Origin of the sequence: Nonomuraea sediminis (genome assembly GCF_018531495.1) — a bacterium.
GTDB lineage: Bacteria > Actinomycetota > Actinomycetes > Streptosporangiales > Streptosporangiaceae > Nonomuraea > Nonomuraea sediminis.
The window spans coordinates 338537-449128 of record NZ_JAHDTI010000011.1 but is presented as its reverse complement, the minus strand read 5'-3'; the positions used below and the strand labels follow the sequence as shown (position 1 = coordinate 449128).

The following is a 110592-nucleotide window of genomic DNA, read 5'->3' as shown; positions in this document are numbered from 1 at the left end:
CGAGCGTAGGTCGGCACGGGGGCACGCTCACGGCGTTTCACCATTCCTTTAATACCTATTGGCTTAGCGGGAAATACCAGCGTACGTTTGCGGCGGCGTTCTGGGGGCAGCGCGGGGGCGGGCTCTTCGAAGGGCGGCGGCGATGGGACTCCTCCTCGGTCATGACATGGCGGTCGACTTAGGGACCGCGAACACGCTCGTGTACGTGCGCAGGAAGGGCATCGTGCTGAACGAGCCCTCCGTGATCGCGATCAACCTGTCCAGGAACCACGTGGTGGCCGTCGGCAAGGCGGCCAAGCGGATGATGGGCCGCACTCCCCCGCACATCGCGACCATCCGCCCGCTCAAGGACGGTGTGATCGCCGATCTGGAGGCGGCCGAGCGGATGCTGCGGATGTTCATCCAGCGGGCGCACCCGCACCGGTTCCTGGCCAAGCCGCGGATCGTCGTCGCGGTGCCGAGCGGGACCACCTCGATCGAGCAGCGGGCCGTCAAGGAGGCCGCCTACGAGGCTGGCGCCCGGCGGGTGCACATCATCGAGGAGCCGATGGCGGCGGCGATCGGCGCCGGGCTGAAGGTGGGCGAGGCGTCGGGCAACATGGTCGTCGACATCGGCGGCGGCACCACCGAGGTGGCGATCGTCTCGCTGAGCGGCGTGGTGGTCTCCAAGTCGCTGCGCGTCGGCGGCGACGAGCTGGACGAGGCGATCATCTCCTACGTCAAGAAGGAGCACGCGCTGCTGCTCGGCGAGCGTACGGCGGAGCGGCTCAAGATCGGCCTGGGCATGGTGAAGCCGGCCGTGGCCCAGCCCGGGTCCGAGCCGCGCGGCCGCCACCGGATCGTCCTCACGGCGAACCTCAAGCTGGCCGACGAGGCCGAATCCGGCCCCGCCCAGCGTTCATGGAACCCCTTCCGCGCCAGGCAGAAGGCCGAGCCCGCCCGGGACTTGCGGCCCGAACCGCTCGACCCCGACGAGTCGGCGCCCGTCAGGGGCCGCGACCTGGTGACGGGGCTGCCGAAGACCGCGACGCTCTCCGTGGCGGAGATCAGCGAGGGCATCGAGGACACGGTCCAGACGATCATCGACGCGGTGCAGGCGACGCTCGACCAGTGCCCGGCCGAGCTGGCGGGCGACCTGCTGGACAACGGCATCGTGCTGACCGGGGGCGGCGCGCTGCTGCGCGGGCTGGCCGAGCGGATGGGCGAGGCCACCGGCATGCCGATCAGGGTGGTGGACAGGCCGCTGTACTCGGTCGCGCTGGGCGCGGGCCGCTGCGTGGAGCGCTTCCAGGCGATGCGGGACGTGCTGCTGCCCGAGTGGTCGCGGCGATGAGGGCCTGGGCGTCGTTCCTGCTGGTGGTGCTGGCGGCGGCGCTGGTGGGCGTGGACCGCTACCTGGTGCCGCTCACCCCGCTGCGCGCGGCCGGTTCCGTCGTGTACGGCACGGCCGAGCGCGCCCTCGGCTCCGTGGCCCTGCTGTGGACGGGCACCGGCCGGGTGGACGCGCTCGAGCGCGAGAACGCCAGGCTGCGGACGGCCGTCCTGACCGCTCCGGCTTCCGCGGGCACGTCCGCGCGGGGCGTTCCCGCGCACGTGGTGGGGTTCGGGCAGGGCCAGAGCGTGACGATCGACGCCGGAGCCGCCGGGGGCGTCGCGCGGGACGTCACCGTGGTGAACGCCGACGGCCTGGTCGGGAAGGTGACCTGGGCCGGGCCGTCGAGCGCGACCGTCGGGCTGATCACCGACCCGGACTCCTCGGTGGGCGCGCGGGTGGCGGGCTCGGGCGAGCTGGGGCTGGTGAGCGGGGTGCCGGGCCAGGGGCTGCTGCGGCTCCGGCTGTTCAGTCCCGACGCGCCGGTCAAGGCCGGGGACCGGGTGGTGACGCTCGGGTCCGAGGGCGGCCGGCCGTACCGGCCGGGGGTGCTCATCGGCAGCGTCGTGCGGGTCTCGGCTGACCCGGCAGGGGCGGTGCTCGAGGCGGTGGTGCGTCCCGCCGCGCGGGTGTCGGCTCTCGACCTCGTGACCGTGGTGGGGTGAGCCATGGCGCTGGTGGTGCTGGCCGTGCTGCCGCTGGTCCAGGTGATGGTGCTGAACACGCTGCCGTGGGGCGCGCCCGACGTGGTGCTGCTCGGGGTGCTGTGGGTCGCGCTGTCGCGCGGTGCGCTGTGGGGGTGCGCGGGCGGCTTCGCGGCCGGGCTGGCCGTGGACCTCGTGCCGCCCGCGGATCACACCGTGGGGCGGGACGCGTTCGTGCTGGCCGTGGTGGGGCTGGTGGCCGGGCGCTTCGGTGAGGGACGGCTCGCGGCGCTGGTGCTCGGGGCGTGCGCCGGGCTCGTCCTCCGCGCGGCGGCGACCCTGCTGCTCGGCGACGCCTCCTGGATCACGGTCACGGCCTGGCTGCCGTGGACGCTCGCCTGGACGGCCGCCGCCGCCGCCCTGCTCACCGCCGCCCTCCGCCTCCGCACCCCTGCCTGGCACGATCCCACCCTGCTCAGGCGAGCGGGCGCGCGCGGATCACCTCCGGGGATCACCCTCAGGCGCCGGTACGGCGAGGGGTGGTACGGCGGAGCCCGGCGCGACGTGGTCGGCGCGCAACCGGCACTGCGAGTGCGGCGCGGCACGGCCTCCGCCTTCGGGGCGCGCCGTGGTTAGGCGAGGGGCCGCGGGCACCCTCATGCGCCGGTACGGCGAGGGGCCGTACGGCGGACCCCGGCGCAACGTGGTCGGCGCGCAACCGGCAGTGCGAAGGCGCGGAGCCAGGACGGGAGCGAGGGCGCGGCGGGTGGGGGTGCTCCGGGTCGTGGTGGTGGGGTTGATGGTGACGCTGGCGGGACGGTTGTGGCTGCTGCAGGTCGTCGACGGGGATCGGTACGTGCGGGCGGCGGTGAACGTGTCGGTGCGGACGGTGGCGCTGGCTCCGTTGCGCGGGCAGATCCTGGACGCCGCAGGCAGGCCGCTGGTGGCCAACAAGACCGTGCCGGTCGTGTCGGTGGACGGGGTCGCGCTGGCGCACCAGGCCGACGGCGGGCGGGCCGTGCTCGGGCGGCTGGCGGCCGTGCTGCGGCAGCCGTACGAGCGGCTGGCCGGGAAGATCAGGACGTGCGGGCCTGGCGTGCCGCGCCCGTGCTGGCCTGGCTCGCCGTACGAACAGATCCCCGTCGCGGACGGCGTGCCGGTGCAGGTCGCGCTGCAGATCACCGAACGGCAGGCCGACTTCCCCGGCGTCACCACCGAGCTGCGCCCGATCCGGGTCTACCCCTACGGGGAGGCGGCCGGGCACACCCTGGGATACCTGCAGGCGGGCGTGGGGCGCGACGGGCTGGAGGCCGTCTACGACCGGGACCTGGCCGGGCGGCCGGGCCGCCGCGTGGTGGCCGTGGACAACGCCGGACGCGTCACCCGGGTGGTCGCGCAGGACCCGGCCACAACCGGGAACTCCCTGGTGACCAGCCTCGACGCGCGCATCCAGGTGATCGCCGAGCGGGCCCTGGCCACGGCGTTGACCCGCACGGGCGGCACCTCGGGCGCGGTCGTGGTGCTCGAGTCGAACACCGGGCGGGTCGCGGCGCTGGCCGGGTACCCGGGCTACGACCCGTCGGTGTGGACGGGCGGGGTGACGGCCAGGCAGTACGCCGGGTTGCCGCTGCTGTCGCGGGCCGTGCAGGGGCAGTGGGCGCCCGGCTCCACCTGGAAGGTCGCCTCCGTGGCGGCGGCCGCGAACGCCGGATACCGGCTCGACGGCCGCTACGGCTGCCCGAGCGGCTACACCGTGGGCGACCGGCTGTTCCGCAACTTCGCCTCGGCCGACCTGGGCATCATGACGATGCGCCAGGCCCTGGTGAAGTCGTGCGACACGGTCTTCTACCGGATCGCGGACGAGCTGTGGCGGCGGCGCTCGGACGTGCCGCGCAGGACCGCGACGGGCTTCGGCTTCGGGACCCGCACCGGGATCGACCTGCCGGGCGAGGCGGCGGGCGCGGTGCCGCAGGCGAGCCCGCGACCGGGTGACGCGGCCAACTTCGCCATCGGGCAGGGCGGGGTGCTGGTGACGCCGCTGCAGCTGGCGCGCGCCTACGCGGCGCTGGCCAACGGCGGCACGCTCTACGCGCCGCGCGTGGGCGAGCGCGTCGTACGGCCCGACGGGACGACGGTCCGCTCGATCGTGCCGCCCGTCACGGGCCGCCTGCCCGCATCGGCCGCCACGCTCGCCTACATCAGGGGCGCGCTGGCCGGCGTCCCGCGCTCGGGTACGGCTGCCGCCGCCTTCAAGGGGTTCCCGTTCGGGAGGATCGCGGTGGCGGGCAAGACGGGCACGGCCGAGTCCGCCGGGCACCGGGACACCTCCTGGTTCGCCTCCTTCGCCCCCGACCCCGCCTACACGGTGGTCGTGGTCCTGTCGGAGGGCGGGCGCGGCGCCCGGGGAGCGGCACCCGCCGCCAGGCAGATCTGGGAGGGCATCGACGGCCTGAGGGAGACCCGATGACCTCGACGACAGGCATCCGGGGGCGGCTGTCGTGGACGCCGGTGCTGGGGGCGCCGGACTGGGTGCTCGCCGGGGCGGCCGTGGCGCTGTCCGGCGTGGGGCTGGTGCTGGTGTGGTCGGCGACCCGGCTGGAGCAGGACCGGTCGCTGCTGCTGCGGCAGGCCGGCAGCGTGGCGGTGGGGCTGGCGCTGATGTGGCTGGTCTCCCGCTGCGACCTGCGGATGCTGCGCGCCTACGTGCCGGTGGCGTACGTGCTGGCCGTGGCGCTGCTCGTCGTCGTGCTGACCCCGCTGGGCGTGCGGGTCAACGGCGCCCACTCGTGGATCCCGCTGATCGCCGGGGTGCGGCTGCAGCCGTCCGAGGTGGCCAAGGTGGCGCTGGCGCTCGCGTTCGCCGTGCCGCTCGGCGAGCTGCGCGAGGGCGAGCACCGGCCCGGGTTCGGCGGCGTGCTGCTTGCGCTGGTGCTGGCGGCGGTCCCGGTCGGGCTGATCCTGCTGCAGCCCGACCTGGGCACGATGCTGGTGTTCTGCGCCATGGTGCTGGGCGCGCTGCTGGTGTCGGGCGCGCCCAAGCGGTGGCTGCTCGCGCTGGTGGTGGCCGGGGCGGCGGCGGGCGCGGCGGCCTGGCGGTTCGGCCTGGTCCGGCCCTACCAGCTGCGGCGGCTGCTGGTGTTGGCCGATCCCGGCGCCGACCCGGCCGGGGCCGGCTACACGGCCGCGCAGGCCCGCATCGCGATCGGATCGGGCGGGCTGCTGGGCAAGGGGCTGTTCCACGGCGAGCAGACCGCCGGTCACTTCGTGCCCGAGCAGCACACGGACTTCGTCTTCACGGTGGCGGGCGAGGAGCTCGGCTTCCTCGGCGCGCTGGCCATCCTGGCGTTGATCTGCGTGCTGCTGTGGCGGGGGCTGGCGATCGGGCTGCGCAGCGGCTCGCCGTACGGGACGGCGGTGGCGGGCGCGGTGGTGTGCTGGCTCGCGTTCCAGACGTTCGTGAACGTCGGCATGACCGTGGGGCTGGTGCCGGTCATCGGGGTGCCGCTGCCGTTCGTGTCGTACGGCGGGTCGGCCACGGTGGCCGGGCTGGTGGCGGTCGGCCTGCTGCAGGCGATCCACCGCACCGGACGGGCGTAGGGTCCCCGTCATACCCTGGGCGTGGAATAACCACGGGGTCGCTCGCGCTTAGTGGGTTAAACTTTCAACAGTCAAGATTGGTGACCGAAATGCAGTTCGGGATCTTCAGCGTCGGCGACGTGACCATGGACCCGACCACGGGCAGGACACCGACCGAGCACGAGCGGATCAAGGCGATGGTGGCCATCGCGCTCAAGGCCGAGGAGGTCGGGCTGGACGTGTTCGCGACCGGCGAGCACCACAACCCGCCGTTCGTGCCGTCGTCGCCCACGACCATGCTCGGCTACATCGCCGCGAAGACCTCACGGCTGGTGCTGTCGACCGCGACCACGCTGATCACGACGAACGACCCCGTCAAGATCGCCGAGGACTTCGCGATGCTGCAGCACCTGGCCGACGGGCGGGTCGACGTCATGCTGGGCCGCGGCAACACCGGTCCCGTGTATCCGTGGTTCGGCCAGGACATGCGCCAGGGGATCCCGCTGGCCATCGAGAACTACGCGCTGCTGCACCGGCTGTGGCGCGAGGACGTGGTCGACTGGGAGGGCCGCTTCCGCACGCCGCTGCAGGGGTTCACCTCGACGCCGCGGCCGCTGGACGGCGTGCCGCCGTTCGTGTGGCACGGCTCGATCCGCAGCCCGGAGATCGCCGAGCAGGCGGCCTACTACGGCGACGGGTTCTTCGCCAACAACATCTTCTGGCCCAAGGAGCACTTCCAGCGCCTGATCAGCCTGTACAGGCAGCGCTACGCCCACTACGGGCACGGCACCCCCGAGCAGGCCATCGTCGGGCTGGGCGGGCAGGTGTTCATCCGCAAGAACTCCCAGGACGCCGTCCGCGAGTTCCGGCCCTACTTCGACAACGCCCCGGTCTACGGGCACGGGCCGTCGCTGGAGGAGTTCATGGCCGAGACGCCGCTGGCCGTGGGCAGCCCGCAGGAGATCATCGACAGGACGCTGGCCTTCCGCCAGTCGTTCGGCGACTACCAGCGGCAGCTGTTCCTGATGGACCACGCCGGGCTTCCGCTGAAGACCGTGCTCGAGCAGCTGGACCTCCTCGGCGAGGAGGTCGTCCCCGTGCTGCGCAAGGAGTTCGCCATCGGGCGCCCGGCCAAGGTGCCGGACGCGCCCACGCACACCGAGAGGCAGACCGTACAGTCATGAAGATCGTAGTCGTCACCGCGGGGCTCACCCAGCCGTCGTCGACCCGGCTGCTCGGCGACCGCCTGGCCGAGGCGGTCGGCCGCCGGGTGGAGGGGCTCGAGGTCGAGGTCGTCGAGCTGCGCGACCTGGCCGTCGACATCGCCAACGCCTTCGTCACCGGTTTCCCCGGGACCAGGTTGCGGGTCGCGCTCGACGCGGTCGCCGCGGCCGACGGGCTGATCGCGGTCACGCCGATCTTCACCGGGTCCTACAGCGGGCTGTTCAAGTCGTTCTTCGACGTGATCGACAACACCGTGCTGGCGGGCAAGCCGGTGCTGGTCGCGGCCACGGGCGGGACGGCGCGGCACTCGCTGGCGCTGGAGCACGCCGTGCGGCCGATGTTCAGCTACCTGCGGGCCGTGGTCGTGCCGACCGCGGTGTACGCGGCGTCGGAGGACTGGGGCGGCGGCGGTGACGAGTTCACCGACGGGCTGTCCGAGCGCATCGACCGGGCCGCGGGCGAGCTGGCCGGGATCATGCGACCCGCCGTACAGGCCGAGGAGGAGCTCACGCCCTTCGAGGATCTGCTGGCCGGGCTCCGCCCGTAAGGGGGCCCAACTTTTGCAACATTGGCCCCATTAGTTTACTCTCGCGAGTATGGTTCGTTAGGAATCTTTCCTAACGAACCCCTCGGGAGAGCACGTGCGGAACTCGTTACGAGCCGTCCTGGTCACCGTCGCGGCCCTGGCCCCCGCGCTCGCGCTGGGCGGGACGGCCCGCGCCGCGGTCGACCTCACCGACCCGCACAAGAAGGACATCGCCATGCAGCTGGTGTCCAGCGCGGAGAACTCCTCGCTCGACTGGAAAGCACAGTACAAGTACATCGAGGACATCGACGACGGCCGCGGCTACACGGCGGGCATCATCGGCTTCTGCTCCGGCACGGGCGACATGCTGGACCTGGTCGAGCTCTACTCCCAGCGCAAGCCGGGCAACGTGCTGGCCAAGTACCTGCCCGCGCTGCGCAAGGTCAACGGCAGCGACTCGCACAAGGGCCTCGACCCGAACTTCACCAAGGACTGGGCCACCGCCGCCAAGGACTCGGCCTTCCAGCAGGCCCAGAACGACGAGCGCGACCGCGTCTACTTCAACCCGGCGGTCCAGCAGGCCAAGCAGGACGGGCTACGGGCGCTCGGGCAGTTCATCTACTACGACGCCATCGTCATGCACGGCCCTGGCGACGACAGCACCAGCTTCGGCGGCATCAGGAAGGCCGCGATGAAGAAGGCCAAGACCCCGGCGCAGGGCGGCGACGAGGTCGCCTACCTCAACGCCTACCTGGACGTGCGCAAGAAGGTGATGAAGCAGGAGGAGGCGCACTCCGACACCAGCCGCGTCGACACCGAGCAGCGCGTCTTCCTCAAGAACGGCAACCTCGACCTGGACCCGCCGCTGAAGTGGAAGGTCTACGGCGACTCCTACACGATCAAGAGCTAGTAACCAGCCCCGGCGGGAGGCCGTCGAGCGTGGGCTTGCCTGAACGGTCCACCTCGGCGGTCACCTCGGCGCCGGCCACGCGCAGCCCCTGGACCCTGACCGCGCCCAGGGGCGCACCCTCCAGCGGCCGGACCTCCACCCGCCCCGCGGGCACATCCGGATACACCCCGACGGCCGCGTGGAGCAGCGTGACGGCGGCCGCCGCCGACCACGCCTGCGGACGGCAGGCGGCCGGGTAGGCGATCGCCCGCCCGACGGTGTCCCTGGCGTCTCCCGCGTGCAGCTCGGGCAGCCGGAAGTCGAACGCCTCGGCCGCCGCCAGCAGCCCGCCGGCCAGTTCGGCGGCCGGCTCCGCGAAGCCCGCGCGGGCCAGCCCGGCGACGACGATGGCCGTGTCGTGCGACCACACCGACCCGCAGTGGTAGGACAGCGGGCTGAACCCGGCGTCGTCCGCCGACATCGTCCGCAAACCGAACCCCGCCGACATCGACGGCGAGGCCAGCGCCGCCGCCACCCTGCCCTCCTCTTCCCGCGTCAGCAGCCCGGTGCCGAGCAGGTGACCGATGTTGCTGGTCAGGGAGTCGACGGGCCGCTTGTCCCGGTCGAGCGCCAGCGCCGGATATCCGCCGTCCACCCAGAAGCGCTCCCTGAAGCGGGTCGCCAGGGCGTCGGCGTACGCCGGCCACCGCTCCCCGCCCGGCCGCCCGAACGCCTCGAGCAGCGCCGCTCCCTGCCTGGCCGCCGCGTAGGCGTACCCCTGGACCTCGGCCAGCGCGATCGGCGGCTCTGCCTGGCGCCCGTCGTGGAAGCGGACCGCGTCGCCCGAGTCCTTCCAGCCCTGGTTGGCCAGCCCCCGCCCGCTGGTGTCGATGTACTCCAGGAACCCGTCGCCGTCGGGGTCGGCGTGCTCCCCCAGCCAGCCGAGCGCCGCCTCCAGCGCGGGCAGCAGCGGCTCCACCTCGGACTCCGGCATCCCCCACCGCCAGGCGTCGTGCAGCAGGCCGATCCACAGCGGCGTGGCGTCGATCGTGCCGTAGTAGGCGGACGGCAGCCGCATGCCGTTGGCGGCGAACTCGTGCCGCCGCAGCTCGTGCATGATCTTCCCGGGAGCCTCGCCCGAGGCCGGGTCCACCCTGGCGCCCTGCCGCCTGGCCAGCACCCGCAGCGTGCCCGCGGCCAGCTCGGTGCCCAGCGGCAGCAGCATCCTGGCGGCCCAGATGCTGTCGCGCCCGAACACGGTCAGGAACCACGGCACCCCCGCCCCCAGGAACGTGTCGTCCGGGTGCCCGAGCTCGGCCAGCCGCAGTGAGCGCAGGTCGGCCACGGCTCGCTCCGCCAGCCGTACCAGCCGGTGGTCGTCGGCCGTGACGCGCGGCTCGCGCCACTCGAGCGCCCGCGCGGGGGCCCGTACCACCGCGCCGGGATCCTCGACCGCCGCGCTCCACCGCAGCGTCACGGTCTCGCCCGGCGCGACCGCCACCTCCCACCTGAGCCCCGACGCGCCGCAGGCCGCGCCCTCGCCGGTGGCCGTCACAAGGATGTCGCCGGAGCGCCAGGTCAGCGTGTCGTTTTTGATCACAGGTACGGCTTGCGCGGTGGCGCCACCCGACTTCACCGCCTCGATGGGAGCGAAGTCGCAGCTCAGCTCCACCGTCACGACCGCGGTCACCGGCTCCGACGCGCTCGAGGCGATCTGGACGACCTCGGCCATCCGCCCGGGGGAAACCTCCCGCGTGCGGTCGACGCGCACGGTCGGGTCGGGCCCAGGATCGCCCAGCCAGCGCGCCAGCGACACGAACCTGGTACGGCCGGCCGCCTGCTCGGCGTGGCCCACCGCCTCCGGCTCCCGGCCGTCGACCAGCAGTCTGGCCTGCGACAGCGCCCGCGAGTCCGCGTGGAAGAGGCCCTGCACCCCCTCGGCCCTGATCTGCCCGTCGGCCCCGCTCAGCGCGCTGGTCGGCGCGAGCACGGTGACGGCGAGGTGGTGGAGCAGCGGCTGCATGGCGTGATCTGGCACAGGCGGTCCCCGAATCTTGACAGGCGGTGCGCTAAGGGAGATAGTGCGTAACACTCCGCATTTGATCGATCCAATCCTGCCATACTTCGATTGGATCGATCAAACCAATTTGAAAGGGACAAATGGCCGAGAAGGTGACGATCGCCGACGTCGCGCGGCATGCCAACGTGTCCCGGCAGACCGTCTCGAACGTGCTCAACTCCCCCGAGATCGTCCGCGAGGAGACCAGACAGCGCGTGCTGCAGGCGGTCGAGGAGCTCGGTTACCGGGTCAGCCAGGCGGCCAGGCGCCTGCGGACCGGGCGGTCGCGGCTGCTGGCCGTCCGGGCCGAGCACACGCAGGACGGCATGAACGTCTTCGACCGGTTCCTGCACGGGCTCACCGAGTCTGCGGGCCTGGCCGGGTACCGCGTCATCCTCTACACCGCGCAGGACGGGCCCTCCGAGATCGAGGCCTTCGACGACCTGCTCGGCACCTACGAGCCTGACGCGTTCGTGCTGACCAGCACCGACTACGGGGACGTGCGGACCGAGTGGCTGGCCGGGCGCGGGCTGCCGTTCGTCACCTTCGGCCGCCCGTGGGGCACGCCCGGCGGCGGGTCCCATCCGTGGGTCGACGTCGACGGTGCCGCCGGGACGGCCGCCGCCACCCGGCACCTGCTCGACGCCGGGCACGAGCGGATCGGCTTCGTCGGCTGGACCCGCGGATCCGGTGTCGGCGACGACCGGCGCTCCGGCTGGGTGCGCGCCCTCGGCGACCGTCCGCTGCTCGAGCGGGACACCGACGGCAGCGCGGCCATGGGTGAGGCGGCGGCGCGCGAGCTGATCGCGGCGGGCGCCACCGCGCTGGTGTGCGTGAGCGACGCCGTGGCGCTGGGGGCGTTGCAGGCCGGGGACGTGCCCGTGATCGGGTTCGACGACACGCCGGTCGCCAGGGCCATCGGGCTGAGCAGCCTCGCGCAGCCGCTCGAGGAGGTCGCCAGGGCCTGCGTCGACGTCGTGACCACGATCCTCGATCCCGACAAACCGGGCGCTCGCCGGGGTGGCCCGCCGTACCACGTCCTGCTCGAACCCTCCCTCGTCATCAGGAAGGACCCCCGATGAAACACCTCCCCCTGGCCGCGCTCGGTGTGCTGGCGCTGGCCGCCACGGCGTGCGGCAGCGGCTTCGAGGACAAGCCGAAGGCCGCGCCGCAGAGCAGCGGACCCGCCTCGATCAAGGTGCTGATCGGCTCGTCGGGCGACGCGGAGACCGCCGCGGTCAAGCAGGCGGCCGACGCGTGGGCCAAGGCCGGCGGCAACCAGGCCACCGTCACGCCCGCCCAGGACATCAACCAGCAGCTCGGCCAGGCCTTCGCGGGCAGCAACCCGCCCGACGTCTTCTACGTGGGCGCCGACCACTTCGCCGACTACGCCAGCGTCGGCGCGCTGGAGCCCTACGGCGACAAGGTGTCGCAGCCCGACGACTTCTACCCGAGCCTGCGCAGCACGTTCACCTTCGACGGCAAGTTCTACTGCGCGCCCAAGGACTTCTCCACGCTCGCCCTGGTCATCAACGACGACCTGTGGAAGAAGGCCGGGCTGAGCGACGCCGACGTGCCCACCACCTGGGACCAGCTGACGGCGGTGGCCAAGAAGTTCAAGGGCGTCACGCCGCTGGCGATCGGCGACACGCGCGACCGGATCGGCGCGTTCATGGTGCAGGCGGGCGGCTGGATCATCAGCCCCGACGGCAAGCAGGCCACCGGCGACAGCCCGCAGAACCTGCAGGCCCTGGAGTACGTCAGGTCGCTGCTGAAGGACAAGCTCGCCCAGTACCCCAAGCAGCTGGACGCGGCCTGGCCCGGCGAGGCGTTCGGCAAGGGCAACGCCGCGATGACGATCGAGGGCAACTGGATCAAGGGCGCGCTCAAGAGCGACTTCCCCGGCATCAAGTACTCGGTGCACGAGCTGCCCGCCGGCGCCAAGAAGGGCACGCTGTCGTTCACCAACTGCTGGGGCATCGCGGCCAAGAGCGCCAACAAGGCCGCCGCGATCAGCTTCGTCGAGGCGATGACCAAGGCCGACCAGCAGCTGGCCTTCGCCAGGGCGTTCGGCGTGATGCCCTCGCGCCAGTCGGCCAAGGACGCCTACGTCAAGGAGTTCCCCGGCGACGCGGCCTTCGTCAACGGCGCCGACTACGCGCAGGGCCCGGTGAACGCCCCCAAGATGGACAGCGTCCTGGCCGACTTCGACGCCGGGTTGCAGCAGCTCACCGCGCAGGACCCGAAGGCGCTCCTGGCCAGGCTGCGGAAGAACACGGCCGCCGCGCTGGGCGACTGATGCGCCGCGGTGCCAGGGAGAACCTGGCGGGCTGGCTGTTCGTCTCGCCGGTCGTGCTGATCCTCGGGCTGTTCATGCTGCTGCCGATCCTGATGGCGCTGTGGGTCAGCCTGACCTCGTGGAACGGCCAGGGCAGCCCGTTCAAGGGCGGCGTGCCGTTCGTCGGCCTGGACAACTACGCGCGGCTGTTCACCGAGGACAACCTGGCCCGCGAGAACTTCATGATCAGCATCAGGAACAACGCCTACTACGTGGCGCTGGTGGTGCCGCTGCAGACGGCGCTGGCGCTCGGGCTGGCGCTGCTGGTCAACAGCCGCAGGCTGAAGGCCAGGACGTTCTTCCGCACCGCCTTCTACTTCCCGTCCGTCACCAGCTCGGTGGCGATCTCGGTGGTGTTCCTGTTCATCTTCAGCAACTCCGGAGCGGTCACGCAGTTGCTCGGATACTTAGGAATCCGGGGGCCGCAGTGGTTCTCCGACCCGCGCGGAATCATCCACCTGCTGTTCGACGACCGGGCTCCGGTTGCCTTGCAGAGCGAGGGGCCGTTCGGGCTGACCTGGTGGGAGTGGCTGTCGGGGCCGAGCGTGGCCATGTGCGCGATCATCGCGCTGGTGGTGTGGACGACGTCGGGGACGTTCATGCTGATGTTCCTGGCGGCCCTGCAGGACGTGCCCGTGTCGCTGGAGGAGGCGGCGCTGCTCGACGGGGCCGGGCGGTGGCAGCGTTTCCGATACGTGACGCTGCCGCTGCTGCGGCCGACCATGTTCCTGGTGCTGACGCTGGGGCTGATCGGGACGTGGCAGGTCTTCGACCAGATCTACGTGATGAGCCAGGGCAACCCCGCCAAGACCACGCTCACGCCCGCGTACCTGTCGTACCGGACGGCCTTCCGCGACTTCGACTACGGGGCAGGCACGGCGATCTCGTTCGTGCTGTTCCTGATCATCGTGCTGCTGACGCTGTTCCAGCGCTGGGCCCTCAGGGAGAGGCGCGCATGACCCGCTTCATCCGGTACTTCCTGCTCTCGTGCGCGGCTCTGGTGTTCGTCTACCCGTTCGTGATCCAGATCGCGAACTCCTTCAAGACCGAGCCAGACGCCGCCGCGAGCCCGCTGTCCCCCGTCCCGCACCCGGCTACGCTGTCGGCCTTCGAGCGGGTCTTCACCGGCACGGACATGCCCTTGTGGCTGGGCAACTCGCTGCTGGTCACGCTCGTGCTGACGGTCGCGCGGGTCTTCCTGGACTCGCTGGCCGGGTACGCGCTGGCGCGGATCCGCTTCCGTGGCCGGTCGGCGCTGTTCGCGGCGGTCATCGCCATCATGGCGGTCCCCGGAGTAGTCCTCTTTATCCCGAAATTTCTGGTCTTGAATCAGTTTGGGATGTACGACAGCTACGCGGCGCTGATCGTGCCGGTGATCGCGGACGCGGCCGGGGTGTTCATCATGAAGCAGTTCTTCGAGTCGATCCCGCCGGGCGTGGAGGAGGCCGCCCGCATCGACGGCGCCGGCACCTTCCGCGTCTTCTGGTCGGTGGTGCTCCCGATGTCCAAGCCCGCCCTCATCACCCTGACCATCCTGTCCTTCCAGGGCACCTGGAACGAGTTCCCCCACACCCTGGTGGCGGTGCAGGACCCGAACCTGTTCACCCTCCCCCGCGGCCTGGCCGACCTGGTCAGCGGCTCCCTCGGCGCCGGCACCCAGTACCCGCTCAAACTCGCCGCCGCCCTCCTGGCCACCCTCCCGGTGGCGATCATCTTCGTCGTCTTCCAACGCCACTTCATCCGCGGAGCCCGCGAGGGCAGCGACAAGTCCTAGACGGATGACCAGCCGCCGTCGACGGGGAGGATGACGCCGTTGACGTTGGAGGCGGCGTCGGAGGCCAGGAAGACGATGGCGGCGGCGATCTCCTCCGGCTGGGCCATGCGGCCCGCGGCGCCGTGGAGGGGCGTCAGCGTGCGGGCGCCCTCCTCATCCAGCGTCAGGCCCGACATGATCGAGGTGGCCACGCCGCCGGGCGCGACCGCGTTGGTGCGGATGCCGCGGTCGCGGTAGGCGGCGGCCAGCGACCTGGTGAGCCCGACCACGCCGTGCTTGGAGACCGTGTAGGCCGTCCCCGCCGCGCCGCCGCGTAACCCGGCCTCCGACGCGACGTTCACGATCGCCCCCTTGCCCCGCTCGAGCAGGTACGGCAGGACCGCCCGGCTCATCATGAACGGCGCGGTCAGGTTGACGCGGATGACCCGCTCCCACTCGGCATCGCCGACCGTGGCCGCCAGCGACATCGTGTCCATCACCCCGGCGTTGTTGACCAGCACGTCGATGCCGCCGAACTCGGCGACCGCGCTGGCCACGACCCGGTCGACGACCTCCTGCTCGCTCAGGTCGCCCACCACGGCGACGGCCTTCGCGCAGCCCTCGGCCGTCCGTTCGGCGCCTTCGGCGTCGAGGTCGGCGATGACGACGGGCATGCCCTGCGCGGCGAAGGCCAGCGCGGTGGCCCTGCCGATGCCCGATCCGGCTCCGGTGACGATGACGCTCATGCGGCCTCCCTAGAATCTAGTTCGGTTTCCAGCATGGCGGATCATCACCACGGCGGCTAGCCGATACTGCCCCGAGCCACCAACCCCCGCCACGTCCAAGCTCGCGTCGCCGCCTTCGGGACGCCATTCCGTGACGGTCACCAGACCTGGCTCGACCAGTTCGAACCCGTCGAAGCAGCGCTCGATCTCCTCCCGGCCGCGATAGGAGAACGGCGTGGCGGAGCGGGCGAAGACCTCCGGCGGGTGACCGTCACGGGTGAGGTGGGAGACGATCACGTAGCTGCCCGGCGCCATCCGCTCGGCGTAGGCACGGACGATCCCGACCGGGTCGTCGCCGTCGGCGATGCCGTGCGGCACGGACACGAACACCGCGCAGACCGGCAGCGAGAAGTCGATCAGCTGCTCATAAGTGCGCTGTTCGGGTTCACCGCCGGACTCAGGTCCCGATGATAGCCACCCATCGACCCAGATCAGGGGGTGCCGCCGGATCGGGCCGCCGACTTTTTCGGACGTAGGTTCTCGGACCGTGTTCGGGGAGGTAAGCGCATCGTGCGAGAACGCACACCTTCCCGGAAACCCCTATCACCTGGCCGCGTCCAGGTTGCGCCGCACCGTCTTGGTAATTGGGTGGTCGCCGCCCAACATCCTTTCGCAGGCGGCCAGGGTTTGCTCGTACAGGGGGATGGCCCGACCCAGATCACCCGCAGATTCGTAGGCGCTCGCGAGGTTGTTGCGGGAAGTCAGCGTGCCGGGGTGGTCGCCGCCCAACACCCGCTCCAGCTCGGCCAGCGTCTGCTCGTGCAAGGGGGTGGCCCTACCCAGGTCCCCCGCCGCCTGGTAGGCGCAGGCCAGGTTGCTTCGGGAAGTCAGCGTGCCGGGGTGGTCGCCGCCCAACACCCGCTCCAGCTCGGCCAGGGCCTGCTCGTGCAGGCGGATGGCCCGGCCCAGATCCCCCGCCGCCTGGTAGGCGCTGGCCAGGTTGCTGCGGGAAGTCAGCGTGTCGGGGTGGTCGCCGCCCAGCACCCGCTCCCGCTCGGCCAGCGTCTGCTCGTGCAGGGGGACGGCCCGGCCCACGTCCCCTGCGGATTGGTAGGCGTGGGCGAGGTTGCTGCGGGAGGTCAGCGTGTCAGGGTGGTCGCCGCCCAGCACCCGCTCCCGCTCGACGAGGGCCTGCTCGTGCAGGGGGATGGCCCGCTCCAGATCTCCCGCGGATTCGTAGGCGCTGGCCAGGTTGCTTCGGAAGGTCAGCGTGCCGGGGTGGTCGCCGCCCAGCACCCGCTCGCAGGCGGCCAGAGTCTGCTCGTACAGGCGGATGGCCCGACCCAGATCCCCCGCCACCTGATAGGCGTAGGCGAGGTTGTTGCGAGAGGTCAGCGTGTCAGGGTGGTCGCCGCCCAACACCCGCTCCCGCTCGGCCAGGGCCTGCTCGTGCAGGCGGATGGCCCGGCCCAGGTCCCCCGCCGCCTGGTAGGCGCTGGCCAGGTTGCTGCGGGAGGTCAGCGTGTTGGGGTGGTCGCCGCCCAGCACCCGTTCGCAGGCGGCCAGGGTCTGCTTGTGCAGGGGGACGGCCCGGCCCACGTCCCCTGCGGATTGGTAGGCGTGGGCGAGGTTGTTGCGGGAGGTCAGCGTGCCGGGGTGGTCGCCGCCCAGCACCCGCTCGCAGTCGGCCAGGGCCTGCTCGTGCAGGGGGATGGCCCGGCCCAAGTCCCCCGCCGCCCGGTAGGCGCTGGCCAGGTTGCTGCGGGAGGTCAGCGTGTCGGGGTGGTCGCCACCCAGCACCCGCTCGTAGTCGGCCAGGGCCTGCTCGGACAAAGAGATGGCCCGGCCCAGATCCCCCGCCGCCTGGTAGGCGTAGGCGAGGTTGTTGCGCGAGGTCAGCGTGTCGGGGTGGTTGCCACCCAGCACCCGCTCGCGCTCAGCCAACGTCTGCTCGTACAGGCGGATGGCCCGGCCCAGATCCCCCGCGGATTGATAGGCGTGGGCCAGGTTGCTGCGGGAGGTCAGCGTGCCGGGGTGTTCGCCGCCCAGCACCCGCTCGCGCTCGGCCAGGGTCTGCTCGTGCAGGGGGATGGCCCGGCCCAGATCCCCCGCCGCCCGGTAGGCGTAGGCGAGGCTGTTGCGGGAGGTCAGCGTGCCGGGGTGATCGCCGCCCAGCACCCGCTCGTAGTCGGCCAGGGTCTGCTCGTACAGGGGAATGGCCCGGCCCAGATCCCCCGCGGATTGATAGGCGTAGGCCAGGTTGCTGCGGGAGGTCAGCGTGCCGGGGTGATCGCCGCCCAGCACCCGCTCGCAGGCGGCCAGAGTCTGCTCGAACAAAGGGATGGCCCGGCCCAGATCCCCCGACGCCCGGTAGACGTAGGCGAGGTTGTTGCGGGAGGTCAGCGTGCCGGGGTGATCGCCGCCCAGCACCCGCTCGCAGGCGGCCAGGGCCTGCTCGTGCAAGGGGATGGCCCGCTCCAGATCTCCTGCGGATTCGTAGGCGCTGGCCAGGTTGTTGCGGGAGGTCAGCGTGCCGGGGTGATCGCCGCCCAGCACCCGCTCACGCTCGGCCAGGGTCTGCTCGAACAAAGGGATGGCCTGGCCCAGATCCCCCGCCGCCTGGTAGACGTACGCCAAGTCGGAGCGAGCGTCCAGTACGACGGAGTGGTCGAGGTCGTGCACCCGTTGCGCCAGGGTCATACACCGCTTGAGGTATGTCAGAGCGCGGCCGACGGCGCCCTGGCCTTCCAGGAACAGGCCGGTGTTACGGAGCAGTTGGAGGGCGTCGGCGGTGTCGGCGTCGGGGGGTATGCGTGCGAAGAGGGCGTTGATGTGGGGCAGCAGTGCTCGCCACTGCGGCCATGAGGCGGGAGCGTCATACTCGTCGGGGCGGGCCTGATCGAGCAGGTCGATGGCGCGGATGCGGGCGGTCTCGATGTCGCCGGGTTGCCGATAAGGATCGTATGGGTCGCTGGTACGGGCGACGGCCTGGACCAGGCGGTGCACGATGACCCCCTCATCGTCGAGGGTGATCATGTTGTAGGCGGCCAGCCGTCCCAGCGCCTGCTGCACCAGCGGCGCCTCCGCCAAGCCGTCCAGCACGCTGCGGGGGATCTTCTCGGGGGCATACCAGGCCAGGATGCGCAGCAGGTCCCCCGCCAGCGGGGTCGCGGTGAGCCGGTCGAGGGTGAGCCGCCAGATCCGGGCGATGGTGCGCTCGGCGTCGCCGCCCTCGGCGGCCTGGTCGTACATCACCGCCGGATGGGTGGTGAGCAGGTCCAGGTAGGCGCGCGGGGACAGCTGGTTCTGGTGCAGGTAGCCGCCTGCCTGCTCGATGGCCAGCGGGAGATGTCCCAGCTCGGCCACCAGCTCAGCCGCCCCGACGAGGTCGGCGCCGGGGCGGCCGTTGGTGGCGATCCGGGCCAGCAGGTCGATCGCCTCCTCCTCAGCCAGCACATCCAGGCGCAGCACCGCGGCTCCCAGCCGGTGCCAGCCGGTGCCGAGCCGACTGGTCACCAGAACCCGACCGGCCAGCGTACGGCCCAGCAGATCGGTGATGTGGTCGGGGTGGGTGAGGTTGTCCAGCACCAGCAGCCACCCGGCATGGCAGGCCAGCCAGCCGACCGCTCGCTGCGCCAGCGCCTGCGCCGGTAATGCCGCCGCCAGCTCCGGCTGCAGCGCGACCGCCAGACCGGCCAGACCGGCCTCGATCGAGGCGGGCGTGTCGGCGGTGATCCACCACACCGGATTGAACCCTCTGGCGCGGGCGTGTTCGGCGGCGTAGCGGGCGGCCAAGGTGGACTTACCGATACCGCCCAGCCCGTGCATCGCGGCCACCACGACGGGCCCCGCACCTGACAGTGCCTGCTGTAGCTCGGCCAGCTCTTCGCCGCGTCCGACGAAGACGCCGGCATGCTCGGGCACGTTCACCAGGCTGAGCGACGCATCGACCTGCTCGACCGGCCGGAGCGCCTGCGCGGGCAGCACAGTCTGCACGTTGGTCGTGTAATCACCGGTGGCGATGATGCCCCGGTTGTCCCCACTCACCCACACCGATCGCGTGCCGGGCCCGACAGGCGCATCCACCGAAGCAGGCTTCTCACCTGCGGCGGGCCGCACCGACGACGCATCGGTGCCTGGTTCGGCCATCCGACGCCACCAGGGGAGCTTCACCGTGCCTGAATGTTGGTCGTATCGTCCCCGGTCGAGGCGATCCCGCTGTTAGCGCCGCCGATGGCGATCGACCGCTCCCCGGAGGCGGAAACACGCGGCGCATCCTGCCCGTCGCCACTGCCGAGGTTCCGGTCGACGCGCAGCCCGTACACCGCCACCCCCAGCCCGACCAGAGCGACGAACACCCCGATCACGCTGGCCAGCTTGTCCGCCTCCTCCAGCCCCACCTTCGCGAAGTAGACGCCCAGCCCTACCAGGGCCGCCACCGCGACCACAGCACCGCCCCATACCAGCACACGCCCGCGCATACCGGCATCATCGATCCCCCCGCAAGATCACACAACGCGATTACACGAGAACACGTCCGACCTGCCGAGCCGTCCAGGAAACTAGACGCTTTCGGACGAGATGTCATCAGCCCAGCGAAGCCTCAGGTCAGCAAGGCAGGCGGCCCGAATCTGCCATATTTCGGTGGCGCCTGCCGGCGATCTCCAGCGGTGCCTCGCTCTGGGACACCTGCGCCGACAGTTCCGCGCCCTCCAGCATGTTGATCATGCTGTGGGCGAGGTCGTGCGCGACGTCGTCGGCGAAGCCGGAGCGACTGAGTTTGTCGTGGACCAGCGTGCGTCAGTTCTCGTAGGCGTCCTCTGTGGCCTGCTGGATCTCGGGCACCCGGTCGGCGCTCTCCAACGCCGTGGTGGTGACGGGACAACCGTCCAGCCAGCCGGACTCGCGCAGCCCCTCGGCCAGGTCGCGGGTGCAGGTGACGGTATGGCGGGATAGCCGGGAACCCAGGCAAACCTCGCGGACAGTAGATATGTGTGGACATGTCATTACTGCGGAGCCGAATACGTGACGGCGACAAAGCTGCGTTCGGCGAGCTCTTCGACGAGTGCTCGAAAGCCGTCTACAACCACGCTTTCCGCCTGACGGCCAACTGGTCCACGGCCGAGGACGTGATGGCGTTGACGTTCCTGGAAGCGTGGCGGCTGCGGGGCAGGATCGACGCCGAGAGCGGCTCGCTGCGGCCCTGGCTGCTCGGAATCGCCACCAATGTGGCCCGCAACGTACGCCGGGCCGCCCGCCGCCACGACGACGCCCTGGCCCGCCTGCCCAGGGGTGAGGAGATGCCCGACTTCGCCGAGGAGCTCGTGGGCCGCATCGATGACGCCGAGCGTTTGGCCGCCGTCCGCCGCGCGTGCGGGCGGTTGCGCCGCGCGGAGCAGGACGTGTTCGCGCTGTGCGTGTGGGCCGGGCTCGACTACGCCCAGGCCGCCGAGGCGCTCGGCATCCCGGTGGGCACGGTGCGGTCCCGGCTGTCACGAGCCCGCAAAAAGATTGCGGCGGAGGCGGAACCGCCCGCGGCGACCCGACAGGTATTAGGTGACCGCGGCTCGAAGAAGGAGGACATCAAATGAACTGGCCGGCCGAACGTGATCTTCCTGAGGGCCGTCACCGACTACTTAAGGAGTTCGTGATGACGGAGATCGACAACAAGGCCCCTCGGCGGCGCCTCTTGCGCCTCCCCGTCCTGGCCCCCGCCCTGGGCCTGGCTGCCGCTGTGGCGGTGTCCGTGCCGCTGCTGTTCGGCGGCACGCCTGCCTACGCGCTCATCAAGAGCCCCGACGGCCTCATCGGCATCACCATCAACGAGGTCAAGGACCCGAAGAAACTACAGGCGGACCTGCGGGACATGGGGGCGAATGTGGTGGTGGACTACATCCCCGAGGGCAAGAAGTGCAGCCCGCAGCCGCGCAGCAGCCACTTCCTCAGCAAGGAGGAGGCGCCGCTGGCGGTCTTCCCGGCCCCAGACCCCGAGTCGGACTTCGTCATCAACCCGAAGCTCATCGGTCCAGGGCAGACGGGAGTGCTGGAGTTCAACGTCGAGAAGATCGAGGGCGATGAGGTGACGATCGAGGACCACGCCGTGGTGGATCTCGGCGAGAAGGCCCAAGACTCCGTCGTGGCGAGCCTCTGGGCCCGTGTCGGTGAGGGCCCGATCGCCGACTGCACGCTGGTGGACACCACGGACGCGCCGCTGTCCCACTGACGCGCACCCGCGGGGCCGGGGGCGCTCGCGAAACGACGCCCGCCGCACGATCGTGTGCGGTGGGCGTCGCCATCATCCGGACCTCAGCGCTCAGGCTTCTCCGCCTCCCGCTCCAGCCCGGGGCACGGGGACGGCTCCTGGACGCACGTGACACTCAGCGCTATTTGCCTTGGTGACAGCGACCCGAGTGCCGGGCCCTGATCTCCCAGAGTGACCCTGGTGGCCAATTCTTGGCGTCCAGCAGGCGTCGCCCGCTCACCCGATCGGTCAACCGGTGCTGCTTGAACGCCCGGCGTCGCTCGGCGAAGATCGTCTTGCGGGGCGATCCCGTAGAGCCACGCGATCTCGGTGCTCAGCTCGGCCTGGTACGTGCGGCCTGACTCGAGCACCGTCACGAACACCTAGGCGCGGACGATCCCGGCCGGGTCGTCGCCGTCGGCGATGCCGTGCGGCACGGACACGAACAGTACGCAGACCGGCAGCGAGAAGTCGATCAACCGCCGCACCTCGGGGTCGCCGCAGACCATGGCGGGGTCACGCAGGTCGGCCTGCATGACGCGGACGCTGTCGTCATGCTTGGAGGCCAGCAGTGCCCTGGCATGCACGGCCACCATGTGGTCGTTGTCGACGTACACCACGTGGGCACCGCCCGCGACCTCGTGCATGTTGCCCTGACTGGGCAACCCCGGCCCCACATCGAGAAACTGCGTCCGAGGACGTTACCTTGGCGCGTTCATGAAGACCCGGTTACTGACGCGTCGCCGGGGTTGACATCGGTCAACGCCCGGGCCCGCCCTCCTCCGGAGCAGTGTCACTCTGAGCAGGGGAAACACGCCCTTTGCGGAATAGCCCGGTCTCGGCAGGCATCACGCCCGTTGGGAAGGTTCATCCGCCTGTGAGTTGATCAATCGCGCGAACCATCTCGATCGCGTGGTCGTTAGCGCCCGTGTTGGATCATGTCGAGTACGTCGGTCGTTGAGCGCACGTCGCCGAAGGATCGGTAGATGGTGTGCAGCGTGGCGTTGTGTTCCTTGTCGCGTGGTGCCGCGTTTGCGTCTGCGACCATGATGACCCTGAATCCGAGTGTGGCGGCATCGCGGGCGGAGGACTCGCAGCACACATTGGTGACGGTCCCGGTGATCAGAACGGTGTCGACTCCGCGCTCATCCAGCAGGCTGGAGAGCAGGCACCGGCCAGGAAAGAAGGCGCTGGCCGCATGCTTCTCCACCAGCACGTCCCCGGGATGGATCACCAGTTCCGGCCAGAGGCGTTCGGGGAGCGGACCTGTCCCGCCAGAGGTGCGGTACATCTCGGCCGTTTCCGGGCCGTGGAACTCATCGAGCACCGGCGTCCGTTCGCCGACCGCGGGCAGGACCCAAGCGACAGTACCGCTCGCCGCTCGGAGGGTATCGGCGATGCGGCTGATATTGGGCACGATGCCGCGGCAGTAGGGGCTGTCGGACACGAAGAACGGCACCATGTCGATCACCACCAGGGCAGTACGGGCCGGGACAAGGTCCGTGAACGCGAAGCGACGGCCTCGACGAGCCTCGTGCCGGGCGTACTCGCGAGGGTCGATCCACCATTCGTGCTGGCGCATCTCAACATCCGGCGGCAACGCTCTCCCATCCATGTGGCGGGCGGAAGGTACTCTCTCAGCCACGGCCGATCATTTTCGCCCAGGGTGCCCCTGTCAATCAAAACTCCGCCTCCAGCAACGCGGCCGCCGGTCCCCTCTGGGCGTCGGTGTGTGGGTGTGACCTTCCGGTCGGTGATGGCGTCGTAGGTGTTGTCGCCCTATACCCGACCAGGTCAGGTCCTGGCTGCGGCCGACGGGAACAGAAATTACGTTCCCCCGGTGGCGAGGATGAGGCTGGCGGTCAGCATGAGGGTGGCGCGTGACCAGGAGCGAAGGGTGACCGGGCGGGTGCGCCCGAAGCACGTGCAGCTCGGCGAGCGTCCGCCGGCCAGCAGGTAGGTCTGCACCACGACGAACGCGGCACAGAGCGCGCTCAGGAGGTATCCCACTTCCCGGTCGCCGAGGGGCGAGAAGGCGGCCAGTACCGTGAGCGTCTCCACGCCGACGACGACAGCGGCGCTGGGGCCCGGGAACGGCGCGCCGTACGCCGCGAGGCTCAGCCGGAAGGCCGGGAACCTGCGTGCCTTGGCCACGACGGCGTACGACAGCACGAGCGCCAGCGCGTACCTGATCATGGTCAGCAACGGTCACCTCGCGATCAGCAGGACGAGCAGCGGGATCAGCAGGACGGCGAACGGTCCGCGCAGGCGGCTCATGGCCGTGTCGAAGACGTGGTCGGCGTCCGTTCTGTCCCGGGCGATCAGGAAGACGGCGAGCATGAGCGTCCGGCCCGTGGCGAAGCCGGCCCCGGCCGCGATCGCCTCCTGCCAGGTGGCCATGAGCAGCAGGCAGACGGCGATGACGTGGGGCAGCCCGGTCGGCGAGTAGGTCCGCATCCCGGTGCCCATCTCGGTGCCGAACTGCAGGGCCCCCCAGAACGGCACCCGCGTCACGAACTGCGGCACCTGCCGGCCGTTCTGGACGAGCGGGAACCGGACGACCCCGAGCTCACGCAGGAGCAGCATCGCCACCACGGCGGCCGCGACCACCTCGCGGGCGGCCCCCGGCACGGGGATGCGCAGCAGGGAACCGGCCGTCGCCAGTGCGAACGCCGTCGCGATCGCGCCCAGGTAGAGCCCGGCGACGAACCCGAACCGATCCAGGCCCCGCCGGACCGACGAGGCGAGCGCCCAGGCGCTGTTGAGGCTTCAAACCGAGCCGGACAGCGAGAACCCGGCCACCAGGGCCGCGATCAGCCACGAGAACCCGGCGGAACCCCAGGCCAGAGCCACTCCGGTGGCGAGGAGCAGCAGCGCCACCGGAGGGCCGAGGAGCCGGACGGCCGACTTCGTCATGCGGTCAGATGGCCGTACGGCAGATGGAGAAGTTGGAGTAGTTGCCCGAGCAGCTGACGTAGCTGTAATAGCCGTCCGAGCACATGCGCCTGGTCGGGGTGTTCGACCCGCCGTACCACTTCCACGCGTTTCGCTGGCCGCAGGACGTCAGGTTGGGCGTGTAGCGCCAGGAGACACAGGTATAGGAGCCGCCCTCGTCCTTGTGCCACTGCCCGCTGCAGTTGTCGCTTCCGTAGTACGCAGTGCTCGGGGTGCACACGGTGTTCCTGTCCACGTACCCCTCGCAGTCTCCCCAGACGCTGTACGGCCCGCTGGCGAGCGCGGCGCGCGGACGTGACCAGGGGAACAGGTCGAGGGCGCCCAGCCCGGCGGCCATGGCGGCCCCCGTCGCCATGGCCATGACCTTCCGGCGGCTCCACTGCGAGGGACGGTCCGCCGTCTCGATCGGCACGGGAGACGGCGGAGGCTCGGCCGAGCTCGGCACCGCGTCAAGAGGTGACTTCATCTGCTTCACGACGTGACTCCTCTCCGGAGATCGCGACCCGATGGATGATCTCTTCGAGCACCGCCGACGAGCCGGCCGGTGCGCTGTGGACGACCACGCCGCCCTCGTCAATCACGACGGCGGCGGGGACGTACGGCAGGTTGATGGCCCGCCAGGCTTCCGGCCGGGTGATGACCCGGACGTTCGCAGGGACGGGCTTGGCGAACTTCGGGTCGTCGGAGACGATCGCCAGCTGGACCTCGCCCTCCAGGCTCGGCGCGATCCTGCGGATCGTCGCGACGAGTTCGTCGCAGATCGAGCACTGGCGATTGATCTTGACCGCGACGGTCATCCGGCCGGGAGCGGCCAGTTCAGCGAGGGTCCCCGTCGGGTCTGACTGAGCCACGTTGAGGCCCACACCTTGGTAGGTGGCCAGCTCCAGCTCCCGGACGCGCCGGTAGAGCCCGGCCCCCGCGGCGGCGAGGATGAGCGTGAACGCGGCCAGGATGATCATCGCGGCGGCAACGGGATCCATGGTCAGGCCGACCAGTCCACGCGCTTGATCCTGGTGAGGAAGCCGAGGCCGGCCTCCATCGTCCCCGACCCGGCCCGCAACGACGCCCGACCGGCGCGGTCGGGCACGTCCCAGGGGTCGAGGGTGACGACGGCGTTGGACCCCACCAGCATCAGCGTCTCGCCGGAACCGGGGGTGGCAGGCGGGTTGCGGTAGACCTCGCCCGCCTGTGCGGCCATTCCCCGCCACGCCGGCAGCGCCGCCTGCACTTTCGCCTTGGCCTCGACCCGGAGGACACCGACACCGACCACAGGGGCCATGTAGGCCGCCCATTCCAAGGTGAACCGATCGCCTGGGTCGCCAAGCAGGCCGTCGGGCGTGTCGACCCAGCGCAGGCGGGTGAGCGTGTCGATGATGTCCGCCGCCTCCCAGCGGGGGGCGTAGAAGAAGCCGTGGGCCATGTGCCAGGGCCCGGCCCAGGCCGCCCAGCGCGCGCCCTCGGGGGTCGCGCAGTCGTAGACGACGACGTCGCCGCCGCCCATCGAGAACCGCTGCGGGTTGGTGCAGCCGCGCGATTCGACCACCGCGCCCAGAGCGCTGCTCGGGGCGATCTCGAGGCCCCAGCCGTCGTAGGTCGGAGACCTGCGGCCGTACTTGGGGATGTAGCGGATATGGCCGGTCCAGTCCCGCAGCGCGGCCTGTTCCTCCCGGCCGAGATCGACGGTGATCCGCGACCCGTCAATCGCCTGAACTGCCATGCGAACCTCCCCGGTCATCGGCGTTCTCAGCTGGCTCGCTGATCGGCAGCGTTCACCCGGGAAGATCGCCACGTCCAGCTATTCGACTGAGTGGCGAATGCTTTGTGTGCGGGGTTATCAGTGGTAGTGGTGGCGATCAAACTGGCGTCATGAGCGTTCGCCTCACGCAATACGCGCACGGGAGTGGCGCCCCCTCCTGCTCAGCGACGCGCTGATCGTCGCCGACGAGATCTCGAACGCGCCCGTGATCGGCACTCTGGCCGGCAAGGCGATCATGATCGGACACTGAACCAACAGGGAGAGGTGGATTGACATGGTGCAGGTGCTGCCCTTCGGGGCCGAAGATCTGGCACACACCCGTTTCGCGATATCGCCCATCGGCCATCTGGTACACGGGATGCACAACGGCCCTTGTTCGCGGAGCTCGCCACGGCGTCAGCGATGGTGGAGCACGGCCCGGCGCGCCGTTCCGGTCAACGGGCGGTCGCTGGTCGAGCTTGTCAACCTGGGATGCCGCTCGGTGCCCGCGTTCCTGCTGCCCTCGTCCCCGGCGGAGCAGCCGAGGTTCGAGCCGACGCTGGACGACGAGCTGGACCTGCTCGCCGCGACGCCGCTCGACCGGATCCGCGCCGAGCTGCTGCCACGCTCGGGCGCCGGCGGGTCGTTGCCCCGCGTCGCCCAGGAGTTGCTCGACGGCCAGAGCCGCGCCCTGCGCCGTATGGTTCAGGTCGTCCGCGACGTGTTCAAGTCCTGCATGTCCGACGACTGGCCGGACATCCGCCGCCGATTACACCGCGATCTCAACCATCGCGCCCACGTGATGATGGTCAACGGCACGGGAGCCGTCCTGCAGACCCTGCACCCGACCATCACCTGGGAGAGCGGGCACCTTCTGTACACCGTGCCGGATCAGCCGCCCGTCGGGTCGACGGCGAACCAGGGGTTCGTCCTGAAGCCATGCGCGTTCGGCAGCAGCTCCATCCATCCGGTGACGGCACCAGGTCATCCGCCGGTGCTGATCTACCCCTGCCGAGAGGACGGAGCCGACCGGCTCGGCCGCGGCGGCGGAGACTCCCTGTCGGTGCTGCTCGGCGCGGGCCGGGCCCGGGCGCTGCGGGCGATCGACGGCGGATGCTCCACCGCCGAGCTGGCCCGCCGCCTCTACGTCGGCCCTCCGACGGCCTCCGCTCACGCGGTCGTGCTCCGCTCGGCCGGCCTGATCACCACGGAGCGGGACGGCCAACGGGTCCGCCACGAGGTCACCCTGCTCGGGTCGGGGCTGCTCGCGGCCAACCCAGGTGGCAATTCGATGGATTCATGAATTGCTTCTGCCCGTACCCGCCAAGGAGGGATGCTCCAGTCGATCACACCTGAGGGGATGGCGAAACATGCGACGACATCGTGGCGGCCGGCGCTACCCAGCGCGCTGGGCCGCGCTGTTTCTGCTGCTCGGGGCGGCGTTCGGCGTGGGCGCGCCCGCCGCGCAGGCGCGTACCGCGCAGGGTGGCTACCACTGGGACCTGGTCCTTCCCGGTGGCGGAGCGACCTTCGACAGCTTCGACTACAACGCGCAATCGCGGAACATCAACGGCGTCGACTGGCCGGTGGACCTGATCTTCACAGGTCGCGCGACCATCAACCGGGTCAAGAATGTCGTGAGCGGGACGCTCAGCCTCCAGGGAGGGGTGATGTACGCCTGGGTCAACGGCGTCTGGGACTCCGACAAAGGTCTCAAGCAACACCGCGGGAGCACCTGCCAGGGCGACAGCTATCACTTCCGGGTCTACGCGCCGCCGAGCACCGACCAGATGTACAGCAACTACTACGGATACTTCGTGATCGCCACCAGCCACAACGACTACAACGAGAACTGCTACGGCGGCTACTCCTACCACAACGAGACCGACGAGCGCTGGATCGCCGGCCTGTTCTCCAGCCACGGCTACGCGGTCCACCCGGACTCCATCTACCTCAACAACTACGAGAACGCGGGATCCCTCGGCTACAACGATGGCTGGGCGACCGAAGTGGTACTGCCATAGCCGCCGCCGCGCTCCTGCTCGCCGTCCAGCTGTCCATGAACTCCCCGGTGCAGGGGAGCTGCGTCCGAACTGCCATGACCACCTCGGTGATCGGGTCCACCGAGGTGGTCCGGACGCGGTTCCAGCTCCCCTCTACCGCGGCACAGGGCCCGGCGACGTGGTACCTCGTCCGTCTGCACGTGGCGGCGGTCGTTTCGGTCCGGGCGGGCGGCGGGGCCACGGTCTCGGCGGCGACGAACGGCCGCACCGCGGCGATGGTCGAGTTCACATCCACGGGGCAGGGCGTGGACTGGCAGACCGTGTCCATCGCCGAGCCGGGCCGGCACGGCCACGCGGCTGACGGCCACGCCGACGTCCTCATGTCCAACTATCTGCAGGTCAGGGGCGTCGCCAGCGGCCTCAACACGTTGGCGGTCGACGCGGACGCCTGGGGAGGCGCGCGCATCGAACGGCTCCGCGTTCTCCCGGACACCTGTGTCGAGCAGACCGGGACGTCACCGGAGACGCTTCAGGCGAAGGCCGGGCTGGAACCGGAGACGCCGGAAAGCGGTGCCGACTTCGACGTCAACGTGCTGGTACGCAACGCCGGCACCAGGGACGTCCGGAACCTGCGCGTCATCATGACCCCGAGTGACGACGGGCTCGTCCCCCTGCGCGGCAGCGAGCTGACCGCCGCCGAGATCCGCGGCGAGTGGAAGGGCTCGCTGCCCTTCCGGGCCGCGACTCCCGGTCGGCACTCCGTACGGCTCGACGTCGTGACACCGCTGTCGGGCCGGGTCGGCGGTACCGTCATCCCGATCGTGGTCGCGCGACCAGCCCGCGTCAGCCCTGCCTGGCCGCTGCTCGCCCTCGGAGTGTGCACACTGACCCTCGCGGGACTCATCACCCGGAGGGCGTTCCGCCGCCGTGATTCAAAGAGCAGCCCTGAGTGTGACGTTGGGTGACTCAGACTTCGACCAGTTCGATCTGGAGGAGTTCGGCCAGGGCGCGGAGTTCGGGGATGCGGTGGCCGGTGCCCAGGGCCCAGTGGTGGGAGATGCCGGTGGCGCTCCAGGCGTCGGTCCACTCGCCTGGGTCGCGGCCGAAGTCGACGCGGGACGTGGTGTTGCCGATTTTCAGGTGGGGGCCGTCGACCGTGGTGCCTTCCGAGGCTACGAAGGCGAAGCGGCCGTCGCGGCCCTGCCGTACGCCGAAAGCTGTGACGGGGCCGTGGGCGACGTCGAATTCCACTGATACGCCCCAGCCGCGTTTGCCGTGGAAGACCCCGAGACCGCGCAGCAGCGGGCGGCGGAAGCTGATGGCCAGGTGGGCGGGCCCGTCGTGGCCCATCTCGACGTGGCCGCGCAGGAAGTCGAGCGCCTGCAGTTCGGTGAACGAGCCACCCGCGCCCAGCCGGTCCATGATCAGCATGGCCAGCGAGGTGCGCAGCTCGTACTCCCCGGCGGCGGGGACGCCGCGCGCGGTCAGCAGCGACGAGCCGAGGATCATGCCCGCGCCCAGCCGTTCGTGGATCTCACCGTCGAGGCCGCGGTGGTAGTAGGCCAGGCTGTCGAGCTCGAAGTCAGCGACGAGCCGGTCCAGGCCGACGCTGACCTGGGCGGCCCACTCGAAGTCGGCGGAGTCGACCGAGTCGTCCAGCGCGAACACCTCGCGGGCCAGGTCCATGCGCTCCTTGACCTCGGCGGAGGAGACGCGCTCGACCCGGACCCGCAGGTCGTCGAACTCCAGCACCTCGACGTGCCCGCCGAAGTTGACCGGGACCAGCGTCAGGTCGGTGGACACGTCGAGCATGCCCGGGTAGAGGTGGCCCATCAGCCCGTGCCGTCCCCTGCGCAGCGCGGACCGCACGCCGGCGGCCTTCACCCAGCCCTCGATCCGCCGCCAGGCCCGCTCGTCCTCCAGGTAGCCGGACACCGAGCGGAACGGGATGCCCGCGCGGATGAAGGTGTTGGCCATCTCGGGCAGCGGGCAGGCGCCGCAGTAGGCCAGCCACTGCCCGGTGTCGAAGGTGTCGTGGTCCATCGACTCGGTCGGCTGCAGGTTGATCAGCAGCACCGGCGCCCCCGACCGCTGCGCCACCGGCAGCAGCATGGTGGCGGTCATGTAGGTGGTCAGGAACCCGACGATCAGGTCACAACCCGCCGCGCGCAGCTTCTCCGCCGCGGCCGCGCCCTCCTGGGCGTCGGAGATGAACCCGACGTCGACGACCTCGCACCCGAGCTCGCCCATCCGCTCCGAGACCCGCGCGGCCGACCTGCGCAGCTGCGGCAGCAGGTCGGGAAACTGCGGCCAGTACGCCCCCAGCCCCCCTGCCACGAGCCCGACCCGCGTAGGGATCGCATTGATCCTCTCAAGCGTCATGAATCTCTCCTTTTTCCTGTACAGCGAGCTCTTCCTGTACAGCGAGCTCTTCCTGTACAGCGAGCTCTTCCTGTACGGCGAGCCTTTCTTCCTGTACGGCAAGCCGCGCCCACCGCCGCCCGCCGCACTTCGGCCGAGGGCCCGCGACCGGCGCTCGCGGCGAGTCGGTGACGGTCACCCGCCGCCACGTCACCCGGAACCGGCCCAAGGGCGCCGAGCCGATCCCGTTCGGGCGCAGCCGCGGGCCAGGCGTCACCGGAGGAAGGCGGCGGCCACGCCGGCGTCGACGGGAATGTGCAGGCCCGTGGTGAGGGACAGGTCACCAGCGGTCAGAGCGTAGACCGCGGCGGCGACGTGTTCCGGGAGGACCTCGCGCTTGAGCAGGGTGCGCTGGGCGTAGAACTCGCCGAGGCGCTCCTCCTCCACCCCGTAGACCGCCGCGCGGTTGGCGCCCCAGCCGGAGGCGAAGATGCCGGACCCGCGCACCACGCCGTCGGGGTTGATGCCGTTGACCCGGATCCCGTGCTCGCCGAGCTCGGCGGCCAGCAGGCGGACCTGGTGCGCCTGGTCGGCCTTGGCCGCGCCGTAGGCGAGGTTGTTGGGCCCGGCGAAGACGGCGTTCTTGGAGGAGATGTAGATGATGTCGCCCCCCAAGCCCTGATTTATCAGGACGCGTGCCGTCTCGCGGGAGACCAGGAACGAGCCCCGCGCCATCACGTCGTGCTGCAGGTCCCAGTCGTCGAGCGTGGTCTCCAGCAGCGAGCGCGACAGCGACAGCCCGGCGTTGTTCACGACGAGGTCGACGCCGCCGAAGACCAGCACGGCCTGCCGTACGGCCTCGGCGACCTGTGCCTCGTCGGTCACGTCCACCCGGACGGCGACGGCCGCGTCCCTGGTGCCGAGCTCCGCGGCGACCTTCTCGGCGGCGCCCAGGTCCCGGTCGGCGAGGACCACGCAGGCGCCCTCGGCGGCCAGCCGTCGGGCGGTGGCGGCGCCGATGCCCGAGCCGCCGCCAGTGACGAGCGCGACGCGCCCCGCGAGAGGCTTCGGCTGCGGCATGCGGCGGAGCTTGGCCTCCTCCAGCTCCCAGTACTCGATGCGGAACTTCTCGGTCTCGTCGATGGGCCGGTAGCTGGACAGGGCCTCGGCGCCGCGCATCACGTTGATCGCGTTGACGTAGAACTCGCCCGCCACCCGCGCCGTCTGCTTGTCCTTGCCGAAGGTGAACATGCCGACGCCGGGCACGAGCACGACGGCCGGGTCGGCGCCGCGCATGGCGGGCGATCCCTCGACCGCGTGGCGCCGGTAGTAGGCGGTGTAGTCGGCGCGGTAGCGCTCGTGCAGTTCCTCCAGGCGGGCGATCGCCTGGTCGAGCGGCGCGTCGGGCGGCAGGTCGAGGACGAGCGGGGCGACCTTGGTGCGCAGGAAGTGGTCGGGGCAGGAGGTGCCGAGCGCGGCCAGGCGCGGGTGCTCGGCGCGGGAGAGGAAGTCGAGGACCTCAGGCGTGCCGGTGTAGTGCCCGACGAGCCGGGCCCCGGTGCGCGCGAAGGCGTCCGTACTGGCCAGCCGCCGCAGTACGGGGAACAGGGCCGCCACCCTGGCCTGCCGTACTTCTGGCGAAATTTCGGGATAAATGGTTGGGCCGAACGGGTCCGGGCGGCCATGCGCGGCGATGTAGACCTCCGCGGTGCGGATGATCTCCAGGGAGTTCACCTGGCACTCCGCGCTGGTGGAGCCCCAGGCGGTGATCCCGTGGCCGCCGAGGACGCAGCCGATCGCCGACGGGTTGGCCGCCTTGATCGCCGCGATGTCCAGCCCGAGCTGGAACCCTGGCCGCCGCCACGGCACCCACACCACCCGCTCGCCGAAGATCCGCGAGGTCAGCGCGGGGCCGTCGAGCGCGGTCGCGATCGCGATGCCCGAGTCGGGATGCAGGTGGTCGACGTGCGCGGCGTCCACCAGCCCGTGCATGGCGGTGTCGATGGACGGCGCAGCCCCTCCCCTGCCGTGCAGGCAGTAGTCGAAGGCGGCCACCATCTCGTCCTCGCGCTCGACCCCGGGATAGACCTCCACCAGCGCGCGCAGCCGATCCAGCCGCAGGACGGCCAGCCCGGACTCGGGCAGGGTGCCCAGGTCGCCGCCCGAACCCTTGACCCACATGAGCTCGACCGGCGCGCCGGTCACCGGGTCGGTGTCGTGGCCCTTGGCCGAGGCGTTGCCTCCCGCGTAGTTGGTGTTGCGCGGGTCCGAGCCGAGGGCGTGTGCCCGGTCGAGCAGCTCGGTCACAGGATCGATCCTCATGCGCCCCATCCCGCCTGGCTGCCGCCGACGCGCTCCTCGACGACCTTGTCGAAGTAGCCGGACCTGGCGTAGGCGGCCATCGGGTCGGGGGCCAGGCCCATGTCCTGGCGCAACTGGGCGAGCAGCGGCCGCACGTCGGTGTTGTAGGCGTCCATGAGCACCGCGTTGGCGCCGAGCACGTCGCCCTCGCGCTGCGCGGCGCCCAGCGCGTCACGGTCGACGAGCAGCGCCTTGGCGGTGGCCTCCTGCACGTTCATCACCGAGCGGATCTGGCCGGGGATCTTGGGCTCGATGTTGTGGCACTGGTCGAGCATGAACGCCACGTCCTCGGTGTAGCCGCCGCCGCGCACCACCTCGAACATGATCCGGAACAGCTGGAACGGGTCGGCCGCGCCCACCATCAGGTCGTCGTCGGCGTAGAAGCGCGAGTTGAAGTCGAACCCGCCGAGCTTCCCCTCCCGCAGCAGGAACGCCACGATGAACTCGATGTTCGTGCCCGGCGCGTGATGGCCGGTGTCGACCACCACCTGCGCCTTGGGCCCCAGCTTCACGCAGTGCGCGTAGGCGGTGCCCCAGTCGGGCAGGTCGGTCATGTAGAAGGCGGGCTCGAACAGCTTGTACTCCAGCAGGAACCGCTGCCCCTCCCCCAGCCTGGCGTAGACGCTCTCCAGGGCCTCGGCCAGCCGGTCCTGCCTGGCCCTGATGTCGTCCTGCCCCGGGTAGTTGGTGCCGTCGGAGAACCACAGCTTGAGGATGTCCGACCCGGTCCGGTCCATGATGTCCACGCACTCGAGCAGGTGGTCCAGCGCCTTGCGGCGGACCGCGGCGTCGGGGTGGGTGACGCTGCCCAGCTTGTAGTCGTCGTCCTGGAACACGTTGGAGTTGATCGCGCCGATGCCGACGCCCAGCTCGCGCGCGTGCCCGGCCAGGTCGCCGTAGTCGTCCACCCGGTCCCAGGGGATGTGCAACGCGACGGTCGGCGCGACGCCGGTGTACCTGTGCACCTGGGCGGCGTCGGCGATCTTCTCGTACGGATCACGCGGCACTCCTGGCTGGGCGAACACCTTGAAACGGGTGCCGGAGTTGCCGAACGCCCACGAGGGCAGTTCGATGTGCTGGCGGCGCAGTTCGTCCTTGACCATGTGCTCCTCAATCCAGGTGGAATACTTCGTCGAGCCGGAGCAGCCCCTCGTCCGGGCGGCCCACCTCGAAGAACTCGGCCATCTCGGCCTGCCAGCGCCCGTTGACGCCGGTCTCCGCCATGGCCTGCTGGGCGGCGGCGAAGTCGTCGGTCTCCAGGTAGCCGACCAGCAGCCCGTCCGGTCTCAGGAAAAGCGAGTAGTTGCGCCAGCCGGTCTTGCGCAGGGCCTCGAGCATGTCGGGCCACACCGCGCGGTGGCGTTCCTTGTACTCCTCCAGCCGCTCCCGCTTGACCTGGAGGAGGAAGCAGACCCTCTCCATCAGAAGTCGAACTGGTCGATGTTGGAGGCGTCGAAGGTGAACGGCGGGCCCAGGATGATCTCGCCGTCCTTGCCGATCGTGCGGGAGCCGAGCTTGCCCGCCTTGAACGACTCGCCCTCCGCGCCGGTGATCTGGCCGGACACCAGCGCCGCCGCCGCGTAGGAGGCCAGGTAGCCCAGGTCCTTCGGGTTCCACAGGGCGAACTTCTGCACCGTGCCGTCCTTGACGAACTGGCGCATCTGGTTGGGGGTGCCGAGCCCGGTGAGCACGACCTTGCCCTTGTACTTGGAGCCGGAGATGTAGCGGGCGCCGGCCGAGATGCCGACCGTGGTGGGGGCGATGATGCCCTTCAGGTTCGGGTAGGCCTGCAGCAGACCTTGGGTCTGGGTGAAGGACTTCTGGTCGTCGTCGTCGCCGTAGGCCACCTTGACCAGCTTCATGTCCTTGTACTCGGGCTTGGTCAGCTCGTCCTTCATGTACTTGATCCAGGTGTTCTGGTTCGTGGCGTTGGCGGTGGCCGACAGGATCGCGATGTCGCCCTTCGAGCCGATCATGGAGGCGAGCAGCTTGATCTGGGAGCGGCCGACCTCCTCGGAGCTGGCCTGGTTGATGAAGATGTCGCGGCACTCCTTGGCCGCGTCCGAGTCATAGGAGACGATCTTGATGCCCTTGCCGCGGGCCTGCTGGAGCGGGCCGCACACGGCGTTGGCGTCGTTGGCGGCGATCAGGATCGCGTCGTGGCCCTGCTGGGTGAGGGTGTTGATGTAGGAGATCTGCGAGGAGGCCGAGGCGTCCGACGGGCCGACCTCCTTGGCCTGGCCCTGGTACTCCTTGGCGGCGTCGATCCCGGCGTTGTCGACGATCGTCTCGTAGGGGTTGTTGATCTGCTTGGGCAGGAAGGCCAGCTTGAGCCCCTGCTTGATGGGCGCGTCCGGGTTGGCCTTGGCTGCGGCCGGGCTGGAGGCCTGGGCGGGGGGAGCCGACTTCACGGAATCCTTGGTGGTGCCGCCACAGGCCGCCGCCCCCAGGGCGAGCAGCGCGGCGACCGCGGTAAGGCGCAGCGGGTTCATGACGTGGTTCCTTTCGCGGCCGGCCTCAGCAGCGAGACCAGGCGGGGGGTGAGGACCGACACGATGAGCAGGAGCCCGGTGACGATCGACTGGATCTCGGTCGACACGTCGCCGAGCATGAGCAGGTTGCGCAGCAGCCCGATGAGCAGCACCCCGGCGATGACGCCGCCGAGCGTGCCCTTGCCGCCGTCGAAGTCGACGCCGCCGAGCAGCACCGCGGCGATGACGGCGAGCTCGACGCCGACCCCGTTGTCGGCCCTGGCAGAGCCGTAGCGCAGGGTGTAGACGACCCCGGCGAAGGCCGCGACCGTTCCTGAGATCACGAAGAGCAGGAGCTTGATCCGCTTGACCCGGATCCCGGCGAAGAAGGCGGCCTGCTCCTGCGCCCCGATCGCGAACAGCGAGCGGCCGAACCCGGTGGCGTGCAGCACCACGCCGACGATCACGGCCAGCACGGCGAACAGCGCGATCGGGTACGGGATGGGCGTGCCTGGCACGTCCCCCACGGCCAGGTCCACGTACCGCGGCGGGAACTGCGCGACCGCCCGGTCGCCGAGCACCACGTAGGCGAGCCCGCGATACAGCGCCAGCGTGCCGATCGTGACCGCGAGCGACGGCAGCCCGAGCCGGGTCACCAGCAGCCCGTTGACCAGCCCGCAGACGGCGCCGACGACCACGACCAGCGGGATGATCGTCTCGATCGCCATGCCGGAGTCCCACAGCTGGCCGGCGAGCGCGCTCGACAGCCCCAGCACGGAGGCCACCGACAGGTCCACCTCGGCGGCCACCACCAGCATGGTCATGGCCAGCGCGATGAGCGCGATCTCGCCCAGGTCGCCGAGCGCGAACGACAGGTTCGACGCGGTCGCGAACTCCGGCGACCCGATCGCCCCGCCGCAGAACACCACGACGAGCAGCGCCCCGACGACCACGTCCCAGCGCCGCACCAGTGCCCCGACGGACCTTGTCGCGTGGGTGTCAGGCATGGCGGCTTCTCCTTCGCAGCAGGCGGGCCAGGCGCAGCGCGAGGACCCGGTCCACGCTGATCGCCAGGAGCAGGAGGGCGCCGGTGATGGCCTGCTGCCAGAAGGGGTTGACCCTGAGCACGACCAGGGCGCTGCCCATGGTGGTGAGCAGGAGCGCCCCGAGCGCGGCGCCGTAGACGGATCCGACGCCGCCCGTGATCGCCACGCCGCCGACGACGACCGCGCTGACGACCAGCAGCTCCCACCCGTGCGCCGAGTCGGCGATCACGGTCCCGAAGCGGGCCAGCCACAGCACCCCCGCCAGCCCGGCCAGGCATCCGGAGACCAGGTAGGCCAGCAGGATCCGCCGCCGCACGGGCACTCCGGCCAGCCGCGCCGCCTCCGGGCTCGACCCGATCGCGTAGAACTCCCGCCCGCTCGGGTAGGACCGCAGGTAGTAGCCGATCCCCACCATGATCACGACCGTGATGAGCGGCAGGTACGGCACGCCGAGCACGGCCCCGTTGCCCAGCCTCAGCAGCCCGGGCGGCAGATCGACCGCGTTGATCTGGCGCCCGTGGGCGAGGTAGTGGTCGACGCCCTGGATCACGTAGAGCGTGCCGAGCGTCACCACGAGCGCGGGGACGCGCAGGAAGCTGACGAGCAGCCCGTTGAGCAGCCCGCACAGCGCCCCGATCGCCACCCCGAGCAGCACGCCCGGCACGACGCCCCAGCCGCTCGCCAGCACGTCCCCGGTCACGAAGGCCACCAGGCCGACGACGGACCCGACGGACAGGTCCAGGTTGCGGGTGATGACGACCATCGACTGCCCGACGGCGAGCAGGGCCAGGATGGAGGTGTTGAGCAGGATGTCCTGGATCCCCTGCCCGGACAGGAAGTTCCCGTTGACGCCCGCGGTGACGGCCACGAGCGCGGCCAGCGCCACCACCAGGCTCAGCTCCCTGGCACGGAAGACCAGGTCGACGAGCCCACGGGCACTGCGGGGGTGCGTCCGCGCCTTCGGAGTGGTCACGGCCGTCGTCATGCCGCCCTCCCGGTGGCCGCCGACATGACGTTCTCCTCGGTGGCGTCGGCGCGGGGGATCTCGGCCGTCAGGCGGCCCTCGTGCATGACCAGGACGCGGTCGGCCATGCCGAGCACCTCGGGCAGGTCGGAGGAGATCATCAGGACCGCGATGCCCTCGCCCGCCAGCGCGGACAGCAGCCGGTGCACCTCGGCCTTGGTGCCGACGTCGATGCCGCGGGTGGGCTCGTCGACGATGAGCACCGACGGCTGGGTGGCCAGCCACTTGGCCAGCACGACCTTCTGCTGGTTGCCTCCGGACAGCACGCCGACGCCGTCGCTCAGCCGGGCGAACTTGAGCTGGAGCCGCAGCGCCCAGTCACGCGCCCGGTCGCGCTCGGCGCGACGCGAGATCGTCGGTCCGCGGCGCAGGGAGCGGAGCCCGGTCAGGCCGATGTTGCGTTCGATGGACAGCTCCATGACCAGGCCCTGCTGCCGCCGGTCCTCCGGCACGAGCGCCAGCCCGGCGTGCATCGCGGCGGTGGGGCTCCCGGCGGGTAGCGCCGCGCCGTCGACGGTCACCGAGCCGGCGTCCCACCGGTCGATGCCGAAGACGGCGCGCGCCACCTCGCTCCGCCCTGCGCCCACCAGGCCGGCCAGGGCGACGATCTCGCCTCGCCGTACGTCGAAGGAGACGTCGGTGAAGACGCCCTCGCGGGTGAGTCGCTCCACGCGCAGGGCGACCTCCCCGACGGAGGCGTCCTGCTTGGGGTACATGGCGCCGAGGTCGCGGCCGACCATGCGGCGGACCAGGTCGTCGTGGGTGAGTCCGGCGACGGGCTCGCTGGCGATCCAGGCGCCGTCGCGCAGGGTCGTGACCCGCTGGCACAGCGCGAAGATCTCGTCCAGGCGGTGCGAGATGAACAGGACCGCGCACCCGGCCTCGCGCAGCGAGGAGACCACCGAGAACAGCCGGGCCACCTCGTTGCCCGACAGGGCGGCGGTCGGCTCGTCCATGATCAGGACGCGGGCGTCGCGCGAGAGCGCCTTGGCGATCTCGACGAGTTGCTGGTCGGCGATGGACAGGCCGCGCGCGGGCTGCTCGGGGTCGAGCGTCACGCCCAGCCGCTCGAACAGGGCTCCGGCCTGGGCGCGCATGGCCCCGCGGTCGATGCGGCGCAGGCCGCGGCGGGGCTGGCGGCCCATGAAGATGTTCTCGGCCACCGACAGGTCGGGGAAGAGCGTGGGCTCCTGGTAGATGACGGCCACCCCGGCCTGCTGGGCGTCGGCGGGCCCGGCGAACTCGACCGGTTCGCCGTTGACCAGCACCTGGCCGCTGTCGGGGCGGTGCACCCCGGCCAGCGTCTTGACCAGGGTGGACTTGCCGGCGCCGTTCTCGCCCGCCAGGGCGTGGGCCTCGCCCGCGAACAGCTCGAGCGACACGTCGCGCAGTGCCCGCACGGCCCCGAACGACTTGCTGACGTGTGCCAGCGCGAGTGTGGGGGGACCACTCATACGCCCTCCGAGGCAACAAACGTTTTAATCGGATGACAAGCGAATGTAGATGCTGTTTCCGGGACCGTCAACGGGTCTTGGCGTCCTTGACGTTATTACGTTTTAATCAGGGGATGCGATTCATCGCGGTTGACCTGGGCGCCTCGAGCGGGCGCGTGATGCGGGCCGAGGTGTCGGCCGGCGGGATCGAGCTGGCCGAGGTGCACCGGTTCCCCAACCGGCCGGTCCGGGTCGCCGGCACCCTGCACTGGGACGTCCTGGCCCTGTACCAGGGCGTGCTGGACGGGCTGCGCGGGGCCGGTCCCGCCGAGTCCGTGGGGATCGACTCGTGGGGCGTGGACTACGGGCTGCTCGACGGCGCGGGGCGGCTGATCGGCAACCCGGTGCACTACCGTGACGGCCGCACCGCGGACATCACGGGACGGGTGGATCCCTACGAGGTGACCGGGCTGCAGTTCCTGCCGTTCAACACGGTCAACCAGCTCCTGCGGGAGCGCCTCGACGGGGCGGGGACGCTGCTGATGATCCCCGACCTGTTCGGTTACTGGCTGACCGGCCAGAGGGCGGCCGAGCCGACCAACGCCTCGACGACCGGCCTGTTCGACGCGACCCGGCGCGAGTGGGCCGGCGGCCTGATGGAGCGGCTCGGGCTGGATGCACGGATGTTTCCCGCGCTGCTCGAGCCCGGGGCGGAGATCGGGAGCTTGCGCGCGGACGTGGCCGAGGAGGTCGGCTACCGGACCACGCTGACGGCGGTGGGCTCGCACGACACCGCCTCCGCGGTGGTCGCCGTGCCCGCCGCGACCAGGGACTTCGCCTACATCTCCTGCGGCACCTGGTCCCTGGTCGGCGTCGAGCTGGACGCCCCGGTGCTGACCGAGGACAGCCGCCTGGCCAACTTCACCAACGAGGCCGGCGTCGACGGCACGGTGCGCTACCTGCGCAACGTGATGGGCCTGTGGATCCTGCAGGAGTGCCTGCGCGCCTGGGGCGACCCCGACCTGGAGCCGTTGCTCGAGGCCGCCGAGCACGCCACCACCGAGACGGTCATCGACCCGGACGACCCGTCGTTCCTGCCGCCCGGCGACATGCCCGCGCGCATCAGCGCGTACTGTGCGCGCACGGGGCAGCAGGCGCCGGAGAGCGTGCCGCAGGCCGTACGATGCATCCTGCGGAGCCTCGCCCTGGCCTACCAGCGGGCCGTCGCCGACGCCGTGCGGCTCAGCGGCCGGAAGGTCGAGGTCGTGCATCTGGTCGGGGGTGGGTCGCGCAATGCCCTGCTGTGCCGGCTGACGGCCGAGGCGACGGGGCTGCCCGTGGTGGCGGGCCCGGTGGAGGCCGCCGCGCTGGGCAACGCGCTGGTCCAGGCCAGGGCGCGCGGCCTGGTCGGCGACCTGCCGCAGATGAGGGAGCTGGTACGGCGCGGCGCAGGGGTGCGGATTTGGGAGCCGAGATGACGATGGTGAGCATCAAGGACGTCGCGGCCAGGGCGGGGGTGTCACCCGGCACGGTGTCCAACGTGCTCAACCGGCCGGAGAAGGTGGCGGTGGCCACCCGCGACAGGGTCTCGGCGGCCATCCGCGAGCTCGGCTTCGTCCGCCACGGGTCGGCCTCGACGCTGCGGGCCGGGCACAGCAGGACCGTGGGGCTGTCGGTGATCGACATCGGCAACCCGTTCTTCACCGACGTGGCCGCCGGGGTCGAGGACGTGGCCAGTGAGCTCGGCTACGCGGTCATCCTGGGCAACTCGGCGGGCAGCCGGGTCAAGGAGGAGCGCAACCTGCTGGTCTTCGCCGAGCAGCGGGTGCGCGGCGTGCTGATCACGCCCTCGGACGAGGACCCGCTGCGGCTGGACAGGCTGCGCGAGCGCGGCATCTGCGTGGTGCTCGTCGACCATCCGGCCGAGCGGGCCGACCAGTGCGCGGTCGCCGTCAACGACGTCTCCGGCGGCGCCACGGCCGTGGCCCACCTGCTGGAGGGCGGCGCCGACCGCGTCGCCTACGTCACCGGCCCCGCCACGATCCGCCAGTGCCTGGAACGGCGGCGCGGCGCCGAGCGGGCGCTGGCCTCGGCCGGGCGCGACCCGCGGACGCTGCAGGAGGTGGCGATGCCCGCGATGACGGCCAAGTGCGGTCAGGAGGCCGCCGAGAAGCTGCTGGCCCAGGGGGCGCTGCCGGACGCGCTGTTCTGCGCCAACGACCTGCTCGCGCTCGGCATGCTGCGCGGCCTGCTGCAGGCGGGCGTGCGGGTCCCCGACGACGTGTCGCTGATCGGCTACGACGACATCGACTTCGCCTCGGCCTCCACGGTGTCGCTGACCTCGATCAGGCAGCCCACCTACCAGCTGGGCCGGGTGGCCACCGAGCTGCTGCTGGACGAGTGCGACAATCCGGGCACGCACGCCCATCAGCAGATCATGTTCCAGCCGGAACTCGTCGTGCGGGAATCCACGCGATAAGTTCATGAACCATGTCGAATGGTGTACGACACGCTCTCGGGGTGGTCGCGGGGCTGCTCCTCACTCCGCTGATCGCCGCAGGACTGACGTACGGCGTCGGCTCCGTCTCGATGGAGCTGGCGCGCTTCTACCGCGCCCCCTGGCTGGGGTTCGGGGTGCTCGCGCTCACCGCGATCGTGCTGGCCTTCCTGCTCGGCTCGCGGATCTCGCCGATCGCCTCGCTGATGGGCGGGCTGACCTTCACCGTGGTGGGGATCATCCCGCTGATCGAGATGTCCGGCGTGCGGGTGCTGCCCGACCGGCTGCTGCCCGGCACGATGGGCATCGGCCTGCAGTCGCTGCTGTACCCGGGCGTGCTGTTGCTGCTCGGCGTGACGATGCTGGCGGTGTCCGCCTTCCCGTCGCGCTGGCGGTCGTCGCGGCCTGCCGTACCGCTGCCCCCTGTCCCGTACGGCGGGCCGTCGCCCTACCCGCCGGGCCCGCCCGGACCTGCGCACCTGCCGAACGCGCCGCAGGGCACGCCGGCACCTGAGGACGCCACGCGGCCGATGCAGCGCGAGTGATCGGGGTGGCGGCTGAAAGAATGCCGCCATGCGCGACACAAGGATCGTCGACTTCCTCTCCCAGCTGGCCGACCACACCCCGGCCCCGGGCGGCGGCGCCACCGCGGCGCTGCACGCCGCGCAGGCCGCGGCGCTGCTCGGCATGGTGGCCCGCTACAGCTGCGGCGACAAGTACGTGGCCCACGCCGAAACGGTGGTGGGCGTGATCGCCGAGACCGACACGCTGCGGACGCGGGCGCTGCGGCTGGCCGAGGAGGACGCGGCGGCCTTCACCGCGGTGGCCGACGCCTACCGGCTGCCCAAGGGCGAGCAGCGCAGCGCGGCCATCGCGGCGGCGCTGGTGGAGGCGGCCGAGCCGCCGGCCAGGGTGGTGGAGACCGCGAGCAGGCTGGTGGAGCTGAGCGAGGTGCTGCTGCCGATCGGCAACCGCAACGTGGTGACCGACGTCGCGGCGGCGGCCGAGGCGGCCAGGGCCGCGCTGACCACGGCCAGGGTCAACGTGGAGGTCAACCTGCGCGGCATCAAGGACGAGCAGGCGCGCGAGAAGCTGAGCATCCGGTTGTCGGGCGTGGACGCCGCGGTGGCCACGGCCGACTGGGTGACCGCCAAGGTACGCGAGGAGATCAACGCATGACGCTGTCGTTGCCGGGCAAGGAGCTGTCAGCCGCCATCCGCGCCTCGATCACGGGCGGCGCTCGGCTCGCCGTCGTGGTGGCCACCGAGGACGAGGCGGCGCTGTGGTACGTGCGCTCGATCGCCAAGGCGGCGGCCGCTGTCGGCATCGCCTGCGACATCGTGGAGCCCGCGCCGGAGGCGGACGAGATCAGGGCGGCGCTCGAACGGCTCAGCGCCGACCCCGGCGTGCACGGGGTGATGCTGCAGACACCGCTGCCGGCCGGCGCCAGGCTGCAGGATCTGGCCTCGGCCATCGACCCGGCCAAGGACGTGGACGGCGCCAACCCGCTGTCGCTTGGCCGGCTGGCGGCGGGGCTTCCCGCCTTCGCGCCCGCCACCGCGGGCGCGGTGATGGCGCTGCTCGACCACTACGAGGTGCCGCTTGAGGGCAGGCGCGCCGTCGTGGTGGGCCGCTCGACCGTGGTGGGCAAGCCGCTGGCGCACCTGCTGCTGGACAGGAACGCGACGGTGACCGTCTGCCATTCGCGCACCAGGGACCTGCCGTCCGTCACCGCCGAGGCCGATGTGCTGGTGGCGGCCGTGGGGCGGGCGGGGATGATCGGGGCGGAGCACGTCAAGCCCGGCGCGATCGTGATCGACGTGGGCACCAACCCGACGCCCGAGGGCGGCCTGACGGGCGACGTGGACGCCGCCGCGGTCGAGGGTCGCGCCGGCGGCCTGACGCCGGTGCCGGGCGGGGTCGGGCCCGTGACGACCGCGGTGCTGCTCAGGAACGTGTCACTGGCGGCCACGTGACGCTGTGGGCCTGTCCGCGATGTGACAGGGAGTTCGCCAAGGCCCGGCAGGCGCACACGTGCGTGCCGGGCATCACGGTCGAGCAGGTGTTCGCGCCCTGGCCCGCCGAATACCGGGAGATCTACGACCGGCTGACGGACCGCCTCGGCCCGGTGCACGAGGACGCGGTGGGCGTCGGCGTGTTCCTCAAGAGCGCGCGCAAGTTCGCCGAGGTGCGCCCGAAGGCGCGCAGCCTGTCGCTGATGCTGGTGCTCCCCCGGCCGATCACGCACCCGCTGCTGGCCAGAAGCCTTCCCATGAGTGGCGGGCAGACCCTCCACTACTTCAAGCTCACCCGTCCTGACGACGTGGACGAGCAGATTCTCGACTGGCTCGCGGAGGCCTACGATGCGTGACGTCCTGATCGTGCAGAACAGTGCCACGGGCGGCCCCGGCCGCTTCGGCGACTGGCTGCGGGAGCACGGCCTGAAGACCGACGTCGTGGCCGCGCACGAGGGCGCGGTGCTGCCCGAGCGGCTCGAGCACGACGCCATGATCATGCTGGGCGGCGGCTACCTGCCAGGGGACGACCACCGGGCGGCCTGGCTGGCCGGGGTCCGGTCGCTGGCCACGCAGGCGCTGGAGAACGGCACGCCGTACTTCGGGATCTGCCTGGGCGGGCAGCTGCTGGCGCGGGTGGCGGGCGGCGAGGTGACGGGGAACGCGGGCCAGCCGGAGAACGGCAGCACGCCGATCACGTTCCTGCCTGAGGCGGACAAGGACCCGCTCTTCCACAGTCTGCCCGCGGTGGTGCCCGCGATCGAGCACCACAAGGACGCCATCACGACGCTGCCGCCGGGCGCGGTGTGGCTGGCGCGCAGCGAGCGCTGCCCCTACCAGGCGCTGCGGGTGGGCGAGCGGGCGTGGGGCGTCCAGTTCCACCCGGAGGTGCTGCCCGAGCGCGTGCTGCAGTGGCGGGTCGACGGCTTCGACCCGGACGAGCTGTACGCGCGGGCGGTGGCCGACGAGCCGGTCTCGACCCCGGTGTGGCGCGAGGTGGCGGCCCGGTTCGCGGCGGTGGTTCAGGAGGCGTAGGCGTCGTAGCCGAGCTTGGCGGCGACGGCCAGCCCGCACGCGGCGGCCAGGTAGCGCAGGCCCTGGCCGGGCACGCGGCGGGCGATGGCCGGGCCGATCCAGCCGCCGATCAGGAATCCGGCGGCCAGCGGCAGGGCGGCGGCCCAGTCGACCGGGCCGAAGAGGGCGAAGCCGATGGCGGCCACGCAGTTGGCCAGCCCGGACAGCACGTTCTTGACGGCGTTGACGTGCGCCGCCGACTGTTCGATCACCGTGGACAGGACCGCGAACATGAGGATGCCGCCCGCCGCGCCGAAGTAGCCGATGTAGACGGCTACGGCGAACATCGCCAGGCGCATCAGCAGGCCGTGCTCGCTGTGCCTGCCGGTCCGCGGCGGGCGCACGAGCAGCAGCGAGGCGCCGCCGATCAGCCAGGGCGCGATCTGCTCGAACGTCCGCGAGGGCGTGGCCAGCAGGAGCGCGGCCCCGGCGGCGCCGCCGAGCGCGGTGATCCAGCCCAGGCGCAGCACCCGCGGGCCCTGCCCGGCCAGTTCGGGCCGCGATCCTGCGGCGGCGCCCACGGCGGTGAACATCAGCGCGACGGTGTTGGTGACGTTGGCCGTCAGCGGCGGCAGCCCGAAGGCCAGCAGCGCCGGGTAGGAGACGATCGAGGCGAGGCTGACGACGGTGCTGACCACGCCGGCCGCCACGCCCGCGGCCAGCAGTCCCGCCATCTCCCCGACGATCACCCACGCCATGCTAGGGCGTGGCACGCCGGGAAACGCGGGCGGGTGTCACGGTGGACAACGCGGCGGCCCCGCCGTACCAAGGGAGGATGGAGGTCACGATCGTCGGTGCGGGTCTGGTCGGGTGCCTGCTGGCCTGCTTCCTGGCACGGCGCGGGCACTCCGTGACGCTGTACGAGCGGCGGCGAGATCCGCACGAGGCGGGCGCCGACCGGGGCAGGTCGATCAACCTGGCGATCTCCGAGCGGGGCATCGACGCGCTGCGCAGGCTCGGGCTCGAGCGGGAGGTGCTGGCCGCGGCGATCCCGATGCCGGGCCGGATGATGCACGCGGTGGACGGGACGCTGAGCTTCCAGCCCTACAGCGCCGACCGGCGGCACGCGATCAACTCCATCGGGCGGGCCGAGCTGAACCTGCGCCTGCTCGAGGCGGCGCAACTGCCCGGCGTGCGGATGCGTTTCGGGCAGCGGCTGACCGGGCTCGACGAGCGGACCGGGCGGCTGGAGTTCGCCTCGGGGCTGGTGGAGAAGGCGCAGGTGGTGATCGGCGCCGACGGCGCCTTCAGCGCGGTCAGGGCGCGGCTGCAGCAGCTGCCGGGGGTGGACTTCAGCCAGGACTACCTGGACTACGGCTACAAGGAGCTGACGATCCCGGCGCGCGGCGGCGAGTTCGCGATGGAGCCGGGGGCGCTGCACATCTGGCCGCGCGGCAGGTCCATGATGATCGCGCTGCCGAACCAGGACCGGTCGTTCACGTGCACGCTGTTCTGGCCGCACGAGGAGCTGGCCGCCTTCGACCCTGCGGCCTTCCGCGCGGGCTACCCCGACGCGTTCGAGCTGATGCCGGACCTGGAGGCCGACTACCGGCGCAACCCGGTCGGCCACCTGGTCACCATGCGCTGCTCGCCCTGGTACGCGACCGGCGAGACGATGACCATCGGGCTCATCGGCGACGCCGCGCACGCCATCGTGCCCTTCTACGGCCAGGGCGCCAACTGCGGCTTCGAGGACTGCGTCGAGCTCGACCGCTGCCTGGACGAGACGGGCGACGACTTCCCCCGCGCGCTGGCGCTGTTCCAGCGGCGCAAGGCCGACACCGACGTGATCGCCCGCCTGGCGCTGGACAACTTCGTGGAGATGCGCGACAAGGTGGGCTCCAGGGCGTTCCTGGCGCAGAAGCGGATCGAGCACGCGCTGGAGCGCGCCCTGCCCGGCCGCTACGTGTCGCAGTACGAGCTGGTGTCCTTCTCCACCACGCCCTACGCCGAGGTGGAGCGCCGCGTCGCACGCCGGCGCCGCGTCGCGGCCGGGACCGTGGCGGGCATGGCGGCCGGCGCGGGCCTGCTCGCCGCCTGGCTGGCGCGCCGCCGCCACTAGGTCTGGTGCGTACGGCGGGCCTGGCCGAGACTTGGTCCATGCTCGCGTACTCCAGCGCCACGGCCGAGACGCCCCTGCTCGGCGAGACCATCGGAGAGAACCTCGAACGAACCGTCGCCCGCTTCGGCGAGCGTGAGGCGCTGGTGGACGTGCCCACGGGCCGCCGCTGGACCTACGCCCAGCTCAACGCCGACGTCGACCGGCTGGCGCTCGGCCTGATGGGGCTGGGCGTGGCCAAGGGCGACCGGGTGGGCATCTGGGCGCCCAACTGCGCCGAGTGGGTGCTCGTCCAGTACGCCACCGCCAAGCTCGGCGCGGTCCTGGTCAACGTCAACCCGGCCTACCGCAGCCACGAGCTGGAGTACGTGGTCAAGCAGTCGGGCATGCGGCTGCTGATCAGCGCCACCTCGCACAAGGGCAGCGACTACCGTGCCATGGTCGGCGAGATCGGCTTCGCCGACGCGATCTTCCTGGGCGACCCGGCCTGGGAGGCGCTGCTGCGCGGCGGCGGCGACCCGGGGGCGCTGCGCGAGCGGATGGCGGGGCTGGCCTTCGACGACCCGATCAACATCCAGTACACCTCGGGCACCACCGGCTTCCCCAAGGGCGCGACGCTGTCGCACCACAACATCCTCAACAACGGTTTCTTCGTGGGCGAGCTCATCCACTACACCGAGGCCGACCGGGTCTGCCTGCCGGTGCCCTTCTATCACTGCTTCGGCATGGTGATGGGCAACCTGGGCGCCACCTCGCACGGGGCGTGCGTGGTCATCCCCTCCCCCGGCTTCGATCCGGCCGCGACGCTGCACGCCGTACAGCAGGAAAGGTGCACGTCGCTGTACGGCGTGCCGACGATGTTCATCGCCGAGCTGGCCATCTCCGGCGGCTATGACCTGTCGAGCCTGCGGACCGGGATCATGGCGGGGTCGCCGTGCCCGGTGGAGGTGATGAAGCGGGTCGTCGCCGAGATGAACATGCGCGAGGTCGCGATCTGCTACGGCATGACCGAGACCTCCCCGGTGTCGACCATGACCCGCTCCGACGACGGCCTGGCACGCAGGACCGAGACGGTCGGCCGGGTCATGCCGCACGTCGAGGTCAAGATCGTGCACCCGGAGACGAGGCTGACCGTGGCACGCGGCGAGCCGGGCGAGCTGTGCACGCGCGGCTACTCGGTCATGCTCGGCTACTGGGACGAACCCGGCAAGACGGCCGAGGCCATCGACGCGGCCCGCTGGATGCACACCGGCGACCTGGCCACCATGGACGACGACGGCTACGTCAACGTGGTCGGCCGGATCAAGGACATGGTCATCAGGGGCGGCGAGAACGTCTACCCGCGCGAGATCGAGGAGTTCCTCTACCGCCACCCGGACATCGCCGACGTGCAGGTCATCGGCGTGCCCGACGAGAAGTACGGCGAGGAGCTGATGGCGTGGCTGGTCATGCGGCAGGACGCCGAGCCGCTGACGGCCGAGGCGGTGCGGGAGTTCTGCGCGGGCAGGCTGGCCCACTACAAGATCCCCCGCTACGTGCACGTGGTGGACGGCTTCCCGATGACGGTCACCGGCAAGATCCGCAAGGTCGAGATGCGCGAGCAGGCGATGGTGCTGCTCAGCCCCGAAGGTGGAGCTTGAACCCGTAGAGCCCGGCGCCGCCCACGCCGAACAGGCGGGTGCCGCCGGGTGTCCACGCGCATTCGGTCAGGGACTGGTCCAGGTGGATCGAGGCGATGATCGCCTCCTCCTCCACGTCCCAGACGTGCACGAGGCCCCCGGCCGTAGCGGCGGCCAGCCACGAGCCGAACGGCCCTGCGGCCAGCCCGTTGAGGGCCCCGCCCGGCGCCTCGAATTCCGCCAGCTCGAGCCCTACGGGATCCCACAGCCGCACCACGCCGTCTGTGGCGCCCGTGGCCAGCCAGCGGCCGTCCGGCGCGACCGCCAGGGCGTCGGCGCCGGGCAGCGTCGACCGCAGTTCCCAGGTGGCGGTGTCCCACAGGCGTACCTGCTCCCGGCCGCCGCAGGCCACCCAGGAGCCGTCCGGGGCGATGGCCAGTTGCCTCCAGCCGTCGTCCGGGCATGACAGGCGGGCCACCTGCACGCCGTTGCCGCGCCAGATCACGACCGCGTCGTCGTTGCCCACGGTGGCGATCCAGTCGCCGTCGGGGGAGATCGCCACCGCGTGCGCGCGATGGTGGGCGGGGACCATGAGCGTCATCACGCCGCTCATGGTGACCACCCGCAGGTCGCCGTCGTAGCCGGTGGCCGCAAGCCATGTCTCGTCAGGGGAGATGGCGACGGAGTTGCACGCGGTGCCCTCCAGGAGTGTCCGGGGATCGCTGCCCTCGCCGTCCCACAGGGTCACCCCGTCCGGCCCTGCGGTGGCGATCAGATCTCCGCGCGACCCCACGGCGATCGACCACAGGGGGCGGCGGCGCAGGTGCTCGTCGGGCCTGGGCAGGCCGTCCTCGCGCGCCCACACCTTGATCACGCCGTCGTAGTCGGCGCCGGCCAGCCACGTCCCGTCGGGGCCGATCGCGACGTGCTGCACGTGGCCGGCGGCACGGGTGGAGGGCGGGCGGCCGTCGAGCGGCTGGACGACGAGGCCGCCGCGGCCAGGGCCCGCCACCCACGTGCCGTCAGGGGCGATGGTGATCGCCTCGTAGAGGTCGCCGGCGGGGATCGTCCCCGCGGGCGTGCCGTTCGGGCGCAGCATGCGCAGCGGCCCGTCCTCGTCCTTGATCACCAGCAGGTCGTGCCGCGGGTGGGCGGCGCTCCCGTCGACGCCCAGGCCGAGTGCGCCGCGCAGCGTCCCGCCCCAGGTGATGATCTGCACGCCGGACCCTTTGGGCCCGTTGACCGCCACCCACGCGCCGGCCGCGCCGATGCTCAGGTTCGCCGGATATCCGGTCTCCATCTCGGCCTGCCACAGGCGTTCGCCGTCCGGGCGCCAGGCGACGACGCCTTCGAGGGTGGCCGTGACCAGCCAGGCACCGTCGGGGGCCACGGCCACCTTCTGGATCAGGGAGGTCTCGTGGTCGATCCTGGCCATGGGCGTGCCGTCGAGCCCCCACACCACGGCCACGGACTCGGAGGCTGTCACCAGCCAGTCGCCGTCCGGCGCCACGGCCAAGGCGTCGACCCCGTCCTGGTGTGCCTGGAACTCGGTCCTGATGGTCCCGTCCAGGTTCCAGAGCGTGACCTTGCCCTCGGAGCCGCCCGTGACCAGCAGGCCGGGCCCCGCCGCCATGACCTCGACCCCGTCGGGCCCCGCGCGCCATGAGCGCCGCAGCGATTCTGCAGGCAGGTCAGGCGGCTCCCACAGGCACTCCAACCAGGCGTGGCCCGACTCCCGCAGCAGCTCGCGCAGTTCCCCCGCCACCGGCGAGACAGGATGCAGCCGCCCGGCCAGCGTGGCGACCAGCGTCTTCTGCGACCCTTCCCTGGCCTCCGCCAGCATCGCCGCGTTCTGTGCGAGGGTACGGCGCAGCCGGTTCGCCAGCGGCGTCCCTGCCAGCTCCAGGTCCCGTTCGAGGTAGGCGGTCGAATGGGTGCCGAGCTTGGTGACGATCCAGCCAGCGCCGCACACCAGGTCCGCCACGGGCCCGCCGATCCCCGCCATCAGCCTCGGCAGGTGGACGGCCAGGTAGGTGCGCTCGGCCTCGGTCAGCCACTCCCACGGATGCTCGACCAGGGCCTCCACCAGTGCCCGGCCCGCGCGCAGCGCGCCCTCCGCGCCGAGCGTCTCCGCCAGGTAGGCCATGACGGGCTCGGGCACCACCAGCACGTCGTCGTGGAAGGACGTCCGCAGCAAGCCCAGGGCGCGCAGGCCCGCCAGGGTCAGCTCCGCCTCGACCTCGGACAGGTCGGCGGTCCGCCGCCACAGCAGCTGGATCATCCGGGCGGGCACGTGCCCGTCGGCGGCGAACACGCCGAGCTCGAGCAGGCGCTCCACGCTGCCGGGTGTCCCGAGCCCGGCCAGTCCTTCCGCCAGGACCCTGCGCACGGCCGACGCGCGCTCCGCGGCGTCGCCCGGGTCGGCCAGGTGCGGCTGCGCCGTACCGAGGGCGGAGCTCAGCGTGGACAGCAGCGGCCAGCCCCGCTCGGGCAGCGGCATCCGGATGATCTCGGCGCCGCTCGGCAGGCCCGCCGCGGATCTGACCGTGAGCAACGTGCGCGCCATCGGCGCGAGTTCGAAGGCCGAGGGCCGCGTGGGGTGCCTGTGCAGGCCGTCGAACACGACGAGCACGTCGCCGGGCTCTTCGCCGGGGATGTCCTGGCCCACCGAGCGGATGAGGCCGTCGGAGCCGATCTCGTACCAGAACACGCCCCCGGAGAAGTGCTCCGCGACCCGCGGGTCCGCGCACATCGCCCTGGCCAGCGTCGTCGTGCCCGCGCACTCCAGCCCGTCGATCTCGGGGACCACGGCGACGACGTCGGCCCCGCCCCGGAGCAGCTCGGCCACCAGGTCGTCGAACTCCGGCCCGTACTGGATCGGCTCACCGTCCATGCGCCCTCCTTTCAGCCGTAGGACGATCGGCGCGTGATCCCGGTTCCTGGCGTGGACGCGCGGCGTTCAGCCGGCGTTCGCCGGGGTCCTGTAGAGGTGGCGGGTGTACTGGCGTGGGGTGCCGCCGCTGGCGGCTTTGGGGGTCGCGCTGACGGGGGTGGCCGTTCCTTCGTTCTGGCGGGACGAGTCGGTCAGCGCGGCGGCGGCGCGGATGCCGTGGGATCGGCTGTGGCGGCTGCTGGGGTCGATGGACGCGGTCCACGGGCTCTACTACCTGCTGTTACGGCCGCTGGTCGCGGCGTTCGGGGTGGGCGAGGTGGTGCTGCGCCTGCCGTCCGTGCTGGCCATGGCGGCCACCGCGTACGGCGTGTGCCGCATCGGCGAGCGCCTGGCGGCCCTCCGGCTCGGGATCGTGGCGGGGCTGGCGTACGCGCTGCTGCCGATCGTGAGCAGGTACGGGCAGGAGGCCCGCTCCTACGCGCTGGTCAGCGCGGTCGCGGTGCTGGCCACGTGGCTGCTGCTCGACCTGGTGGACGGCGGCGGGTGGCGGGTGTGCGCGGCCTACGGCGGGTCCCTGGCGTTGCTCGGCTGGCTGCACCTGTACGCGCTCCTGCTGGTGCCCGCCCACCTGGCGACCGTGCTCTGGCGGCCCTCGGACACCGTTCATCGCGATGCCGACCGTGCCGAACAGAGCCGCGGCTCGCGACCTGTGCGGCGGTGGGCGGTGGCCGTGGCGGGGGCGGTGGTGGCGGTGCTGCCGCTGGCCTGGGTGGCGGCGCACGAGCAGCGGCAGGTGGTCTGGCTGCGGACGCCCGGGGTGGTGCAGCTTGCCGGGTTCGCCTACCGGGTGGGCGGGAGCTGGGTGGGGGTGGTGTTCCTGGGCGGGCTCGGGCTGGCCGGGGTGGTGGTGGCGGCCAGGTCGGAGCGGGCGCTGCTGCGGGTGGCGTTGCCGTGGGCGGTGCTGCCCGTCGTGCTGTCGTTCGCGATCTCGCGGGTCCATCCCGTCTACAGCCCGCGGTACGTGCTGTTCTGCGTGCCGGGGTTCGCGCTGCTGCTCGGCTCGCTCGCGGTTCCCGTGAGGCGGTGGCGGTGGGCGGCGCCCGCCGTGCTGGTGGCGCTCGCCGTACTGGTGCTGCCCGCGCAGGTGGCGCTGCGGCGGCCTGACAGCAGGCCCGACAACCTGCGCGCGATGGCGGGCGCGCTCGCGGCGCGGGAGCGGCCGGGTGACGGGGTGCTGTTCGTGCCGCGGCCGTTCCGGATGTTCGTCGGGGTGTACGAGGCGCCGCTGCGGGTGCTGCGGGACATCACCTACGCGCCGGGGCCGTTCCTGCGGCAGGCCGATCGGCTGCGGCGGATCTGGATGATCTCCCCGCCGCACCGTCACTGGGCCAACGACCGGCGCTGCCAGGCGCTGCTGCACGATCCGCTGTTCCGCGTCGCCACCAGCGAGACGATCGGGCGGATCAGGCTCACGCTGTTCACCCACACATGAAGTGTGGCGACTGTCACGTTGCCTTATTGGCATTCAGTCTAAAAAATCGCGTCATGGCCGATCTTCCCCAGTCCGCGGTCGCACGGACCGCCAAGCTCGCCGCCCTGCCTCTCGGATACGCCGGCCGTACCGCCCTCGGGCTGGGCAAGCGCGCCTTGGGCAGGCCCGCGGAGCTCATCGCGACAGAGGTGCAGGCCCGCACCGCCGAGCAGATCTTCAAGGTGCTCGGCGAGCTCAAGGGCGGCGCCATGAAGATCGGGCAGCTGCTGTCGGTGCTGGAGTCGGCGCTGCCGCCCGCGGTGATCGGCCCCTACCGGGCGGCGCTGACCAAGCTGCAGGACTCGGCGCCGCCGATGCCCGCCACGACCGTCCACCGGGTGCTGGCCGAGGACTTCGGCCAGGGCTGGCGCGAGCACTTCGCCTCCTTCGACGACGAGCCCGCCGCCTCCGCCTCGATCGGGCAGGTGCACAGGGCCGTGTGGGCCGACGGGCGGGCGGTCGCGGTCAAGGTGCAGTACCCGGGCGCGGCCAAGGCGCTGACCAGCGACCTCAAGCAGCTCGGGCGGATCGTCAAGCTGTTCGGCGTGGTGCTGCCCGGCCTGGACGTGCGCTCGTTCGTGCAGGAGCTGCAGGACCGGGTGGTGGAGGAGCTGGACTACGGCTGGGAGGCGCAGGCCTGGCACGCCTTCGCCACCGAGTACAACGGCGATCCCGACATCGCGATCCCGCCGGTGGTGGCGGCCTCCGAGCACGTGATCGTGACCGAATGGCTGGAGGGCACGCCGCTGTCACGGGTGATCACGGACGGGCCGCAGGAGCTGCGCGACCGGGCGGCGCTCCTGCTGGTGCGCTTCTATTTCTCGGGGCCGACCAGGGCGCGGCTGCTGCACGCCGACCCGCACCCGGGCAACTTCCGGATGACCGCCGACGGGCGGCTCGGGGTGCTGGACTTCGGTGCGGTCAAGCAGTATCCCGACGGTCACCCGCCGGCGGTCGGGCCCATGCTGCGGTACGGCGCGGCCGGCGACATCGAGCAGGTGGCGGAGGTCTTCCGCCAGGAAGGCGTGATCAGGGAGGGCGTCCCGGTGGACCTGGACGCGCTGGCCTCCTTCGTCCGGCCGTACGCCGAGCCGATCTCGGTGCCGGAGTTCACGTTCACCCGCGACTGGATGCGGGAGCGCGGGCTGTACATGTTCGGCGACGGCACCAGCATCTTCCGCTCGCTCAACGTGCCGCCGGACTACGTGATGAGCTTCCGCGTCCTGACCGCCGGGTACGGCCTGCTCAGCCAGCTCCAGGCCACCGCCCCCTTCCGTGCCGAGGCCAGCCGCTGGATCCCCGGCTTCACCGGCGAGGACTAGTTGGTCGCGGGTTCCTCGGGCTCGTCCGACAACGGTTCCAGGGGGCGGACGCCCAGCACCCACGTGCCTGCGATGCGCGGGAGACAGGCCTGGACCCGCCAGGAGATCGATGCGCCGAACTCCTCCGGGTCGATGGACCAGTCCATGGCCGGCGAGCTCTTTCTCGTGAACATGATCGCTTCCATGAAGTCGTTCCAGCGGCCGTACGAGCTGAGAAGGACGAACTCGTCGGGCACGTCCAGGTCCAGGACGGCATAGAGCTCGTACTCCTGCGGACTCTGCGGGTTGAGGAGCAGCTCGGCCGTCAACGCCACGCGATCGTCGCGGGTGTCCGGCCCGTGCCACGCCCACAGCGGCGGCCGTCCCGCGCAGTCGAGGCCGCGCCGGGCCATCTCCGCCACCATTTCCCGGTAGGCGGGACTGAACGAGGGGCTCATCACCCTGGTCCAGTCTCCGGCCAGTTCACCGGTGTCCTCCAGCGACTTGAGCACCGCTCGATGCTGGACCGTCCACAGACGCATCGGGTTCTAGTGGCGCTGCAGGGCCTCGGCGATCGCCAGCGCGGTGGTGCGCCAGATCGGCGTGGTGGGGGTGATGACGGCGAAGTGGTCGCCCGACATCTCCAGGTAGGTGAGGTCGTCGCCGGCGTCGCGGGCCGCGCGGGCGTAGCGGCGGCTGAAGTCCACCAGGTCCACGTCGTCGCCTGAGCCCTGGACCACGAGCTGGCGTACCTTGAGCGGCAGCCGGAGCAGCGGGCTGGCCTCGCCGTACAGCCTGGCGTCGCCGTCGTGGGTGCCGCCGAGCGCGGCCGCCACCGCGCCCGAGCTCATCCAGCGGCGGTCGGCCTCCACCAGGTCGAGCACGCCGGCCAGGGAGACGGCCAGCGCGACGCGGGCGCCGTCGGCCGCGGCCCTGAGCGCGAGCTGCCCCCCGGCCGAGTGGCCGACCACGCCCACGCGGTCGAGGTCGAGGGCGCCGTCGCCCGACTTGGACAGGGCCGCGAGTCCCGCGGACACGTCTTCGGTGGTGGCGGGCCAGCCGTGCAGGTCGGGGCGGCGGTACTCCAGGTTCCACACCGCGAAGCCGCGCTCGACGAGGTCGACGGCCAGCGCGTCCATGAGGTCGGCGGCCCAGATGGCCCGCCAGTAGCCGCCGTGCACCAGCGCGACCACGGGGTGCGGCCCGGGTCCCGCCGGAAGGCGCAGCTCGCCCCACTGGTCCGGGTGCGCGCCGTACGCGAGGCGTTCCGCGGGATGCCGGTGCCGGTACACGGCGTGCCTGATCGCCCAGGTGAGCCCGCCGATGCCGCGCCCGTGCAGGTGGGCGGCGCCCTCCCCTGCCTTCACCCCGTCGCGGCGGTCGAGGTCGAGCCACACGACCTGCCCGAGCGGCTCCTCGATCAGCCCACTGGCCTCGGGCCCGGGGATCACCACCGCGAGCCCGTCCTCGGCGGCGCAGCGTTGCCTGATCTCGGCGGAGTCCTTGGCGTGCACGAGCGATCCGCGGACCCCGCAGGCCGCGAACTCGCGCTCGGCGACCTCCCTGAGCAGCACCTCGTCGGCCACGACACTGGGACCAACGATCACCCGCACGTCCGTCATGTCCCCGACAGTACTCCCAAGACCCTCTATTTCCCCCAGCGCCCGAAATTTCTTGATCCAATTGTGTGACGGCTACGGTGGAGGGGTGATCTCGGTCGAGGAGGCGGAACGCGTCCAGGAGGAGCTGCGGGCACGGGTCGAGCTGGACGGGCCCGCGAGCTTCGCGCTGGTCGCCGGGCTTGACGTGCACTATCACGGGGACGCGCTCGAGGCGGCCGCGGTCGTGTTCGACGCCGAGGGGCGGCGGGTCGACCAGCGGGTGGTGCACGGCAGGCCCGAGTTCCCGTACGTGCCGGGGCTGTTCGCCTTCCGCGAGGTTCCCGCGCTGTTGAAGGCGCTCGAGGGACTGTCGGTCACGCCCGACCTGCTGGTGTGCGACGGGTACGGCCTGGCCCATCCGCGGCGGTTCGGGCTGGCGTGCCATCTGGGCGTGGTGACCGGGCTGCCGGCGCTCGGCGTGGGCAAGACCCACTTCGTCGGCGAGTACCGTGATCCGGAGCAGTCGCGCGGGTCATGGACGCCGATCGTGATGGACGGCGAGGTGGTCGGCCGCGCCCTGCGCACCCAGGACGGGGTCAAGCCGGTGTTCGTCTCCCAGGGCCACCGGATCAGCCTCGACACGGCCTGCGACCAGGTGCTGCGCCTGTCTCCGTACTACCGGCTCCCCGACCCCATCCGCGCCGCCGACCACCTCGCCCGCCACGGCGAGTAGCCGCGTCAGCTCGTGCGGCGCGGCGAGTAGGACCAGACCAGCAGCCAGACGCTCAGCCCGAAGATCGCCATGCCGAGCGGCACGTGCACCAGCACGACGCCCGACCCGCCCAACGCCGACTGCACGAACCCGGCCAGCAGCACCACGAGTGCGGCCAGTGCCGGCCAGCCGGGCCCGCGTCCCGGGCGCCACAGCAGCACGGCCGTGACGAGCTGGATCAGCCCGAGCACGTGGACGGCCAGCGCGCCGGTGCCGTGCAGGCCCGAGCCGCCGCCGCTGAGCAGCATGCCGGCGCTCACCGCCTGCACCAGGACGGCCAGCGTGTTGAGCACGGTGACGGCCTTGAACGCGGTCAGGTACCCGCTCCCCTTGGCGACCTGGGTAACCACTGGATTCTCCTTCGCTCGCGTAGGAACCCAGGATCTTGCGGGCCGGGGGAACGGGCATCCGCCGCCGGTCGCGATCCGATCTACCTCAGCTGGAGTACAGCCGTTCCAGCACCACGGCCACGCCGTCCTCGTCGTTGCTGAGCGTCCGGTTCGGCACGGACTCCAGCACGAGCGGGTGCGCGTTGGCCATGCCGTACGGCAGGCCCGCGTAGGCCAGGACGGCCAGGTCGTTGGGCATGTCGCCGAAGGCCACCACGTCCTGGGGCGTCAGGCCGCGCTCGGCGCACAGCCGGGCCAGCGTGCCCGCCTTGGTGACGCCGGCGGCGCTGATCTCCAGCAGGCCCGTGCCGCCGGAGTGGGTGATCTCGGCCTGGCCGTCGACCGCGGCCCGCGCCACCGCGAGCATGTCGTCGGCGGAGTGCCCGCGCGACCAGGCCATCAGCTTGACGATCGGCTCGCCGCTGTCCCACAGGCTGTCCAGGTCGGGCAGGTCGCGGCGGTACTCCTGGTCGAAGAGCAGGATCCGGTCGTAGGCGGGTTCGGCCAGGACGTTCCAGCCGGTCTCCACGGCGAAGCCGACTCCGGGCAGGGCCTCGCTCAGCAGCGTGGCCACCTTCGCGGCGACGGCCGGGTCGAGGGTGTAGGACGTGACGATCTCGCGGGCGGCCGCGTCGTAGACGACGGCGCCGTTGCTGCAGACCGCGATCTCGTCCTCGCCGGACTGCGGGGTGATGCGGTCCACGCCGCGCGGCGGTCTCGCGGTGACGAACACGATCTCCGCCCCGGCGGCGCGGGCGAGGTCGAGCGCGCGGCGGGTGCGCGGGGTGATCGATCCGGTCGAGTCGAGGAGGGTTCCGTCCAGGTCCGTGGCCACGAGGCGGGGAGAAGTCACTGCCCTATTATCCAGTTTCGTGACTACGCCTCCCCGTCCGGATGATCGTGTCCCCTCTGTCCTTCGTTTCGCCACTGAGCTGGTGGCTTGGGTGGCCACGCCGTGGGCGCTCTGGGCGGTCTCGGTGCCGCTGGCCGTACTGTCGGTGATCGTGTTGATCGGGCTGCCGACCCTGCTGTCGACGCCGGGAGACAAGAGCAACGTGATCGTCGCCGTGCCCGGGTGGGTGACGATCGGGCTGGTGCTGCTGCAGCTGGTCGCCGCCGTGTGGGCGGCGTGGGTCGCCTGGCATCCGGTCGTCGCGGTGGTGGTGACGGGGATGGCGCTGGCCACGCTGGTCACCGAGCGTGCCCGCTGGAAGTGGCTGCTCGCGCTGGGTTAGTCCAGGATCAGCAGGCCCTCCCTGGCCTCGTGCGAGCCTTCGAGGGCCGCCCGCACCACGTCGAGCACCAGTTCCAGCGTCTGCAGCGAGTCGGCGCCGGTGACCTTGCGCTCGTGCTCCCAGCCGTCGAGCCCGTCGATGCGGTACGGGCACGACCAGTCGCCGTTCGCCTCCTCGAACGGCAGGCCGATCGTCACGGTCACCTCGGAGGGAGGGTCGGTACGCAGCGGCAGCGTGCGCTGCGCGATTTCGTACATGTGTGGTGATCTACCCACCGGGCGTGCGCTGCAAGACTGGAGGCGTGTCGGTGACAGATCAGACGATCCAGCAGCTCAAACGGTCGATCGTGACGGGCGAGTTCGAGCCGGGGCAGCGCCTGCCGACCGAGCGCGAGCTGGCGGTCAGGCTCGGCGTGTCCCGCAACACGCTGCGCGAGGCGATCAGGGCGCTCACGCTCGGCGGGATCCTGGAGGCGCGCCAGGGTTCCGGCACCTACGTCAGCAGCCTGTCGCCCGGTCGGCTGCTCGACTCGTTCTCGCTGCTGATCGAGGCGTCAGGGGATGCCACGGTCCTGGACCTGCTGGCCGTACGCAGGGTGCTCGAGGCGGAGGCGGCGGCCCTGGCGGCGGCGCGGATCACGGACGCGCAGCTGGCCGAGCTGTCCGGCTGCCTCGCGGACATCCGCTTCCACGAGACGGTCGCCGCCGTGGCGGGCAACCCCGTGCTCGAGGCCCTGATCCAGTCGCTGGGCGGCCGCGCCTTGCGCGAGCGCGTACGGCGCAGCCATCCTGGCGGGGACGCCGGCGGCCATGACGCGATCTACGCGGCGATCAGGGATCGGGACCCCGCGCGGGCGGCCGCCGCGATGGCGACCCATATCGGGACGGTCGAATCCTTCCTCCGTACGGCTCGCGCGGACTAGTCTGCCTACGTTTTCACGAGGGGGCACAGTGATGAATGAGTCGTTCGGGACAAGACTGCGGGCCAGGCTGGACAAGTTCGGCCCGCTGTGCGTGGGCATCGATCCGAGCCCCGACCTGCTGGCGGCCTGGGGGCTTGACGACTCCCCCGCGGGGCTCGAGCGCTTCAGCCGCACCGTGGTCGACGCCGTCGGCGACCTGGCGGCGGTGGTCAAGCCGCAGTCGGCCTTCTTCGAACGCTGGGGCAGCCGCGGCATCGCCGTGCTCGAGCAGGTCCTCATCGACCTGCGCGAAGCGGGCGCGCTGGTGCTGCTCGACGTCAAGCGCGGCGACATCGACACGACCATGGCCGCCTACGCCGAGGCCTACCTCGACCAGGGCAGCCCGCTCGCCGCCGACGCCATCACGGTCAGCCCGTATCTGGGGTTCGGGTCGCTGACGGGAACGATCACCTCCGCCCTGGCCAACGACGCCGCGATCTTCGTGCTGGCCCGCACCTCCAACCCCGAGGCCGCCTCCCTGCAGCCCCTGGTCGCCGACCAGATCGTCGCCGGCGCCACCGCCGTCAACGCGGGCCACGCGCCCTTCGGCCCCGTCGGCCTGGTCATCGGCGCCACCCTGCCGTCGCTCGACCTCGACCTCACGAACCTCAACGGCCCCATCCTCGCCCCCGGCCTGGGCGCCCAGGGCGCCACCCCCGCCGACGTGGGCCGCCTCTTCGCCCAGGTACGGCACGCCGTCATCCCCTCGATCTCCCGCGCCGCCCTCGCGGACCCCGCCAAGATCCGCACCACCACCATGCACTACCGCGACGACTGCCTCACCCACCTCACCCCCTGAAGGCAAGGTCCTCGCTTCCGGAAGCGCTTCGCGCCTTGGCAGCCACGGACTGTCCTCAGTGGGGGGCCGAGCCCCCCACGACCCCTGGCAGGGGCGCGCCCCTGCACCCGCGCCGCCCCTTCGGGGCCGTTCTTCCCAGGGGGCTCCGCCCCCTTCGACCCCCACAAAGGGCCCTCGCTGACGCGAGGACTGTGTTTCTTGAATGCCCGCCCCAAACCCACCTGCCCACCACCCGCCCGACGCCCACCCAGAGGCGGAATCGCCCTCCGGGATCACGCCAGAAGCGGGCTCCGCCACGCCGCTCTCGCCCAACCCATCGCCCCGCCCAATGCGAGACCGCCGCTCCGGGGACGCACCGCAGCCGCGCAGATCGCCCTCGCGAAGGCCCGCAATGTGAGAGCGGGAACCGACGTCGATGGGTTGTGGCGAACGCTCTCAACAGGCCCGATCCGAGCCATGGCCTAATCCCTCAATGCGCCCTCGGGCCAGATCACCCGGACGGGTACACCGCGTTTCCGCGCCTCGGTCACCACGTCAGCGGTTCCGCCGTACCCCCGAGCAGGCTGGCCGTCCCAAACGGCGAACAACTCGTCGGCGTCGTCGAGCATGCGACTACTGGCCTGCATGTGCGATTCGGAAGTGGATTCGACGAAGTCCAGTCGGTACACCTGGCTCGCTCGGCGCAACAGTTCGTCGTACGCCGTGTGGAACTCACTCGGCAGGCCATCCCGGTACTGCTGCGCGGGGATCATAACCTCCAGTTCCCCGCCCAGATCGAGTACGGCACGCGCGAAGATCTGGTCAGCGCCATCAGCCAGACAGGACAGCCCGGTGAGGCCGGACGAGTGTCGGGCCAGCGCCTCTCGAATCGCAGCATCGATCAACGCGACTGTGTTGGGTCGCAGGCCGCGATGACCGGAGACAGCGATGCGAATCATGATCCCCCTAGAAGAGTGCTCTGTAGACGCTCGTCGAACGAACGGATTGTGGCGGTTACCGGACCTCCATAGCTTCTGCGGAACCGCTTGACGTGGTGCAGGACCCGCTCCGAGCCGTAGGTCGCCCCCACGGTGAGGGCGTTGGACGCGAGGTGGAACGCCTCGTCGTAGTGTCCGGACATGGCCTTGGCGGTAGCAATCTCGGTCATGAGCACGCCGCGCTGCTTGGCGGCGGGCTGGGCTGACGACAACGCCTCGCTGAACGCGGTGACAGCATCCCTGGGATGGCCGAGCCGTACCATGACCAGGGCTCGGTAACCCGCCAGTTTGGCGTCATCGAACGGGAACACCCAGGGCCACGGTGGGGCAACTGATCGCTCGCTTGCTCTAACCGCTGACCACGCCAGTTCCAGGGCTGCAAGTGCCGCAGGCTCGTTGAGCTCCGCAGCATGGCCAAGGGCTTCGATACTCGACAGCCATGCACGGGCGGTAGGCGGAGGTTGCTCACCGATCTCTCGCCGCGCGCGAGTGATCAGTCTGAGAGCCAGCATCGGGTCGTCTGCGTCGATCTCGAAGGCAGCCAGGCTGCCGAGCATGTAGGCGGCGAGCAGTGCATTCTCCGCCTGGCGGGCGCTGTCGATCGCCCGACGGTAGTAGAGGCGAGCTGTGCCGGTGTCCTGCATGTCGGCGTGCACCCAGGCGGCGAAGCCTGCGGCCTCGCTCAGGCCTGCCCTGATGTCTCCTGCGAAGGGCGAGCGGGAGGCACGGCCAAGGATGCGGTTGGCGAGATCGACATGGGCCACGGCGCCTCGGGCCAGCTCACGGGCCGGCGTGGTGGCTTCCAGGCGGCGCTGAGCGCCTGTGATGCTGGTCAAGGTCGATGCTGTGGTCTCGTCCACATCCGGACGCTTGGGAAGGGCCACACCTGCAAGCGCCGTCAGCGCCACGACCTTGCCGAAATCTCTGCGCTTCGTCGGATCGTCATCCCCTCGGACACCGAACCGGAGTAGGTGAAGCGGAATTCCGATCCGGATGGATATCTCCCGAACCTGGTCCACGGTGAGCGGCTGGCGGCCACGAAGCACCTTGGACACCCAGCTCTGGGAGTAGCCAACCGCCTCGGCTAACTGAGCTTGCGTCCATCCGTTCGCCTGCCGTACTTCCGCAAGGACGGTCGGGAGATCACATGCGGCAAGCGCGGCGGCCACGGCGGGCGCCGACCAGAACTGAGGCGGTAGAGAGCCTTGTGTCTGGGTCACAACGCTAGGTTAGGTCGCCAACTCGGAGCGCACTGATATTCGTGACGAGAATATCCACAGCACCCTCAGCGCTAGGCCGTTAACCTGCGGATACGCACCAGGCAATGATCGCCCCATGAGCGCACTCCATCACCAGGCGCCGACAAACTCGCTTTCCGGGGCCGACAGCTCCGCCCTATGTGACGCTGAACGACTGGCCGCTGCCCTCGCATTGCAGGGGATCGCCACCGACGTTCACGACGGCTACGGCCTTGCCCTGGTGTCAGTCTGGGTGGACCTGGTGGTGTGGTGCAACCACGAGCGCTACTGGTGGCGCGTGGGGTGGGACGAGGCTCGCAAACGGGTGGTCTACGCCTGGCACCCGGCAACCGATCCGCTGCGGGCCGCTAACCGCATAGCACGCCGGTACGCCGAACTCCAGCGGAAGCACTCAGTGCCCTGCCCAGGAACGGCAGTGCCCCAATGACGGTGACCCTGGCCGCGCTGCAGGCGGCGTACGGCCACCGCTGGGAGCTCATTCTTGCTAACGGGCGATGGTACGGCGTGCGGTTCTGCTGGCAACACTGCCAGGACCCGTTGCACGGCTCGCGCCACATCCTGCTCGCCAACGGGCTCGAAGCCCTCGAAAAGCGCCTGGCGGCAGTCGAGCTCGGAGCGCAAGGCCTCGTAGACGGGGCTCGGTGATGACGTACCTGAATGTGATCCCGAACCTCACTCGATCCGCCTCCTCGTATGCGGTCATCGAGAATGTCGTCGTTGAGGAGACCTTGCGGGGAACAGGGCTCGGTAGGCAGATCATGGCCGGCACGCTCCGGGCGGCTTGGAAAGCGGGCTGCTACAAGGCGATGCTGCAAACGGGATCCAGCAAGCCTGCTACCCACGCGTTCTACAGAGCGTGCGGCTTCTCCTCCGACTCCAAGACGGCGTACCTCGCTCGCCCGACCTGACCTGAGCCGGGGTCATACCCGTGAAGGGACACTACGCGCGACCGAGCACCGATCAGGTCCGCTGCCTGGATCTCGACTCATCCCTCCACGATGGCCTGGCCGATGTCGATGGCGCTCATGCACGGGAGAGCGGGGAACCCGTCTGGACAAGAACTCAACATCTTCTCAACACGACCTGCCGCATGATCCCCGCACAGCTTCCAAACAGGGAGGGAACATGCGAAAGGTCATCAAGGGACTCGTGGTCGTGGGCGGGTTAGCGACACTGCTCGCGATGCCGGTGGAGGCGAGCGCGTCGACCGCCGCCGGTCCCGTCAACTTCAGCTGCGGCCCCAAGATCAACTCGGGCATCACGAACAACGAGACGCAGGTCGGCTACGCCGAGACCGGCGGAGGGTTCGTGAACGTCTGGAAGTCGAAGGACCGTCCCTACCGGGGGCGGAACATCTACTTCGCGACGGGACGCCTCCACCGCGGCGAGAAGATCTCCCTGGACTGGTCGGACGACGGCGGGCGGAGCTACCACGCCTGCCACGCCAGTGGCTCCCACGCCACGACCTACGCGATCGACCAGACGGGGAACCGCGCCTTCAGGGGCTGCGTGTACTCCAACAAGCGGTGGAAGTGCACGGATTGGAAGATCTACAACTAGTACCAGCGACGCGGGGTGCCGGTCTCCGGCTGAGATCACACCGGTCGTCCCGGTCCAGGACAACGGCGAGGACGTGCTGCTGCCGGGCGCGGCACGTCCTTGAAGACATGGCCTGTGGCTTCAGCCGGCCCAGATGTTGTTGGCGAACATCAGGACGTGCAGGACCGCGAGGGGGATGGACACGGCGGCGTACAGGAGGAAGATGCGGCGGGGGGCGCGGGCGAGGAGGAGCCACAGGGGGAACCAGAGCAGCATCGAGCGCGGGATGGACATGTAGTAGGTCGAGGTGGTCAGGGCGGCCACCTGCAGGCCGACGTAGACGCATTCGGGCCACAGGCGGCGGTGGGCCAGCCACGCGGTGAGCGCCACGCCGATGACCGCGGCGGCGAGTTCGCCGCGGAAGGCCCAGGTGAAGGCGTTGTCCACGTGCCAGGCGGCGTCCCAGCTGGTCTGCCAGGCCTCCCACGGCCAGGTCAGTTCCCTGCCCCAGCCGGCCTTCTGCGCGCTCTGCCAGGCGAGCCAGTCTCCCGTCCTGGTCCACTGGTAGAAACTGTAGGCCGCGAGGGGTAGGAACGGCAGCGCCAGCCAGCCGGCGGTACGCGGGCGTACCCGTCCCGCCCGCCAGGCCAGGGCGAGCCGTACGGCCAGCGCCACGGCCAGGTACAGGCCGGTGACGCGGACCGAGGAGGCGAAGGCGGCGCACGTGGCGGCGGCGGCCCAGCGGTCGCGGCCGGCGAGCAGCCAGGCCGGCAGCGCGAAGGCCAGGAACAACGCCTCGCTGTACCCGGCGAACAGGAACACTGCCGGCGGGGCGAGCAGCAGCGCCCACACCGCCCGCGACCCTGTGCCTTCTTCCGCGAGACGGGCCAACACGCGCGGCCCAGTGCCTTCTGCTGCGAGACGGGCCAACGCGCGCGGCCCGGTGCCTTCGTCGGCGAGGCGGGCCAGCGCGCACACGGCGACCGCCCCGGCGGCCAGGGAGATCAGCAGCCCGGCCAGCGTCCAGTCGCCGATCACGGTGTGCACCGCGCGCAGCAGCAGGGGGAAGCCGGGGAAGAACGCCGGCAGGCCGGGGTCGGGGGCGACGTCAGGATCGCCGTCGTAGCCCCATCGGGCGATGCGCATGAAGTGCACCGCGTCCCAGCGCATCCACCGCTCCACGTGGCCGGCGTCCCTGCCCAGGTTCAGGTACCAGGCGCCGCCCGCGGCCAGGAGGGCCACCCCTGCGCGGGTGAGCAGCCAGGCGGTCAGCGCCTCGCCGATGACGGAGCGGGAGCGGGCGGTGGCCGGCGCGGCGGCGCGGGCGCGATCCAGAATGGTGTGCATGGCGACTCCCCGGTCGGTGACGGTGCGCAGGTCACTGCACCAGCCGGGGTGTTTTGCCGGTGTCGCGGAAAAACCATATGCGGGCCATATGTCCGATCGATCAAGCTGGCCGCGCGCGGGAAAGGGGCGGGGATGAGGGTGCTGGTCGTGGAGGACGAGCCCTACATGGCCGAGGCGCTCGAGGCGGGGCTGCGCCGCGAGGCGATGGCGGTCGACCTGGCCGCGGACGGGCACGCGGCGCTGGAACGGCTGGCGGTCAACGACTACGACGTCGTGGTGCTCGACCGTGATCTGCCCGGCGTGCACGGCGACGAGGTCTGCCGCCGGCTGGCGGCGACGAACCCGGCCTGCCGCATCCTGATGCTGACCGCGTCGGGGCGGCTGGACGACAAGGTGGCGGGGCTGCGGCTGGGCGCCGACGACTACCTGGTCAAGCCGTTCGACTTCGCCGAGCTGGTGGCCCGGCTGCGGGCGCTGGAGCGGCGCAGCGCGCCCGCCGCGCCGCCGGTGCTGCGGCACGGCGGGATCCGGCTCGACCCGTTCCGCCGCGAGGCCTACCGCGACGGCCGCTATCTGCGGCTGACCCGCAAGGAGTTCGGCGTCCTGCAGGTGCTGCTGCGCGCGGACGGCGGAGTGGTCAGCGCCGAGCAGTTGCTGGAGAAGGTGTGGGACGAGCACGCCGACCCCTTCACCAACGCGGTGCGGATCACGGTGTCCACGCTGCGGCGCAAGCTCGGCGATCCACCGGTCATCCACACCGAGACCGGCGTCGGCTACAGCCTGCTGCCCCCGTCGTGAGACGCCTGACGATCAGGGCCCGGCTCACGCTCATCTACGGGGGCCTGTTCCTCGTGGCAGGGACCGCGCTGATGGGGCTGGTGTACCTGCTCATGCGGTACGCCCCCCGCTACGCCTTCCCCGAACACGACACTCCCACCGCGGGCCCGACCCGGTTCCCCAGCCCCATGCCGACCGCGGCCGGCCCCGATGTGCTGAACATCAGCAGCAAGGATGACGTGCTCGCCACCCTGCTGCTGTTCAGCGGCGTGGGCCTGGTGGTGCTGACCGCGCTGGCCCTCGCGCTGGCCTGGTACGTCTCCGGGCGCGTGCTGGCCCGCGTGCACGACATCACCGCCACCGCCCGCACCGTCGCCACCGGCAATCTGCACGAGCGCATCGCCCTGGATGGCCCGGCCGACGAGCTCAAGGACCTGGCCGACACCTTCGACGAGATGCTCGACCGGCTCGACGTGGCCTTCCAGGCCCAGCGCCGCTTCGCCGCCAACGCCTCGCACGAGCTGCGCACACCCCTGGCCACGACGCGCACCATGCTCCAGGTGGCGCTCGCCGACCCCGACGGCCAGGATCTGCGCGTGCTGGGCGACAGGCTGCTGCGCACCAACCAGCGCAGCATCGACATCACCGAGGCCCTGCTCACCCTCACCAGCGCCGAGCACGGCCTGGGCGCCACCGAACCCGTCGACCTGGCCAGGCTCCTCACCGAGTCGGCGGCCGCCCTCGACGCCCGCGGCCTCACCCTGAACGTGTCGGTACGGCCGGCCGTGGTGCACGGCGATCCCGTCCTGCTTCGGCAGCTCGTGACCAACCTGCTGACCAACGCGATCCGTCACAACGTGCCGGGCGGCCAGGTCCAGGTCGTCCTGACCGGCGAGCGGCTCACGGTCGCGAACACAGGGCCTGTCGTAGCGCCCGAGGACCTCGAGCTGATCTTCGAGCCGTTCCACCGGCTCGACACGCGCCAGACCCGCGGGCCCGGCTCGGGCCACGGGCTCGGCCTGCCCATCGTCCGCGCCATCGTCCGCGCCCACCACGCCACTCTGGACGCCTGCCCCAACCCCGGCGGCGGGCTGACCATCACGATCGTCTTTCCCACCGCCCGCTGAGCCCTTGGACGAGGTTCTCGTACGGCAGGCCGCCACCACCGCCCGCCCGCCGCACTTCGGCTGAGGGCCCGCGGCCGGCGCCTCTGGCGAGTCGGTGACACTTCCTCGCCGTCACGCCGAACGGAAACCTCCTGGAGTGGGCACCTTGATCACGGGGGCTCCGGCTCGTCGGTATCCGCGGTGCTCAGGACGATGGTGATCCGGGAGGGGAGACTCAGGGTGGCCGTGCCCGCGTGGGATTCGGCGACGGCCTTGACGATCGCGAGGCCGAGCCCCGCTCCCCCGCCAGGGCCGCTGACGAAGGGCTCGAAGGCGCGCTCCGCCAGGTCGGGCGGGAAGCCGGGGCCGTCGTCCTCCACGGAGATGGTGATCGTGCCGCCGTCCCTGGAGGCCAGGACGCTGATGGGTGGGTGGCCGTGCCGTACCGCGTTGTCCAGCAGGTTGCCGACCGCCTGCCGTACCCGGAGCGGGTCGAGGCGAACGGTCTCGTCGGGGGCCGAGACCGTGACGCCCTCGAAGGCCAGCTCGCGCAGGAAGTCCCCGAGGCGGACGGGCGTGCGGTGGACGGGCAGGCGGCCGTGGCGGGTGCGGGCCAGAACGAGCAGGTCCTCGGCGAGCCGTACCAGGGTGTCCGTCTGGCGGGAGGCCGACTGGACGGCCAGCTCGAGCTCCTGGCGCGTGCGCGGGCGGGCCAGCGCGAGGTCGAGTTCGCTCTTGAGGATGGCCAGCGGCGTGCGCAGCTCGTGGCTGGCCTCGTCGACGAAGCGGCGCTGTCGCGCGGCCGCGTCGTGCAGCCGATCGAGCATGGCGTTGACCGTCACGGCCAGCTCGGTCAGCTCGTCGCCCGCGGGCGGGACGGGCAGGCGGCGGTTGGGCTCCAGCTCGGAGATGGCCGCGGCCTCCTTGCGCATGCGCTCGACGGGCCGCAGCGCGCCGGCTGCGACGAGCCAGCCCGCGGCCGACGACAGGGCCAGCGCCCACGGGCCGCCGATGAGCAGGAGGGTGAGCAGGCTGTCGAGCGCCTCCTGCCGGTCGCCGAGCGGCGCGCCGACGACCACGATCCCTGACCTGGTGGGCACCGCGAGCAGCCGCGCCTCGTCGTCCACTCCCTCCACCCGGGTGGTGAAGAAGGTGGGCCCGGTCAGGCCGCGGACGCCGATCATGGGGGCGGCGCTGACGGCGTCGGTGGTCTGCAGGATGTGGCCGGAGGAGTCGAGGATCTGGGCGAAGGCCTCGTCGGGGTCGATGAGGTTCTGCCCGATCTCCATGGGCGCGGGGTGGTGCCGCTCGAGGGCGCCGACGATCACGCCGGCCCTGGACCGCAGGTCGAGGTCGACGCCGTTGAGCAGCTCGGCGCCGAGCCGGGCGTAGAGGAAACCGCCGAGCCCCGCCAGGACCAGGGCCATGGCCAGCGCGAAGGCCAGCGTCAGCCGTACTCTGAGGGAGATCCTGGCGATCATCGCAACCGGTATCCCGCCCCGCGGACGGTCTCGATCCGGCCGTGCCCGAGCTTGGCGCGCAGGTAGCCGACGTAGACCTCGACGACGTTGGAGTCGCGGTCGAAGGCGAAGTCCCACACGTGCTCGACCAGCTCCGTCTTGGACAGCACCAGGCCGGGCCTGCGCATGAAGTACTCGAGCAGGGCGAACTCCTTGGCGGTCAGGCTGACGGGCCGCCCGCCCAGCCGCACCTCGTGACGGGCGGGGTCGAGCTGGAGGTCACCCGCGGACAGTACGGCGGGCCGCTCCCCCGCCCCTCTGCGCAGCAGCGCCCGGAGCCTGGCCAGCAGTTCGGCGAAGGCGAACGGCTTGATCACGTAGTCGTCGGCCCCCAGGTCGAGCCCGCGCACCCGGTCCTCGACGGCGTCCCTGGCGGTCAGCAGCAGCACCGGAGCCCAGTTGCCCGCGGCCCTGACGCGTTCGAGCACCGCGAACCCGTCGATCCCCGGCAGCAGCACGTCCAGGACGATCACGTCGTAGGCGTTCTCCGCCGCGTACCAGGCACCCTCCTCGCCGTCGCCGGACACGTCGACGGCGAAGCCCTCCTCGGTGAGGCCCCGGCGCAGGATCGAGGCCATTTCCGGCTCGTCTTCCACCACCAGCACGCGCATGGCGGGCTCCTCTCAGCCTCCTCTTATCGGAGGCGGCGGATCCTGGTCGGTATCGCCCAGGGAGGAAGAATGTCCCGATTCACATGGCTCGCAGGCGTCCTGGTCGCGACGTCCCTCACGCCCGGCGCCCAGGCGACTGCTCCAGTATTCTCCGCGAACGTCACCAACCCCTGGTTCCCCCTCAAGCCGGGCACGACGCTCGTCTATCACGGCACCCAGGACGACGAGGCCGCCGTCGAGTACCTCCGGATCTCCAAGGAGACCCAGAAGATCGACGGGAAGCCGTGCCGGGTCGTCCTGGACCTGCTCTATGTCAAAGGTAAGCTCGCCGAGACCACGCGCGACTACTACAGCCAGGACTCCAAGGGCAACGTCTGGTACTTCGGCGAGGACACCGCCGAACTCGCGCCCGACGGCAGCATGGTCACCACCGAGGGCAGCTGGCACGCGGGCGAGCCCGGCGCCCGGGCCGGGATCCTCATGACGGCGGATCCCCGCGTCGGCCAGTCGATGCGGCAGGAGTACTCCCCGGGTGTCGCCGAGGACTACTTCGAGGTGATCGACATGTCGGCGCCGGTGTCCACGCCGTACAAGTCGTTCCCGTCGGCGCTGGTCACCAAGGAGTGGACGCCGCTCGAGCCCGGCGCGCTGGACCACAAGTACTACGTGCACGGCGTCGGCATGGTGAAGGAGATGACCGTGCACGGCGAGCACGAGGAGTTCGCCCTGGTCAAGATCCTGAATCAGGCGTGACCGCGGTGGGCCGTCTCCGGGCCCACCACGCGCAGCAACTCCAGGGCCTCGAACGTCCTCGACCCGGGCGGCGGGGTGAACACCAGCAGCCGTTGGTCCTCGGCCGGGGCGAGCAGCGTCTCGTAGTCGAACTCCATGGGCCCGATCACCGGATGCAGGACCCGCATGCGGGTGCGGCGCCGTACCGCGACCTCGTGCAGCTCCCACATCACGGTGAACTCCGCGCTGGCCCGGTGCAGCCGCTCGACCAGCGCGGCGGACGGCCCGTCCTGGCCGCGGCGGCCCACGGCCGCGCGCAGGTCGGCCACGTGCGTGCGGGCGTGCGCCTCGTGCTCCTCCTCCGGGTAGGCCTCGCGCACGGCAGGGTCGGTGAACCAGCGCCAGACGATGTTGCGGTCGGGCTCCACGACCGTGCAGTGGCAGCCGAACAGCGCCTCGGCCATGGTGTTCTGCGCCAGCACGTCGCCCAGGTCGCTCTGCAGCTGCGCGGGCGTGTCGGTGAGCCGGTCGAGCAGGTAGAGCAGGCTGGGCCTGACGTGGTCGCCCGCGCGCGGCCCGGCGGGCGGCCGGTGGCCGGCCAGCAGGTAGAGATGGTCGCGCTCCTCCCTGGTCAGCCGCAGCGCGCGGGCCAGCGCGGACAGCAGCTGCACCGACGGCTGCGGGCTGCGCGCCTGCTCCAGCCGCATCAGGTAGTCGGCCGACATGCCCGCCAGCTGGGAGACCTCCTCGCGACGCAGTCCAGGGGTACGGCGGCGCGGCCCGGAGGGCAGCCCCACCTCCCCCGGCAGGAGCCGCTCCCTGGCACGGCGCAGGAAGTCGGCGAGCTCTGGTCGATCCATGCCGTCCATCCTGCAACAGCGGCGAATGCCGCAGGCTAGGACCCCTTGTCCTAGGGAATCCGGTCCGCTCCTCATCCCGGCGCGGACCTGGCAGCGTGCAGGGCATGACGAACCTGACTGTCGACGGCGCCCGCATCGGCTACCGCACCGAAGGGAGCGGGCCTGGCCTGGTGTTCGTGCACGGCACCGGCCCCGGCTCGGTGATCTGGCGCGGCTTCGCCGAACGTTTCGCCGGCCGCAACACCGTGATCCTGCCCGACCTGTCCGGCAGCGACCCGGTCGAGGACGACGGCGGCGAGCTGACCGTCGAGGCGCTCACCCGGCAGCTGGCCGCCGTGATCGAGGACACCGGGCGGGGGCCGGTCGACGTGCTCGGCTTCTCGCTGGGCGCGGTGGTGGCGCTGTCGCTGGCGGCCACCCGGCCCGACCTGGTGCGCCGCCTGATCCCGGTGGCGGGCTGGAGCCACACCGAGGACGAGTACCTGCGCAACGCGCTGGAGATCTGGCACCGCCTGGGCGGCGACTCGGCGGGCTTCGCCCGTTTCTCGATGCTGACCGGGTTCAGCCGCCGCCATCTCAACGAGATCGGCAGGGACGCGGTGGAGGAGCTGGCGGCCTACTTCGTGTCCACCCCGAACCGGTTGCGCCAGGTCGACCTCAACCGCCGGGTCGACATCCGCCACCTGCTGCCCCTCATCCAGGCCCCCACCCTGGTGATCGGCACGGCCCGCGACGCCCTCATCCCCGTCGAGACGTCCCGCGACCTGCACGCTTCCATCCCCGGCTCCTCCTACGCCGAACTCGACGCCGGCCACGTCGCCTACCTCGAGCGCCCCGAGGAGTTCGACAAGCTGGTCCGCGACTTCACCGCGTGACCTCCCCGGTACGGCGGGCCGCCATCAGGGCGGGCGCCGAGAAAGCGATCGACCACCAGCCCGCCGCCTGGTAGCCGGCGCGAACGAGGATCGCGGCCGGCACCGCCCCGGGCACGAACAGGCTCGCTGCCTGCGCCCACTCGCCCGTGGACAGGGCGAGGCGGGCCGTGCCCCTACCGCGTGCGTAGCCACGAGGTCGCCGACCGGGCGCCGGGGCGGCGAGGAGGTGTGCGGCGGAGGTCGGCGCCTGGTACGGCGGGAGACAACGACCGGGGTGCCCCGATCCCGAATGGGCGTGACGGCGAGGAAGCGGCGCCGACTCGCCGGAAGCGCCGGTCAGGGGTCCTCAGCCGGAGTGCGGCGGGCGGACGGTGGCGGTGGCCTGCCGTACGGGAACTCGCCGTAACAACAGGCGCTGGTCAGGTGGTCAGGCCCACCACGTCGGCACCGTTGAACGTGCTGCGGGACAGGTCGATGGTCTGGCTGCCCTCGGCGCCGTCGAAGGAGACGCGTCCCGCGGTGAACCAGGCCTCCTCGAAGCCCACCCGCGCCCCTTCGAAGCACGCCCCGTCGAAGGTGAGGGTGCCGCCCGTCACCTCGGCGTTGGCGAACGAGACGACGCCCGCGGCGAAGCGCGCGTCGGTGAAGCTCGACTCGCCGGAGGGGAAGCATGTCTGGCGGAAGGAGACCGTCCCGCCGTCGAAGCGGGTGAAGGCGAACGAGACCCGGGCCCCCGCCAGCCGGGCGCTGTCGAAGGACACCGTGCCGGCCGTGAACGCGGCCCGGTCGAAGGAGATCGCCCCGGCCGCGAAGCGGCAGTGCTCGTAGGACACCTCGGCCCCGGCGAACTCGGCGCCGGCGAAGCTCGCCTCCGTGCCGAAGAACTGCGCCCCGCTGAAGGTCACCTGCCCGCCGGTGAGCCGCGCCCGCGGCAGCAGCAGCTCGGCGCCGTTGAACTGGGCGTTGGCGAAGCCGAGCCGGCCGCCGGTCACCTCGGCGCCCTCCAGCCTGATGCGGCCCTTGACCAGCTCGGCCTCGTCGAAGAGTACGGCGCCGCCGTCCAGCCTGGCTCTGTCCATCCGCAGCACGCCGCCCGCCAGCGTGGACCCGCGGAAGCTCACTTCGGCCCCGGCGAACCGCGACTCCCTGAAGTCCAGCGTCGCCGGGCCGAACTCCGCACCCTCGAACGAGACGCCGCCCGCGGCGAAGACCGCGCCCCGGAAGGAGACCTCGCCGGAGCGGAAGCGCGCCCCGGTGAAGCGGGTCCGCGCCCCGGAGAAGGTCGCGCCGCCGAAGTCGCCGCCGTGGAACTCGACCCCGGAGAAGTCCAGGTCGTGGCCGCGCCAGTTGACGGCCGCGTCCTCGCGCAGGTGCGCGGTGATCAGCCGGATCGTGGTCTGCCTGACCTCCCTGTCGCCGTTGTCGTCCTGCGCGGGCAGCCGCAGGCACGCGCAGAGCACGTCCACGCAGGTCTGCCGCTGCTCCCAGGTGCCGGAGTCGTCGGCCAGCCCGGCCAGCGCGTAGACGGCGGCGAGCCTGGAGGCCGGCCGCTCATGCCCGAGCTGGTCGGCGATGGCGGCGAAGCGGTCGTTGAAGAGCTTGATCTGCTCCCTGCTCTCGGCCGCCTCGGCGGTGCGCTGCCTGCGGTAGACCATGACGAGCCCGACCAGCGCCCCGGCTCCGGCGACCACGGCGAAGGCCATCTTGAGCAGCTCGAAGAGCGTCTTGGACGACAGGACGGGCTCGGGACGGACGTGCTGGAATCCGGTGATCAGGAGCCCGGTCACGACCACTGCCACCAGAGTGAGAATCGCCGCGGAGAAAGCGACCGCCAATGCCAGTGCAATAGGGGTCAGCCGTAGTCCGGGGATGGATCGACCTCGTTTGGATGGCAAGTGTTTGTCCACCGCGCCAGCTTACGATTGGCGCGTGGATCTCAAAGTTGAAGTCCGGACCGAGGACCGGATGGTCTTCGTCGACACGGTCGGTGAAATCGACGTCTACACCGCGCCCAAGCTACGGGAAGTGCTGGTCGACCTCATGGCCGACGCCCCGCCGCAGGTCTACGTGCTCAATATCCGACAGGTCGATTATTTGGACTCCACCGGCTTCGGCGTCCTCGTCGGCGGCCTGAAGAGGGCGCGCGCCCAGCGCTCGGAGGTGGTGCTCATTTGCACCACGGAACGCATATTGAAGGTATTTCGTGTAAATGGGCTGATAAGGGTCTTTCCCATATACAAGTCGGAAGAAGCAGTCTTGACGGAAAAGAAGTGGATCTCCTGGGATCGGGCCACCGACGTGGTGGTCGATACGGAGGAGGTCATTATGGGATTTCCGGTCTGGGCATATTTTGCCGACCAGGCCATTTCCCGGATATTCACCGGTTTCCTCGACCGGATGCTCAATGCTTTCGACCTGGAGATCATCTATTACGGGGAAGGCCGCTTCCGCGGCGCGCGAGAGGTGGGGGTGCGGGCGCGCTCGGGCTCCCGAGCCACCACGGCCAGCGCCACCGAGCAGTCCTCCCGGCTCCGTGCGGCCCTGCAAGGCCGGCCGGTCGACCTCGACCCGGCGGAGAGCAGGGCCATCGCGCTGTTCGAGCAGATACTCGACCGGGCCACTGCGGCGGTGGTCCAGATCGCCTCGCTCATGGTGGTCAAGGTCGACGGCCGGCGCGAGTCGCGCAACCTCACCCAGCCCGAGCTGCGCTACTGGTTCTACAACGAGCACCTGAAGAGCGACCCGGAAGTGGCGATCCGCCTGCTGCGTTCACCCCCCGGGCCGTTGGAGCTCAGACTGCTCGGCCAGGACCGCTCGCCCCGGCTTCGCGCGCTCGCCGCCGAAACGCTCGACATCCTCGAGGCGGGAGGCTACGTCAACCCGGATGGACAGTGGGTGCCCCTCACCTCGGCCTCTCCCCGGACTCACCTCCGGGATGAGCCGCTCACGCTCCAGCGCCGCCACAAGCGGGCGCGGTTCGAGGTGGTCAACGAGAGCACTCTTCAGGCCGCCGCCCGCATGGGCGGCAACCCGGCCGTCCTGGGCTTCGCCTCCCCTCGTCCCCCTGGGCGCGCCTACCGCGACGGCGCGCAGTCGCAGGAGACGAGCCTGCTGCGCGCCTCGACGTTGCACACCGCGCTGGCCGGGGCCGAGGACTTCCACGCCGACGCCGACGCCGTCCTCTATTCCGCCGGTGTCCAGGTGTTCAGGGACGACGACGGCGACCTGCTGGCGGAGCCGTACGAGATCTCCGTCATCAGCGCGGTCGCCCCGAGCGGACGCGCAGCGATCGACGCCGGGATCAAGCGCCTGCTCGCCGTCGCCCAGACGCACGGGCATGACACGCTGGTGCTCGGCGCCTGGGGCTGCGGCGCGCGCGGCAACGATCCTGCCGTGGTGGCGTCCCTGTTCAGGAAGCACCTGGCCGGCGGCAGGTTCGCGCACGTGGTGTTCGCGGTGCTCGGCGAGCCCGCCATGACGGCGTTCCGCACCGCCTTCTCCGGGCATCGCCGGACGCGCTAGGACAGGAAGGCGTCGATCTCCTGGCGGGTGGGCATCGAGGTGCTCGCGCCCTCCCGCTGCACCGACAGCGCGGCGGCGGCCGAGGCGAACAGGAGCGCGTCGGCGGGCGGCTTGCCCTCGGTGCGGGCCACGGCCAGGGCGCCGACGAACGTGTCGCCTGCCGCCGTCGTGTCGACCGCGTGCACCGGTACGGCCGGCACCCGCAACCGGTCTCCGGAACGCGAGCCGTACAGCGCGCCCTCGGAGCCGAGCGTGATGACGACCTCGGGGACCTTCTTGAGCAGCTCGTCCAGCGCGGTCTCGGAGTCGGCGGCGCCGGTCAGCGCGGCGGCCTCGTGCTCGTTGGGCACGATGAGCGTGACGGCCTCGAGCAGTTCGTCGGGCAGCGGGCGCGCCGGCGCGGGGGTGAGGACGACCTGCGCCCCGCCGACCCTGGCGGCCTCGGCGGCGCCGATCACGGCCTCCATGGGCAGCTCGAGCTGCAGCAGCAGCGCCTGCGAGCGGGCGATCACGGCCAGGTCGTCGCTGGACGGGCCGGTGATCGTGCCGTTGGCGCCGGGCACGACGATGATGGAGTTGCCGCCCTCGTCGTCGACGACGATGTGCGCGATGCCGCTGGGCCCCTCCACCCGGCGCAGGCCCGCGACGTCCACCCCCGCCTCGGCCAGGGTGGCGCGGATCTCGGTGCCGAAGGAGTCGTCGCCGACCGCGCCGAGGAAGGCCACCTCGGTTCCCGCGCGGGCGGCGGCGATGGCCTGGTTGGCGCCCTTGCCGCCGGGCACGGTGCGGAACGCCCGTCCCGTCACTGTCTCGCCCCGCTTGGGGGCCTGTGCTACGTACGCGACGAGATCCATGTTCGCGCTGCCGAAGACCGAGATCATGGTCACATCATCTCCTGAGTACGGCGGGCCAACTCCACCAGGGTGACCCCGTCGAAGCCCGTCAAGCTGCTGGCCAGGCTGTCACGCATCAGCCACTGCCCGGGTACGCCGCCGTTCAGCGCGCCCGCGATCGACCCGGCGGTGGCGCCCGCCGAGTCGGTGTCCCAGCCGCCGGCCACGGCACCGGCGACGGTGGCCGTGAAGTCGCCGTCGGCGTGCACGAGCGTGGCGGCGACCAGCGCGGCGTTGTTGATCGTGTGGACCCAGTGCAGGTCGCCGTGCCGCTCGTGCAGCCGGTCGATCACGCGCTCGAAGTCGCTCTCGGCGGTGGCGTCCTCGACGGCCTGCCGCAGCGCGGCGCCGAGCCGCGAGGCGGGCGGCACGACCGCGATCCCGGCCTCGACCGCCTCCCGCGCCGATGTGGCGACCAGCGCCTGGGCGCACATCGCGGCGGCGAACATGGCCCCGTAGACGCCGTTGGAGGTGTGGGTGAGCCGGGCATCGCGCCAGGCCTGCTCGGCGGCGGCCGCGGGATCGCCGGGGTTGACCCAGCCGTAGACGTCGGTGCGGATCATCGCACCGATCCACTCGCGGAACGGGTTGCGGTAGGTGGCGGTGCGCGGGGGTTCGAGCCCGTCGAGCAGGTTGCGGTAGGCGACCCGCTCGGCGGTGAACGTCCGGCCCGCGGGCAGCTCGTCCAGCCAGAGCTTGGCCACGTCGTCGGTGGTGAAGCCGCGCCCGGCGCGCTCCAGGACCGACAGGGCGAGCAGCGGGTAGTTCAGGTCGTCGTCCTCGGGGATGCCGTCGATGTTCTCGACCAGGGAGTTGACGGCGCTGCGGCGGTTCCATGGCCAGCGCTCGGCGATCTCCTCGGGCAACCCTTCGGCGGTGAACCAGCCGCGGATCGGCCAGTTGCCGGTGGCCTTGGCGATCTCCTGGATGCCCGCGCGCGGGATCTTCTCGACCGGCTTGCCGAGCACGCATCCGGCGGCCCTGCCCTGCCAGGCGCCCAGCACGCGGGCCGGGTCCACGGGGGCCCGCGTCGGCTCCGGCCAGTCCGGGCACGCCGCCACGATGTCGGAGATATCCGTCGGCTCGTCGAGGGGCGACGGGAAGGAGGCCAGCTCGTCCAGCAGGTCGGCCGCGAGGGCGCGCAACCGTGCCGCCCCGGCAGAGGAGGCGCCCGCCCGGGGCGGGGCGTCGTGGCCGCCCGCGGCGTGCCACCTTTCCGCGATTTCCCCTATTTCCGGAAATTTCGCTAGACGGCCGTCTTCGGTGGCTTGGCGGAGCTCGTGACCGATCAGGTCCTCGGGCTGCACCCAGGTCAGGCGGATCACGACTCGTCCAGTTCGGCGAAGGCCGCCTCGTGCGCGCGCCGCCGCCGCAGGTCCTCGGCGTGCACGCGGCGGGCCACGGCCGCGATCGCGTGGCCGGGAGCCACGAGGTCGGTACGGCTGGCCGTACCGACCTGCGAGACCCACTCGGCGGGAACGGCGGCCAAGCCCCCGAGGGCGCCGGCGATGGCGCCGCCCATGGAGGCGATCGAGTCGGCGTCGCGGCCGTAGTTGACGCCGCCGAGCACCGTGTCGCGGTAGTCGCCCTTGGCGATGACCAGGAACGCCAGCGCCAGCGGCAGTTCCTCGATGCTGTGCACCCGCGACGGGCGGCGCGCGCCCAGGCCCTGGTCGCGGTAGGTGTCGGCGACCGTGTCGTAGGGGCGCATGGCCGCGCGCAGCGTCTCGAACGAGCCGTCCCAGTGGCCCAGCCCGCGCGCCGCCTCGCAGACCGCCTCGATGGCGGCCCTGGTGCCGTCCTTGGCCAGGCGCAGCGTGGTGGCGACGACCGAGTCGACGGTCGCGCCGGGACGCATCGCCTCGGCCACCGCGGCGGCCATGACGCCGGCGGCCTCGCGGCCGTAGCTCGACTGGTGGGCGCCGGTCAGGTCGATGGCCTCGGCGTAGGCGGCGTCGGGGTCGGCGGCGTTGACGACGCCGACGGGCGCGACGTACATGGCGGCGCCGCAGTTGACGATGTTGCCGACTCCGGCCTCGCGCGGGTCGACGTGGCCGTAGTGCAGGCGGGCCACGATCCACTTCTCGGCCAGGAAGATCCGCTGCAGCGGCAGCGCCTCGGCCTCCAGCTCGGGGATCCACTGCTTGGCGCCCATCAGCTCCGGCACCACGTGCTCGGCCATGGCGTAGGCGTCCAGGTGGCCGCCGGCCTTCTCGTACACCCTGATCAGAGCGTGTGTCATGAGGGTGTCGTCGGTGATGTGGCCGTCGCCCTTGTGGTAGGGGGCGATCGGGCGGGCGTTGCGCCAGTCCTCGTTGTACGGGCCGACGATGCCCTCGACCTGCCCGCCGTACCTGGCGACGATCTGCTCGGGCGTCCAGCCCTCGGTGGCACCGCCGAGGGCGTCACCCACCGCCGCTCCCGCCACGCACCCGGTGGCCCTGTCGTCAAGCGGCGTCATGCGAGTCCCTCCAAGAGTTCCATCAGATCCCTGCCCGCCAGTTCGGGCAGGCAGCAGCCGGCCAGTGTGCGCGACGAGGCGGCCCACCCCTGCGGGATCGTCTCGTATCCCCCGCAGGCGCCGGTCAGCGCCCCGGCCAGCGCGGGCGCCGAGTCGGCCAGCGCGGAAAGGCACGCGGCGGCGGGCACGGCCTCGCGCAGCCTGCCGCCCGACACCTCGGCCAGCGCGAGCGCCGCCGGCACGGTCTGCGCGGCGCCCACGGCGTAGCTGTAGACGTGGTCGACGAGCGCGGCGTCGAGCGCGGGCACCGCGGCGAAGGCGTCCCCCGCCTTCCTGGCGGCCTCCCGTGCGACGCGGGCGTTGTGCCCGATCGCGGTGTCCTCAGGCAGTACGGCCAGCGCCGCCTCGACCGCTTCGGTGGCCGATCCGGTCTCCACGGCGGCCCCGATCGCGGCGGCCATCGCGTGTGCGGCCCGCAGGCCGTCCTCGGCATTGGTGACCTGGGCGTCCTCGGCCGGGTCGAGGCCGAACACGCCGAACGCGACCGCCCTGATCGCGGCGGCGTCGTCGAAGTGGTGCGGGTTGTCGTGGCCGCTGGCGGGCGGTTCGACGCCCTTGGCCAGGTTGTCCAGGGCGGTGGCCACGGAGATGCGGGCCCTGACGTCCTCGCGGCCCACCAGGCTCAGGAACGCCTCCACCCTGTCCTGCCGGATGGTCAGCGTGGTCCAGGCCAGCCACTCGGCGTCGTCGGACGGGCCGAGCGCCAGCGGCGCGGTGGGCTGGTTGAGCGCGAACGGGACGGGCAGCGTGGTGACCCGGTGCTCCTCGGCGAAGGCGTCGAGCTCGCGGTAGAGCCTGCGGCTCCACGGGGCGTGCACGGCCGAGCGGTGCCTGGCCGCCGGCCAGCCCGCGGCGTCGCCCACGGCCAGCCCGGCGAAGGCTCCCCTTCTTCTGTCCCCCGACATGGTCTTTTCAGAGTCCTCTCGCCAGTTCGCCGGCGACGTCCAGTACGTGTCTTCCCGCTACGACCGGCAGGCATTTCCCCGTCACGGGCCCGATTCTCCCGGCCCATCTGCGCGGGACCCCGCTCTCCCCCTGCCCGGCGCCGGCGATCGCCCCTGCGATGGCGCCGATGGTGTCCGCGTCCCTGCCCAGGCTTACCCCGAACGTCACGGACCTCTCGATGTCGCCCTCCCCCGCGAGGTAGGCGGCCATCGCCAACGCCACAGCTTCAGGGGCTACGTCGGTCCACGGGTAGTGCTTGACGACGACCGCCGCGTGCAAAGCCTCGGTCAGTTCCTCCGCCGTATCGCTGCTCGCCTCGCCCAGGACCTCGCGTACGCGGACGATGTTGCGGGATGTCCAGGAGTCCGCGGGGATCACCGAGAGGGCGGCCAGGACCACTTCCTGTGGCCTGGCCCCGGACATCGCCGAGGCCACGGCGGCGGCGACGGCGCGCCCGCCGAGGATGCCCTCGCCCGACCCGCTGACCAGCCCGTCCTGCTCGACCAGCCGGGCCGCCTCCGCGGGGTCGCCGGGGCAGAAGACGCCGTAGGGCGCCGCGCGCATGGCCAGCCCGTCCGACCAGCCGTGCGAGTGCACCAGCCCGGTCAGCGGCGGCTCCAGCCCGCGGCGCAACGCCTGGATGGTGCCGAGCTCGGAGAATCCCGCCCCGCGCATCGGCCCCGTCACCAGCGGGATCACCTCGGATCGGTAGGCGGCGGCCACGTCCGCGGCGGTCAGGGCGTGGCCGTGCCGTACCAGCAAGGAGGAGGCGAAGATGGCGTACTCGGTGTCGTCGGTGCCGCCGCCCTCGAGCTCCGTGAGAGTCCCCCAGCGCCGCCGGATCTCGGCGGGCGTGAGGTTCTCCGCGGGGGCCCCGAGGGCGTCGCCGGCCGCGAGACCGAGCAGACACCCACGGGCCTTGTCGCGATAACTCACCGCTAGTTGTTCTCCAGGACCTTGTTGCCCTCGTCGACGAGCTGCTTGGCCGCGTCGTCGAGGCTGATCTTGCCGGCGAAGTACTGCTGCAGCGCCGGCGTGGCCACCTTCGTCTTCCACTCGTCGTAGCCGTTGACCTTGAGGAACGGCGCCACGACGAGGATCTTGGCGGTGGAGGTGGCCACGTCCCAGCCGATCTCCTTGGTGGTCATCGCCGGGTCGGCGGCGGCCTTCTGGGAGGTCGGCAGCAGCCAGTCACCCTTGGCCAGCTTGACCTGGTTGGTGCCGTTGAGGAAGAAGGAGATGAACTTCAGCGCCTCGTCCGGGTGCTTGCTGTCCTGCGCCACCGACAGGGTCTGCGAGACCGCGCCCTGGTTGGAGGAGGTGCCCTTCAGCGGAGGCAGCGTCACCCAGTCGAAGCCCTTGGGCGCCTGCTCGGCGATCTGCTGGCGCAAGTAGACGCCGGCGGGAAGCAGCGCGTACTTGCCGGCGAAGAAGCCGGGCAGCGGGTCGGCGGTGCCCATGCCGAGCGCCTTCGGATCGGCCGACTTGTCCTTGTTGATCTGGTCGTAGATGCGCTGGAGGACCTGCTTCTCCTCCGGGCCCACCTTGACCGTGGTCTTGCCGTCGGCGGTCTGGAAGAACGTGCCGCCGAAGTTCAGCGCCAGGTTGAGGGTCTTGTTGACCGGCGACTTCATCGCCCAGGCCACGCCGTAGTTGCCGCCCTTGGTGAGCTTCTTGCTGATGTCGGCGAACTCGTCCCACGTCCACGGGCTGTCGGGGGTGGGGATGCGCACCTTGGCGTCGTCGAGCGCCTTCTTGTTGGCGTAGATGACCTGCGACTCCTGCAGGAACGGCACGCCGTACACGCCCTGGTTGCCCTTGCCGTCGTCGAAGGTGGTGGTGTCCCAGGCGGCCTGCGGGATGTCGCTCTTGAGCTCGGCCGGGACCTTGTCCTTCAGGTCGAGCAGGTAGCCCTGGGTGGCGAAGCTGGCCAGGGCCGGCGAGTCGTCATGGATGACGTCGGGCGCCGTGCCGCCGGCGAACTGGGTGACGAGCTGGTCGTTGACGTTGTCCCAGCTGCCCTGCACCAGGGTGACCTGGATGGTGGGGTTCGCCTTGTTCCACTCGTCGACGAGCTCCTTGTTGGCCGCGATGGACTCCTTCTGCCAGGCCAGGCTGAGGAAGTTCAGCTTCACGGGCTCGCCGCCGGACTTGGCCGGCTCGCCTGTGGCACCGCTGCCGCCGCTGCTGCCGCACGCTGCGGACAGAGCGATGATCGCGGCTGCGGCCAGCGCCGATTTGATACGCATAGGACCTCCTAGCCCTTGACGGCACCGGCCATCAGGCCGGACTTCAACCGCCGCTGGATGATTGCGAAAAACACCAGGCTCGGGATCGTCGCCATCACTGACGCCGCGGCCAGCGGTCCGAGCCTGGCCACACCCTCGGGCCCCGTGAACGAGGCCAGCAGGAGTGGAAGGGTGATCACGTCCGGGTCCTTCAGCATCACGAGCGCGAAAAGGAACTCGTTCCAGGACGAGATGAAAGAGAACAGCAGGGTGGCCACCACCCCGGGTGCCAGCAGCGGCGCGACCACGCTGACGATCGCCCGCAGGCGCCCGGCGCCGTCCACTGCCGCGGCCTCCTCCAGCTGGGGAGGCACGGAACGGACGTAGCCCTGCAACATCCACAGCGCGAACGGCAGCGTGAACGTCACGTGCACGGCCACCAGCCCGGCCAGCGTGTTGACCAGCTCCAGCTTCACCATGATCGTGAACAGCGGGATGATGATCAGGATGAACGGGAAGACCTGGCTGAGCAGCACCCAGCCGAGCGCCGCCTTGTTGACGGCGCCGCGGTAGCGGGCCAGGGCGTAGGAGGCGGGCAGGGCGATCACCACGGTGATCACGGAGCTCGCCACCGCCACGATCACGCTGCGCAGGGCCGCGCCGACCAGGTCCTTCTCGGTGAAGGCGGTGACGTAGTTGGCCGTCGTGGGGTCCTGCGGGATCCAGGTGGGGTGCAGCTGACCCATCTCCTGCGGCGTCTTCAGCGACATCGACAGCAGCCACAGCAGCGGGAAGATCAGGAACGCCATGTAGGCCAGCAGCGCGAGGTACTGCGGGATCCGCTTCACGAGGACGCCTCCCTCATCTGCCGCCACAGGTAGACGCCGAGCACGGCGAGCACGACCACGGTGATCACGACTCCCATGGCCGCGGCCGAGCCGAAGCGCCCGTAGCGGAAGGCCTCCTGGTAGGCGAAGAGCATCGGCAGCCGGGTCCGGCCGCCCGGCCCGCCCTGGGTGAGCACGAAGACCAGGCTGAACTGGTTGATGTTCCACACGAAGTCGAGCGAGGTGATCGCCACGATCACGGGCTTGAGCTGGGGCAGCGTGATGTTCCAGAACTTGCGCCAGGTGCCCGCGCCGTCCACCTCGACGGCCTCGTAGAGCTCCTTCGGCACGTTCTGCAGGCCCGCGAGCAGCACCACGGTGGTCTGCGGCATGCCCGCCCAGACGCCCATGATGATGATCGCCGGGATGACGAACGTGAAGTCGGCCAGCCAGTCGATGTCCGTGCCGAGCATGCTGTTCAGGATCCCGGCGTCCGGATGGTAGACCAGCTTCCACATCAGGCCGATCACCACGGGCGGCATCGCCCACGGCACGACCGACAGCACCCTGGCCACCCCGCGGAACCGCAGGTTCTGGTTCAGCAGGATCGCCAGGCCCAGGCCCGCCAGGAACGTCAGCGCGGTCACGCTCAGCGCGTAGATCAGGCCGATCCTGAAGGAGGACCAGAAGTCGGGTTCGGTCAGCAGCTTCACGAAGTTGTCGAACCCCGCGAAGCTGTAGACGCGGTTCCGGCCGGCCCGCGCGTCGGTGAAGGCCAGGCCGATGCCGTACAGCAGCGGGCCGACGCTGAAGATCAGGACCGGCACCAGCGCGGGCAGCAGCAGGACCAGCAGCTCGCGGCGCTGCCGCGAGCGCACCTTGGCGCTCGTCCGCGGCGCCGGCCGCGCCGGTTTCGTCGCGGTCGCCGTCACGCCACCCCTCCCGTGTTCTTCGTTCCTGTACGGCGGGCCGAGTCCGGCACCGGGGCGGGCTCCACGCCCGTGGTCGAGGCGCGCGGCACCAGCCGAGGCGGCACCGTGACCACGCGCGGCTCCCTGTCACCGTGCTGCAACCGGTCGAGCAGCAGCTCGGCGGCTGCCTTGCCGCGCTCGGCCGAGCCGAGCGAGACGCTGGTCAGCGACGGCCAGGACGCGGCGGCCAGGTCCGTGTCGTCCATCCCGACCACCGCGACGTCCTCGGGCACCCGCCTCCCTGCGGCCCGCAGCACGTCGAGCGCGCCCAGCGCGATCAGGTCGTTCGCGCACATCAGCGCGTCCACGTCGGCCACCCGGCCGAGCAGGTTCGCCACCGCGCGCGCCCCCTCCGCGCGGTAGAAGTCCCCGATCTCCACCAGGTCCTCGTCGTACGGCAGGCCCAGCGCCTCGAGCGCCTCCCGGTAGGCCGCACCGCGGGCGGCGCCGGGCACGGTGTCGAGCGGGCCGTTGACCAGCGCGATCCGGCGGCGGCCGAGCGTGTGCAGGTGGTTGATGGCCAGCTTGACGCCGGTGCGGGAGTCAGCGCGCACGTTGTCGACCCTGGTCCCCTCGGGCACCGAGCCGATGATCACGACGGGCGCGCGGGCCGCGGCCAGCATCTCCAGGTGCGCGTCGGTGACCCGCAGCGGGCTCATGATCAGCCCGTCTACGTAACGTTCGCCCAGGCTGTGCAGCACGTCGATCTCATCGGCCACCACGGCGTCGGTGGAGTGCAGCATCAGCCGGTATCCGGCGGCCTTCAGCACGGGCTGGATCTGCCGCAGCATCGCCAGGTACGCCGGGTTGCCGATGTCGGCCATGGCGAAGGCGACCTGGTGGGTGCGGCGCGACTTCAGCGAGCGGGCCACGGCGTTGCGCACGTACCCCAGCTCCTCGGCCGCGGCCATCACCTTGCGGACCGTGTCCTGCCGGGTCGGCAGCCCGTTCAGCACCCGCGAGACCGAGGCGATCGAGACGCCCGCACGCTCCGCGATCGTGTTGATCGTAGGTCCGTCGCCCACCTCTGTCCTTCCCCTGAAGGCAAACGCCCGAGTTTTCTGTAAACGTTTACCGTGATGCGCACATGAAACCCGCACGTAACCCCAGGGTCAAGTCACGATAACATAACACCAGGTCAACCCCCTTTCCCGACCGCGTCGGCGACTCGAAGTACGGCAGCGCCCAACCTCCCTCACGGCGCCAGCACCAGGCGCCGGAACGGCGAGACAACGTACGGGAGAGGTCGGTGCCGCGTGCGGCGAGCTGGCCACGGGCACCCCAGGTGCCGCGTCGGTGAGGTGGGGACGGTGAAGGTCAGGTCGTTCGGGACGGGGTGGGGTTCTTGGCGGCGTAGAGCGTGAGGGCTCCGATGATCGCGACCAGCCAGAAGCCGGAGACCGGGATGAGCACCAGCATCGGGACGGCGATTACCAGGAGCCAGACGCCGAGTTGTGCAGGCAGCCTGCCGGTCTGGGCGACAGTCCAGTTGGCGAGCCCGCCCAAGGCGAACATCGCGGGGCTGAGCACGACGAACCAGACCGCGGCCAGCCGGTCATCGTGTCCTTCCAAGGTGTTGAACAGGCCGTCCCTGGCGATGTCGACAAACGCCCCGTGCAAGAACACCACGCTGTAGGCCAGGTGCAGCGCGCCGGTGATCACGAGCAGGCGCGGGATCCAGCGAGTAAGAGTGGTCATGATCGATTGCCCTTTCGCTCATGGAGGGGATCCGGGGGGATCGAGTGGTTCAGGATCATCGAAGGGCCGGAGCCCACGGGGATCGAGTGGTTCGGGATCACCGAAGGGCCAGCGCCCACATCGTCTGCAGACGGTCGGCGCTCAGCGCAGGGAGCACGTGGTTGCCGCCGATCAGCACCAGGTACATCAGGTCGCCAAGATCGGGGTTGCGGCCCAGGTCGGTCATCAGGCCCCGCAAGTAGTCCACCCGGGTACGGTCCACCCGCTGCTGCATGGCGGCGACCTGCGGATCCTGCTGCGCCCAGGCACGCATCGCGATCTCAAGCGCGGGATCGCCACCACGGCTGAGCACCGTCGCAGACAACAGGCTCAGCTTCTCGTCGGCCGTGGCACGGGAGTCGGCCTCGACCTGGTCGATGATCCGGGTGGTGGTCCTGGCCTCGTAGTGGGCCAGCAGCGCGGTGCGGTAACCGGCGAGGCCGCCGAAATGATGGTAGAAGGAGCCTTTGCTCAGGCCGAGCGCTCCACTGAGCCGCTCGATGGTCAGCGCCGGCGCCCCCCGCTCGGCGAGGATCACCAACCCCGCGTTCAACCAGTCTTCCTTGCCCGCCATAGATCAACCGTACCATACGGTATGGTATGCCCCCTGATCCGGGGCCACCGAACCGACGTACGACGAAATTAGGCCGCCCGGTACGGCGGGAAGCGGACCACCGCTTGCGGCTTCGCAAGGCGTTACGGCAGGCCACCCACGAGACCCACACCCACGCACCCCCAGCCAGGCGCCGCGACGGCGAGAGGGGAACGGCGAAGTCGGCGCCCCATACGGCGAGCCCCACCAGGCGCCGCGTCGGCGAGACGACGTGCGGCGAAAGTCGGCGCCCTGTGCGGCGGGCCCCACCAGCCACCGGGACGGCGAGACGACCTGCGGCCGCAGCGCGAGCAGCGACTCCCGGAGGCGGCCGCGCGGCAACGCCCTGGGGAAGCCGCCGAAGAGCATGCAGGCAACGCCCACAGGTGGCTGATGGAGGGGCGGGTCAGGTGGTGGGCTGGTGTGGGTGGGTGGTGGCGCGGCGGATGGCGGGGGTGCCGGAGAGGGCTACGACGGCGGCGAGTAGGGCGGGGATGATGAGGGCGGTCGGGAGTGAGGCTGACTCGGCGACGTAGCCGAGGACGGCGGGGCCGATGAGCAGGCCGCTGTAGCCGAAGGCCGTCACCAGGGAGAGTGCCCGGCCGACCGGACCGCCCGCGGCGCCGACCGCGCTGAAGATGACGGGCACGACGGGGGCCAGGCCGACGCCCGCCAGCGCCCATCCCACCCAGGCGACCGGCAGGCGGAGCGATGCTCCGGTCGCGGGGGCGGCGAGTACGAGTACGTACCCGGCTGTGGCCAGGATTCCGGCGAGCTGGATCGTCCGCACAGGGCCGAGCCGTGCCCTGATGGGGTCACCCAGCAGCCGCACGGTTGTCATCGCCACCGAGAACACCGTGTACGCCAGCGGCGCCAACGCCGGGTCGGCGCCCAGGATCCAGCGGGCGTGCAGCGAGGTCCAGTCGATGGCCGCGCCCTCACTCAGATGCCCCGCGAACGCCGCCACCCCCAGCAACGCGATCAGCCCCACCCCCAGCGGCACACGCCTCACCGGGCGTTCCAGAACGGCCTGCTGCTGCGACACAGCCCCGCCCGAGGAACGCCCGGACGACGCGCTACCCCCGTATCCCTCCGAAACGTCCCCCACGGCCTGCCGGGACACCCCAGCGGCCGTGGATGCCCCCGGGGCGGTGTCCAGGGCGGGCGTTGCGAAACGGTCAGAAGGGGTGGCGGAGGCGGTCCGGCCGGAAGGGGTGCCGGCCACGGGCTCGGGTGGCGTGCTTTGTGCGGAATGCACAAGCATGGACTCGGGGTACTGGGGTGGCTCCGGGAGGAGCCAGCGGGCGGCCGCGAGGTAGCCGAAGGGCACCACGAGGGCGGCGGCGATGAGGAGGGCCTGCGGGTCGAGGCCGAGCCGGAGGGTACCGGCCGTGATGGCGCCGGCGGCGGCTCCGCCGAGGCTCCAGGTGCCGTGGAAGGCGGAGATGATCGGGCGACCGTAGGCGCGTTCGACCTCGACAGAGTGGGCGTTCATGGCCACCTCGGTCACGCCCACGCCGATGCCGAACAGCACCGCGAGCGCCGCCAGCGACCAGTACGAGGGCGCGAGCGCGGGCCCGAGCAGCACGACGGCCGACAGCGGCCCGCCGATCCAGCACATGCGGCGACTCGACCAGCGGTCCACGAGCGGGCCCGCGATCAGCATCGACACCAGCGCGCCCCCGGAGATCAGCAGCAGCACGCTGCCGAGCCGTCCGGGACCGAGGTGCAGGCGTTCGCTGAGCGACGGCAGCCCGGCCGCCCACAGTCCCAGCACGAAGCCACTCAGGAAGAAGAACCCGAACACCGCGATGCGCGCCTTTTTGTTCACGGCTAGAGCATAATAAGCGGGAGGAGGTGGCCACAATGACTGTGACCGGCGCCACAACCAGCGTGGAGCTGCGCGAGCACAACAGGGCCAGGCTGCTGCGCGCCGTGCACGCCTGCGGCGCGAGCCGTACCCGATCGCAGCTCACCAAGGAGCTCGAGCTCGCCCGCGGCACCGCGTCCGTGCTGGTCGGCGGGCTGGTGGCGGACGGGCTGCTGCACGAGGAGCCGTCGGCGGGGCACGGCAGGGGCCGCCCCACCCAGATCCCAGGACCGCATCCGCGCGGCCCACTCGCCCTGGCCGTGGACCTGCGCGAGGACGCGTGGGAGATCGCCGCCTGCGAGCTCGGCGGCCGCCTGACCGTCCTGGACGACTGGCCGCACCAGGGCTCCCCCGCCAGGACCCTGCGCCCCCTCGGCGACGCCCTGCGTGCCCACATCAGGCAGTACGGCTCCCGCGTCGTCGGCGTCGGCCTGGCGGTGCCCGGCCCGATCCGCGACGGCCACCTGGTCGACGTGGCCCACCTCGGCTGGCGGGCCGTGGACGTGCCCGCCCTGCTGGGCGCACTGGACGTGCCGCTGGACGTGAGCAACGACACGGTGTGCGCGGCGTTGGCCGAGGCACGGCGCGGGCGGATGGCGGGCGTCCGGGTCGGGTTGCACGTGCACGTGGACTTCGACCTGGGCGGCGTGCTCGTGGTCGACGGGCGGCCACTGGGCGGGGCGAGCGGGGTCGGGGCCGAGTTCGGGCACATGCCGCTCACCGGCGGCACCGGGCGGTGCATGTGCGGGGCCGTGGGCTGCTGGGGCATGGACATGGGTTCGAACGCCCTGCTGCGCCACCTGGGCCTGCCCGCGGGCGGTGGCAAGGGCCGCGAGGAGGCGCAGGCGATCCTGGCCAGGGGCGACGCCGCGGCGCGCGCGGCGGTGGCGGCCAACGCCACAGCGCTCGGCACCGGACTGGCCGCCCTGGTCAACGCGCACGACCCGGAGATCGTCACCCTCTCGGGTCTCGGCCTGGACCTGCACGCCAAGGCCGCCGAGCCCCTCGAGGCGGCCTTCCACGACCGCCTGATGACGATCCGCCGCGACCACCCGCCGGAGATCGCCCCCTCGACCCTGTCGCGCCGCGGGCCCCTCTTGGGCGCCATGGAGTCGGTCTTCGACGCGTTCCTCACCCCCGAGGGCCTCAGACGCTGGCGAGGAGCTTGAGCAAGGGCGCCGACCAGCCGCTCAGGGACCGGCCAGGAGCTTGAGCAGGGCTTCCTGGTCAGCGAAGGCGGCGAAGTGGCCGCCGGAGAGGTAGGTGGCGGTCGCCGACGGAAGGGTCGCGGCGAAGTCGCGGACGAGCTCGACCGGCACCTTCGGGTCCTCGGTCCCGTGGAGCAGGTGCACGGGCGCCCGCACGTCCGTGATGGCGAACGGCCACGGCTCCAGGTGCCTGATCAGGTCCTCGGCCATCGCGGCGCCACCCTGCCTGACGGCTTCCGAGGCATCCGCGGCGAACCGGTTGGGGCCGCCCGCCGTACCCATGAGCTGCAGGAAGACCTGTCGATCAGCGTCGGGAAGCTCGCGCGCGACACGGGCGGCGGCTATGACGGGATTCTGCAGGGAGACCATGGCGCGCGCTGACCAGGAGCACAGCCGCCGCAGCAGCCACGGCGCGCGCCCGGCCAGCCACCAGTACAGGGCGTCGGTACGGCTGGCCGGCGTCCACCGGCGATCCCGCGGGACCGGCGGCATCCCGGCCAGCAGCGTGACGCCGGTGACCAGCGAGGGCCGCGCGGCGGCCAGCCCGAGCGCGCTGGAGGCCCCGAGCGACACGCCGGCCACGGCGACCCGTCCGAGCCCCAGCCGCTCGACCAGGCCGAGAACCTGCGTGACCCACGTCGAAGGGTCGGTGGGAGAGCTCAGCCCGTAACCGGGCCGGTCCAGGGCCACGATCCGCAGGCCGCGCAGGTCGCCGGTGAGCGTCCATCCGGCGTTGAGCCGCGACGAGGCGTACCCGTGGACGAACAGCACCGGCCGCCCCGCCGGATCCCCGTACTCCTGATATCCGATCATCGCGGCCACGCCTCCACTGTCTCGATCGCCCATTCCGCCCACGTCACGACCGCCTCCAGGCGCAGGATGCCCGCCTGCAGCCCGAGCAGCGCCGCCCGGTCGGCGGGCCTGCTCAGGTCAAGCCGCCCCTTCATCGCCCGCATCCCCTTCAGCCGAGCCCGGTGGTACTCCAGCTCCTCCCGCAGGAACCCGCGCGCCTCCCCCGGGCTCACCACCCACAGCGCGAACGACCGCAGCACGGTCTCGTTGCGCTGCGAGTGGTCCGCCGAGCTGGTCAGCAACCATTCGCGCAGCTCACCCAGCCCCTTCTCGGTGATCTCGTACGGCGTGCGTCCCCGTGGCCCGGAGTCCAGCTCCCGCAGGAGCCCGTCGGCGTGCATCCGCTTGAGCTCCGGGTAGACCTGCGTGGGCTTGGCATGCCAGACGAACTTGAGCACGCCGTCGAACTCCTGCCCGATGTCATACCCGCTGCGCGGGGCCGCGGCGATCATCGTGAGCAGCGCCATCCGAAGTGACATGCACGCACCATACTAAAAAATTTCACTGTCAAACCAGTGCTTAAGGGCCCGCGACACGCCCGAGCATCACGGTGTGACGGATACCACGCGCGAGGGTGTAAAACGCCCATCGAGCTCAGCCGTCACACCACAGAAGGGCGATCTTGCGGTGCAAGGTTCGCGGGCTGTACGGATGGAGCGTTCGATGGGTGGAAATCTCGGGACCTTGGGGTACAACGCGTGAATCTCGAACTCGCGCTCCGCATGTGCGAAGCGGCGCTGAAGCAGGCCGCCCGCGAGGGGGCGCTCATCTCGGTCGCGGTGGTCGACGCGGGCGGGCATCTGGTGACGTTCCAGCGTATGGAGGGTGCGGAGATCGCCGGGCCGGTGCTGGCGCCCGGCAAGGCCTACACCTCGGTGGCCAACAGGATGTCCACCGCAGACCTGCATCCGCTGACCCTGCCGGGCGGCGAGCTGTACGGCCTGGCAGGCGACCGTTTCGTGTGCTTCGGAGGTGGCATCCCGTTGTGGGCGGACTACGGTGAGGGGGAACGCGTGGTCGGCGGAGTGGGGGTCAGCGGAGGCACCGTCGCGCAGGACGTGGCGTGCGCAGAGGCGGCCGCATCGGTGTGGCGTACACGCTGAGCGGGCGCTTTCCGCAACACGAACCGCTGGTATCCGCCATGATTAGCCACTGCACATGGGGTAACAGAATCCCGATCGTTAACTCCCCGAGGAGAGAAGAGAGATGGCACTTCCCACACTCACTCCTGAGCAGCGCAAGGCGGCTCTGGAGAAGGCGGCCGAGGCCCGCGCGGCTCGCACCGCGCTGCTCGCGAAGGTCAAGGCCGGCGAGCTGACGTTCGCCCAGCTGCTCGAGCGCGACGACGACATCGCCAAGAAGATCAAGGTCTCGCAGGCGCTGCGCGCGGTCAAGGGTGTCGGCCCCGCCAAGGCCAACGCCCTGATGGAGGAGGCGGGCGTCGACGAGAAGCGCCGCCTCGGCGGCCTGGGCGCCCAGCAGCGCAAGAAGCTGGTGGAGGCGCTGGGCTAGCTCCCGGCTGCTGCCAGGTCCGCGCGGCCGCGCACGTTCCACGGCGTGTACGGCAAGCCGCGCGGACCGGCCACGGTCCCGCACGGTCGGGCCCCGCCACGGATCCCAGCACGCGGTGCGGCCGGGGTCCGGGGTCCCCCTCCAGGGCCCACAGTGCGGCGTAACGGCGGTCAGCCGTCACCCCTTCAGGCCTGGCGTCTCCCTGGAGGCCCTCAGCCGAAGTGCGGCGACTGGCGGTGGGGCGGCCTGCCGTGAAGGATCAGGACCGCAGATAGGCCAGCACGGCGAGAACCCTCCGGTGCTGGTCGGAGTCGTCGGCGTAGAGGCCGAGCTTGCTGAAGATGCTGCGGATGTGCTTCTCCACCGCGCCGTCGCTGATGACCAGCTGGCGCCCGATCGCCGGGTTGGACTTGCCCTCGGCCATCAGCCCGAGCACCTCGCGTTCGCGCGGTGTGAGCTGGGCGAGCGGGTCGTCCTTGCGTCTGCGGACCATCAACTGCGACACCACCTGCGGGTCGAACACGGTGCCGCCCGCGGCCACCCGCCGCAGGCCTTCCAGGAACTCCTCGACGTCGACGACCCGGTCCTTGAGCAGGTAACCCACCGCGCCGCGGGCGTCGGCGAGCAGGTCGTCGGCGTAGGAGACCTCGACGTACTGCGACAGGATCAGCACCGGCGCGCCGGGCACGCGCACGCGCGCCTCGACGGCCGCCCTGAGCCCCTCGTCGGTGAAGGACGGCGGCATCCGCACATCCACCACCGACACGTCGGGCTTCAGCGACGCGATGGCCTCCACCAGGGCGACGCCGTCACCCACCTGCGCCACCACGTCGAAGTCGAACTCCTCCAGCAGCCTCACCAGGCCCTCACGGATGAGAACGGCATCGTCGGCCACGACTACGCGCACGGAACCTCCGCCATGATCAATGTCGGCCCGCCGACAGGTGACTGCACGACCAGCTCCCCGTCGACCGCGCGAAGCCGGTCGGCCAGCCCGGCCAGACCGTGTCCCTTGGCGACGTGTGCGCCGCCCACCCCATCATCGCCGATGGTCAGCACCAGCATGTCCCCCACCCGGACGAGCTGGATGGTGCAGACGGTGGCGCGGCTGTGCTTGGCCACGTTGGTCAGGTTCTCGGCGGCGACGAAGTAGATCGCGTTCTCCACGGCCGCCTGGTAGCGCTCGACGGTCTGCACGTCCAGCTCGACGGGGACGGTGCAGCGGCCGGCCAGCGCGGCCAGCGCGGGGGCCAGGCCGCGGTCGGTGAGGATGGGCGGGGCGATGCCGCGCGAGAGGGCGCGCAGCTCGTCGAGCGTCTCGCGGGTGGCGGTGATGGCGGAGGTGATCGTGGCCTGGGCGGCCTCGGGGTCCTTCTGCATCTGCCGCTGCGCCCGCGACAGCTCCATGGCCAGCGACACCAGGCGCTGCTGCGGCCCGTCGTGGATGTCGCGCTCCAGCTTGCGCAGCGCGTTGGCCTCGGCGGAGACGGCGGCGGCGCGGCCCTCGGCCAGGTCGTCGATGCGCTCCTGCAGTTCGGCGACGCCGGTCAGCAGGGCGCGGCCGAGCCCGGCGCGCAGCAGCGCGGCGCCGCGGATGACGAACGGGCTGATGAACAGGAAGACCACGCCGAGCGTGACGTAGAAGACGACGTTGGTCTCGTAGCCCCTGCCGATGCCGAGCAGCTCGGGCAGCTCCACGTTGTGCGGGATCCGGCTGGTGTAGTAGCCGTAGATCGGGTAGGTCAGCCCGAGGATCGGCAGCATCCAGAACACCACGGTGAACACGAACGAGATGATCGAGATCGGGAAGTTGAAGATCCCGTGCAGCAGGTCGAGCCAGGACTGGCCGCTGGTCAGCGGGTTCACCAGGCGGCGGAAGCGGCCGGACCCGGGCGGGGCGGGCTTGTAGCGGGGGCGCACGGGAGGGCGGTCGAGCACGTCGGCCAGCCAACCGCGCTCGGCGTCGGCGAATCCCCTGGCGATCAGCAGCGTGCCCGCCAGGATCGGCACGCCGATCCACACCACCGCGGTGCCGAGCCCCGCGCAGAAGCCCGCGATCAGCAGGACGAAGGCGATGATGGCCGTGGGGAACCCCACCAGCGTGTAGCGCGTGTCGAGCAGGACACGCCTCATCCGGGAGCGCATGGCTTTCAGGCTACGACTCTGCCATGACCACGACGACCTGGCGTGCAGGCGTCTGGGGGTAGGGCTGGCCCTACCCCCGATGGTCGGGTGATCTTGACCCGGAGACGGGTGCTCACGGCAATGTGCCGGACCCCCTCCCGGCGGAAGCCTTGAGTCGTCCATCCCCGACGAATCGAGGCTCCCCTGATGACCGTCCTGCTGGAAAGGCCGACGACGACCGCGACGGCCGGGAGGGACCCGTTCATCGACGTGCTGCGCGTGTTCGGGATGGCGCTCGTCGTCCTGCAGCACTGGACGATCCCCGTGCTCGCCTACGACGGCGCCCGGCTGACCACCGGCAACGCGCTGTCCACGCCGGGCGTGTGGGTGGTCACCTGGATCAGCCAGGTGATGCCGCTGGTGTTCTTCGCCGGGGGCGCGGCCAACGCGATCAGCTTCGGCCGCACGCACCTGCCGGCGCCGCAGTGGCTGGCCTCGCGGCTACGCAGGCTGGCCTGGCCACTCCTGCCCTTGGCCGCGGTGTGGATCCCGCTCCCCCACCTGCTGCTGACGCTGGGCGTGCCCGCGCAGCCGCTCGAGGTGGGCGCGAAACTGACGGGCCAGTTGCTGTGGTTCCTGGCCGTCTACCTGATCGCCGTGACGGCCACGCCGTACCTGATGAGGCTGCACGACCGTTACGGCTGGCGGGTCCCCGCCGTGCTCGCCGCGGGGGCCGTGGTGACGGACGTGGCCAGGTTCTCCTCCGGTGTCGAGGCGGTGGGCTATCTCAACATCGTGTTCGTCTGGCTGGCGGTGCACCAGCTGGGCTTCTTCTACCGTGAGGGGCGCCTGGCCAGGCCCGGCCTGATGGCCGCGGGCGGGTTCGGCGCGGCGGCGCTGCTGGTGGCCTTCGGTCCGTATCCGGGCAGCATGATCGGCCTGCCGGGGGCCGAGGTGTCGAACATGGCGCCGCCCACCCTGGCCATGCTGGCGGTCGCGTTCGGCCAGATCGGCCTGGTGACGCTGCTGCGGTCGCGCATCCTGCGGCTGCCCACCGAGCGGGTGCTGGCCTGGGCCGGCCCGCGGATCATGACGGTCTACCTGTGGCACATGCCGGCGCTGTTCGCCGTCACCGGGGTCGTCGTGGTCGGGCTCGGCCTGGACACGCCCGCACCGGGGAGCGCGGGCTGGCTGGCCGGGTGGCCGCTGTGGTTCGGCGCGCTGTGCCTGGTGATGTGGCCGCTGCTGCGAGGCTTCGCCCGCTTCGAGGAGCCGCCGGCGCTGCCGTACGGCAGGGCCACCTGGACCTCCGTGCTGGCCTCCACCGGGCTGATCGGGGCGGGGCTGCTGACGCTGACCGTGGCCGGGTTCGCGCCGGGGATCGCGCCGGTGGCGGCGGTCGCGGCCCTCGTGGGCGGGCTGCTGCTGACCGGGCCCAGGGCGCAGGTGCCCGCGCTGGTGTGAGGGGGCGGAAACACGCCGTTCATCCGGGGGTTGCCACAATCCGTTCCATGACTGAGATCCGCCCGCTGGAAGAGACCGACCTGCCGGCCGTCGCCTCGATCTACGCCCACTACGTCGCCAACAGCGTGGCCACCTTCGACGAGAGCGCGCCCGACGTGGCGGCGTGGCGGGCCAAGGCCGCCGGCGCCGCCGTCTTCCTGGTGGCCGAGGAGGGCGGGGACGTCCTCGGCTTCGCCTACGCGGGGCAGTACCGGCCCAAGCCCGGCTACCGGCACAGCCTGGAGGACACCATCTACCTGGCCCCCGGCACCACCGGCCGCGGGCTCGGCCGGCGCCTGCTCGGCGAACTGATCGAGCAGTGCAGGCAGAGCGGCGCCCGGCAACTGGTGGCCGTGGTGGCCGACTCCGGGGACCCCTCCTCGCTGCTGCTGCACGAGTCGTTCGGGTTCAAGCAGGCGGGGCGGCTGGAGGCGATCGGCTTCAAGCACGGCCGGTGGATCGACACGATTCTGCTCCAGTTGCTCTTCTAGTCGCCGTGGTCGGCCGACGTGGTGTGCAGCAGCCGCGACGGGCTCACGGAACCCGTGGGGCTCGGCATCTCCGCCGGAGACGGCGAGGCCGAGGCCGACGGCAGGTCCTTGCGCAGGTGCGGGTCCAGGAGCGTGCTCCAGGCGTGGGCCATCTTCCTGTACTCCTCCTCGCAGCGCTGGGCCCGCGAGACCGGCAGTTCGCCGTCGGACACGAGCTGCAGGAAGGCGTTGTGGTTCGAGCCGTACAGGTAGCACATCATGTTGTAGTAGCGCTGCATGCTCAGCGAGTGCTCGTCGGCGAAGGCGCGCTTGTCGACGGGCTCGGTCTGCGACATCCGCCCCCAGGTCTCGATCGTGCTGATGATGTCGGTGTAGTCGTCCTGGTCCTCGGCGCCCTGGATGAGCACCAGGGCAGACAGCTGGTCCACGGCGTCCTCCTCCCTGCCGGTGGCGGGCAGGTCGTACAGGTCGATCAGGCCGTGCCCGAGCTCGTGGTAGAAGATGCCGTTCATGGCGCCTACCACGTTCTTGTCCACCTCCTTGGCGCTGGGCTTGGACTTCTCGCCCTTCTCAGGCTTGCGGAACAGATCCAGCAGGTAGTCGATCATCTCGTAGCAGATGACGATCGACCTGGAGTCGGGGTCGTACAGGGCGTTGACCGAGTCGCACTGCTCGGCGTTGATCGGGATGTTGGCCGGCGGGATGAAGCCGTCGTTGGCCGTCTGCGCCCAGTCCTCGAGCAGGTGGTTGTCCTTCATCAACTTCTGCCCGGCGAGCAGCGACCTGTCATCCGGCGGGTCGTAGTCCGGCACGAAGGCGTACCTGCCGGTGGAACCGGGGCTCGGGCTCGGCGCCGAGCCTGACGGCGCCGCCGTACCACTCGGCTTCGGACCTGAGGCGGAAGCGGACGGCAACCCATGGGCGCCCGAGAGATCGGACATGGGCAGCGGACCGTTGCCGCATGCGCTGAGGGCGAGCGCCACCGCGCCCGCGACAAGCAGTCGACCTTTCATAGCAATATGGAATCAAACAGCTACTGAGCGTCATCACTCGGGGTTGGTTCGACCATCCGGCCCAGGCTCGGCAGGATAGGGAGGGTGAGCCTACTCGTTGACCGCCTGCCAGAAGAGATCGACGCCGATCCCGACACCATCTTCGAAGCGTTCGCCTCGTGGAACGCCGAGCGGGGGCTCACCCTCTATCCCGCTCAGGAGGAGGCGCTGATCGAGGTCGTCTCCGGCAGCAACCTGATCCTGGCCACGCCCACGGGCTCGGGCAAGTCGCTGGTGGCGGCGGGGGCTCACTTCGCCGCCCTGACCAGGGACATGCGCACCTTCTACACCGCGCCGATCAAGGCGCTGGTGTCGGAGAAGTTCTTCGACCTGTGCGCGATCTTCGGCACCGAGAACGTGGGCATGATGACCGGCGACGCCAGCGTCAACCCCGGCGCGCCGATCATCTGCTGCACCGCGGAGATCCTGGCCAACGTCGCGCTGCGTGACGGCGCTAAGGCCGACATCGGCCAGGTCGTGATGGACGAGTTCCACTTCTACGCCGAGGCCGACCGCGGCTGGGCGTGGCAGGTGCCGCTGCTCGAGCTGCCGAACGTGCAGTTCGTGCTGATGTCGGCGACGCTGGGTGACGTCTCCATGTTCGAGCGGGACCTGACCCGGCGCACCGGGCGGCCGACGGCCGTGGTCAAGCACGCCGAGCGGCCGGTGCCGCTGGTGTACTCCTACCGGATGACGCCGCTGCACGAGTCGCTCGAGGAGATGCTCAGCACCGGCATGGCCCCGGTCTACGTCGTGCACTTCACCCAGGCCGCGGCGATGGAGCGCGCCCAGGCGCTGATGTCGATCAACATGGCGACCAAGGCCGAGAAGGACGCCATCGCCACTATGATCGGCGGCTTCCGCTTCACCACCCGCTTCGGCCGCGCGCTGTCCCGGCTGGTACGGCACGGCATCGGCGTCCACCACGCGGGCATGCTGCCCAAGTACCGGCGCCTGGTGGAGCGGCTGGCCCAGGCCGGGCTGCTGAAGGTCATCTGCGGCACCGACACGCTCGGCGTGGGCGTGAACGTGCCGATCCGCACGGTGCTGTTCACCGCCCTGTCCAAGTACGACGGCAACAAGGTGCGCCGGCTGCGGGCCCGCGAGTTCCACCAGATCGCCGGCCGGGCGGGCCGGGCGGGCTTCGACACGATCGGCTACGTGGCCTGCCAGGCGCCCGAGCACGACGTCGAGAACGCCAGGGCCCTGGCCAAGATCGGCGACGACCCGAAGCGGCGCCGCGGCTACGCGCGCAAGAAGCCGCCGGAGGGGTTCGTCGGCTGGAGCGAGGACACCTTCACCAAGTTGCAGGAGGCCGAGCCGGAGCCGCTGGCCTCCCGCTTCAAGGTGAGCAACGCGATGCTGCTTGCCGTCATCAACCGGCCCGGCGACTGCTTCCAGGCGATGAAGCACCTGCTGACCGACAACCACGAGGACCGCAAGTGGCAGCGGCGGCACATCAGCCAGGCCATCGCGATCTACCGGTCGCTGCTGGCCGGCGGCATCGTCGAGCAGCTGCGCGAGCCCGACGAGCAGGGCAGGCGGGCCAGGCTGACGATCGAGCTGCAGGAGGACTTCGCGCTCAACCAGGCGCTGTCGACCTTCGCGCTGGCGGCCTTCGACCTGCTCGACCGGGAGTCGCCCAGCTACGCGCTGGACATGGTCTCGATCGTCGAGTCGATCCTCGATGATCCGCGGCAGATCCTGTCGGCGCAGCTGAAGAAGGCCAGGGGCGAGGCCGTCGCACAGATGAAGGCCGACGGGCTCGAGTACGAGGAGCGCATGGACGCCCTCGCCGAGATCATGTATCCGATGCCGCTGGAGACCCTGCTGCTGGGCGCCTACGAGACCTACCGGCGCGGCCACCCGTGGGTGGGCGACTACACGGTCAGCCCCAAGGCGGTCGTGCGCGACATGTTCGAGCGGGCGATGACGTTCGCCGAGTACATCCAGTTCTACGAGCTGGCCCGCTCGGAGGGCACCGTGCTGCGGTACCTGGCCGACGCCTACCGGACGCTCAGTCGTACCGTCCCCGAGCATCTGAAGACCGAGGATCTGGTCGACCTGATCGAGTGGCTGGGCGAGCTGGTCAGGCAGGTCGACTCCTCGCTGATCGACGAGTGGGAGAAGCTGGCCAACCCCCAGGAGGCGCTGGAGAAGCAGCAGGAGCTGGAGGCCAGGGTGCGGCCGGTCACCGGCAACCCGCGCGCCTTCAGGGTGCTGGTGCGCAACGCCATGTTCCGCCTGGTCGAGCTGTGCGCGATCGAGAAGGAGGACGAGCTGGAGGAGCTCGCCCCCGACGTCGACTGGGGCGCGGCGCTGGACGCCTACTACGACGAGCACGAGGAGATCCTCACCGACGCCGACGCGCGCGGGCCCGCCCTGCTGCGCATCGAGGAGGAGAGCGGGCTGTGGAAGGTCCGCCAGACCATCCGCGACCCCGCCGGTGACGGCGACTGGGGCATCGACGCCCAGGTCGACCTGGCCGGCTCCGACGAGGAGGGCCGCGCGGTCCTGCACGTCCAGGGCCTCAACCGGCTCTGACGGTACGGCGGGCCGCTCACCCGCCCAGGCGCAGCCGCAGCCAGGTCGTCAGGCGGGTGTCGGGATCGGCCAGGTCGAGGCCCGTTTCCGCGAGCCGGCGAATGCGGTACCTGAGCGTGTTGGGGTGGACGCCGAGCCGCTCGGCCGCCACGCGCACGTCGCCGTGGCTCTCGATCCAGGCCAGCACCGTCTCCTCGGAGCCCGCCGCCGCGGCCTCGTGCAGCAGCAGGTGCGGATGCCCGTCCAGGAGGGCGCGCAGTTCAACCAGCGCGGCGGTGGCGCGCACCTCCTCGATCGTGGCCGCGGCCGCGTCCGAGGTTCGCAGCGCGGCGAGCGCGAGGTCGGCGTGGTGCCGTGAGACGGGCAGGTCCTCGGGCTGGACTCGGCTGCCGACCGCGGCCGTCAGGCGGCGGCGCAGCCCGAGCCGCACGGTGAGCTGGGAGGCGACCTCCTTGAGCGCGGCCTTGTCCGGGGCGGGCATCACGCAGTAGACGGTCGCGCCGCGCAGCACGCACGCGGCGGTGCGCCGGTAGGCGTCCAGGTAGGTGGCCACGTCATCGAGCAGGTGCTCCCCAGGCGCGTCCTCGCACGCGACGGCCATGACCGCCAGCGGCCCGCCGGGATCGAGGCCGAGCCGCTGGCAGGCCGTGGCCGCGTCCTTGCCGTCGAGCGCCTGCCCGGCCAGCTCGCCCCGCCGTTCGCGATCCGCGGTGCGGGCCGTCCGTACGCGCAGCAGGTGCGCGCCCGCGAGCCGGGCGAACTCCTCCGCCAGCGCGACCCTGTCGCCGGACAGTTGCTCGTGGCCCTCGAGGATCCACATCATGCCCAGCGGCTCCGGCCCGCTGCGGATCCCGACGCCGATGCGCCAGATCCGCTGCCCCTCCTGGTCGTAGGGCTCGCCGGTGTAGAAGCGCAGCGCCCGCTCGCCGGACAGCAGCAGCCGCCTGGTCTCGGGCGGGGCGCTGCGCGCGGGCACGGTCTTGTTCAGGATGACCTCACGCTGCAGGTCGTCGTTCACCTGCCCGGGCACGGCCGAGTAGGCAAGCAGCCGCCACTGCGTGTCCAGGATGGCCGCCGGCCGGTCGAGCGTCTCAGCGACCGCGTTGACCAGCGCGTTGAGGTCGCCGACGGGGGCGCTGCCCAGGTCGGGGCTGGGCGGGGCGACCAGGCTGTCGCCGAGCAGCACCGCGTCCTCGACGAGCGTGTGCAGGTGGCTCCAGGTCATCGCCCCCGGCAGCGCGACCACCGCCACCCCGGCTCGCTCCGCCGCCGCCACCAGTTCCGCGCCTGCGGCGGTCGGTGTGGCGTCCATGCGCAGGACCGCGGCGGAGGCGCCGTGCAGGCGCTCGAGGACCGGGGCGGCCTCGCCGGGCGCGACCCCGACGAGCAGCACGATCGATCCGGGCCGAGGCGGGGCGGCGCTCATCGGGTCGTCGATCGCCGGCCCTGAGACGGGCACGTCGAGGCCGCGGGGCGCGGCGACGACCGTGAGGTAGCGGGCGCCGACGCGTTCGATCACCTGGGCCAGCGACGGCTCGAGGTACTCGACTTGGTCCATCAGCCAAGGGTAATGGCCATACCTTTGCCGATCGGACAAGGATCGGAGGGTTGTCCGTCATCCAGAGTTGGCCCATGCACAAGCCGATCGTCCGCGGCCCGTCATGAGGCTCTATCCCGTCTTCGCCGTCGGCATGCTGGCGATCACCGACGCGTTCGTGAACCAGGCGCTGAGCGTGCTCGCTCCCGACATCACGGCCTCGTTAGGAGGCTCGGCCGGTGCGCTCACCTCGTTGCTGGCGATCCAGCTGCTGGCCGTGGGCACCGCGCCGTTCCTGATGTCCGCGCTGGTCAGGGGCCGCCCGATCAGGGCAGCCGTGTCGATCGTGACCGGGATCGTGTGGAGCGCGGCCACGTTCGCGATGGCCTTCGCCGGGAACATGTGGGTGCTGGGCGCGCTGCTGCTGGTCAGCGGCCTGGCCAACGGGAGCCAGATCGCCCTGCACGCGCCGCTGCTCGCCGACCTCTACCCACCGGCCGTGCGCGGCCGGGTGCTCGCCCTGTACGGCGCGGCGATGCCGGCCGGGGCGATCCTCAGCCCCCTCACCGTGTCCGCGCTGGCCGGGTGGCTCGCCCTGGACTGGCGGGCGGTCTACGCGGTGCTGGGCGCGCTGTCGCTGCTGGGCTGCCTGTCGGCGCTGCGGTTGCGGGACCCGGGGATCGGCAGGTTCGAGGCGGCCACGGGCGGCGGGCTGCTGCGCTCGCGGACGCTGCGGCGGGTGTTCGCCTCCTTCGCCGCCTACGGCATGCTGCTGGTGCCCGCCGCGACGTTCCTGTCGACGAACCTGAAGCAGCGCTGGGGGCTCGAGGCCGACGCGCGCGGCCTGTTCACGGCGTGCTGCTCGGCCGCGGCCATCCTGGTGCTGATCACGCTGGGGCGGCGGCTCGACGGGGTGTTCCGCGGGGATCCGCGCCGCCTGCCGTACGTGATCGCGGCCGTCATCGCCTGCTCGGGTGCGGCGATCGCGCTGGGGGCGGTGGCGCCGAGCCTGCCGCTGGCGATGGCGGGGTTCTTCGCGGGGCTGGTGCTGACGCCGCTGATCGTCCCGATGATGACGCTGATCATGGTGGCGGTGACCGCGCCCGCCGGGCGCAGCTACATGGCCAGCGTGTTCGGCATCGGGCTTGCGGTGGGCGGGCTGGCGGGAGCGGGGCTGCTGAGCGCCGTGGGGCAGTCGTGGGGTGCGGCCGCGATCGCGGTTCCCGGGCTGGTCGCCGGGCTGATCATCGCCTCGGCCGCGCGTACCGTCCTGAGTGATCTGATCGAGGAGCGGAGCGTTCATGTCTGACGTGTTCGGTGAGCCCGGGTTCGCGCGTCTGCCGGACGGGCGGCGGCTGCAGTACGTCAGCCAGGGCTCCGGCAGGCCGGTCGTCATCCTGGAGTCGGGGCTGGGCGCCTCGCGCACCGAGTGGGCCCTGGTGATGCCCGCCATCGCCGGGCACACCCGCGTCGTGGCCTACGACAGGGCCGGGCTCGGCGGCAGCGACCCCGACCCGCGCCGCCGCGACCTGGAGCGCATGGTGGACGACCTGGACCACCTGCTGGACCACCTGGGCGCGGACTCCTACGTCCTGGCCGGTCACAGCCTGGGCGGGCCCATCATCCGGCTGTACGCGGCCACGCGTCCCGAACGGGTCGCCGGGCTCGTGCTGATCGACCAGGCCGCCGAGGACCTCGACCTGTACTACAGGCGCGGCCAGCGGGCCGTCGTCCTCGGCATGCAGTCGGCCATGGCCGGGCTCGCCAGCGTCGGCGTCAAGGTCGTGCCTGCCGAGATCCGGCGGCTGGTCAAGCTGTTCCCGCCGGAGATGGGCGAGGTGGCACTGGCCGAGATGGGCCGCCCGTCGGAGATCCGCGCCACCAGGGCCGAGTACGCCGCTCTGGCGGAGGGCTTCGCCCGCCTGCGCGACTCCCCGGCCCCGCTGCCGGACGTGCCCGTCACGGCCATCACCGGCGGGCGCAGGACGAGCAAGCTGGAGAAGCGGCTGCACCCCCAGCTCCTGGCCAGCCACCGCCGCCAGGTCGCCTCTGTGCGGCAGGGCCGCCACGTGGTCGCGGAACGCTCGGGCCACATGGTTCCGCAGGACCAGCCCGACCTGGTCATCGAGGAGATCCTGCGCCTGGTCGGGAAGGCCTAGCAGGCGGCCAGGCCGCAGATCTTGGTGAGCATCCGGGCGGCGTCCGCGCTCTGGCGTTTGAAGTCGGCGGCGGACGGCTTGCCCCACTCCCCCGCCTGGGTGTAGATCACCAGGGCGTCGGCGCGGCGGGCCACGACGGCGCGCTCGCCGCCGACGCCGTGGGTGTTCTGGCCGGTCACGGTGATCGCCTCGTCGCCCAGGGAGACGGCCCGCCAGGAGAAACGGTAGTCCTTGGTGGAGCACTTCCTGGCCGCGGTCTTGAGCGCCTGGATCGCCTGGCCCGCGGCGGCGTCGGTCGCGTACAGCACCACCTGCTCGGACTTGGAGAAGTCGGGCACCGCCGTGTAGGTGATCGTCTTGGCCGCGGCGCGTCCCGCCTGCCCGAGTGCGGCCTTGTCGCACGGGTTGACCACGAGCTTGGCGCCCTTGCCGCGGCTGACGGCCCAGGTGGTCTGCGGGTCGCGGTCCTTCTTGGCGGCGGCCTGCTCGTAGAGCAGGAAGCCGTTGGGGATCGCGGTCGTCACGGCGGTCGCGAGCAGTAACAGGTTGATCATGGGTCAAAATGGTAAGGGTGAGCGCGCAAGACATCCGGCAGGTTCTGGGCCTGCTCTACCAGGACGACACCCGCGAGGCGTTCGCCCGGCTGGTGCTGGGCGGCACGGGCGACGGGCTGTCGCAGAAGGCGCTGGCCAAGCTGGCCGGGGGCGGCCTGGCCGTACAGGACGAGGGCGGGTGGCGGGCGCGGCCGGAGCGCTTCCGTGAGCTGCTCAAGGAAAGCGCGGAGCCGGCGGCCGAGCTCGACCCCGAGGAGCGGCTGCTGCGCACGTTCCTGGTGGACGGGCGGCTGGCCAGCATGCCGATGAAGCGCGAGAAGCGGCTGGTGGTCCTGCGCTACATCTCGCGGGTGTTCGAGCCCGGCGTCCGCTATTCGGAGAAGGACGTGAACGTGGCGCTGCGCGCCTTCCACGACGACTACGCCGCGCTGCGCCGGTACCTGATCGACGAGGACCTGCTGTCCCGCGGCGACGGCTTGTACTGGCGCAGCGGCGGCCCCATCGACCTCTAGGGCGCCGTCAGCCGGGCGCGCACCAGCGCGACCTCCTCGGGTCCCAGCCCGCCGTCCAGCAGGTACGGCTCGGCCCCGCCGTACCGCTCGCGCAGGTAGGCCAGGGTGGCCAGCATCGTGGCGGCGGTGATCTGGTCGAGCATCCAGGTCTGGCCGGGCGGCACGTGGCGGGCCGTGAGGGCGTAGTCGGCGGCGATCTCCTGCTCCGGCACGCCCGCCAGGGCCAGTGCCAGCGCCACGACCAGGCCGGTGCGATCCTTGCCCTGGTGGCAGTGGACCAGCACCCCGCCTTCCGGAGCCCGCGCGACGGCGCCGAGCACGGCGGCCAGGTTGACCTGGCCGCGGTCGAGGACGGCCCGGTAGATGGCGGGCAGCGTGTCGCCCATCGCCTGCAGCAGGGTGTCCTCGGCGCGCAGCACCGACAGGTTGCGGTAGGCCGGGTGTCCGGCCAGCGGGCTGGGGTCGTCGTCGGTCTCCGCGGCCAGGCGCAGGTCGAGGACGCGAGTGACGCCGTGGGCGAAGATCGCTTCCACGGTGTCGCGTCCCGGCCTGCCCGAGCGGACGAGGGCGCCGCGGCGGATCCTGCCACTTCCCAGGTCGCGGGCGTTCTGGCAGCCGGGCCAGTCGAGGATCATCAGGCGTTCCGCAGGTTGCTGGTCCAGGCGTCGATCGTGGCCTGCCAGGCGTCCGGGTCCTCGGGGCGGCCCGGTACTCCGGGCCTGGTCTGCCAGGGCAGCGGGCCGGATTCGCGGCGGTACTCGACGCCGAGCGCGTCCAGCCGGGACAGGTGGGCGGCCAGGCGGGCGCGGAAGTCCGGCAGGTCGCGTTCGGGGCCTGACCAGACGGTCTCGGCGAAGGCGGCCAGGCGGGGGAAGGCCATGTAGTCGATGCGCCGGTTGGAGTCGATCAGCTCGGTCCAGATGCCGCACTGCGCGCCCAGGACGTGCGCGGCCGCAGGATCGCCGCGCAGTTCCGCGGGGATCGGTTCGAAGGCGTAGACGTCGTCGAGGGTGAGCACGACGCCGAAGGGGACGGGCTCGTCGTCGCGCTCGCTCTGCCGGTAGTCGAAGTAGACGGAGGTGTTGGCGCAGTTGATCACGTCGTGGCCGGAGCGGGCGGCGGCGACCGCGCCCAGGTCGGCCCGCCAGGAGGCGACGACCGCGCCGGGCGCCAGGCCGCCCTCGAGGATCTCGTCCCAGCCGACCAGGCGGCGGCCGCGCCCGGCCAGGTAGTCGTCGAACTGGTGGATGAACCAGCTCTGCAGCTCGTCCTCGTCGCGCAGGCCGAGTTCGCGGATGCGCCGCTGGGCGGACGGGCTGGTGCGCCACTGGTCCTTGGGGCACTCGTCGCCGCCCACGCACACGTACGGGCTGGGGAACAGCTCGAGCACCTCGTCGAGCACGTTCTTGAAGAAGGCGATGGTGTCGTCCTCGACGTTGAGCACGTTGGAGCCGATCCCCCAGGTGCCGCTCACCTCGATCGGCGTGTCGAGGTTGCCCAGCTCAGGGTAGGCGGCGATGGCGGCCTGGGTGTGGCCGGGCAGGTCGATCTCGGGCACCACGCGGATGTGGCGGCGGGCGGCGTAGGCGACGATCTCGCGGACGTCGTCCTGGGTGTAGTAGCCGCCGTGCGGGCGGCCGTCCATCTCCCCCATCCAGCCGACCTGGCTCTCCTTGCGCCAGGAGCCGACCTCGGTCAGGCGCGGGTAGCGCTTGATCTCGACGCGCCAGCCCTGGTCGTCGCTCAGGTGCAGGTGCAGCACGTTCAGCTTGTGCACGGCCATCAGGTCGATGAAACGCAGCAGGTCGGCCTTGGTCATGAAGTGCCTGGCCACGTCGAGGATCGCGCCGCGCCAGCCGAAGCGCGGCGCGTCCTCCATGTGTACGGCCGGCACCTCCAGCGGGCCGCCCGCCGCGGCCCTGCGGAACGCGGCGGCGGGCATGAGCTGCCGCAGCGTCATCGCACCGTAGAAGGCGCCCGCGGGCCCGCCGGCGTCGATCTCGATGCCGTCGGGGCCAACGGTGAGCCGGTAGGCCTCGGGCGCCAGGTCGTCCAGCCCCAAGGTGATCGTTCCCGGGCCCGGCCTGCCGGGGAGCAGCTGGCCGCCGGTGACGGGCGACAGCTCGCCCCGCAGCCAGGCCGCCACCTCGCCGAGCGCGGGATCGGCGGCGAGCGCGGTCTCCCTGTCGAGGACGAAGCGGCCGAGGCGGGACTCGAACCGCGCGGGCTTGGGAACGATCATCAACGGGCCTCCTAGGAGCAGGTGATGGCCGCCTCGCCGAAGTCGGCGTGGTCGGATGTGGCGTTGTCGCCGCCGTTGGTCACGACGAGCCGCACGTAGCGGGCGCCGGTGACGTCGGCGGTGACCTTCTTGGCCGGCTGGGCGCCGGTGAGGATGCCGGAGTGCGCGGCGCGGCCGCCGTCGGCCCAGACCTCGAGGTCCACGGAGCCGGCGTCGCCGACCTCGTCGTCGACCCCGCCCTGGAACTCGACGGCCGAGCAGCGGCCCCCGGCGTAGAACTCGATCTCGGCGGGCGCGTGGGTGCCGAGCCCCTTGGCGTACTTGACGCCGCCGATGGTCAGGGGGAGGCCGTCGTTCTGGCCCTTGCCGCCGACGCTCTGGTCGCGCTCGACCGGTCCCCAGTAGTTGGCGGACTTGGTCCACGTCAGGTCGCTGATGGACGACCTGCCCGGCCCGGGTCCCTGGGCGACCCTGGCGACCGCGGCCCCGCCGAGCTTGACGCCTCCGGCGGCGGTGACCGTACCGGTCAGGTCGTAGGCCTTCTGCTCGGCCCCGGCGGGCGCGGTGACGGCCCACCTGGCGGTGAAGGTCTCCCCCGCGTCCAGTCCGCGCGTGGTGGTGCCGGTGCGCGGCGTGGCCGTCCACCCCTCGGGTACGGCGAGCGTCACCGCGACGTCGCGCAGCCGTTCGGTGCCACCGGTGTTGGTGACCGTGGCCGCGACCTCGGCCTGCTTGCCCGGTTCGAACACCGAGGGCCGGTTGTCGCCGAGGAACCTGGCCGGGTCGAGGTCGAAGGAGACCAGCGGCGCGGCGTGCTCGCGGCTCGGGCTGAGGCGGTACATGACGCTGCCGTGCCCGGGCACGGCGGCCGACAGGTCGCCCTTGGTGGACCAGACGGCGCCGGTCCACAGGTCCTCGACCCGGTAGCGGGAGGCGTCGGGCAGCTTCAACCGGCTCGCCTTGACCGAGATCGTGGTCTGCCGGTCGCTCTCGTTGTAGAGCACGACGGCCAGGTCGCCGTTCTCCAGCGGCTTGGTGATCACGTGGTACCAGCCGTCGGTCTGGGCGAAGCGGCCCATCGCGCCGAGCTTGTCCTGGTCGACGGCGACGACCTTGGGGTTGGCCACGATCGGGGCGGGCGCCTTGGCCGGGTCGGCCTGCAGGATGAGCGGGGCCGCGGCGACGGCCCAGAGGCTGAGCTGGGTGCGGTACTCGGCCTCGGTCATGCCGCCGAGCCCGGCCTGGATGAGGTCGGGGTCGGCCCAGGAGCCCTTGCCCGCGTGGTCGACGCGGAGCATCGTGGTCTCCCAGACGCTCAGCATGCCGGCGTAGGTGTCGGCGATCGGGCGGGTGACCAGGTTCGTGCGCCAGGTGGTGGCCACGTCCTTGCCCCACAGCCACGGCACCGTGCTGCCTTCCTCGTTGTTCATGGCGAAGGCGATCGAGTCGCCGAGGGCCTGGCGCATCGGCGGGTAGAGCGTCTGGGCGATGTCGCGGGTGCCCTTGCCTGGGAAGTCGGCGGTGGGGATGGCGCACCAGTCGTACTTGACGTAGTCGACGCCCCAGCCGCGGACCATGGCGGCGTCGTCGGCCTCGTGCTTGTAGGAGCCGCGGCCGGCGCCCGCGCAGGCCTTGGTGCCGGCCGACAGGCTGAGGCCGAGCTTGAGTCCCTTGGCGTGGACGTAGTCGGCCAGCGCCTTGACGCCGGCGGGGAAGCGGGCTGGGTCGGCGTTGCCGTCGGGGCCCTGCCAGCAGCCGTCGAGGATGACGTAGCGGTATCCGGCCTGGGCGAGCGGGGCCAGGTTGTCGGCGGCCTGCCGTACCGAGGTCTCGGAGACGGAGCAGCCCAGGGCGCGGCTGCTCCAGCCCATCGGCGGGGTGTCGACGGGCGGCGGGGCCGCGTTGGCGCTGGATAAGGGCATGACCAGCAGGACCGCCACCGTGAGGGCGGCCAGAAGCTTGCGCATCGGAGTTCCCGTCAGGCTGGGTTCAGCGTGGGGTTGCCGGGCTCGACGACGAACGAGCCGGAGGTGTAGGCCGGGTAGTGCGGCTGGGTGACGACGGCGAGCGAGCGGAAGTCGACCTTCATCTCGCTCTGGCTGATCTTGGCGTTGACGTAGCCGCGGCGGCCGTTGAAGAACTTGACGTGCGGGTTCTCGGCGAGGAGCTGGCGGGTGTTGGGGTACTCGTCCAGGCCGTTGCCCGCGCTGGTGATCGAGGTGGTGACCAGTTCGACGGCGACCGGCTTGGAGGCGGGGTCCTGGTGGTCGCGCTTGAGCTCGCCCGCCCAGTGGGAGTGCACGTCGCCGGTCAGGACGACGGCGTTGCGCTTGGCCTCGTCGATGGTGGCGGCCAGGCGGTTGCGGGAGCCGACGTAGCCGTCCCAGCCCTCGTTGGAGTAGCCCTTCTGCTCGCCGTTGACCCAGTCCATCTCCATCATGAACACCTGCTGGCCGATGACGTCCCAGGTGGCGGTGGAGCGGCGCAGTTCGTCGAAGAGCCAGGCCTCCTGCTCCTTGCCCATGATCGTGCGGTTGGGGTCGAGGCGCTGCGTGCAGTCGGGGCCGACGGTGGTGCTGGTGCCGGTGCAGGCGTACAGGTCGCGGTACTGGCGGGTGTCGAGCAGGTGCAGGTTGGCCACCGAGCCCCAGCGGAGGCTGCGGTACAGCTTCATCGACCAGCCGTCGGGGCGCTGGGCGCGGCGCAGCGGCATGTTCTCGTAGTAGGCCTGGAAGGCGGCCGCGCGGCGGGGCAGGAAGGGCGGGTCGGGCTGCTCGGGCACGTCACCGGCCCAGGCGTTCTCGATGTCGTGGTCGTCCCAGACCACCACCCACGGGGCGACGGCGTGGGCCTGCTGCAGGTCGGGGTCGGACTTGTGCTGGGCCTGGCGTAAGCGGTATCCGGCCAGGTCGAAGCACTCCCCGCCGGCCTGGTCGCGCACCGGGTACTTGTAGTCGCCGTACTCGTAGTAGTAGTCGCCGAGGAAGGCGATCAGGTCCGGGTGGTCCTCGGCCATCCTGCGGTAGGCGGTGAACCAGCCGGTCTGCCAGTCGGCGCAGGAGGTGAAGGCCAGGTTGAGCGCGCGGCTCGCCGTCCCCGCCGCAGGCGCGGTCAGCGTACGGCCGGCCGGGGAGATCTCGGTGCCGACGCGGAAACGGTAGAAGTACTCGGCGCCGGGGTCGAGGTGGTCGACCTCCACGTGGACGCTGTGCGCCTCCTGGGGTCTGGCGAGCTCGACGCCGCGCCGTACCACGTGCCGGAAGCCGTCGTCCTTGGCCAGCTGCCATTCGACGGGGACCGGCCGGTCGGGCATGCCGCCCAGGCCGTCGGGCGCCAGCGGGTCCATGGCCAGGCGCGTCCACAGGACCACGCCGTCGGGGGTGGGTTCGCCGGAGGCGATGCCTAACTGGAACACATCGGACAGGGGGGCACGGCGGACCGCCGCCCGCACGGGTGCTGCGGCACCCAGTGCGGCGGCGATGCCCATGCTCGCGCCCCCGGCGAAGAGAGAACGCCGGGTGATCATGATGTGGGGGGCTCCTACTTGATGGTCGCGTTGCCCGCGGTCACGGCCTGCTCCAGGCCCTGCTTGGGCGGGATCTTGCCGAGGTAGATCTCGTTGAAGATCTCGTTCAGCTTCGACTCGAAGCCGGTCCAGCCGGTCACGATCGGCATGTTGAACGTCGTGCCCTTGGACTCCTCCAGGTACGGCGAGACGTCGATGTTCTTGGCCTTCCAGAAGTCGACGTAGCCCTGGGCCAGGGTGTCACCGGTGAGCGCGGGGAAGATGTAGCCCTGGTCGGCCATGGACTTCTGCGCCTCGTCCGAGCTGAGGTACTTGGCGAGCTTCATGGCCTCCTGCAGGTGCTTGCCCTTGGCGTAGACGGCCTCGCCGAGCCCGTTGATGTTGACGGCGCGGCCCTTGGGCCCCTCGGGCATGGCCGCCACGCCGATCTCGAACTTCACGCCGGGCGCCACGAACGGCAGCAGCGCGTTGTTGGCGGGGAACATGGCGACCGTGCCGCCGGTGAACATGTCGGTCGCCTTGCCGGTGGGCGGGTTGGTCTGGGTGGCCGGCGGCGAGACGTGGTACTTGGAGATCAGGTCGACGCCGAACTGGACGGCCTGAGCCGAGGCGTCGTCGTTGAAGGTGTAGGTGCCGAACGGCTTGTCGACGAGCTTGCCGCCGTTGGACTCGATCCAGTTCATCCACTGGGTCTGCGAGTGGTTCCACGACCCGAAGCCGTAGGTGGCGATCTTGTCGGGGTTGAATCCGGGATCGTCGGGGTGCTTGCCCGCCTCGTCGGTGGTGAGCTTCCTGGCCACCTCGACCAGCGTGCCCGAGCCGTCGGGGGCCCAGGTGAGCTTGTCGGGCATGGTGACGCCGGCCTTCTTGAACAGGTCCTTGTTGTACAGCAGGCCGGGCATGCCCCAGTCCTTGGGCACGCCGTACAGCTTGCCGTTGTAGGTGTTGGAGGACACGACGTTGGGGTGGTACTTGGAGGTGTCGAGCCCGAGCGGGCTCAGGTCGGCCAGCACGCCCTTGGTGGCGAACTCGGGGAAGTAGCCGGGCGACATCCAGAACACGTCGGGCGCGCTGCCGGCGACGGCGTCGGCGGTGAGCTTGGTCCAGTAGTCGTCGTAGGGCATCACCTCGATCTTGACCTTGATGTTCGGGTTGGCCTTCTCGAAGCCGGCCATCACCTTGTCGTAGCCGACCTTCTGCTGGTCGTCCCACAGCCGGTAGGTGAGCGTCACCGTCCCGTCCTTGGCGGAGCCCGAACCGCAGGCTGCGAGCGGGAGGACGGCCAGGACGGCGAGAGCGAGGCGCATGCGGGGGGATTTCATGGGGTGCCTTTCACTTCAGACCGGTCAGCACGACCGACCGGACGATGTATCTCTGGAAGAAGATGAAGATCGCGACCATCGGCACCAGCGCGATCAGGCCCCCTGCCATGATCCGCGAGTAGTCGACGCCGATGCCGACCTTGAGCGCCGCCAGCGCCACGGTGATGACCTTGGTCTCGTCGCCGCCGCCGGTGATGATCAGCGGCCACATGAAGCTGTTCCACGACGAGATCACCGTGATGATCGCCAGCGTCCCCAGCGCC

110 protein-coding genes and 1 pseudogene (1 of these 111 running past the window's edge) are annotated in these 110592 nt (G+C 71.2%); 49 read left to right on the top strand and 62 right to left on the bottom strand.

Annotated features, from left to right (window positions below):
- Window positions 1–166: 166 nt before the first annotated feature.
- The 8 genes from KIK09_RS39680 to KIK09_RS39645 all read left to right on the top strand — a co-directional run bounded on the left by KIK09_RS39680 (window position 167) and on the right by KIK09_RS39645 (window position 8252).
- Window positions 167–1333, top strand: a complete 1167-nt coding sequence (locus KIK09_RS39680) for a rod shape-determining protein (RefSeq protein WP_214324628.1) — start codon at window positions 167–169, stop codon at window positions 1331–1333.
- Window positions 1330–2037 carry a rod shape-determining protein MreC gene (gene mreC, locus KIK09_RS39675; protein WP_214324627.1) on the top strand — a complete coding sequence of 236 codons (708 nt, stop codon included), beginning with the start codon at window positions 1330–1332 and terminating at the stop codon, window positions 2035–2037. The genes KIK09_RS39680 and mreC overlap by 4 nt, the downstream gene beginning before the upstream one ends.
- A 3-nt stretch (window positions 2038–2040) precedes the next feature.
- Window positions 2041–2652, top strand: a complete 612-nt coding sequence (locus KIK09_RS39670) for a hypothetical protein (RefSeq protein WP_214324626.1) — start codon at window positions 2041–2043, stop codon at window positions 2650–2652.
- Window positions 2653–2782: 130 nt separating this feature from the next.
- Window positions 2783–4483, top strand: a complete 1701-nt coding sequence (locus KIK09_RS59585) for a peptidoglycan D,D-transpeptidase FtsI family protein (RefSeq protein WP_214324625.1) — start codon at window positions 2783–2785, stop codon at window positions 4481–4483.
- Complete coding sequence (rodA, locus tag KIK09_RS39660) at window positions 4480–5613, top strand: rod shape-determining protein RodA (protein ID WP_214324624.1); 1134 nt, start codon at window positions 4480–4482, stop codon at window positions 5611–5613. Before KIK09_RS59585 ends, rodA begins: the two co-directional genes overlap by 4 nt.
- An 89-nt stretch (window positions 5614–5702) precedes the next feature.
- The gene (locus tag KIK09_RS39655) at window positions 5703–6776 is read left to right on the top strand and encodes an LLM class flavin-dependent oxidoreductase (protein WP_214324623.1); all 1074 of its coding nucleotides are present in this window, start codon (window positions 5703–5705) and stop codon (window positions 6774–6776) included.
- Window positions 6773–7363: an FMN reductase gene (locus KIK09_RS39650; RefSeq protein ID WP_214324622.1), complete on the top strand. Its 591-nt coding sequence runs from the start codon at window positions 6773–6775 to the stop codon at window positions 7361–7363. The genes KIK09_RS39655 and KIK09_RS39650 overlap by 4 nt, the downstream gene beginning before the upstream one ends.
- A gap of 94 nt (window positions 7364–7457) precedes the next feature.
- Complete coding sequence (locus KIK09_RS39645) at window positions 7458–8252, top strand: chitosanase (RefSeq protein WP_308164593.1); 795 nt, start codon at window positions 7458–7460, stop codon at window positions 8250–8252.
- Here KIK09_RS39645 and KIK09_RS39640 read toward each other — a convergent pair.
- Window positions 8242–10254, bottom strand: a complete 2013-nt coding sequence (locus KIK09_RS39640; protein ID WP_214324621.1) for an amylo-alpha-1,6-glucosidase — start codon at window positions 10252–10254, stop codon at window positions 8242–8244. The two genes, KIK09_RS39645 and KIK09_RS39640, sit on opposite strands and share 11 nt — an antisense overlap.
- Window positions 10255–10391: 137 nt before the next feature.
- Here KIK09_RS39640 and KIK09_RS39635 point away from each other — a divergent pair, with 137 nt between their 5' ends.
- The 4 genes from KIK09_RS39635 to KIK09_RS39620 are packed head-to-tail and all read left to right on the top strand — an operon-like array spanning window position 10392 to window position 14402.
- Window positions 10392–11372 carry a LacI family DNA-binding transcriptional regulator gene (locus KIK09_RS39635; protein WP_214324620.1) on the top strand — a complete coding sequence of 327 codons (981 nt, stop codon included), beginning with the start codon at window positions 10392–10394 and terminating at the stop codon, window positions 11370–11372.
- Window positions 11369–12589, top strand: coding sequence for a sugar ABC transporter substrate-binding protein (locus tag KIK09_RS39630; RefSeq protein ID WP_214324619.1), 1221 nt, complete (start codon window positions 11369–11371; stop codon window positions 12587–12589). The genes KIK09_RS39635 and KIK09_RS39630 overlap by 4 nt, the downstream gene beginning before the upstream one ends.
- The gene (locus KIK09_RS39625; RefSeq protein ID WP_214324618.1) at window positions 12589–13587 is read left to right on the top strand and encodes a carbohydrate ABC transporter permease; all 999 of its coding nucleotides are present in this window, start codon (window positions 12589–12591) and stop codon (window positions 13585–13587) included. The genes KIK09_RS39630 and KIK09_RS39625 overlap by 1 nt, the downstream gene beginning before the upstream one ends.
- A complete protein-coding gene (locus KIK09_RS39620; protein ID WP_214324617.1) occupies window positions 13584–14402 on the top strand; it encodes a carbohydrate ABC transporter permease in 819 nt (272 codons plus the stop codon). Before KIK09_RS39625 ends, KIK09_RS39620 begins: the two co-directional genes overlap by 4 nt.
- Here KIK09_RS39620 and KIK09_RS39615 read toward each other — a convergent pair.
- The 5 genes and pseudogenes from KIK09_RS39615 to KIK09_RS60740 form a co-directional block, all read right to left on the bottom strand.
- A complete protein-coding gene (locus KIK09_RS39615) occupies window positions 14399–15127 on the bottom strand; it encodes an SDR family NAD(P)-dependent oxidoreductase (protein ID WP_214324616.1) in 729 nt (242 codons plus the stop codon). The genes KIK09_RS39620 and KIK09_RS39615 overlap by 4 nt on opposite strands.
- A gap of 9 nt (window positions 15128–15136) precedes the next feature.
- Window positions 15137–15526, bottom strand: a complete 390-nt coding sequence (locus KIK09_RS39610) for an SAM-dependent methyltransferase (protein WP_275956446.1) — start codon at window positions 15524–15526, stop codon at window positions 15137–15139.
- A 183-nt stretch (window positions 15527–15709) separates the two neighbouring features.
- Window positions 15710–19192 carry a tetratricopeptide repeat protein gene (locus tag KIK09_RS39605; protein ID WP_214324615.1) on the bottom strand — a complete coding sequence of 1161 codons (3483 nt, stop codon included), beginning with the start codon at window positions 19190–19192 and terminating at the stop codon, window positions 15710–15712.
- Window positions 19193–19275: 83 nt separating this feature from the next.
- Entirely contained in the window at window positions 19276–19587 is a 312-nt protein-coding gene (locus KIK09_RS39600) for a hypothetical protein (protein WP_214324614.1), read from the bottom strand.
- A gap of 127 nt (window positions 19588–19714) precedes the next feature.
- Window positions 19715–20113, bottom strand: a pseudogene (locus KIK09_RS60740) (LmrA/YxaF family transcription factor).
- Here KIK09_RS60740 and KIK09_RS39590 point away from each other — a divergent pair.
- Complete coding sequence (locus KIK09_RS39590; protein ID WP_214324612.1) at window positions 20107–20697, top strand: RNA polymerase sigma factor; 591 nt, start codon at window positions 20107–20109, stop codon at window positions 20695–20697. The pseudogene KIK09_RS60740 and the gene KIK09_RS39590 overlap by 7 nt on opposite strands.
- A 59-nt stretch (window positions 20698–20756) precedes the next feature.
- Window positions 20757–21329 (top strand): hypothetical protein, encoded by a 573-nt coding sequence (locus tag KIK09_RS39585; protein WP_214324611.1) that lies wholly within the window; start codon window positions 20757–20759, stop codon window positions 21327–21329.
- A 401-nt stretch (window positions 21330–21730) separates the two neighbouring features.
- On the opposite strand, the gene KIK09_RS39580 is transcribed toward KIK09_RS39585, so the two are convergent.
- From KIK09_RS39580 to KIK09_RS39545, 8 genes are all read right to left on the bottom strand, one after another.
- Complete coding sequence (locus KIK09_RS39580) at window positions 21731–22024, bottom strand: SAM-dependent methyltransferase (protein WP_214324610.1); 294 nt, start codon at window positions 22022–22024, stop codon at window positions 21731–21733.
- 242 nt (window positions 22025–22266) lie between these two features.
- Entirely contained in the window at window positions 22267–22929 is a 663-nt protein-coding gene (locus KIK09_RS39575; RefSeq protein ID WP_214324609.1) for a cysteine hydrolase family protein, read from the bottom strand.
- A 245-nt stretch (window positions 22930–23174) separates the two neighbouring features.
- Window positions 23175–23543 (bottom strand): MauE/DoxX family redox-associated membrane protein, encoded by a 369-nt coding sequence (locus tag KIK09_RS39570; RefSeq protein WP_214324608.1) that lies wholly within the window; start codon window positions 23541–23543, stop codon window positions 23175–23177.
- Between the two features lie 12 nt (window positions 23544–23555).
- Window positions 23556–23978, bottom strand: a complete 423-nt coding sequence (locus KIK09_RS39565) for a hypothetical protein (protein ID WP_214324607.1) — start codon at window positions 23976–23978, stop codon at window positions 23556–23558.
- Window positions 23979–24116: 138 nt separating this feature from the next.
- Window positions 24117–24263 carry a hypothetical protein gene (locus tag KIK09_RS39560; RefSeq protein WP_214324606.1) on the bottom strand — a complete coding sequence of 49 codons (147 nt, stop codon included), beginning with the start codon at window positions 24261–24263 and terminating at the stop codon, window positions 24117–24119.
- A 4-nt stretch (window positions 24264–24267) separates the two neighbouring features.
- Window positions 24268–24777 carry a hypothetical protein gene (locus KIK09_RS39555; RefSeq protein ID WP_214324605.1) on the bottom strand — a complete coding sequence of 170 codons (510 nt, stop codon included), beginning with the start codon at window positions 24775–24777 and terminating at the stop codon, window positions 24268–24270.
- Window positions 24752–25282, bottom strand: coding sequence for a hypothetical protein (locus tag KIK09_RS39550; RefSeq protein ID WP_214324604.1), 531 nt, complete (start codon window positions 25280–25282; stop codon window positions 24752–24754). The genes KIK09_RS39555 and KIK09_RS39550 overlap by 26 nt, the downstream gene beginning before the upstream one ends.
- Before the next feature lie 2 nt (window positions 25283–25284).
- Window positions 25285–26019 (bottom strand): hypothetical protein, encoded by a 735-nt coding sequence (locus KIK09_RS39545; protein WP_214324603.1) that lies wholly within the window; start codon window positions 26017–26019, stop codon window positions 25285–25287.
- Between the two features lie 520 nt (window positions 26020–26539).
- Here KIK09_RS39545 and KIK09_RS39540 point away from each other — a divergent pair.
- The 3 genes from KIK09_RS39540 (at window position 26540) to KIK09_RS39530 (ending at window position 29005) form a co-directional block, all read left to right on the top strand.
- Window positions 26540–27340: an ArsR/SmtB family transcription factor gene (locus tag KIK09_RS39540; RefSeq protein WP_214324602.1), complete on the top strand. Its 801-nt coding sequence runs from the start codon at window positions 26540–26542 to the stop codon at window positions 27338–27340.
- Between the two features lie 67 nt (window positions 27341–27407).
- The gene (locus KIK09_RS39535; protein WP_214324601.1) at window positions 27408–28061 is read left to right on the top strand and encodes a hypothetical protein; all 654 of its coding nucleotides are present in this window, start codon (window positions 27408–27410) and stop codon (window positions 28059–28061) included.
- Between the two features lie 74 nt (window positions 28062–28135).
- Window positions 28136–29005, top strand: a complete 870-nt coding sequence (locus tag KIK09_RS39530) for a hypothetical protein (RefSeq protein WP_214324600.1) — start codon at window positions 28136–28138, stop codon at window positions 29003–29005.
- Window position 29006: 1 nt separating this feature from the next.
- Here the strand turns inward: KIK09_RS39530 and KIK09_RS39525 are convergent, their stop codons facing one another.
- From KIK09_RS39525 to KIK09_RS39490, 8 genes are all read right to left on the bottom strand, one after another.
- Window positions 29007–30422: an L-fucose/L-arabinose isomerase family protein gene (locus KIK09_RS39525; RefSeq protein WP_214324599.1), complete on the bottom strand. Its 1416-nt coding sequence runs from the start codon at window positions 30420–30422 to the stop codon at window positions 29007–29009.
- A 252-nt stretch (window positions 30423–30674) separates the two neighbouring features.
- A complete protein-coding gene (locus tag KIK09_RS39520; protein WP_250574457.1) occupies window positions 30675–32723 on the bottom strand; it encodes a bifunctional aldolase/short-chain dehydrogenase in 2049 nt (682 codons plus the stop codon).
- Window positions 32720–33865, bottom strand: a complete 1146-nt coding sequence (rhaI, locus tag KIK09_RS39515; RefSeq protein ID WP_214324597.1) for an L-rhamnose isomerase — start codon at window positions 33863–33865, stop codon at window positions 32720–32722. The genes KIK09_RS39520 and rhaI overlap by 4 nt, the downstream gene beginning before the upstream one ends.
- A gap of 7 nt (window positions 33866–33872) precedes the next feature.
- Complete coding sequence (locus tag KIK09_RS39510) at window positions 33873–34184, bottom strand: L-rhamnose mutarotase (RefSeq protein WP_214324596.1); 312 nt, start codon at window positions 34182–34184, stop codon at window positions 33873–33875.
- Window positions 34184–35254 (bottom strand): rhamnose ABC transporter substrate-binding protein, encoded by a 1071-nt coding sequence (rhaS, locus tag KIK09_RS39505; RefSeq protein ID WP_214324595.1) that lies wholly within the window; start codon window positions 35252–35254, stop codon window positions 34184–34186. Before rhaS ends, KIK09_RS39510 begins: the two co-directional genes overlap by 1 nt.
- Window positions 35251–36240, bottom strand: a complete 990-nt coding sequence (locus KIK09_RS39500; RefSeq protein WP_214324594.1) for an ABC transporter permease — start codon at window positions 36238–36240, stop codon at window positions 35251–35253. The genes rhaS and KIK09_RS39500 overlap by 4 nt, the downstream gene beginning before the upstream one ends.
- A complete protein-coding gene (locus KIK09_RS39495; protein ID WP_214324593.1) occupies window positions 36233–37264 on the bottom strand; it encodes an ABC transporter permease in 1032 nt (343 codons plus the stop codon). The genes KIK09_RS39500 and KIK09_RS39495 overlap by 8 nt, the downstream gene beginning before the upstream one ends.
- Window positions 37261–38757, bottom strand: coding sequence for a sugar ABC transporter ATP-binding protein (locus KIK09_RS39490; RefSeq protein WP_214324592.1), 1497 nt, complete (start codon window positions 38755–38757; stop codon window positions 37261–37263). Before KIK09_RS39490 ends, KIK09_RS39495 begins: the two co-directional genes overlap by 4 nt.
- A gap of 113 nt (window positions 38758–38870) precedes the next feature.
- On the opposite strand from KIK09_RS39490, the gene KIK09_RS39485 reads away from it, so the two are divergent.
- The 7 genes from KIK09_RS39485 to KIK09_RS39455 are packed head-to-tail and all read left to right on the top strand — an operon-like array spanning window position 38871 to window position 44283.
- On the top strand, window positions 38871–40214 hold the full coding sequence (locus tag KIK09_RS39485) for a rhamnulokinase (protein WP_214324591.1): 1344 nt from the start codon (window positions 38871–38873) through the stop codon (window positions 40212–40214).
- On the top strand, window positions 40211–41215 hold the full coding sequence (locus KIK09_RS39480) for a LacI family DNA-binding transcriptional regulator (protein WP_214324590.1): 1005 nt from the start codon (window positions 40211–40213) through the stop codon (window positions 41213–41215). The genes KIK09_RS39485 and KIK09_RS39480 overlap by 4 nt, the downstream gene beginning before the upstream one ends.
- Window positions 41216–41226: 11 nt before the next feature.
- Window positions 41227–41778: a hypothetical protein gene (locus tag KIK09_RS39475; protein ID WP_214324589.1), complete on the top strand. Its 552-nt coding sequence runs from the start codon at window positions 41227–41229 to the stop codon at window positions 41776–41778.
- A gap of 28 nt (window positions 41779–41806) precedes the next feature.
- Complete coding sequence (locus tag KIK09_RS39470) at window positions 41807–42412, top strand: cyclodeaminase/cyclohydrolase family protein (protein WP_214324588.1); 606 nt, start codon at window positions 41807–41809, stop codon at window positions 42410–42412.
- Window positions 42409–43209, top strand: a complete 801-nt coding sequence (locus KIK09_RS39465) for a bifunctional 5,10-methylenetetrahydrofolate dehydrogenase/5,10-methenyltetrahydrofolate cyclohydrolase (RefSeq protein WP_214324587.1) — start codon at window positions 42409–42411, stop codon at window positions 43207–43209. The genes KIK09_RS39470 and KIK09_RS39465 overlap by 4 nt, the downstream gene beginning before the upstream one ends.
- Entirely contained in the window at window positions 43206–43604 is a 399-nt protein-coding gene (locus KIK09_RS39460) for a DUF5655 domain-containing protein (RefSeq protein ID WP_214324586.1), read from the top strand. Before KIK09_RS39465 ends, KIK09_RS39460 begins: the two co-directional genes overlap by 4 nt.
- Entirely contained in the window at window positions 43597–44283 is a 687-nt protein-coding gene (locus KIK09_RS39455; RefSeq protein ID WP_214324585.1) for a type 1 glutamine amidotransferase, read from the top strand. Before KIK09_RS39460 ends, KIK09_RS39455 begins: the two co-directional genes overlap by 8 nt.
- On the opposite strand, the gene KIK09_RS39450 is transcribed toward KIK09_RS39455, so the two are convergent.
- Window positions 44271–45011 (bottom strand): sulfite exporter TauE/SafE family protein, encoded by a 741-nt coding sequence (locus KIK09_RS39450; RefSeq protein WP_308164589.1) that lies wholly within the window; start codon window positions 45009–45011, stop codon window positions 44271–44273. The genes KIK09_RS39455 and KIK09_RS39450 overlap by 13 nt on opposite strands.
- Window positions 45012–45097: 86 nt before the next feature.
- On the opposite strand from KIK09_RS39450, the gene KIK09_RS39445 reads away from it, so the two are divergent.
- Entirely contained in the window at window positions 45098–46384 is a 1287-nt protein-coding gene (locus KIK09_RS39445; protein ID WP_214324584.1) for an FAD-dependent oxidoreductase, read from the top strand.
- A 38-nt stretch (window positions 46385–46422) separates the two neighbouring features.
- Window positions 46423–48021, top strand: coding sequence for an AMP-binding protein (locus KIK09_RS39440; RefSeq protein ID WP_214324583.1), 1599 nt, complete (start codon window positions 46423–46425; stop codon window positions 48019–48021).
- Here KIK09_RS39440 and KIK09_RS39435 read toward each other — a convergent pair.
- Window positions 47999–50893: a WD40 repeat domain-containing protein gene (locus KIK09_RS39435; RefSeq protein ID WP_214324582.1), complete on the bottom strand. Its 2895-nt coding sequence runs from the start codon at window positions 50891–50893 to the stop codon at window positions 47999–48001. The genes KIK09_RS39440 and KIK09_RS39435 overlap by 23 nt on opposite strands.
- A 103-nt stretch (window positions 50894–50996) precedes the next feature.
- On the opposite strand from KIK09_RS39435, the gene KIK09_RS39430 reads away from it, so the two are divergent.
- The gene (locus KIK09_RS39430) at window positions 50997–52385 is read left to right on the top strand and encodes a glycosyltransferase family 39 protein (protein WP_214324581.1); all 1389 of its coding nucleotides are present in this window, start codon (window positions 50997–50999) and stop codon (window positions 52383–52385) included.
- A 53-nt stretch (window positions 52386–52438) separates the two neighbouring features.
- Window positions 52439–53746, top strand: a complete 1308-nt coding sequence (locus KIK09_RS39425) for an ABC1 kinase family protein (protein WP_214324580.1) — start codon at window positions 52439–52441, stop codon at window positions 53744–53746.
- Here KIK09_RS39425 and KIK09_RS39420 read toward each other — a convergent pair.
- On the bottom strand, window positions 53743–54267 hold the full coding sequence (locus KIK09_RS39420; protein ID WP_214324579.1) for a DUF3841 domain-containing protein: 525 nt from the start codon (window positions 54265–54267) through the stop codon (window positions 53743–53745). The genes KIK09_RS39425 and KIK09_RS39420 overlap by 4 nt on opposite strands.
- A gap of 6 nt (window positions 54268–54273) precedes the next feature.
- The gene (locus KIK09_RS39415) at window positions 54274–55347 is read right to left on the bottom strand and encodes an alpha/beta hydrolase family protein (RefSeq protein ID WP_214324578.1); all 1074 of its coding nucleotides are present in this window, start codon (window positions 55345–55347) and stop codon (window positions 54274–54276) included.
- A gap of 85 nt (window positions 55348–55432) precedes the next feature.
- On the opposite strand from KIK09_RS39415, the gene KIK09_RS39410 reads away from it, so the two are divergent.
- Window positions 55433–56059 (top strand): endonuclease V, encoded by a 627-nt coding sequence (locus KIK09_RS39410; protein ID WP_308164587.1) that lies wholly within the window; start codon window positions 55433–55435, stop codon window positions 56057–56059.
- Between the two features lie 5 nt (window positions 56060–56064).
- Here the strand turns inward: KIK09_RS39410 and KIK09_RS39405 are convergent, their stop codons facing one another.
- Together KIK09_RS39405 and KIK09_RS39400 are read right to left on the bottom strand one after the other, a co-directional pair.
- Window positions 56065–56448: a hypothetical protein gene (locus KIK09_RS39405; RefSeq protein WP_214324576.1), complete on the bottom strand. Its 384-nt coding sequence runs from the start codon at window positions 56446–56448 to the stop codon at window positions 56065–56067.
- 85 nt (window positions 56449–56533) lie between these two features.
- Window positions 56534–57340, bottom strand: a complete 807-nt coding sequence (locus KIK09_RS39400; protein ID WP_214324575.1) for a Cof-type HAD-IIB family hydrolase — start codon at window positions 57338–57340, stop codon at window positions 56534–56536.
- A gap of 91 nt (window positions 57341–57431) precedes the next feature.
- Here KIK09_RS39400 and KIK09_RS39395 point away from each other — a divergent pair, with 91 nt between their 5' ends.
- A complete protein-coding gene (locus KIK09_RS39395; RefSeq protein ID WP_250574456.1) occupies window positions 57432–57722 on the top strand; it encodes a hypothetical protein in 291 nt (96 codons plus the stop codon).
- On the opposite strand, the gene KIK09_RS39390 is transcribed toward KIK09_RS39395, so the two are convergent.
- A complete protein-coding gene (locus KIK09_RS39390; protein WP_214324573.1) occupies window positions 57719–57979 on the bottom strand; it encodes a DUF6968 family protein in 261 nt (86 codons plus the stop codon). The genes KIK09_RS39395 and KIK09_RS39390 overlap by 4 nt on opposite strands.
- A gap of 44 nt (window positions 57980–58023) precedes the next feature.
- Between KIK09_RS39390 and KIK09_RS60265 the strand changes: the two genes are divergently transcribed.
- Entirely contained in the window at window positions 58024–58644 is a 621-nt protein-coding gene (locus tag KIK09_RS60265; RefSeq protein ID WP_308164586.1) for a FadR/GntR family transcriptional regulator, read from the top strand.
- 31 nt (window positions 58645–58675) lie between these two features.
- The gene (pyrF, locus tag KIK09_RS39380) at window positions 58676–59482 is read left to right on the top strand and encodes an orotidine-5'-phosphate decarboxylase (protein ID WP_214324571.1); all 807 of its coding nucleotides are present in this window, start codon (window positions 58676–58678) and stop codon (window positions 59480–59482) included.
- Between the two features lie 461 nt (window positions 59483–59943).
- Here the strand turns inward: pyrF and KIK09_RS39375 are convergent, their stop codons facing one another.
- Complete coding sequence (locus tag KIK09_RS39375) at window positions 59944–60420, bottom strand: hypothetical protein (protein ID WP_214324570.1); 477 nt, start codon at window positions 60418–60420, stop codon at window positions 59944–59946.
- Window positions 60417–61679 carry a helix-turn-helix domain-containing protein gene (locus KIK09_RS39370; protein WP_308164585.1) on the bottom strand — a complete coding sequence of 421 codons (1263 nt, stop codon included), beginning with the start codon at window positions 61677–61679 and terminating at the stop codon, window positions 60417–60419. Before KIK09_RS39370 ends, KIK09_RS39375 begins: the two co-directional genes overlap by 4 nt.
- 462 nt (window positions 61680–62141) lie before the next feature.
- Between KIK09_RS39370 and KIK09_RS39365 the strand changes: the two genes are divergently transcribed.
- The 3 genes from KIK09_RS39365 to KIK09_RS39355 all read left to right on the top strand — a co-directional run bounded on the left by KIK09_RS39365 (window position 62142) and on the right by KIK09_RS39355 (window position 63278).
- On the top strand, window positions 62142–62363 hold the full coding sequence (locus KIK09_RS39365; RefSeq protein WP_214324569.1) for a hypothetical protein: 222 nt from the start codon (window positions 62142–62144) through the stop codon (window positions 62361–62363).
- Complete coding sequence (locus KIK09_RS39360; RefSeq protein ID WP_250574546.1) at window positions 62363–62626, top strand: GNAT family N-acetyltransferase; 264 nt, start codon at window positions 62363–62365, stop codon at window positions 62624–62626. Before KIK09_RS39365 ends, KIK09_RS39360 begins: the two co-directional genes overlap by 1 nt.
- Before the next feature lie 217 nt (window positions 62627–62843).
- Window positions 62844–63278: a hypothetical protein gene (locus KIK09_RS39355; RefSeq protein ID WP_214324567.1), complete on the top strand. Its 435-nt coding sequence runs from the start codon at window positions 62844–62846 to the stop codon at window positions 63276–63278.
- 120 nt (window positions 63279–63398) lie between these two features.
- Here KIK09_RS39355 and KIK09_RS39350 read toward each other — a convergent pair whose 3' ends face one another.
- Window positions 63399–64604 (bottom strand): mannosyltransferase family protein, encoded by a 1206-nt coding sequence (locus tag KIK09_RS39350; RefSeq protein WP_214324566.1) that lies wholly within the window; start codon window positions 64602–64604, stop codon window positions 63399–63401.
- A 132-nt stretch (window positions 64605–64736) separates the two neighbouring features.
- Between KIK09_RS39350 and KIK09_RS39345 the strand changes: the two genes are divergently transcribed.
- A complete protein-coding gene (locus tag KIK09_RS39345) occupies window positions 64737–65402 on the top strand; it encodes a response regulator transcription factor (RefSeq protein WP_214324565.1) in 666 nt (221 codons plus the stop codon).
- Entirely contained in the window at window positions 65399–66508 is a 1110-nt protein-coding gene (locus tag KIK09_RS39340) for a sensor histidine kinase (RefSeq protein ID WP_308164584.1), read from the top strand. The genes KIK09_RS39345 and KIK09_RS39340 overlap by 4 nt, the downstream gene beginning before the upstream one ends.
- Window positions 66509–66657: 149 nt before the next feature.
- Here the strand turns inward: KIK09_RS39340 and KIK09_RS39335 are convergent, their stop codons facing one another.
- Both KIK09_RS39335 and KIK09_RS39330 read right to left on the bottom strand, forming a co-directional pair.
- Entirely contained in the window at window positions 66658–67968 is a 1311-nt protein-coding gene (locus KIK09_RS39335) for an ATP-binding protein (protein WP_214324564.1), read from the bottom strand.
- Window positions 67965–68618, bottom strand: a complete 654-nt coding sequence (locus KIK09_RS39330; protein ID WP_214324563.1) for a response regulator transcription factor — start codon at window positions 68616–68618, stop codon at window positions 67965–67967. The genes KIK09_RS39335 and KIK09_RS39330 overlap by 4 nt, the downstream gene beginning before the upstream one ends.
- A 69-nt stretch (window positions 68619–68687) precedes the next feature.
- Between KIK09_RS39330 and KIK09_RS39325 the strand changes: the two genes are divergently transcribed.
- Window positions 68688–69371 carry a hypothetical protein gene (locus KIK09_RS39325; protein WP_214324562.1) on the top strand — a complete coding sequence of 228 codons (684 nt, stop codon included), beginning with the start codon at window positions 68688–68690 and terminating at the stop codon, window positions 69369–69371.
- Here the strand turns inward: KIK09_RS39325 and KIK09_RS39320 are convergent.
- Window positions 69362–70210, bottom strand: a complete 849-nt coding sequence (locus KIK09_RS39320; protein ID WP_214324561.1) for a helix-turn-helix transcriptional regulator — start codon at window positions 70208–70210, stop codon at window positions 69362–69364. The two genes, KIK09_RS39325 and KIK09_RS39320, sit on opposite strands and share 10 nt — an antisense overlap.
- Before the next feature lie 104 nt (window positions 70211–70314).
- Here KIK09_RS39320 and KIK09_RS39315 point away from each other — a divergent pair, with 104 nt between their 5' ends.
- Window positions 70315–71085, top strand: coding sequence for an alpha/beta fold hydrolase (locus KIK09_RS39315; protein ID WP_214324560.1), 771 nt, complete (start codon window positions 70315–70317; stop codon window positions 71083–71085).
- On the opposite strand, the gene KIK09_RS59575 is transcribed toward KIK09_RS39315, so the two are convergent.
- Both KIK09_RS59575 and KIK09_RS39310 read right to left on the bottom strand, forming a co-directional pair.
- Entirely contained in the window at window positions 71075–71200 is a 126-nt protein-coding gene (locus KIK09_RS59575) for a hypothetical protein (protein WP_275956416.1), read from the bottom strand. The genes KIK09_RS39315 and KIK09_RS59575 overlap by 11 nt on opposite strands.
- Before the next feature lie 304 nt (window positions 71201–71504).
- Window positions 71505–72884: a pentapeptide repeat-containing protein gene (locus KIK09_RS39310; RefSeq protein WP_214324559.1), complete on the bottom strand. Its 1380-nt coding sequence runs from the start codon at window positions 72882–72884 to the stop codon at window positions 71505–71507.
- 70 nt (window positions 72885–72954) lie between these two features.
- On the opposite strand from KIK09_RS39310, the gene KIK09_RS58325 reads away from it, so the two are divergent.
- Entirely contained in the window at window positions 72955–74607 is a 1653-nt protein-coding gene (locus KIK09_RS58325; RefSeq protein WP_214324558.1) for a TIGR02452 family protein, read from the top strand.
- Here KIK09_RS58325 and rbsK read toward each other — a convergent pair.
- The 12 genes from rbsK to KIK09_RS58315 form a co-directional block, all read right to left on the bottom strand.
- Window positions 74604–75488, bottom strand: a complete 885-nt coding sequence (gene rbsK / locus KIK09_RS39300; RefSeq protein WP_214324694.1) for a ribokinase — start codon at window positions 75486–75488, stop codon at window positions 74604–74606. The genes KIK09_RS58325 and rbsK overlap by 4 nt on opposite strands.
- A gap of 2 nt (window positions 75489–75490) precedes the next feature.
- Window positions 75491–76825 carry an ADP-ribosylglycohydrolase family protein gene (locus KIK09_RS39295; protein WP_214324557.1) on the bottom strand — a complete coding sequence of 445 codons (1335 nt, stop codon included), beginning with the start codon at window positions 76823–76825 and terminating at the stop codon, window positions 75491–75493.
- The gene (locus KIK09_RS39290) at window positions 76822–77961 is read right to left on the bottom strand and encodes an ADP-ribosylglycohydrolase family protein (protein ID WP_214324556.1); all 1140 of its coding nucleotides are present in this window, start codon (window positions 77959–77961) and stop codon (window positions 76822–76824) included. The genes KIK09_RS39295 and KIK09_RS39290 overlap by 4 nt, the downstream gene beginning before the upstream one ends.
- The gene (locus KIK09_RS39285) at window positions 77958–78926 is read right to left on the bottom strand and encodes an ADP-ribosylglycohydrolase family protein (RefSeq protein ID WP_214324555.1); all 969 of its coding nucleotides are present in this window, start codon (window positions 78924–78926) and stop codon (window positions 77958–77960) included. The genes KIK09_RS39290 and KIK09_RS39285 overlap by 4 nt, the downstream gene beginning before the upstream one ends.
- Window positions 78927–78933: 7 nt before the next feature.
- Complete coding sequence (locus KIK09_RS39280) at window positions 78934–79902, bottom strand: ADP-ribosylglycohydrolase family protein (RefSeq protein WP_214324554.1); 969 nt, start codon at window positions 79900–79902, stop codon at window positions 78934–78936.
- Between the two features lie 2 nt (window positions 79903–79904).
- The gene (locus KIK09_RS39275) at window positions 79905–81215 is read right to left on the bottom strand and encodes an ABC transporter substrate-binding protein (RefSeq protein WP_214324553.1); all 1311 of its coding nucleotides are present in this window, start codon (window positions 81213–81215) and stop codon (window positions 79905–79907) included.
- An 8-nt stretch (window positions 81216–81223) separates the two neighbouring features.
- Window positions 81224–82042 (bottom strand): carbohydrate ABC transporter permease, encoded by an 819-nt coding sequence (locus tag KIK09_RS39270; protein WP_214324552.1) that lies wholly within the window; start codon window positions 82040–82042, stop codon window positions 81224–81226.
- A complete protein-coding gene (locus KIK09_RS58320) occupies window positions 82039–82953 on the bottom strand; it encodes a carbohydrate ABC transporter permease (protein WP_214324551.1) in 915 nt (304 codons plus the stop codon). Before KIK09_RS58320 ends, KIK09_RS39270 begins: the two co-directional genes overlap by 4 nt.
- Window positions 82950–84017: a LacI family DNA-binding transcriptional regulator gene (locus KIK09_RS39260; RefSeq protein WP_214324550.1), complete on the bottom strand. Its 1068-nt coding sequence runs from the start codon at window positions 84015–84017 to the stop codon at window positions 82950–82952. Before KIK09_RS39260 ends, KIK09_RS58320 begins: the two co-directional genes overlap by 4 nt.
- A 292-nt stretch (window positions 84018–84309) precedes the next feature.
- The gene (locus tag KIK09_RS39255; RefSeq protein WP_214324549.1) at window positions 84310–84690 is read right to left on the bottom strand and encodes a DUF6463 family protein; all 381 of its coding nucleotides are present in this window, start codon (window positions 84688–84690) and stop codon (window positions 84310–84312) included.
- Window positions 84691–84787: 97 nt separating this feature from the next.
- The gene (locus KIK09_RS39250) at window positions 84788–85303 is read right to left on the bottom strand and encodes a TetR/AcrR family transcriptional regulator (RefSeq protein WP_214324548.1); all 516 of its coding nucleotides are present in this window, start codon (window positions 85301–85303) and stop codon (window positions 84788–84790) included.
- A gap of 424 nt (window positions 85304–85727) precedes the next feature.
- Complete coding sequence (locus KIK09_RS58315; RefSeq protein ID WP_308164583.1) at window positions 85728–87152, bottom strand: MFS transporter; 1425 nt, start codon at window positions 87150–87152, stop codon at window positions 85728–85730.
- A gap of 35 nt (window positions 87153–87187) precedes the next feature.
- On the opposite strand from KIK09_RS58315, the gene KIK09_RS39235 reads away from it, so the two are divergent.
- A complete protein-coding gene (locus KIK09_RS39235) occupies window positions 87188–88360 on the top strand; it encodes an ROK family transcriptional regulator (RefSeq protein ID WP_214324547.1) in 1173 nt (390 codons plus the stop codon).
- Window positions 88361–88381: 21 nt separating this feature from the next.
- Here KIK09_RS39235 and KIK09_RS39230 read toward each other — a convergent pair whose 3' ends face one another.
- Complete coding sequence (locus tag KIK09_RS39230) at window positions 88382–89212, bottom strand: alpha/beta fold hydrolase (RefSeq protein WP_250574536.1); 831 nt, start codon at window positions 89210–89212, stop codon at window positions 88382–88384.
- Window positions 89209–89730, bottom strand: coding sequence for a PadR family transcriptional regulator (locus tag KIK09_RS39225; RefSeq protein WP_214324545.1), 522 nt, complete (start codon window positions 89728–89730; stop codon window positions 89209–89211). The genes KIK09_RS39230 and KIK09_RS39225 overlap by 4 nt, the downstream gene beginning before the upstream one ends.
- A gap of 219 nt (window positions 89731–89949) precedes the next feature.
- Between KIK09_RS39225 and KIK09_RS39220 the strand changes: the two genes are divergently transcribed.
- Window positions 89950–90354, top strand: a complete 405-nt coding sequence (locus KIK09_RS39220) for a GlcG/HbpS family heme-binding protein (RefSeq protein ID WP_214324544.1) — start codon at window positions 89950–89952, stop codon at window positions 90352–90354.
- Window positions 90355–90457: 103 nt separating this feature from the next.
- The gene (gene mihF, locus KIK09_RS39215; RefSeq protein ID WP_214324543.1) at window positions 90458–90763 is read left to right on the top strand and encodes an integration host factor, actinobacterial type; all 306 of its coding nucleotides are present in this window, start codon (window positions 90458–90460) and stop codon (window positions 90761–90763) included.
- A 259-nt stretch (window positions 90764–91022) separates the two neighbouring features.
- Here the strand turns inward: mihF and KIK09_RS39210 are convergent, their stop codons facing one another.
- Complete coding sequence (locus KIK09_RS39210; RefSeq protein WP_214324542.1) at window positions 91023–91670, bottom strand: response regulator; 648 nt, start codon at window positions 91668–91670, stop codon at window positions 91023–91025.
- Window positions 91661–92908 (bottom strand): sensor histidine kinase, encoded by a 1248-nt coding sequence (locus KIK09_RS39205; RefSeq protein WP_214324541.1) that lies wholly within the window; start codon window positions 92906–92908, stop codon window positions 91661–91663. The genes KIK09_RS39210 and KIK09_RS39205 overlap by 10 nt, the downstream gene beginning before the upstream one ends.
- 186 nt (window positions 92909–93094) lie before the next feature.
- Here KIK09_RS39205 and KIK09_RS39200 point away from each other — a divergent pair, with 186 nt between their 5' ends.
- Both KIK09_RS39200 and KIK09_RS39195 read left to right on the top strand, forming a co-directional pair.
- A complete protein-coding gene (locus tag KIK09_RS39200; RefSeq protein WP_214324540.1) occupies window positions 93095–94351 on the top strand; it encodes an acyltransferase family protein in 1257 nt (418 codons plus the stop codon).
- Window positions 94352–94398: 47 nt separating this feature from the next.
- Complete coding sequence (locus KIK09_RS39195; protein ID WP_214324539.1) at window positions 94399–94881, top strand: GNAT family N-acetyltransferase; 483 nt, start codon at window positions 94399–94401, stop codon at window positions 94879–94881.
- Here KIK09_RS39195 and KIK09_RS39190 read toward each other — a convergent pair.
- Entirely contained in the window at window positions 94878–95894 is a 1017-nt protein-coding gene (locus KIK09_RS39190) for a DUF4344 domain-containing metallopeptidase (protein ID WP_214324538.1), read from the bottom strand. The two genes, KIK09_RS39195 and KIK09_RS39190, sit on opposite strands and share 4 nt — an antisense overlap.
- An 84-nt stretch (window positions 95895–95978) precedes the next feature.
- Between KIK09_RS39190 and KIK09_RS39185 the strand changes: the two genes are divergently transcribed.
- Window positions 95979–98477 (top strand): DEAD/DEAH box helicase, encoded by a 2499-nt coding sequence (locus tag KIK09_RS39185; protein ID WP_372455737.1) that lies wholly within the window; start codon window positions 95979–95981, stop codon window positions 98475–98477.
- Between the two features lie 16 nt (window positions 98478–98493).
- On the opposite strand, the gene KIK09_RS39180 is transcribed toward KIK09_RS39185, so the two are convergent.
- Window positions 98494–100035 (bottom strand): PucR family transcriptional regulator, encoded by a 1542-nt coding sequence (locus tag KIK09_RS39180; RefSeq protein ID WP_214324537.1) that lies wholly within the window; start codon window positions 100033–100035, stop codon window positions 98494–98496.
- Window positions 100036–100138: 103 nt separating this feature from the next.
- Here KIK09_RS39180 and KIK09_RS39175 point away from each other — a divergent pair, with 103 nt between their 5' ends.
- Both KIK09_RS39175 and KIK09_RS39170 read left to right on the top strand, forming a co-directional pair.
- The gene (locus tag KIK09_RS39175; protein ID WP_214324536.1) at window positions 100139–101323 is read left to right on the top strand and encodes an MFS transporter; all 1185 of its coding nucleotides are present in this window, start codon (window positions 100139–100141) and stop codon (window positions 101321–101323) included.
- Window positions 101316–102173 (top strand): alpha/beta fold hydrolase, encoded by an 858-nt coding sequence (locus tag KIK09_RS39170; protein ID WP_214324535.1) that lies wholly within the window; start codon window positions 101316–101318, stop codon window positions 102171–102173. Before KIK09_RS39175 ends, KIK09_RS39170 begins: the two co-directional genes overlap by 8 nt.
- Here KIK09_RS39170 and KIK09_RS39165 read toward each other — a convergent pair.
- Complete coding sequence (locus KIK09_RS39165) at window positions 102170–102727, bottom strand: hypothetical protein (protein ID WP_214324534.1); 558 nt, start codon at window positions 102725–102727, stop codon at window positions 102170–102172. The genes KIK09_RS39170 and KIK09_RS39165 overlap by 4 nt on opposite strands.
- Window positions 102728–102744: 17 nt before the next feature.
- On the opposite strand from KIK09_RS39165, the gene KIK09_RS39160 reads away from it, so the two are divergent.
- Window positions 102745–103239 carry a DUF2087 domain-containing protein gene (locus tag KIK09_RS39160; RefSeq protein WP_443678885.1) on the top strand — a complete coding sequence of 165 codons (495 nt, stop codon included), beginning with the start codon at window positions 102745–102747 and terminating at the stop codon, window positions 103237–103239.
- On the opposite strand, the gene KIK09_RS39155 is transcribed toward KIK09_RS39160, so the two are convergent.
- The 6 genes in view from KIK09_RS39155 to KIK09_RS39130 are tightly spaced (at most 25 nt apart) and all read right to left on the bottom strand, a layout consistent with a single transcriptional unit that may run on beyond the window.
- Window positions 103236–103874, bottom strand: coding sequence for a tyrosine-protein phosphatase (locus KIK09_RS39155; RefSeq protein ID WP_214324532.1), 639 nt, complete (start codon window positions 103872–103874; stop codon window positions 103236–103238). The genes KIK09_RS39160 and KIK09_RS39155 overlap by 4 nt on opposite strands.
- Window positions 103874–105481, bottom strand: a complete 1608-nt coding sequence (locus tag KIK09_RS39150) for a beta-N-acetylhexosaminidase (protein WP_214324531.1) — start codon at window positions 105479–105481, stop codon at window positions 103874–103876. Before KIK09_RS39150 ends, KIK09_RS39155 begins: the two co-directional genes overlap by 1 nt.
- An 11-nt stretch (window positions 105482–105492) precedes the next feature.
- The gene (locus KIK09_RS39145) at window positions 105493–107448 is read right to left on the bottom strand and encodes an NPCBM/NEW2 domain-containing protein (protein WP_214324530.1); all 1956 of its coding nucleotides are present in this window, start codon (window positions 107446–107448) and stop codon (window positions 105493–105495) included.
- A gap of 11 nt (window positions 107449–107459) precedes the next feature.
- Window positions 107460–109007 carry an alkaline phosphatase D family protein gene (locus KIK09_RS39140; protein WP_214324529.1) on the bottom strand — a complete coding sequence of 516 codons (1548 nt, stop codon included), beginning with the start codon at window positions 109005–109007 and terminating at the stop codon, window positions 107460–107462.
- A gap of 14 nt (window positions 109008–109021) precedes the next feature.
- Window positions 109022–110314: an ABC transporter substrate-binding protein gene (locus KIK09_RS39135; protein WP_214324528.1), complete on the bottom strand. Its 1293-nt coding sequence runs from the start codon at window positions 110312–110314 to the stop codon at window positions 109022–109024.
- Between the two features lie 25 nt (window positions 110315–110339).
- A protein-coding gene (locus KIK09_RS39130; protein ID WP_214324527.1) for a carbohydrate ABC transporter permease crosses the window boundary here: on the bottom strand, window positions 110340–110592 show its end. It continues 557 nt past the right edge of the window; 253 of the gene's 810 nt are visible here — the last part of the coding sequence; its start codon lies beyond the right edge, outside the window — the gene reads right to left on this strand; its stop codon occupies window positions 110340–110342.

Bases quoted from the DNA above. Each gene is read 5' to 3' on its own strand.
- KIK09_RS39150 (WP_214324531.1), bottom strand. From the start codon at position 105,481: ATGATCGTTCCCAAGCCCGCGCGGTTCGAGTCCCGCCTCGGCCGCTTC.
- rbsK (WP_214324694.1), bottom strand. From the start codon at position 75,488: ATGATCTCGGTCTTCGGCAGCGCGAACATGGATCTCGTCGCGTACGTA.
- rodA (WP_214324624.1), top strand. From the start codon at position 4,480: ATGACCTCGACGACAGGCATCCGGGGGCGGCTGTCGTGGACGCCGGTG.
- KIK09_RS39275 (WP_214324553.1), bottom strand. From the start codon at position 81,215: ATGCGTATCAAATCGGCGCTGGCCGCAGCCGCGATCATCGCTCTGTCC.
- KIK09_RS39425 (WP_214324580.1), top strand. From the start codon at position 52,439: ATGGCCGATCTTCCCCAGTCCGCGGTCGCACGGACCGCCAAGCTCGCC.
- KIK09_RS39250 (WP_214324548.1), bottom strand. From the start codon at position 85,303: ATGGCGGGCAAGGAAGACTGGTTGAACGCGGGGTTGGTGATCCTCGCC.
- KIK09_RS39325 (WP_214324562.1), top strand. From the start codon at position 68,688: ATGTCCCGATTCACATGGCTCGCAGGCGTCCTGGTCGCGACGTCCCTC.
- KIK09_RS39465 (WP_214324587.1), top strand. From the start codon at position 42,409: ATGACGCTGTCGTTGCCGGGCAAGGAGCTGTCAGCCGCCATCCGCGCC.
- KIK09_RS39525 (WP_214324599.1), bottom strand. From the start codon at position 30,422: ATGACGCTTGAGAGGATCAATGCGATCCCTACGCGGGTCGGGCTCGTG.
- KIK09_RS39135 (WP_214324528.1), bottom strand. From the start codon at position 110,314: ATGCGCCTCGCTCTCGCCGTCCTGGCCGTCCTCCCGCTCGCAGCCTGC.
- KIK09_RS39630 (WP_214324619.1), top strand. From the start codon at position 11,369: ATGAAACACCTCCCCCTGGCCGCGCTCGGTGTGCTGGCGCTGGCCGCC.
- KIK09_RS39670 (WP_214324626.1), top strand. From the start codon at position 2,041: ATGGCGCTGGTGGTGCTGGCCGTGCTGCCGCTGGTCCAGGTGATGGTG.
- KIK09_RS39445 (WP_214324584.1), top strand. From the start codon at position 45,098: ATGGAGGTCACGATCGTCGGTGCGGGTCTGGTCGGGTGCCTGCTGGCC.
- KIK09_RS39415 (WP_214324578.1), bottom strand. From the start codon at position 55,347: ATGACGGACGTGCGGGTGATCGTTGGTCCCAGTGTCGTGGCCGACGAG.
- KIK09_RS39375 (WP_214324570.1), bottom strand. From the start codon at position 60,420: ATGATTCGCATCGCTGTCTCCGGTCATCGCGGCCTGCGACCCAACACA.
- KIK09_RS39165 (WP_214324534.1), bottom strand. From the start codon at position 102,727: ATGATCAACCTGTTACTGCTCGCGACCGCCGTGACGACCGCGATCCCC.
- KIK09_RS39520 (WP_250574457.1), bottom strand. From the start codon at position 32,723: ATGAGGATCGATCCTGTGACCGAGCTGCTCGACCGGGCACACGCCCTC.
- KIK09_RS39420 (WP_214324579.1), bottom strand. From the start codon at position 54,267: ATGCGTCTGTGGACGGTCCAGCATCGAGCGGTGCTCAAGTCGCTGGAG.
- KIK09_RS39145 (WP_214324530.1), bottom strand. From the start codon at position 107,448: ATGCGCAAGCTTCTGGCCGCCCTCACGGTGGCGGTCCTGCTGGTCATG.
- KIK09_RS39590 (WP_214324612.1), top strand. From the start codon at position 20,107: ATGTCATTACTGCGGAGCCGAATACGTGACGGCGACAAAGCTGCGTTC.
- KIK09_RS39170 (WP_214324535.1), top strand. From the start codon at position 101,316: ATGTCTGACGTGTTCGGTGAGCCCGGGTTCGCGCGTCTGCCGGACGGG.
- KIK09_RS39195 (WP_214324539.1), top strand. From the start codon at position 94,399: ATGACTGAGATCCGCCCGCTGGAAGAGACCGACCTGCCGGCCGTCGCC.
- KIK09_RS39535 (WP_214324601.1), top strand. From the start codon at position 27,408: ATGCGACGACATCGTGGCGGCCGGCGCTACCCAGCGCGCTGGGCCGCG.
- KIK09_RS39640 (WP_214324621.1), bottom strand. From the start codon at position 10,254: ATGCAGCCGCTGCTCCACCACCTCGCCGTCACCGTGCTCGCGCCGACC.
- KIK09_RS39545 (WP_214324603.1), bottom strand. From the start codon at position 26,019: ATGGCAGTTCAGGCGATTGACGGGTCGCGGATCACCGTCGATCTCGGC.
- mihF (WP_214324543.1), top strand. From the start codon at position 90,458: ATGGCACTTCCCACACTCACTCCTGAGCAGCGCAAGGCGGCTCTGGAG.
- KIK09_RS39235 (WP_214324547.1), top strand. From the start codon at position 87,188: ATGACTGTGACCGGCGCCACAACCAGCGTGGAGCTGCGCGAGCACAAC.
- KIK09_RS39435 (WP_214324582.1), bottom strand. From the start codon at position 50,893: ATGGACGGTGAGCCGATCCAGTACGGGCCGGAGTTCGACGACCTGGTG.
- KIK09_RS39290 (WP_214324556.1), bottom strand. From the start codon at position 77,961: ATGACGCCGCTTGACGACAGGGCCACCGGGTGCGTGGCGGGAGCGGCG.
- KIK09_RS39500 (WP_214324594.1), bottom strand. From the start codon at position 36,240: ATGCCTGACACCCACGCGACAAGGTCCGTCGGGGCACTGGTGCGGCGC.
- KIK09_RS39560 (WP_214324606.1), bottom strand. From the start codon at position 24,263: ATGACGAAGTCGGCCGTCCGGCTCCTCGGCCCTCCGGTGGCGCTGCTG.
- KIK09_RS39600 (WP_214324614.1), bottom strand. From the start codon at position 19,587: ATGCGCGGGCGTGTGCTGGTATGGGGCGGTGCTGTGGTCGCGGTGGCG.
- KIK09_RS39615 (WP_214324616.1), bottom strand. From the start codon at position 15,127: ATGAGCGTCATCGTCACCGGAGCCGGATCGGGCATCGGCAGGGCCACC.
- KIK09_RS39205 (WP_214324541.1), bottom strand. From the start codon at position 92,908: ATGCGCTCCCGGATGAGGCGTGTCCTGCTCGACACGCGCTACACGCTG.
- KIK09_RS39285 (WP_214324555.1), bottom strand. From the start codon at position 78,926: ATGTCGGGGGACAGAAGAAGGGGAGCCTTCGCCGGGCTGGCCGTGGGC.
- KIK09_RS39475 (WP_214324589.1), top strand. From the start codon at position 41,227: ATGTCGAATGGTGTACGACACGCTCTCGGGGTGGTCGCGGGGCTGCTC.
- KIK09_RS58325 (WP_214324558.1), top strand. From the start codon at position 72,955: ATGGATCGACCTCGTTTGGATGGCAAGTGTTTGTCCACCGCGCCAGCT.
- KIK09_RS39575 (WP_214324609.1), bottom strand. From the start codon at position 22,929: ATGCGCCAGCACGAATGGTGGATCGACCCTCGCGAGTACGCCCGGCAC.
- KIK09_RS39180 (WP_214324537.1), bottom strand. From the start codon at position 100,035: ATGGACCAAGTCGAGTACCTCGAGCCGTCGCTGGCCCAGGTGATCGAA.
- KIK09_RS39570 (WP_214324608.1), bottom strand. From the start codon at position 23,543: ATGATCAGGTACGCGCTGGCGCTCGTGCTGTCGTACGCCGTCGTGGCC.
- rhaI (WP_214324597.1), bottom strand. From the start codon at position 33,865: ATGGTCAAGGACGAACTGCGCCGCCAGCACATCGAACTGCCCTCGTGG.
- KIK09_RS39620 (WP_214324617.1), top strand. From the start codon at position 13,584: ATGACCCGCTTCATCCGGTACTTCCTGCTCTCGTGCGCGGCTCTGGTG.
- KIK09_RS39470 (WP_214324588.1), top strand. From the start codon at position 41,807: ATGCGCGACACAAGGATCGTCGACTTCCTCTCCCAGCTGGCCGACCAC.
- KIK09_RS39510 (WP_214324596.1), bottom strand. From the start codon at position 34,184: ATGGAGAGGGTCTGCTTCCTCCTCCAGGTCAAGCGGGAGCGGCTGGAG.
- KIK09_RS39315 (WP_214324560.1), top strand. From the start codon at position 70,315: ATGACGAACCTGACTGTCGACGGCGCCCGCATCGGCTACCGCACCGAA.
- KIK09_RS39155 (WP_214324532.1), bottom strand. From the start codon at position 103,874: ATGATCCTCGACTGGCCCGGCTGCCAGAACGCCCGCGACCTGGGAAGT.
- KIK09_RS39335 (WP_214324564.1), bottom strand. From the start codon at position 67,968: ATGATCGCCAGGATCTCCCTCAGAGTACGGCTGACGCTGGCCTTCGCG.
- KIK09_RS39230 (WP_250574536.1), bottom strand. From the start codon at position 89,212: ATGATCGGATATCAGGAGTACGGGGATCCGGCGGGGCGGCCGGTGCTG.
- mreC (WP_214324627.1), top strand. From the start codon at position 1,330: ATGAGGGCCTGGGCGTCGTTCCTGCTGGTGGTGCTGGCGGCGGCGCTG.
- KIK09_RS39365 (WP_214324569.1), top strand. From the start codon at position 62,142: ATGACGGTGACCCTGGCCGCGCTGCAGGCGGCGTACGGCCACCGCTGG.
- KIK09_RS39680 (WP_214324628.1), top strand. From the start codon at position 167: ATGGCGGTCGACTTAGGGACCGCGAACACGCTCGTGTACGTGCGCAGG.
- KIK09_RS39200 (WP_214324540.1), top strand. From the start codon at position 93,095: ATGACCGTCCTGCTGGAAAGGCCGACGACGACCGCGACGGCCGGGAGG.
- KIK09_RS39495 (WP_214324593.1), bottom strand. From the start codon at position 37,264: ATGACGACGGCCGTGACCACTCCGAAGGCGCGGACGCACCCCCGCAGT.
- KIK09_RS39320 (WP_214324561.1), bottom strand. From the start codon at position 70,210: ATGGATCGACCAGAGCTCGCCGACTTCCTGCGCCGTGCCAGGGAGCGG.
- KIK09_RS39330 (WP_214324563.1), bottom strand. From the start codon at position 68,618: ATGCGCGTGCTGGTGGTGGAAGACGAGCCGGAAATGGCCTCGATCCTG.
- KIK09_RS39635 (WP_214324620.1), top strand. From the start codon at position 10,392: ATGGCCGAGAAGGTGACGATCGCCGACGTCGCGCGGCATGCCAACGTG.
- KIK09_RS39480 (WP_214324590.1), top strand. From the start codon at position 40,211: ATGACGATGGTGAGCATCAAGGACGTCGCGGCCAGGGCGGGGGTGTCA.
- KIK09_RS39190 (WP_214324538.1), bottom strand. From the start codon at position 95,894: ATGAAAGGTCGACTGCTTGTCGCGGGCGCGGTGGCGCTCGCCCTCAGC.
- KIK09_RS39490 (WP_214324592.1), bottom strand. From the start codon at position 38,757: ATGAGTGGTCCCCCCACACTCGCGCTGGCACACGTCAGCAAGTCGTTC.
- KIK09_RS39140 (WP_214324529.1), bottom strand. From the start codon at position 109,007: ATGATCACCCGGCGTTCTCTCTTCGCCGGGGGCGCGAGCATGGGCATC.
- KIK09_RS39345 (WP_214324565.1), top strand. From the start codon at position 64,737: ATGAGGGTGCTGGTCGTGGAGGACGAGCCCTACATGGCCGAGGCGCTC.
- KIK09_RS39650 (WP_214324622.1), top strand. From the start codon at position 6,773: ATGAAGATCGTAGTCGTCACCGCGGGGCTCACCCAGCCGTCGTCGACC.
- KIK09_RS39360 (WP_250574546.1), top strand. From the start codon at position 62,363: ATGACGTACCTGAATGTGATCCCGAACCTCACTCGATCCGCCTCCTCG.
- KIK09_RS39455 (WP_214324585.1), top strand. From the start codon at position 43,597: ATGCGTGACGTCCTGATCGTGCAGAACAGTGCCACGGGCGGCCCCGGC.
- rhaS (WP_214324595.1), bottom strand. From the start codon at position 35,254: ATGAACCCGCTGCGCCTTACCGCGGTCGCCGCGCTGCTCGCCCTGGGG.
- KIK09_RS39255 (WP_214324549.1), bottom strand. From the start codon at position 84,690: ATGACCACTCTTACTCGCTGGATCCCGCGCCTGCTCGTGATCACCGGC.
- KIK09_RS39390 (WP_214324573.1), bottom strand. From the start codon at position 57,979: ATGTACGAAATCGCGCAGCGCACGCTGCCGCTGCGTACCGACCCTCCC.
- KIK09_RS39440 (WP_214324583.1), top strand. From the start codon at position 46,423: ATGCTCGCGTACTCCAGCGCCACGGCCGAGACGCCCCTGCTCGGCGAG.
- KIK09_RS39550 (WP_214324604.1), bottom strand. From the start codon at position 25,282: ATGGATCCCGTTGCCGCCGCGATGATCATCCTGGCCGCGTTCACGCTC.
- KIK09_RS39530 (WP_214324600.1), top strand. From the start codon at position 28,136: ATGACCACCTCGGTGATCGGGTCCACCGAGGTGGTCCGGACGCGGTTC.
- KIK09_RS39175 (WP_214324536.1), top strand. From the start codon at position 100,139: ATGAGGCTCTATCCCGTCTTCGCCGTCGGCATGCTGGCGATCACCGAC.
- KIK09_RS39485 (WP_214324591.1), top strand. From the start codon at position 38,871: ATGCGATTCATCGCGGTTGACCTGGGCGCCTCGAGCGGGCGCGTGATG.
- KIK09_RS39350 (WP_214324566.1), bottom strand. From the start codon at position 64,604: ATGCACACCATTCTGGATCGCGCCCGCGCCGCCGCGCCGGCCACCGCC.
- KIK09_RS39655 (WP_214324623.1), top strand. From the start codon at position 5,703: ATGCAGTTCGGGATCTTCAGCGTCGGCGACGTGACCATGGACCCGACC.
- KIK09_RS39355 (WP_214324567.1), top strand. From the start codon at position 62,844: ATGCGAAAGGTCATCAAGGGACTCGTGGTCGTGGGCGGGTTAGCGACA.
- pyrF (WP_214324571.1), top strand. From the start codon at position 58,676: ATGAATGAGTCGTTCGGGACAAGACTGCGGGCCAGGCTGGACAAGTTC.
- KIK09_RS39625 (WP_214324618.1), top strand. From the start codon at position 12,589: ATGCGCCGCGGTGCCAGGGAGAACCTGGCGGGCTGGCTGTTCGTCTCG.
- KIK09_RS39585 (WP_214324611.1), top strand. From the start codon at position 20,757: ATGACGGAGATCGACAACAAGGCCCCTCGGCGGCGCCTCTTGCGCCTC.
- KIK09_RS39225 (WP_214324545.1), bottom strand. From the start codon at position 89,730: ATGTCACTTCGGATGGCGCTGCTCACGATGATCGCCGCGGCCCCGCGC.